This is a genomic window from Aliivibrio salmonicida LFI1238 (assembly GCF_000196495.1).
In the GTDB taxonomy this organism is placed as follows: domain Bacteria; phylum Pseudomonadota; class Gammaproteobacteria; order Enterobacterales; family Vibrionaceae; genus Aliivibrio; species Aliivibrio salmonicida.
The window spans coordinates 1,956,973-2,072,315 of sequence record NC_011312.1 but is presented as its reverse complement, the minus strand read 5'-3'; the positions used below and the strand labels follow the sequence as shown (position 1 = coordinate 2,072,315).

At 38.4% G+C, this 115,343-nt stretch carries 108 protein-coding genes, 2 tRNA genes, 5 pseudogenes and 1 riboswitch (1 of these 116 running past the window's edge); of the genes and pseudogenes, 59 read left to right on the top strand and 56 right to left on the bottom strand.

The window, feature by feature from the left end:
• On the top strand, nt 1-298 hold the final stretch of the coding sequence (locus tag VSAL_RS10185; RefSeq protein ID WP_012550504.1) for an EAL and HDOD domain-containing protein. 905 nt of this gene lie to the left of the window's left edge; the window shows 298 of its 1,203 coding nt (coding positions 906-1,203); the start codon falls outside the window, past its left edge; its stop codon occupies nt 296-298.
• A gap of 12 nt (nt 299-310) precedes the next feature.
• Entirely contained in the window at nt 311-709 is a 399-nt protein-coding gene (locus VSAL_RS10180) for a YchJ family protein (protein ID WP_012550503.1), read from the top strand.
• A gap of 92 nt (nt 710-801) precedes the next feature.
• Here the strand turns inward: VSAL_RS10180 and VSAL_RS10175 are convergent, their stop codons facing one another.
• Nucleotides 802-2,148: a sodium-dependent transporter gene (locus tag VSAL_RS10175; protein WP_012550502.1), complete on the bottom strand. Its 1,347-nt coding sequence runs from the start codon at nt 2,146-2,148 to the stop codon at nt 802-804.
• A gap of 275 nt (nt 2,149-2,423) precedes the next feature.
• Here VSAL_RS10175 and cls point away from each other — a divergent pair, with 275 nt between their 5' ends.
• The gene (gene cls / locus VSAL_RS10170) at nt 2,424-3,878 is read left to right on the top strand and encodes a cardiolipin synthase (RefSeq protein ID WP_012550501.1); all 1,455 of its coding nucleotides are present in this window, start codon (nt 2,424-2,426) and stop codon (nt 3,876-3,878) included.
• A gap of 67 nt (nt 3,879-3,945) precedes the next feature.
• On the opposite strand, the gene folE is transcribed toward cls, so the two are convergent.
• On the bottom strand, nt 3,946-4,599 hold the full coding sequence (gene folE / locus VSAL_RS10165; RefSeq protein WP_012550500.1) for a GTP cyclohydrolase I FolE: 654 nt from the start codon (nt 4,597-4,599) through the stop codon (nt 3,946-3,948).
• Nucleotides 4,600-4,752: 153 nt separating this feature from the next.
• Between folE and moeA the strand changes: the two genes are divergently transcribed.
• Both moeA and moeB read left to right on the top strand, forming a co-directional pair.
• Nucleotides 4,753-5,997, top strand: coding sequence for a molybdopterin molybdotransferase MoeA (gene moeA / locus VSAL_RS10160; protein ID WP_012550499.1), 1,245 nt, complete (start codon nt 4,753-4,755; stop codon nt 5,995-5,997).
• A gap of 11 nt (nt 5,998-6,008) precedes the next feature.
• A complete protein-coding gene (moeB, locus tag VSAL_RS10155; RefSeq protein ID WP_012550498.1) occupies nt 6,009-6,758 on the top strand; it encodes a molybdopterin-synthase adenylyltransferase MoeB in 750 nt (249 codons plus the stop codon).
• A gap of 132 nt (nt 6,759-6,890) precedes the next feature.
• On the opposite strand, the gene VSAL_RS10150 is transcribed toward moeB, so the two are convergent.
• The 3 genes from VSAL_RS10150 to tnpA (VSAL_RS10140) form a co-directional block, all read right to left on the bottom strand.
• A complete protein-coding gene (locus VSAL_RS10150; RefSeq protein ID WP_012550497.1) occupies nt 6,891-8,378 on the bottom strand; it encodes an IS66-like element ISVsa2 family transposase in 1,488 nt (495 codons plus the stop codon).
• Nucleotides 8,379-8,449: 71 nt separating this feature from the next.
• Nucleotides 8,450-8,797, bottom strand: coding sequence for an IS66 family insertion sequence element accessory protein TnpB (tnpB, locus tag VSAL_RS10145; RefSeq protein ID WP_012548924.1), 348 nt, complete (start codon nt 8,795-8,797; stop codon nt 8,450-8,452).
• Nucleotides 8,794-9,108, bottom strand: a complete 315-nt coding sequence (gene tnpA / locus VSAL_RS10140; protein ID WP_012548925.1) for an IS66 family insertion sequence element accessory protein TnpA — start codon at nt 9,106-9,108, stop codon at nt 8,794-8,796. The genes tnpB (VSAL_RS10145) and tnpA (VSAL_RS10140) overlap by 4 nt, the downstream gene beginning before the upstream one ends.
• A gap of 107 nt (nt 9,109-9,215) precedes the next feature.
• Between tnpA (VSAL_RS10140) and VSAL_RS23890 the strand changes: the two genes are divergently transcribed.
• From VSAL_RS23890 to VSAL_RS10095, 10 genes are all read left to right on the top strand, one after another.
• On the top strand, nt 9,216-9,836 hold the full coding sequence (locus VSAL_RS23890) for a hypothetical protein (RefSeq protein ID WP_085941805.1): 621 nt from the start codon (nt 9,216-9,218) through the stop codon (nt 9,834-9,836).
• Nucleotides 9,837-10,378: 542 nt separating this feature from the next.
• Nucleotides 10,379-11,173 carry a phosphoadenosine phosphosulfate reductase domain-containing protein gene (locus VSAL_RS10130; RefSeq protein ID WP_407921268.1) on the top strand — a complete coding sequence of 265 codons (795 nt, stop codon included), beginning with the start codon at nt 10,379-10,381 and terminating at the stop codon, nt 11,171-11,173.
• Nucleotides 11,146-11,520 carry a DUF3440 domain-containing protein gene (locus tag VSAL_RS24260; RefSeq protein ID WP_407921267.1) on the top strand — a complete coding sequence of 125 codons (375 nt, stop codon included), beginning with the start codon at nt 11,146-11,148 and terminating at the stop codon, nt 11,518-11,520. The genes VSAL_RS10130 and VSAL_RS24260 overlap by 28 nt, the downstream gene beginning before the upstream one ends.
• Nucleotides 11,517-12,143: a ParB N-terminal domain-containing protein gene (locus tag VSAL_RS10125; RefSeq protein ID WP_012550496.1), complete on the top strand. Its 627-nt coding sequence runs from the start codon at nt 11,517-11,519 to the stop codon at nt 12,141-12,143. Before VSAL_RS24260 ends, VSAL_RS10125 begins: the two co-directional genes overlap by 4 nt.
• Nucleotides 12,115-12,768 (top strand): YadA C-terminal domain-containing protein, encoded by a 654-nt coding sequence (locus VSAL_RS22330; protein ID WP_158306881.1) that lies wholly within the window; start codon nt 12,115-12,117, stop codon nt 12,766-12,768. Before VSAL_RS10125 ends, VSAL_RS22330 begins: the two co-directional genes overlap by 29 nt.
• 28 nt (nt 12,769-12,796) lie before the next feature.
• Nucleotides 12,797-13,207, top strand: coding sequence for a hypothetical protein (locus VSAL_RS10115; RefSeq protein ID WP_044583288.1), 411 nt, complete (start codon nt 12,797-12,799; stop codon nt 13,205-13,207).
• A gap of 49 nt (nt 13,208-13,256) precedes the next feature.
• Nucleotides 13,257-13,685, top strand: a complete 429-nt coding sequence (locus VSAL_RS10110; protein WP_049940384.1) for an OmpA family protein — start codon at nt 13,257-13,259, stop codon at nt 13,683-13,685.
• A 2-nt stretch (nt 13,686-13,687) separates the two neighbouring features.
• Nucleotides 13,688-15,913: a hypothetical protein gene (locus VSAL_RS10105; protein WP_012550494.1), complete on the top strand. Its 2,226-nt coding sequence runs from the start codon at nt 13,688-13,690 to the stop codon at nt 15,911-15,913.
• A gap of 426 nt (nt 15,914-16,339) precedes the next feature.
• Complete coding sequence (locus tag VSAL_RS10100) at nt 16,340-17,305, top strand: DUF1028 domain-containing protein (protein ID WP_012550493.1); 966 nt, start codon at nt 16,340-16,342, stop codon at nt 17,303-17,305.
• Nucleotides 17,306-17,988: 683 nt separating this feature from the next.
• A complete protein-coding gene (locus VSAL_RS10095) occupies nt 17,989-18,843 on the top strand; it encodes a carboxylate/amino acid/amine transporter (protein WP_012550492.1) in 855 nt (284 codons plus the stop codon).
• 45 nt (nt 18,844-18,888) lie between these two features.
• On the opposite strand, the gene VSAL_RS10090 is transcribed toward VSAL_RS10095, so the two are convergent.
• Entirely contained in the window at nt 18,889-19,599 is a 711-nt protein-coding gene (locus tag VSAL_RS10090; RefSeq protein ID WP_012550491.1) for a hypothetical protein, read from the bottom strand.
• Between the two features lie 341 nt (nt 19,600-19,940).
• Here VSAL_RS10090 and VSAL_RS10085 point away from each other — a divergent pair, with 341 nt between their 5' ends.
• The 3 genes from VSAL_RS10085 to VSAL_RS10075 all read left to right on the top strand — a co-directional run bounded on the left by VSAL_RS10085 (nt 19,941) and on the right by VSAL_RS10075 (nt 22,656).
• The gene (locus tag VSAL_RS10085) at nt 19,941-21,101 is read left to right on the top strand and encodes an MFS transporter (protein WP_012550490.1); all 1,161 of its coding nucleotides are present in this window, start codon (nt 19,941-19,943) and stop codon (nt 21,099-21,101) included.
• A 94-nt stretch (nt 21,102-21,195) separates the two neighbouring features.
• On the top strand, nt 21,196-21,513 hold the full coding sequence (locus tag VSAL_RS10080; RefSeq protein ID WP_012550489.1) for a hypothetical protein: 318 nt from the start codon (nt 21,196-21,198) through the stop codon (nt 21,511-21,513).
• Nucleotides 21,514-21,675: 162 nt separating this feature from the next.
• A complete protein-coding gene (locus VSAL_RS10075) occupies nt 21,676-22,656 on the top strand; it encodes a zinc-dependent alcohol dehydrogenase family protein (RefSeq protein ID WP_012550488.1) in 981 nt (326 codons plus the stop codon).
• Nucleotides 22,657-22,709: 53 nt separating this feature from the next.
• Here the strand turns inward: VSAL_RS10075 and VSAL_RS10070 are convergent, their stop codons facing one another.
• The 8 genes and pseudogenes from VSAL_RS10070 to VSAL_RS10030 all read right to left on the bottom strand — a co-directional run bounded on the left by VSAL_RS10070 (nt 22,710) and on the right by VSAL_RS10030 (nt 29,736).
• Nucleotides 22,710-23,135, bottom strand: a complete 426-nt coding sequence (locus VSAL_RS10070) for a GNAT family N-acetyltransferase (protein WP_012550487.1) — start codon at nt 23,133-23,135, stop codon at nt 22,710-22,712.
• 105 nt (nt 23,136-23,240) lie between these two features.
• Nucleotides 23,241-24,602 carry a GTPase HflX gene (gene hflX / locus VSAL_RS10065; protein ID WP_012550486.1) on the bottom strand — a complete coding sequence of 454 codons (1,362 nt, stop codon included), beginning with the start codon at nt 24,600-24,602 and terminating at the stop codon, nt 23,241-23,243.
• Nucleotides 24,603-24,868: 266 nt separating this feature from the next.
• On the bottom strand, nt 24,869-25,264 hold the full coding sequence (locus tag VSAL_RS10060; RefSeq protein WP_012550485.1) for an ACT domain-containing protein: 396 nt from the start codon (nt 25,262-25,264) through the stop codon (nt 24,869-24,871).
• A gap of 35 nt (nt 25,265-25,299) precedes the next feature.
• A pseudogene (locus VSAL_RS10055) lies at nt 25,300-25,929 on the bottom strand (penicillin-binding transpeptidase domain-containing protein); the annotation flags it as partial.
• Nucleotides 25,930-25,935: 6 nt separating this feature from the next.
• A protein-coding gene (locus VSAL_RS22840; protein WP_085941784.1) for an IS630-like element ISVsa8 family transposase occupies nt 25,936-26,942 on the bottom strand; the annotation gives its coding sequence in 2 pieces (ribosomal slippage) (nt 25,936-26,564 and nt 26,564-26,942; 1,008 coding nt in all).
• 107 nt (nt 26,943-27,049) lie between these two features.
• Nucleotides 27,050-28,351: pseudogene (gene mrdA / locus VSAL_RS10040) on the bottom strand (penicillin-binding protein 2); the annotation flags it as partial.
• A 455-nt stretch (nt 28,352-28,806) separates the two neighbouring features.
• Nucleotides 28,807-28,894 (bottom strand) — tRNA-Ser (locus VSAL_RS10035).
• A gap of 392 nt (nt 28,895-29,286) precedes the next feature.
• Entirely contained in the window at nt 29,287-29,736 is a 450-nt protein-coding gene (locus tag VSAL_RS10030) for an L-alanine exporter AlaE (protein WP_044583286.1), read from the bottom strand.
• Between the two features lie 325 nt (nt 29,737-30,061).
• On the opposite strand from VSAL_RS10030, the gene VSAL_RS10025 reads away from it, so the two are divergent.
• The gene (locus VSAL_RS10025; protein ID WP_012550483.1) at nt 30,062-30,664 is read left to right on the top strand and encodes a UPF0149 family protein; all 603 of its coding nucleotides are present in this window, start codon (nt 30,062-30,064) and stop codon (nt 30,662-30,664) included.
• Nucleotides 30,665-31,116: 452 nt separating this feature from the next.
• On the opposite strand, the gene VSAL_RS10015 is transcribed toward VSAL_RS10025, so the two are convergent.
• From VSAL_RS10015 to VSAL_RS10000, 4 genes are read right to left on the bottom strand one after another with little or no spacing between them, the layout of a single operon-like run.
• The gene (locus tag VSAL_RS10015) at nt 31,117-31,779 is read right to left on the bottom strand and encodes a potassium channel family protein (RefSeq protein ID WP_012550482.1); all 663 of its coding nucleotides are present in this window, start codon (nt 31,777-31,779) and stop codon (nt 31,117-31,119) included.
• 2 nt (nt 31,780-31,781) lie between these two features.
• Nucleotides 31,782-32,843: an AI-2E family transporter gene (locus VSAL_RS10010; protein WP_012550481.1), complete on the bottom strand. Its 1,062-nt coding sequence runs from the start codon at nt 32,841-32,843 to the stop codon at nt 31,782-31,784.
• A 26-nt stretch (nt 32,844-32,869) separates the two neighbouring features.
• Nucleotides 32,870-33,889 (bottom strand): DUF2955 domain-containing protein, encoded by a 1,020-nt coding sequence (locus tag VSAL_RS10005; RefSeq protein WP_012550480.1) that lies wholly within the window; start codon nt 33,887-33,889, stop codon nt 32,870-32,872.
• Entirely contained in the window at nt 33,879-35,000 is a 1,122-nt protein-coding gene (locus VSAL_RS10000; RefSeq protein WP_012550479.1) for an HlyD family secretion protein, read from the bottom strand. Before VSAL_RS10000 ends, VSAL_RS10005 begins: the two co-directional genes overlap by 11 nt.
• A 275-nt stretch (nt 35,001-35,275) precedes the next feature.
• Between VSAL_RS10000 and VSAL_RS09995 the strand changes: the two genes are divergently transcribed.
• Both VSAL_RS09995 and VSAL_RS09990 read left to right on the top strand, forming a co-directional pair.
• Nucleotides 35,276-36,283 carry a helix-turn-helix domain-containing protein gene (locus VSAL_RS09995; RefSeq protein ID WP_012550478.1) on the top strand — a complete coding sequence of 336 codons (1,008 nt, stop codon included), beginning with the start codon at nt 35,276-35,278 and terminating at the stop codon, nt 36,281-36,283.
• A gap of 111 nt (nt 36,284-36,394) precedes the next feature.
• Nucleotides 36,395-36,853, top strand: coding sequence for a hypothetical protein (locus tag VSAL_RS09990; protein ID WP_012550477.1), 459 nt, complete (start codon nt 36,395-36,397; stop codon nt 36,851-36,853).
• A gap of 75 nt (nt 36,854-36,928) precedes the next feature.
• Here VSAL_RS09990 and nadA read toward each other — a convergent pair whose 3' ends face one another.
• The 16 genes from nadA to aspS form a co-directional block, all read right to left on the bottom strand.
• A complete protein-coding gene (gene nadA / locus VSAL_RS09985; protein WP_012550476.1) occupies nt 36,929-37,978 on the bottom strand; it encodes a quinolinate synthase NadA in 1,050 nt (349 codons plus the stop codon).
• Nucleotides 37,979-38,104: 126 nt separating this feature from the next.
• Nucleotides 38,105-38,869, bottom strand: a complete 765-nt coding sequence (gene ybgF, locus VSAL_RS09980) for a tol-pal system protein YbgF (RefSeq protein WP_012550475.1) — start codon at nt 38,867-38,869, stop codon at nt 38,105-38,107.
• A gap of 24 nt (nt 38,870-38,893) precedes the next feature.
• Nucleotides 38,894-39,451: a peptidoglycan-associated lipoprotein Pal gene (gene pal / locus VSAL_RS09975; RefSeq protein WP_012550474.1), complete on the bottom strand. Its 558-nt coding sequence runs from the start codon at nt 39,449-39,451 to the stop codon at nt 38,894-38,896.
• 32 nt (nt 39,452-39,483) lie between these two features.
• Complete coding sequence (tolB, locus tag VSAL_RS09970) at nt 39,484-40,836, bottom strand: Tol-Pal system beta propeller repeat protein TolB (protein WP_012550473.1); 1,353 nt, start codon at nt 40,834-40,836, stop codon at nt 39,484-39,486.
• Nucleotides 40,837-40,846: 10 nt separating this feature from the next.
• Nucleotides 40,847-41,854, bottom strand: a complete 1,008-nt coding sequence (gene tolA / locus VSAL_RS09965; RefSeq protein ID WP_012550472.1) for a cell envelope integrity protein TolA — start codon at nt 41,852-41,854, stop codon at nt 40,847-40,849.
• A 16-nt stretch (nt 41,855-41,870) separates the two neighbouring features.
• Nucleotides 41,871-42,317, bottom strand: a complete 447-nt coding sequence (tolR, locus tag VSAL_RS09960; RefSeq protein WP_012550471.1) for a protein TolR — start codon at nt 42,315-42,317, stop codon at nt 41,871-41,873.
• The gene (tolQ, locus tag VSAL_RS09955; RefSeq protein WP_012550470.1) at nt 42,317-43,003 is read right to left on the bottom strand and encodes a protein TolQ; all 687 of its coding nucleotides are present in this window, start codon (nt 43,001-43,003) and stop codon (nt 42,317-42,319) included. The genes tolR and tolQ overlap by 1 nt, the downstream gene beginning before the upstream one ends.
• On the bottom strand, nt 42,993-43,397 hold the full coding sequence (gene ybgC, locus VSAL_RS09950) for a tol-pal system-associated acyl-CoA thioesterase (protein ID WP_012550469.1): 405 nt from the start codon (nt 43,395-43,397) through the stop codon (nt 42,993-42,995). Before ybgC ends, tolQ begins: the two co-directional genes overlap by 11 nt.
• Nucleotides 43,398-43,586: 189 nt before the next feature.
• The gene (locus VSAL_RS09945) at nt 43,587-43,889 is read right to left on the bottom strand and encodes a cyd operon YbgE family protein (RefSeq protein WP_012550468.1); all 303 of its coding nucleotides are present in this window, start codon (nt 43,887-43,889) and stop codon (nt 43,587-43,589) included.
• Nucleotides 43,882-43,989, bottom strand: coding sequence for a cytochrome bd-I oxidase subunit CydX (gene cydX, locus VSAL_RS22560; RefSeq protein WP_012550467.1), 108 nt, complete (start codon nt 43,987-43,989; stop codon nt 43,882-43,884). The genes VSAL_RS09945 and cydX overlap by 8 nt, the downstream gene beginning before the upstream one ends.
• Before the next feature lie 11 nt (nt 43,990-44,000).
• Complete coding sequence (gene cydB / locus VSAL_RS09935) at nt 44,001-45,137, bottom strand: cytochrome d ubiquinol oxidase subunit II (protein WP_012550466.1); 1,137 nt, start codon at nt 45,135-45,137, stop codon at nt 44,001-44,003.
• Between the two features lie 17 nt (nt 45,138-45,154).
• Entirely contained in the window at nt 45,155-46,741 is a 1,587-nt protein-coding gene (cydA, locus tag VSAL_RS09930) for a cytochrome ubiquinol oxidase subunit I (RefSeq protein WP_023603773.1), read from the bottom strand.
• Nucleotides 46,742-47,117: 376 nt separating this feature from the next.
• Nucleotides 47,118-48,131 carry a Holliday junction branch migration DNA helicase RuvB gene (gene ruvB / locus VSAL_RS09925; RefSeq protein WP_012550464.1) on the bottom strand — a complete coding sequence of 338 codons (1,014 nt, stop codon included), beginning with the start codon at nt 48,129-48,131 and terminating at the stop codon, nt 47,118-47,120.
• A gap of 45 nt (nt 48,132-48,176) precedes the next feature.
• The gene (gene ruvA / locus VSAL_RS09920; RefSeq protein WP_012550463.1) at nt 48,177-48,797 is read right to left on the bottom strand and encodes a Holliday junction branch migration protein RuvA; all 621 of its coding nucleotides are present in this window, start codon (nt 48,795-48,797) and stop codon (nt 48,177-48,179) included.
• 96 nt (nt 48,798-48,893) lie between these two features.
• On the bottom strand, nt 48,894-49,415 hold the full coding sequence (gene ruvC / locus VSAL_RS09915) for a crossover junction endodeoxyribonuclease RuvC (protein WP_012550462.1): 522 nt from the start codon (nt 49,413-49,415) through the stop codon (nt 48,894-48,896).
• Nucleotides 49,416-49,513: 98 nt separating this feature from the next.
• Nucleotides 49,514-51,289, bottom strand: coding sequence for an aspartate--tRNA ligase (gene aspS, locus VSAL_RS09910; protein WP_012550461.1), 1,776 nt, complete (start codon nt 51,287-51,289; stop codon nt 49,514-49,516).
• A 511-nt stretch (nt 51,290-51,800) separates the two neighbouring features.
• Here aspS and cmoA point away from each other — a divergent pair.
• The 5 genes from cmoA to VSAL_RS09885 all read left to right on the top strand — a co-directional run bounded on the left by cmoA (nt 51,801) and on the right by VSAL_RS09885 (nt 56,983).
• Nucleotides 51,801-52,529: a carboxy-S-adenosyl-L-methionine synthase CmoA gene (gene cmoA / locus VSAL_RS09905; RefSeq protein ID WP_012550460.1), complete on the top strand. Its 729-nt coding sequence runs from the start codon at nt 51,801-51,803 to the stop codon at nt 52,527-52,529.
• Nucleotides 52,530-52,578: 49 nt separating this feature from the next.
• Complete coding sequence (cmoB, locus tag VSAL_RS09900) at nt 52,579-53,553, top strand: tRNA 5-methoxyuridine(34)/uridine 5-oxyacetic acid(34) synthase CmoB (protein ID WP_012550459.1); 975 nt, start codon at nt 52,579-52,581, stop codon at nt 53,551-53,553.
• Between the two features lie 79 nt (nt 53,554-53,632).
• The gene (locus tag VSAL_RS09895; RefSeq protein WP_012550458.1) at nt 53,633-54,403 is read left to right on the top strand and encodes a putative ATP-dependent zinc protease; all 771 of its coding nucleotides are present in this window, start codon (nt 53,633-53,635) and stop codon (nt 54,401-54,403) included.
• 102 nt (nt 54,404-54,505) lie between these two features.
• On the top strand, nt 54,506-56,014 hold the full coding sequence (locus VSAL_RS09890) for an inactive transglutaminase family protein (protein ID WP_012550457.1): 1,509 nt from the start codon (nt 54,506-54,508) through the stop codon (nt 56,012-56,014).
• 3 nt (nt 56,015-56,017) lie between these two features.
• Entirely contained in the window at nt 56,018-56,983 is a 966-nt protein-coding gene (locus VSAL_RS09885) for an alpha-L-glutamate ligase-like protein (RefSeq protein ID WP_012550456.1), read from the top strand.
• An 88-nt stretch (nt 56,984-57,071) separates the two neighbouring features.
• Here VSAL_RS09885 and moaE read toward each other — a convergent pair whose 3' ends face one another.
• The 4 genes from moaE to moaA form a co-directional block, all read right to left on the bottom strand.
• Nucleotides 57,072-57,518, bottom strand: coding sequence for a molybdopterin synthase catalytic subunit MoaE (gene moaE, locus VSAL_RS09880; RefSeq protein WP_012550455.1), 447 nt, complete (start codon nt 57,516-57,518; stop codon nt 57,072-57,074).
• Nucleotide 57,519: 1 nt separating this feature from the next.
• On the bottom strand, nt 57,520-57,765 hold the full coding sequence (moaD, locus tag VSAL_RS09875) for a molybdopterin synthase sulfur carrier subunit (protein WP_012550454.1): 246 nt from the start codon (nt 57,763-57,765) through the stop codon (nt 57,520-57,522).
• On the bottom strand, nt 57,762-58,241 hold the full coding sequence (gene moaC / locus VSAL_RS09870; protein WP_012550453.1) for a cyclic pyranopterin monophosphate synthase MoaC: 480 nt from the start codon (nt 58,239-58,241) through the stop codon (nt 57,762-57,764). Before moaC ends, moaD begins: the two co-directional genes overlap by 4 nt.
• 12 nt (nt 58,242-58,253) lie before the next feature.
• A complete protein-coding gene (moaA, locus tag VSAL_RS09865) occupies nt 58,254-59,243 on the bottom strand; it encodes a GTP 3',8-cyclase MoaA (protein WP_012550452.1) in 990 nt (329 codons plus the stop codon).
• Nucleotides 59,232-59,378: riboswitch (molybdenum cofactor riboswitch) on the bottom strand. It overlaps the preceding gene by 12 nt.
• 233 nt (nt 59,379-59,611) lie before the next feature.
• Here moaA and yvcK point away from each other — a divergent pair.
• Nucleotides 59,612-60,490 (top strand): uridine diphosphate-N-acetylglucosamine-binding protein YvcK, encoded by an 879-nt coding sequence (gene yvcK, locus VSAL_RS09860; protein WP_012550451.1) that lies wholly within the window; start codon nt 59,612-59,614, stop codon nt 60,488-60,490.
• 49 nt (nt 60,491-60,539) lie between these two features.
• On the opposite strand, the gene VSAL_RS09855 is transcribed toward yvcK, so the two are convergent.
• The 3 genes from VSAL_RS09855 to uvrB form a co-directional block, all read right to left on the bottom strand.
• Entirely contained in the window at nt 60,540-60,872 is a 333-nt protein-coding gene (locus tag VSAL_RS09855; protein WP_012550450.1) for an Hpt domain-containing protein, read from the bottom strand.
• A gap of 11 nt (nt 60,873-60,883) precedes the next feature.
• On the bottom strand, nt 60,884-62,329 hold the full coding sequence (luxO, locus tag VSAL_RS09850) for a quorum-sensing sigma-54 dependent transcriptional regulator LuxO (protein ID WP_173362130.1): 1,446 nt from the start codon (nt 62,327-62,329) through the stop codon (nt 60,884-60,886).
• A gap of 295 nt (nt 62,330-62,624) precedes the next feature.
• The gene (gene uvrB, locus VSAL_RS09845; protein ID WP_012550448.1) at nt 62,625-64,655 is read right to left on the bottom strand and encodes an excinuclease ABC subunit UvrB; all 2,031 of its coding nucleotides are present in this window, start codon (nt 64,653-64,655) and stop codon (nt 62,625-62,627) included.
• A 473-nt stretch (nt 64,656-65,128) separates the two neighbouring features.
• On the opposite strand from uvrB, the gene VSAL_RS09840 reads away from it, so the two are divergent.
• The 10 genes from VSAL_RS09840 (at nt 65,129) to VSAL_RS09795 (ending at nt 72,698) form a co-directional block, all read left to right on the top strand.
• A tRNA-Asn gene (locus tag VSAL_RS09840) sits at nt 65,129-65,204 on the top strand.
• 131 nt (nt 65,205-65,335) lie between these two features.
• Entirely contained in the window at nt 65,336-65,917 is a 582-nt protein-coding gene (gene rsxA, locus VSAL_RS09835) for an electron transport complex subunit RsxA (protein WP_012550447.1), read from the top strand.
• A gap of 2 nt (nt 65,918-65,919) precedes the next feature.
• Complete coding sequence (gene rsxB / locus VSAL_RS09830; RefSeq protein WP_012550446.1) at nt 65,920-66,504, top strand: electron transport complex subunit RsxB; 585 nt, start codon at nt 65,920-65,922, stop codon at nt 66,502-66,504.
• Between the two features lie 3 nt (nt 66,505-66,507).
• Nucleotides 66,508-68,658: an electron transport complex subunit RsxC gene (gene rsxC / locus VSAL_RS09825; protein WP_012550445.1), complete on the top strand. Its 2,151-nt coding sequence runs from the start codon at nt 66,508-66,510 to the stop codon at nt 68,656-68,658.
• A gap of 2 nt (nt 68,659-68,660) precedes the next feature.
• Nucleotides 68,661-69,716 carry an electron transport complex subunit RsxD gene (rsxD, locus tag VSAL_RS09820; RefSeq protein ID WP_012550444.1) on the top strand — a complete coding sequence of 352 codons (1,056 nt, stop codon included), beginning with the start codon at nt 68,661-68,663 and terminating at the stop codon, nt 69,714-69,716.
• Between the two features lie 3 nt (nt 69,717-69,719).
• Nucleotides 69,720-70,352 carry an electron transport complex subunit RsxG gene (gene rsxG, locus VSAL_RS09815; protein ID WP_012550443.1) on the top strand — a complete coding sequence of 211 codons (633 nt, stop codon included), beginning with the start codon at nt 69,720-69,722 and terminating at the stop codon, nt 70,350-70,352.
• Nucleotides 70,352-71,038, top strand: coding sequence for an electron transport complex subunit E (locus tag VSAL_RS09810; protein ID WP_012550442.1), 687 nt, complete (start codon nt 70,352-70,354; stop codon nt 71,036-71,038). The genes rsxG and VSAL_RS09810 overlap by 1 nt, the downstream gene beginning before the upstream one ends.
• A gap of 17 nt (nt 71,039-71,055) precedes the next feature.
• A complete protein-coding gene (gene nth / locus VSAL_RS09805) occupies nt 71,056-71,691 on the top strand; it encodes an endonuclease III (RefSeq protein ID WP_012550441.1) in 636 nt (211 codons plus the stop codon).
• 36 nt (nt 71,692-71,727) lie between these two features.
• Entirely contained in the window at nt 71,728-72,144 is a 417-nt protein-coding gene (gene gloA, locus VSAL_RS09800) for a lactoylglutathione lyase (RefSeq protein ID WP_012550440.1), read from the top strand.
• Nucleotides 72,145-72,263: 119 nt separating this feature from the next.
• Nucleotides 72,264-72,698, top strand: a complete 435-nt coding sequence (locus VSAL_RS09795) for a DUF2753 domain-containing protein (protein WP_012550439.1) — start codon at nt 72,264-72,266, stop codon at nt 72,696-72,698.
• 38 nt (nt 72,699-72,736) lie between these two features.
• Here the strand turns inward: VSAL_RS09795 and motY are convergent, their stop codons facing one another.
• Complete coding sequence (gene motY / locus VSAL_RS09790; RefSeq protein ID WP_012550438.1) at nt 72,737-73,615, bottom strand: flagellar protein MotY; 879 nt, start codon at nt 73,613-73,615, stop codon at nt 72,737-72,739.
• Between the two features lie 200 nt (nt 73,616-73,815).
• Between motY and rnt the strand changes: the two genes are divergently transcribed.
• The 3 genes from rnt (at nt 73,816) to VSAL_RS09775 (ending at nt 77,326) form a co-directional block, all read left to right on the top strand.
• Nucleotides 73,816-74,481, top strand: a complete 666-nt coding sequence (gene rnt / locus VSAL_RS09785; RefSeq protein WP_012550437.1) for a ribonuclease T — start codon at nt 73,816-73,818, stop codon at nt 74,479-74,481.
• A 47-nt stretch (nt 74,482-74,528) separates the two neighbouring features.
• Nucleotides 74,529-75,857: a Na+/H+ antiporter family protein gene (locus tag VSAL_RS09780; RefSeq protein WP_012550436.1), complete on the top strand. Its 1,329-nt coding sequence runs from the start codon at nt 74,529-74,531 to the stop codon at nt 75,855-75,857.
• Between the two features lie 170 nt (nt 75,858-76,027).
• Entirely contained in the window at nt 76,028-77,326 is a 1,299-nt protein-coding gene (locus tag VSAL_RS09775) for a response regulator (protein WP_012550435.1), read from the top strand.
• 103 nt (nt 77,327-77,429) lie between these two features.
• Here the strand turns inward: VSAL_RS09775 and grxD are convergent, their stop codons facing one another.
• Nucleotides 77,430-77,765, bottom strand: a complete 336-nt coding sequence (gene grxD / locus VSAL_RS09770) for a Grx4 family monothiol glutaredoxin (protein WP_012550434.1) — start codon at nt 77,763-77,765, stop codon at nt 77,430-77,432.
• Nucleotides 77,766-78,000: 235 nt separating this feature from the next.
• On the opposite strand from grxD, the gene sodB reads away from it, so the two are divergent.
• The 3 genes from sodB (at nt 78,001) to VSAL_RS09755 (ending at nt 80,236) form a co-directional block, all read left to right on the top strand.
• Nucleotides 78,001-78,585: a superoxide dismutase [Fe] gene (sodB, locus tag VSAL_RS09765; protein ID WP_012550433.1), complete on the top strand. Its 585-nt coding sequence runs from the start codon at nt 78,001-78,003 to the stop codon at nt 78,583-78,585.
• 209 nt (nt 78,586-78,794) lie between these two features.
• Nucleotides 78,795-79,301: a VC2046/SO_2500 family protein gene (locus VSAL_RS09760; protein WP_012550432.1), complete on the top strand. Its 507-nt coding sequence runs from the start codon at nt 78,795-78,797 to the stop codon at nt 79,299-79,301.
• Between the two features lie 263 nt (nt 79,302-79,564).
• Entirely contained in the window at nt 79,565-80,236 is a 672-nt protein-coding gene (locus VSAL_RS09755; protein ID WP_012550431.1) for an SDR family oxidoreductase, read from the top strand.
• A 133-nt stretch (nt 80,237-80,369) separates the two neighbouring features.
• On the opposite strand, the gene adhE is transcribed toward VSAL_RS09755, so the two are convergent.
• Nucleotides 80,370-83,021, bottom strand: a complete 2,652-nt coding sequence (gene adhE / locus VSAL_RS09750) for a bifunctional acetaldehyde-CoA/alcohol dehydrogenase (RefSeq protein ID WP_012550430.1) — start codon at nt 83,019-83,021, stop codon at nt 80,370-80,372.
• 576 nt (nt 83,022-83,597) lie between these two features.
• Here adhE and VSAL_RS09745 point away from each other — a divergent pair.
• A complete protein-coding gene (locus VSAL_RS09745; RefSeq protein ID WP_012550429.1) occupies nt 83,598-84,446 on the top strand; it encodes an ion transporter in 849 nt (282 codons plus the stop codon).
• 309 nt (nt 84,447-84,755) lie between these two features.
• Here the strand turns inward: VSAL_RS09745 and VSAL_RS09740 are convergent, their stop codons facing one another.
• The gene (locus VSAL_RS09740) at nt 84,756-85,040 is read right to left on the bottom strand and encodes a YeaC family protein (RefSeq protein WP_012550427.1); all 285 of its coding nucleotides are present in this window, start codon (nt 85,038-85,040) and stop codon (nt 84,756-84,758) included.
• Nucleotides 85,041-85,160: 120 nt separating this feature from the next.
• Here VSAL_RS09740 and VSAL_RS09735 point away from each other — a divergent pair, with 120 nt between their 5' ends.
• Entirely contained in the window at nt 85,161-86,006 is an 846-nt protein-coding gene (locus tag VSAL_RS09735; protein WP_044583284.1) for a DUF2989 domain-containing protein, read from the top strand.
• Nucleotides 86,007-86,069: 63 nt separating this feature from the next.
• On the opposite strand, the gene msrB is transcribed toward VSAL_RS09735, so the two are convergent.
• A complete protein-coding gene (gene msrB, locus VSAL_RS09730) occupies nt 86,070-86,474 on the bottom strand; it encodes a peptide-methionine (R)-S-oxide reductase MsrB (protein WP_012550425.1) in 405 nt (134 codons plus the stop codon).
• A 336-nt stretch (nt 86,475-86,810) separates the two neighbouring features.
• Between msrB and gap the strand changes: the two genes are divergently transcribed.
• Nucleotides 86,811-87,803 carry a type I glyceraldehyde-3-phosphate dehydrogenase gene (gap, locus tag VSAL_RS09725; RefSeq protein ID WP_012550424.1) on the top strand — a complete coding sequence of 331 codons (993 nt, stop codon included), beginning with the start codon at nt 86,811-86,813 and terminating at the stop codon, nt 87,801-87,803.
• Between the two features lie 181 nt (nt 87,804-87,984).
• Complete coding sequence (locus tag VSAL_RS09720) at nt 87,985-88,860, top strand: D-hexose-6-phosphate mutarotase (RefSeq protein WP_012550423.1); 876 nt, start codon at nt 87,985-87,987, stop codon at nt 88,858-88,860.
• Between the two features lie 68 nt (nt 88,861-88,928).
• Here VSAL_RS09720 and VSAL_RS09715 read toward each other — a convergent pair whose 3' ends face one another.
• Complete coding sequence (locus VSAL_RS09715; RefSeq protein WP_012550422.1) at nt 88,929-90,233, bottom strand: inosine/guanosine kinase; 1,305 nt, start codon at nt 90,231-90,233, stop codon at nt 88,929-88,931.
• 183 nt (nt 90,234-90,416) lie between these two features.
• Between VSAL_RS09715 and VSAL_RS09710 the strand changes: the two genes are divergently transcribed.
• Together VSAL_RS09710 and trxC are read left to right on the top strand one after the other, a co-directional pair.
• Nucleotides 90,417-90,740 carry an HI1450 family dsDNA-mimic protein gene (locus VSAL_RS09710; protein WP_012550421.1) on the top strand — a complete coding sequence of 108 codons (324 nt, stop codon included), beginning with the start codon at nt 90,417-90,419 and terminating at the stop codon, nt 90,738-90,740.
• 133 nt (nt 90,741-90,873) lie between these two features.
• Complete coding sequence (gene trxC, locus VSAL_RS09705; protein ID WP_012550420.1) at nt 90,874-91,308, top strand: thioredoxin TrxC; 435 nt, start codon at nt 90,874-90,876, stop codon at nt 91,306-91,308.
• 111 nt (nt 91,309-91,419) lie between these two features.
• Here trxC and serS read toward each other — a convergent pair whose 3' ends face one another.
• The 6 genes and pseudogenes from serS to lrp all read right to left on the bottom strand — a co-directional run bounded on the left by serS (nt 91,420) and on the right by lrp (nt 98,843).
• Nucleotides 91,420-92,727: a serine--tRNA ligase gene (gene serS / locus VSAL_RS09700; protein ID WP_012550419.1), complete on the bottom strand. Its 1,308-nt coding sequence runs from the start codon at nt 92,725-92,727 to the stop codon at nt 91,420-91,422.
• A 122-nt stretch (nt 92,728-92,849) separates the two neighbouring features.
• Nucleotides 92,850-94,202 carry a replication-associated recombination protein A gene (locus VSAL_RS09695; RefSeq protein ID WP_269447618.1) on the bottom strand — a complete coding sequence of 451 codons (1,353 nt, stop codon included), beginning with the start codon at nt 94,200-94,202 and terminating at the stop codon, nt 92,850-92,852.
• Nucleotides 94,203-94,240: 38 nt separating this feature from the next.
• Entirely contained in the window at nt 94,241-94,837 is a 597-nt protein-coding gene (lolA, locus tag VSAL_RS09690; RefSeq protein WP_012550417.1) for an outer membrane lipoprotein chaperone LolA, read from the bottom strand.
• A 29-nt stretch (nt 94,838-94,866) separates the two neighbouring features.
• A pseudogene (locus VSAL_RS24255) lies at nt 94,867-96,429 on the bottom strand (DNA translocase FtsK); the annotation flags it as partial.
• Between the two features lie 1,128 nt (nt 96,430-97,557).
• Nucleotides 97,558-98,001, bottom strand: a pseudogene (locus tag VSAL_RS24250) (DNA translocase FtsK 4TM domain-containing protein); the annotation flags it as partial.
• 350 nt (nt 98,002-98,351) lie between these two features.
• On the bottom strand, nt 98,352-98,843 hold the full coding sequence (lrp, locus tag VSAL_RS09680; protein ID WP_012550415.1) for a leucine-responsive transcriptional regulator Lrp: 492 nt from the start codon (nt 98,841-98,843) through the stop codon (nt 98,352-98,354).
• Nucleotides 98,844-98,999: 156 nt separating this feature from the next.
• On the opposite strand from lrp, the gene ald reads away from it, so the two are divergent.
• The 8 genes and pseudogenes from ald (at nt 99,000) to tnpC (ending at nt 107,194) form a co-directional block, all read left to right on the top strand.
• Nucleotides 99,000-100,118 carry an alanine dehydrogenase gene (gene ald, locus VSAL_RS09675; RefSeq protein WP_012550414.1) on the top strand — a complete coding sequence of 373 codons (1,119 nt, stop codon included), beginning with the start codon at nt 99,000-99,002 and terminating at the stop codon, nt 100,116-100,118.
• A 159-nt stretch (nt 100,119-100,277) separates the two neighbouring features.
• Nucleotides 100,278-101,243 carry a thioredoxin-disulfide reductase gene (gene trxB, locus VSAL_RS09670; protein ID WP_012550413.1) on the top strand — a complete coding sequence of 322 codons (966 nt, stop codon included), beginning with the start codon at nt 100,278-100,280 and terminating at the stop codon, nt 101,241-101,243.
• Nucleotides 101,244-101,392: 149 nt separating this feature from the next.
• Complete coding sequence (cydD, locus tag VSAL_RS09665) at nt 101,393-103,165, top strand: heme ABC transporter permease/ATP-binding protein CydD (RefSeq protein WP_012550412.1); 1,773 nt, start codon at nt 101,393-101,395, stop codon at nt 103,163-103,165.
• The gene (gene cydC / locus VSAL_RS09660; RefSeq protein WP_012550411.1) at nt 103,158-104,879 is read left to right on the top strand and encodes a heme ABC transporter ATP-binding protein/permease CydC; all 1,722 of its coding nucleotides are present in this window, start codon (nt 103,158-103,160) and stop codon (nt 104,877-104,879) included. Before cydD ends, cydC begins: the two co-directional genes overlap by 8 nt.
• Nucleotides 104,880-104,995: 116 nt before the next feature.
• Nucleotides 104,996-105,166 (top strand): IS66 family insertion sequence element accessory protein TnpA, encoded by a 171-nt coding sequence (tnpA, locus tag VSAL_RS23885; RefSeq protein WP_231850832.1) that lies wholly within the window; start codon nt 104,996-104,998, stop codon nt 105,164-105,166.
• The gene (locus VSAL_RS23880) at nt 105,163-105,309 is read left to right on the top strand and encodes a hypothetical protein (RefSeq protein ID WP_231850831.1); all 147 of its coding nucleotides are present in this window, start codon (nt 105,163-105,165) and stop codon (nt 105,307-105,309) included. Before tnpA (VSAL_RS23885) ends, VSAL_RS23880 begins: the two co-directional genes overlap by 4 nt.
• Nucleotides 105,306-105,653, top strand: a complete 348-nt coding sequence (gene tnpB, locus VSAL_RS09655; protein ID WP_012548924.1) for an IS66 family insertion sequence element accessory protein TnpB — start codon at nt 105,306-105,308, stop codon at nt 105,651-105,653. The genes VSAL_RS23880 and tnpB (VSAL_RS09655) overlap by 4 nt, the downstream gene beginning before the upstream one ends.
• Nucleotides 105,654-105,724: 71 nt before the next feature.
• Nucleotides 105,725-107,194: pseudogene (gene tnpC / locus VSAL_RS09650) on the top strand (IS66 family transposase).
• Nucleotides 107,195-107,206: 12 nt separating this feature from the next.
• Here the strand turns inward: tnpC and VSAL_RS22325 are convergent.
• On the bottom strand, nt 107,207-111,868 hold the full coding sequence (locus VSAL_RS22325) for a VCBS domain-containing protein (protein WP_049940379.1): 4,662 nt from the start codon (nt 111,866-111,868) through the stop codon (nt 107,207-107,209).
• Nucleotides 111,869-112,236: 368 nt separating this feature from the next.
• Between VSAL_RS22325 and udp the strand changes: the two genes are divergently transcribed.
• On the top strand, nt 112,237-112,995 hold the full coding sequence (gene udp, locus VSAL_RS09640) for a uridine phosphorylase (protein WP_012550410.1): 759 nt from the start codon (nt 112,237-112,239) through the stop codon (nt 112,993-112,995).
• A 152-nt stretch (nt 112,996-113,147) separates the two neighbouring features.
• On the opposite strand, the gene VSAL_RS09635 is transcribed toward udp, so the two are convergent.
• Nucleotides 113,148-114,299 carry a DUF1887 family protein gene (locus VSAL_RS09635; protein WP_012550409.1) on the bottom strand — a complete coding sequence of 384 codons (1,152 nt, stop codon included), beginning with the start codon at nt 114,297-114,299 and terminating at the stop codon, nt 113,148-113,150.
• Nucleotides 114,300-114,494: 195 nt separating this feature from the next.
• Between VSAL_RS09635 and VSAL_RS09630 the strand changes: the two genes are divergently transcribed.
• Entirely contained in the window at nt 114,495-114,968 is a 474-nt protein-coding gene (locus tag VSAL_RS09630; protein ID WP_012550408.1) for a DUF2947 domain-containing protein, read from the top strand.
• A 63-nt stretch (nt 114,969-115,031) separates the two neighbouring features.
• Here the strand turns inward: VSAL_RS09630 and VSAL_RS09625 are convergent, their stop codons facing one another.
• A complete protein-coding gene (locus VSAL_RS09625) occupies nt 115,032-115,334 on the bottom strand; it encodes a hypothetical protein (protein WP_012550407.1) in 303 nt (100 codons plus the stop codon).
• Nucleotides 115,335-115,343: the final 9 nt, after the last annotated feature.

Below are 115,343 nucleotides of genomic sequence, written 5' to 3'. Positions count from 1 at the left end.
AAAAATCAACTTAGAACCAAGCCAAGCCTTTTTAGTCGGTTTATTTTCGTTATTAGAGCCATTGTTAGATCAACCCTTAGAAGTATTGATCCAACATCTCCCTATTTCAGATGAAATAAAACACGCCCTAACATTAAGAAAAGGCCCTCTTGGATCTCTTATCCTTGCGATAGAGAGCTACGAAAAAGCCAATTGGGACATTGTCGCTAAATGTTGTTCTGATCTGCATATCACTGAACAAGAATTCTCAGCTTGTTATAATGAATCCGCTGAATGGGTTGATGATTTAACCCACTAAACGAGTGTAATAATGTCTAAAAGCAACCATTGCCCTTGTGGCACTAAAAAAAATTATTCAGTTTGTTGTGAACCTATTCATAATCAACATGAACTAGCAAAAACACCCGAACTACTAATGCGTTCACGTTATTCAGCTCATGTTAAACAACTTGTTCAGTACATTATTGATACCTACCATCCCTCTTGTCATGCAGAAGAATTTAGAGACGGTATTGTCGAATCCACAGAATTAGAGTGGCGAAAGCTAAAAGTACTATCAAGTCACTTATCAACAATGAGTCCTTATGAGGGTTTCGTTTCTTTTAAAGCAACATACTCAGAAAACAATCAACTTCATCAACTAAAAGAGCACTCTCGTTTTCTTAAAGAAAATGGCAAATGGTATTACATTGATGGTGAAATTGAATAATTTAAGCTCAATAGTTCTTGTTAAAAGATAATAAAGACATAAAAAACGCCGCATTTATTTAAATGCGGCGTTTTTACTTTTACTTTTTATATTTAAAGAATAGAAACCATAAATACAACAAGAATAGCGACAGGACATACTACTCGTACATACCAAGGCCAAATTTTCCAGAATAGTCCTTGTGCAATCTCAGGGTTACCTTGTTTGATCTCTTCTAATACCTTATTACGATTCCAAATCCAACCAACAATGATAGCCCAAACAACCCCTAGCAGCGGTTGCATATAAACCGTAGAGATGTCTGCAATCAATCCAAACAATGTGCCAAAATTAAAGACAATAAATAAGCTTAGAACAAGAATTGCTCCGCCAATAAGCCACGTTGCTTTTGTTCTGTCCGTTTTTAACTCTTCTTGCGCACAAGAAACAGGGACTTCAAGCAGTGAGATCGAAGACGTTAATGCAGCAATTACCATGAGTACAAAGAAAGCCGTACCTAAAACAACACCCATTCCCCCCATCGTTTCAAACATCGCAGGTAACACAGCAAAGACAAGGTCACCAGAACTGATCAATTGACCCGCTTCATTAAATATCTCAACGCCATTATTTTTAGCAACAAACATCGCAGGAAGAATAAGAAGACCTGCGGCAAAAGCAACACTGGTATCAATCGCCGCTACTTGAGCTGCCGTTTTAGGAATATTCACATCTTTCTTTAAATATGAACCGTATACCATCATTGAGCCAACACCTAATGATAGAGAGAAAAAGGCTTGCCCCATAGCATCGACTAACAAACCACTATTGATGTGAGAGAAGTCAGGCACTAGATACATTTTAAGGCCTTCCATTGCACCATCTTGAGTAAAGATATAAGCAATCATGATCCCGAATAATATAAATAGCATTGGCATTAAACGTGTTGACCACTTTTCAATACCATCAGCAACACCTTTCTGAACAACATAAATAGTAAATACAGAAAATAGAATCGTTAATACCACATTACGACTGTCACCAAAATTCACTAGCCAATCAGCAACACTTTGTAGGCCTATGATTTCTAAAATAGGAGCAGCAGCAAAGCCCATTAACCAACCAGCAAGAATAGAATAAAAACTTAAAATCATAGAAGCGGCCAACATGGCAATAAAACCAAACACTCCAGCGGCGAGCTTATTTTTAGTCCAAATTTTCTTTAGAGAAGCAATAGGGTTAGATTGCCCATGACGACCAATGGTTAGCTCTGCGACTAACATAGGGAAAGCCAATAGGAAAACCATTAAAAGGTACATTAATAAAAAAGCAGCGCCACCGTTACTGGCAGCTTTTGTAGGAAAACCCCATACATTACCTAAACCAACAGCTGAACCTGCAGCTGCCATAATAAAACCTAATTTTGAGGTAAACTGACCTCTTGAAGCATTACTATCCATGTTTATTCCATCTGTGCTTGAAAAATTACAGGTTGTAAATTATATTTTACATACCGTATGTATTAAAATTATTAGAATAGTGGTAAGTAAACCAGTTTAAGAATAAAATTGAAAGCGCTGCTTTTTACTTTTATAACAAAACTCTCTATTTTTGTTATAAACTGTTTACAAAATAATCAAACCTCTCTTATTTCGAATTTTTATCCCCTTTACCTACTCTTTTGCCTCAAGTCCTGATATTAATACATATTCTCTCTATATATATGAAATCACGAATGGATAAGTTCTACCAAGCACTCACTATCGTTAGCTTTATCTTGTATTGGCTTTTAGTCGCCGGGGTAACGATTCGTGTCGTCTTTAAACCAAGGCCTGTAGGCGTCTCTCTTGCTTGGTTAATGGTTATTTATATCCTTCCCGTTATTGGTGTAATGGCTTATTTTTTAATTGGTGAGCTTAATTTAGGCCGTACTCGTGGTGAACGAGCAAAAGCAATGTTTACTCCTTATGAACAGTGGTTTGCTCAAGTTCATCACTGTCAGTCTCATCAGCCTCATTCTATTTCACATCGAATTTCATCCATTCATAATTTGTGTTCAAATCGATTAGGTATTCCAGCATTAAGTGGCGACACCCTTTCTTTATTAAATACCCCGTCAGAAATTCTGACCGCCATTATTCGAGATATTGAAAAAGCAGAACATGAAATCAATATGGAATTCTACATTTGGCATCATGGTGGATTAGCCGATGGTGTCGCAAGCGCATTAATTCAAGCGGCTAAACGAGGCGTAACCGTTAATGTTTTACTGGATTCGGCTGGGAGTATTGATTTTTTCAAAAGCCACAGGCCAAGAATGTTACGAGAATCTGGGGTCAATATTGTTGAAGCCTTAAGCGTGAGTCCATTTCGTATGTTCTTTAGACGACTTGACCTACGATTACATCGAAAAATTGTCGTTATCGATAATAAAATTGCCTATACAGGATCAATGAATTTAGTCGATCCTCAATATTTCAAACAAAATTCGGGCGTAGGCCAATGGGTTGACGTAATGGTTCGTATTACCGGCCCTAATGTAGCGATCTTAAATACGATTTATGCATGGGATTGGGAAGTAGAAACGGGAATACGAGCACTGCCAACAATACCTGAATGCCCATTTGAAATAGACCCATTTAACCACACTACTCAGGTAGTGCCTTCGGGTCCGGGTATGCCAGATGACATTATTCAGCAAGTATTGATCACCGCAATTAATCAAGCTAGAGAATCACTCACAATCACAACACCTTATTTTGTTCCTAGTGAGTTATTGCTCCATACTTTAAGAACCACAGCTCACCGAGGAGTAAAAGTTACGTTAATTTTACCCAAGAAGAACGATTCATTAATGGTAAGTTGGGCTTCAAAATCATTCTTTGAAACGCTTCTAAACGCAGGGGTTCATATCTTTGAGTTTAAAGGCGGGTTATTGCATACTAAATCAGTGGTCATTGATAATAACTATTGCATTATTGGTACCGTGAATTTAGATATGCGCAGCTTCTGGTTGAATTTTGAAGTCCGTTTGATTGTTGATGATCCTGAATTTACAAAACAATTAACGTGGGTATTAGATGGCTACCTAGAACATTCTGATGCGATTGTTTTAGAAAATTGGCAGCAACGAAATTGGGCTCATCGATTTACTGAGCGTTTCTTCTCTATGTTTAGCCCCTTACTTTAAAACAAAGCATAAATTAAAAAGCCCACGATAATTTAATTATCGTGGGCTTTTTTAACATCCGTAAATATTAACGAATGCCACTTAAAAATTCATGTCTTGTCGCTGGATTACGTTTGAAAATCCCGCCAAGCGCAGTTGTCGTTGTGCTACTCGTCGCATCCATGACACCACGAGACTTAACACAATAATGTGTCGCTTCCATTGTGATCGCAACATCATCACTGCCAAGTAATGTTTGCAGTGCCACTAATATTTGCTGTGTCATACGCTCTTGAACTTGAGGACGCTGGGCAAAAAATCGAACAATACGATTAATCTTCGACAGACCAATGATCTTTTCACGAGGAATATAAGCAACGGTGGCTTTTCCATCAATAGTCACTAAATGATGTTCACACGTACTCGTTAATGTAATGTCGTTCACTCGAACCATTTCATCACAGTTCATTTTATTTTCAATGACGGTAATTTTAGGGAAATTCGCATAATCTAACCCAGAAAAGATTTCATCAACGTACATCTTAGCAATTCGATGAGGCGTCTCTTCAAGGCTGTCATCACTAAGGTCGAGAGTAAGCAGAGATAAAATCTCACGCATATGCTCTTCAATACGTTCTTTTTTCTCTTCACGACTAATTCCATTTTCTTTCATTGGCGTCTCAAGGCCACGCGCAACAAGAGCATCACGCACCAAAATGGCTGATTCACTGAATGATGACATCATATACTCCAGAGTATTCTATTTAAAAATCCTGCGCTAAGGATACCCGCTCTGTAAAATAAATACACCCTGATTTTCATGGGTCTATTAGATGTTCAGCACCAAAATATGGTAATGTTCTTCCTTATTACTACTAGTTCAGAGAATATCATGATGGATTGCTGCGCAACTCAAGGTCTCATCCCCGTAGAAACGGCATTGGATACCCTTTTATCTCAAGTTACCCCTATTTCATTAGCAAAAACATTGCCTCTCTCTGATGCCATTGGTTTTGTTTTGGCTGAAGATATTTGCTCCCCAATTAACGTTCCTCCTTTTGCAAACTCAGCAATGGATGGTTATGCAGTTCGTCTGTCTGATTTAGCACTCTCTCTGACATTACCAGTTACAGGTAAGTCTTTTGCTGGCATTCCTTTTGAAGGAGAATGGCAAGAACAAAGCACAATTAGAATCATGACTGGAGCGAAGATCCCTGTTGGTTGTGATGCCGTTATTATGCAAGAACTCACCTCGGATTCTGATGGTAACATTACGTTTGATGTCACTCTTTCTGATATAAAACCTCAAACCAATATTCGTCCGATTGGTGATGATGTTTCACAAGGACAAACCGTCTTAGAGAAAGGTCACCGCTTAACACCAAGAGACATTCCATTAATTGCTTCACTTGGTATTAATGATATTCCCGTCGTTCATAAACCTAAAGTTGCCTTTTTCTCAACGGGTGACGAACTGACACCATTAGGTCAACCACTAGAAGATGGTCAGATCTATGACAGTAATCGCTACGGTATTAAAGTATTAATCGAGAGATTTGGTTGTGAAGCCATTGACCTTGGTATTATTCCAGATTGCCCACAAACGCTAAGAGACGTCTTTCTTAAAGCTGATAAAGAAGCGGATGTGGTGGTGACATCAGGTGGTGTGAGCGTTGGTGAAGCCGATTACACAAAAGACATCTTAGATGAATTAGGCCAAATTGGCTTTTGGAAATTAGCCATAAAACCGGGTAAACCTTTTGCCTTTGGTCAGCTGCCTGATTCTTATTTCTGTGGTTTACCGGGAAACCCCGTTTCTGCGATGTTAACAATGTATGTATTGGTTCAGCCGATGCTAGCGAAACTTGCAGGTCACTCTAAATGGGAAGCTCCTAAAGCGATCCCAGCAGTGGCAACGACGGTCTTTAAAAAACGTCCTGGTCGTACTGATTATCAACGCGGTATTTACTCCATTAATGATAAAGGTCAATTTGAAGTGGCCACTACGGGCAATCAAGGTTCAGGAGCATTTAGCTCAATGAGTATTGCTAATTGTTTTGTTGTTCTGGAACGAGAGCGTGATCGTGTTAGTGTTGGCGAAACCGTTAATATCGAACTATTTAACGCCTCTCTTTATTAGAAGTGATCCCAATGTCTGAATTATCTGATCAAGAGATGCTGCGCTATAATCGTCAAATCATTTTGAGAAATTTTGATTTTGAAGGCCAAGAGAAACTCAAAGACAGCACCATTCTCATTATTGGTGCTGGCGGGTTAGGTTGTGCTTCAACCCAGTATTTAGCGGCTGCCGGATTAGGGTCAATGACACTAGTTGATGATGACGTTGTCGAACTCTCAAACTTACAACGTCAAATTTTGCATTGCGACGATACCATTGGTGAAAAGAAAGTCATTTCAGCGAAAAATGCCTTAAACCGTATTAATCCTAATTGTCATATTACCCCTATTGATAAGCGTTTATCTGATGATGAGTTACGTGTTCTTATTTCATCTCATGATTTAGTGTTAGATGGCACCGATAACGTAGAAACCAGAAATCAGTTAAACCGACTATGCTTTGAATCTAAAACACCGTTAATCTCAGGTGCGGCAATTCGTATGGAAGGCCAAGTGAGCGTTTATACTTATCAAGACAACGAGCCTTGTTATCAATGCTTAAGTAGCTTATTTGGTGAGCAGGCGCTTACTTGTGTTGAAGCCGGCGTAATGTCTCCTGTTGTTGGCATTATTGGTGTAACACAAGCTCTTGAGGCCATCAAGGTATTAACTAATTACGGACACCCCTTAATCGGGAAACTTCTGATCTTAGATGCCCTTTCAATGAACTGGCGTGAGATGAAATTAGCAAAAACACCCCACTGTTCTGTATGCGGTAAATAGCACGCTCCACAATATCAAGATCAATAAAAAGGCGCTAACCCATTTGGATTAACGCCTTTTTTCATTTCGACTTAAAACAAAGACCCTACAATTTAAAATAGGTTAACTGTTGTTTCGTAAGCGTGCGGGGAACTACACCTTGTCTTTTACATTCCAAGGTAAAAGTGAATCGATATCTGGCGATCCAACACATAAACGATCTAGACAATACCTAATATAATCGTAAGGGATTAATCCGTTTGCCTTTGCTGTTTCTACAATGCTGTAAAGCATTGCACTTGAATCTGCACCAGCCGTTGAACCCGAAAATAACCAGTTTTTCCGGCCGATAACAAACGGTTTAACCGCTCGCTCTGCTCGATTGTTATCAATAGATAACAATCCATCATCAATATAACGAACTAATTTATCCCATTGATTTAATGTATAGCTAATCGCCTCACCTAATTTTGTTTTAGGTGATACTCGACTAACTGCGCTATCAAGCCAATCACGGAGCTCTTTAAGTAAATCGCGGGCTTCTGTCTGCCTAGCAACATACTTGGCTTCAGGGGAAGCCTCTTTTAATAACGATTCGATCCGGTATAGCTTTTGGATTTTACTCAATACCCAATCTGCACTCCCTGTTTTCCCTTTTACTTGAACACGTTGAGCCTCAATAAATCGTCGACGTGCGTGTGCCCAACAGCCAACTAAAATCGCTTCAGTTTGTTCATAACCTTGGTAACCATCGGTATGTAAATACCCGTTATAACCTTTTAAAAAGTTAACTGGATGGTAGCCATGCCTGCTAGATTGATAATCATAAAGTACAATTCCAGGCAAAACACCAGAGCCTGGAGAATCATAGCCAGAGCAGTAGACCCACATATAACATTTTGCTTTTTCAACATCCAACACATTTACCGTTGTTTCATCACAATGCAGAGTGGGTTGTTCAAGCAAAATACGATGTAACTCGTTATTAAGAGGGGTAAATAGTACCGAGCATTTTATTAACCAATCCGCCATCGTTCGCCGTCCAATAATGATACCCCCATGCTGAAATACCGTTTCTTGACGATAAAGTGGAAGACTGTATTGAAATTTAGCCGTAATAATTTGAGCAAGTAAACTGGGGTTTGCCATCCCTTTAGGGATTGGTGACGCTGGCATTGGGGCTTGTTTAATGTCTACTGAAGTATTGTTTTTTTCACAATTCGGGCAAGCATATTTAGGACGAACATGTTGAATAACTTCCACTTTAGCTGGTACAAATTCCAACTTTTCACTGATGTCTTTACCCATCGCATGCATCTCTAGACCGCAACACTTACAAGTTTTATCTTTTATGTCGTGGATAATAACAGTACGCGGTAAGTCTTCAGGTAAGCGTTGGCGTTTTGGCTTTTGACGAGTGTAGGTAATCGTTTGTGTGTCATCATTTTCAATGATGATTTCTTCTTCTGTTTCATTGAATAAATCAAATTGAGTCGAGTCAGATTCACTGCTTTTACCAAAGCGCTGATGTTGAGCCAGCCGAAATTGCTCTAGAAGACGGTTATATTTATTTTCAAGCTGAAGCACAAGTGCTTTCAGCTCGTCAATGGTATCAGGAAGTGGTTTTATTTTATCAGTCATGTAGATGACTATATAACGATAATACAGGTAATCAATCGGTTGCCTCCTATTCTTGACTGAGAATCAACTATTTAAAGGGTTGTTTGATAATGTACCGGTTGATGTCCTAAGATATCAAAACCTTGTAATAGCAGTGTCAGTTGCTGCTCTGATAATGCTAACGTATCGTTATTTATATTTCGTGGCCATTTGAAGCGGTCTTCATCTAATCGCTTGTACCATAAAGCGAATCCTGTTTTATCCCAATACAATATTTTGAGTTTATCACGAGGCTTATTGCAAAATATAAATAGAGCATCACTAAACGGTGATAGTTGCATTTCTTGCTCAACAATCACGACAAGGCCATTAATGGCCTTGCGAAAATCGACAAAATCACGATGAAGATAAATGGTGGAAACATCAGTAAATACATTCATGATTGATACCCTTTTAATAAGAGTCCTATCCAGTGAGGTTCAGTATTAGCTGGCAATGTTAATCGCAATTTTCCGATAGAAAGTTGAATATCTGGTAATTGTGGAGTGGCGATGATAGTTGATGTTAACGCTTCTACTTTCAAGAAAGTAGAAGCGTTAATCTTTTGTTTCCATCGTGCTTTACGTGCACTAAATGTCTTTGGCAGAATATTATGGTTACGACAAAATTCAGCGGCACTAAGCTTGCTAGATTGCTGAGATTCAAATAGAGCGTGCCATTGCTCTGGTGTTCTCTTTTTATCTTTTTGCATAATTACGTTCTCGTTAAATGAAAGATCGTAAGATACGCATAATGAATTTTATTTGTTAGGTGTAGTTCCCCGCACGCTTACACACACTCTACGAAGGGATCAGCTTATTGGGTAACGGTCTTATTTTTATCTCTGAGCACATGGCTGAGGTGTTGGCGGGCTTAGCGTTATTAAAGATAGCGTTTGTGGTATTAAATGCGGCGATCATGGGTGGCCCCATTGGTTGGTTTGCGGCCGCCATCGCAGCCGTTGTCGTTGCAGTGCTGTATTTAATCGACACCTTTATTGGGTTTGATGTCATGCTTAAAAAAATGGAACTCACCTTCGATTACTTATGGGAGAAACTCAAAACCTTCATTAATTTGCTGCCCGATGCACTGCTGTCGGATTGGGCCAGCCCCATCAAAGAGGCGGGAGAAGAAGTGGAGACTCTTAAGAATAAAATGAACGATCTGAAAGATAAAAACGTAGCGCTTGGGATCACAACCAATGACACGGTAAACAAACGAGAAAATGCCGCGCACGCGAGTACCAACGTGGCCGACCGAGGAGATCGGAGCACCATTCAACCACAAAAAATAACGCCGCTAACCACTCAGATTATAAAAAGTCAGGCGCAAGTGGCATTAACGATTAAATCAGAAAAACCCGTCACGGTAGATAACGTCACGCACGATAAAGGACTCGATTTGAGTGTGAATCTGGGCAATATGGCCCTGAGTTATTAATTGATACTTATCTGTATCCACTTTAAATAAAATACTCAATACTTTTTATTTTTAAGACACTACTCGCAATTATCAGTGCACGGGACTTAAAAATAAAACAGATATTAAATATATTTCTTAAATTACACTTAATTTCTACCTAAAATCATATGTTATTTTTATCAAAGTTATCCTTTAGTTGTTGATTTATAAATCAAAAATAATTATCAACCATATATACATATAAATATAAACAAATCAATCATTCTATTTAATTAACGTTATATTGACATTTAAATCTAAATTAATGCATTGAGACGAAATTTCTTTTTTCTTCATTTTAATAAACAGATTATTAATAGATAATATGATTTATTATATATTAATCCACCTTATTTAGACTTTTAACTCTAAATTAAGTATCTAATAATTACCATTTAAAATAATCATGGTTAATGAAAATTATTTTCGTTTTACTAATTATAAATTTTGAAGATATATTGAATGTAGAATTCATTTAACTATTTACATAAGAGATTTAATTAACACATGAAGGTATATTTATGAAAATTGGTCTAGAGTATGATGTAAATACAGCAGCTAGGCAGCGTATTAATGTTATTTTAGATGGATTTGAACACTTCTATGTTTCATTCTCCGGCGGGAAAGACTCTGGTGTACTCTTAAATCTAGTTATAGAAGAATCCAGAAAAAGAAATCGCTTACCTGTTGATGTACTAATTATAGATTTAGAAGCTCAGTATAAATGCACAATTGAATATATAAATGAAATGGTTTCAAAAAATGAAATAAATGCTTTTTGGGTTTGTCTTCCTCTTAGTTTAAGAAATTCAGTTTCACAGTTTCAACCTAAATGGATATGTTGGGATCCTGGGGTTTCTAATAAATGGTTACGAGATTTTCCAGATAGCGACGCCGTAATTAAAAATACAGATTATTTCCCATTTTATACATTTGGAATGGAATTCGAAGAATTCGTACTTAAATTCTCTAAATGGTATGCATCTATAAAAAAGACAAAATGTGCATGTTTAGTTGCTATTCGTTCTGATGAATCCCTAAATAGATATAGAACAATAAAAAACAATCATAAAAGAAAATACCTTAATTATAAGTGGACAACAAAAATTAGTGATGATGTTTTTAATGCGTATCCTATATATGATTGGAGAGTTACTGATATTTGGATTGCTAATGGTAAGTTTAAATATTTATATAATAAAATTTATGACTTAATGCAACAAGCAGGTGTTTCCTTAGCGCAGCAACGTCTATGTCAACCTTTTGGTGACGATCAAAGAAAGGGATTATGGTTATATCAAATACTCGAATTTTAGGATATTATAAATTTGAATTACCTGAAGGCTATAGTTATAAAACTTACAGTAAATATTTACTTCGAACAATGCCACCTCACTTAGAAAAGCATTACCGTGAAAGAATATACAAATTTTTATCATGGTGGAGGAAAAATAAAAATAAAACTGGAATTTACTCAATCCCTGATTTCGGTGATAAAAAATTAGAGGCGGGTAAAAAAATACCAAGTTGGCGGAGAATATGTAAAGTATTAATAAAAAATGATTATTGGTGCTATGGTTTATCATTTGGACAAAATAAAAAGTTAACTAATTACTATACAGAAATATATGAAGACTATAAAAATAACAGGATCGGTGTATGAATAAAATTGAAAAAGTATTATCTATTTTAAATGAACTTGATGAAATAGATTTTTGCGATTTTGATACAAAAAGTCGCGTTGACATTTTCAATATACTATCTGACTTGTCATATAAAATTGTTGATATTAAACATCCAGTTTTAAATGTGAAGTTAATTAGTTCCAGTTTAATTAGAGATAATGACTACAACCCTAATATTATGGCATCTCCTGAGTATAAATTATTAAAGCATTCAATTAAAAAAGATGGCTTAACTATGCCAATAATCGTATCTGAAAGTGATGGTTATATACATAAAATAATTGATGGTTCTCATCGAGTTAAAATTATAAAAAATAATCTCGATATTAAAAACTCATTTCATAGCTATATACCTACAGTCAGCTTAATTCATTCTTATAGCGAACAAATAACATCCTCTGTGAGGCATAACGTAGCAAGAGGCTCTCACCAAGTTGAGTTAACTTCTAAATTAATAATGAAACTAAAGCAATCGTCATGGAACAATAAAAAAATATGCGAAGAATTAGGAATGGACCCCGATGAGGTCTTAAGAATGCAGCAAATTACAGGTTTAGCAGATGCGTATAAAGATGAAGATTTTTCTTTTGCTTGGAAATAAAATAATGAAAATAATATTTATATCTACTATTTCTATAGCTATTTTATCTACATATACAATAGCAGCAACTACACGATCAGATGGAACAATATCAATCGAGAGTATCGATGCTCCATATACGAAGGATCTAGCGCTATTAGCGACTAGAAGAGTAGTAAACGATGTGGTAATTCATACCAATGAACGTTTAAAGATTATCGACACCAATTTTATAGTAAATGCCCAAAGCATATCAACCGTAGGTAGTAATTTAGGGGCAGCAGGCGACGCTATTCAGGCAAATCATAATGCTTTAGTTGATTTAGAACTTAAAAATTCAATATATATTGATGAATGGAATAATATGTTTAAGGAATCTATTAGCAAAATTGAATCTCAAATCAGTCAAAATAGAAAAGTATCCTCAAGAGGAATAGCAGGTGTGGCTGCAATGACAAATATCCCTACCCTAACTGATGGTTCATTCTCGGTAGGTATGGGTTATGGTTATTTCGATGGCGAAGATGCTTTAGCCTTTGGTGTCTCTAAATATTTCAACTCAGGAGTAGCAATAAAAACTTCTTTTGCCACTACTGGAGCTAACAATACGACTCTTGGTATTGGTGCTAGCTATAGTTTTAAATAAATATATTTTTTATTCATGAGTGATATATATGAAATATTTGTATTATTATACTTTCTGTTTCTTTAGCTTCACTTCAAATGCAGAGTATTATATTGGTGGTAACGTAGGTTACTCCCTACTAAGTACGTATTGTCAAGATAATTGCAATGATGAAGCGACCTCTTTTGGATATTTTTTTGGTATTAATTTAAATGCGATGTCTTTAGAATCACAGATAAACTATATAGGGGATTTTAATTTAACTGCTTTTTCAATATCACCTAAAATTAATTTTTATGATGAGGAAATTTTTAATCCTTATGTGAAATTTGGGGCCGCCTATATAATTGATTATAAAGATAATATCTTAATACCAACTGCTTCTTTTGGTATTGATTATAAGATCAATCAACAATTTCATTTTAGAGGTGAGTTATCAAGGTCGCGGAAATTTAAATAGTATTAACTTTGCAATAAGTTATAAATTTGGAAAATATAAGAACTATCATATGAATATATTAAATGATGTTGACGATAACATCACTGATGAGTTATTTATTAACACTAGTAAAATTTCAGTTCAAAAATTAGCTCCTATTCAGTTTGATCTTAATTCATTTCAAATAAATAATTACATTCATTTGAAAAGCTTATTAAAAATCATTATATCTCACCCTGAAATGACTATTGAAATTTCAGGTTATTCTGATAATATAGGTACTGACGATTATAACGTTATACTATCGAGAAATAGAGCAAATGCTATTTCAGATTATTTTAAATATAATGGTTTATCAGAGAGATCATTTATAATTAATTTTTTTGGGAAAGATAGTCCTATAGCAAGTAATTTAACAAGACCAGGAAGAGTACTCAATAGAAGAGTGGAAATTAAACTTATTAAACTTATTAAACTTATTAAAAATACTGAGAGGTAATTATGTTATCTAAATTATACTATTTACTACTTATAACTTATATTTATATTTCTCCAACTACAGTTGTGAATGCAGCTGCTACATGTGGGTCGTGGAATGACTATCAAAACTGTATTGATGATAGGCCAAGGCCACCTAGTGGCGTCGATCAAGGAACATATTCAAAAAAAAGAAAAAACATTTTCAAATCAGATATAATAAAACCATTCAATGATTATAAAATTCAATATAAAAAGATGTCAGATGATAATAATTCTGTCTTAAATAACGATATTAATAATATTGAAAATATTTTCATAAAGCACTTTAATATATTAAACACATGGGCATATAACTATCCTGACAGCTTTAATCTATATTTTAACAATAAAGATATAGATCATGTTATAAATGATGAAATTGAATTAAATTCTACAGTATTAAATGAACTTATACGTGGTTCTGTTGAGCGAGCTATTCATCGTTATTCAAACTTAAATAAAACAGTAATTAATAGTATTCATTTTCACTATTGGGCAAAAGCATATGCTCCATTTATCTCTGGCATTTGGGGCTTTGAATCAGAATGGTCTTATAGTGATAGAATTGATGAGCATGATAATTATTATATAATTACTGAAAGTACAGAAGATAATTCAGATATAAAAGAAATTAAATATACCGATTTGTGGAATAATGCCGCAACAGGACCAACAACAAAATCACAAACGCGTTATATATCTTTACAACCGAATGAAGATTATATAAATGAAGTAAAAAAATCAATTATAGATAAGGCTCCTCAAAAGATTTCTATTTTAAATAATGAAATGAATGAAGTTGATTATATTTCAAAAGTAATAAATTTTGATTATGAAATAATCGCATTATTATCAATTAATTTCAATTTAGAATTTAAAGATCAAATATTAAAAACAAACAGCTCAGACTTCATAAAAAATAAAAGTAGATTTTTAAATGAAAATTTATATAAAGAAAAAAATACAGCACTATTATTTACATTCCCATTAATTAATCATTTAATTAACAACAATCAAGACCAAAATTACATGGAAGAAATAAAATATACATTATTAAAAATACAAGATAACACTTGGTTTTCACAGTTGCCTGATGATAACATTTATAAGAAATTGATAAAAAGCATATTAAATGATGATAGTAAAGACACAATTCTAAGACTTTCCACTTCTAACGAATTTTTAAAGTATCAAATAGATGAAATAGGAATAAACATCACCGATTGGGGGATTAATTTGGACGAAGGTGATATTGTACCATATTATAAAAATGATGAAATTCAATTATTTAAATCAAAATTTCATGGAAACGCAGCTAATAATAATTGGTATTTTCCAACAAATCATAAATCTAATGAAAGATGGGAATACTTAGGTATATTTATAACTAAAAATAATTATATAAATTATATAAGAAAACTAAATATTTCATCTGAATGGAATGATTTCACATTCCCTGGTGACATTCATTACTATAATGGTATGTATTTTTCACCAACATTCATAGGAAAAGCTAATGAAAATAATTATTACTACCCTACAACAAAGGAAAATAACGAACATTGGATATATATAGGTAGCGATGATAAACCATCTCCATTTTTTTACCATTACATACAGTATACTTTAAAACATTATGCTAATCGATTGCAATACAATAACCTTAGCATTAATAATGCAAGTAATAGTGATATAAATAAAAAAATACGCAATAAATTTCATGAACATTTAAGCGCCTTTTTTGAGAGTGACTATAATACTAACAAATACCACGCTTTTTCAGCTATCGATCCTTCATTTACAATGATACTACACAACCAATATGATTGGATAATTAAACGACTGACGACTTGGAATGACTGGATGGATGAACATTATCAACATCTTGTAGATATAAATGATGGATTCCAGCCAAGTGATGCAGAAATAATGGAGCACTGGATTAATGAGCAATGGGATGCACCTGAAGAATTTAGGGAATGGTGGTTAGATACCTCATCTTATTTTGAAACTGATTCACCCAGTGAAGTAATAAGGCAGTTAAATATTTTTGAACAAGTGGAAGAGTTAGATGAAGCATCCGTTGAGTTGACTAATGGGACGATGATAACGTTAATTAACAGTATGAATATTTCAGAAATTGCTAATGTAGCTACAGCTTCTACTATAACAATATCAACTATTTTACCAATGTTCATTTTCTTATAAATTAGTAAACCGTTATTTAAAAACACATAGAAAATTAAATTTAAGGCTGAGAATTCATCAACTTAGCCTTTTTCCGTAACCTATAAATAAAACTATCCATCATTTACACATGAAAAAAAGAGTAATTAATAATTCTGATAAAATAAAGTAATCTAGGAATTATAAATAATATTTATTGTATGTATTATTTAATTAAATTTCAGTATACATAGCTCAACTTTATTTTCATTAAACAACCTGAAATATAGTTTACTTATGTATCTCACTTTATTTAAAGTTCTTTTAGATAGTTTTGTCAATACAATATTGATTTGTTATTTTCATTACTAGCATTAATATTATTTGTTTTACTAGTTTAAACCTAAGTGGTTTTATAGATAGTGATTTAATCATTCATGCTAAATAACCTCACATTAAGGATATATTATGAAAAAAATATTTTTACTTATTTCAGGAACCTTATTTTCATTTTTCACATTCAATGCAAATGCAACTTTCTCTATAGTCGCTTATGACGAAATTAGTGGATATTATGGTGCAGCATTTGCTAGTTGTGTATTTTTACCTCCTGAGACGGATATCACTGAATACGTTAATGCCATAACACCTATAGGTACAATTACAACACAAGCAACAGTTAACTACGACAATATAAATTTGAAAAATGGAAAAGATCAAATTATCGATAATGTTAGAGGAAATCAAATTCTTGAGTGGCTTCATGATCAAGATGGCGAATTTGAGAATAAATCTCGACAGTATCTAATACTAAATAACCCGTCTTCAGGTCCTGTAGAAGGTTTTGCATATACTGGTACTGAAGTACCTTCTGATAAAGGATCGATTATCAACAAAAATGTTGTTATTGCTGGTAATACTTTATTTCCCAACACATTACAAACCATGTATGAAGGTTACACACAAGAACAAGATTTTTTCATTGAAAAACTATTAAAAAGCCTTACTAATGTGCGAGATAACTCTCTAGGTGACATAAGATGTGATGGAGTATCTTCCTATACTGCATTTATTAAAGTTAATGATAAGCATTGGTTTTATAATTCAGATAATTTAAATGAAGATGCAATAGATGGTTTAGAAAAAATAATTAACGATAGACAAAAACCTAAAGTTTGCCTTTCACTAATATCTGGTACAGCTTTTCTTGCAAATATTGATATAAAAGGAAATGGCGAATATTCAGGACCTTACGGCGTAGGGAGCTCCATTTGTTCTGATGGTAAGTCGGGAGACATTTTCTATCCTCAATTTAATGTTGTAGCAGGTGTACACAAATCTTGTGGGACTATTGAAATAAAAGAAGATTCTGGCATTATAAATTATGATGCATGGGGAACAACGCTTTCTCCTCATTGTGTTAGAAGAGATTAAAAATTTATAAATAACCTTAGGGCATTAATCATTATCTATGATTCGTGCCCTCATTAATAATCTTATACTAGAATTAAATTCAGCGAACTCATCTGCATTATCTTCCCATATTAAATAGATACGGTTAGTACTTCTATTAATGGTTTGTACTTATCATACTCTTCAAGTAAACCCTACATTAACTCAAATATTGAGTGTAATCATCGTCTGTTTATATGTAGTTAATAAAGCCAGCGATTGAGAGTAACTCTAGTACTGCTGACTTAACTTGATTAGAGTTTTTCATTTATACTCCTTGGCATATTCAGAACATGAGACAATCTGTTTACCTAGCATTCATAGTCAAAAAATTAATAAACACCGCCAAAAGTAAATTATCCCAACCAATGTCTAGCACGTACCATTTACTTTTATATTTAAAACTACCTAAGCTTGGATGTGTGTTTTTCATACAGCTAACTAATATGGTAATAAAAAGCCGCACATATAATATATAGCGGCTTTTGTGTTGATTTCTAACGGTATATGGTCAATTTGTGGCGGTATAATTAATGATTAACTTATTAATCATCATGTTAATTTTATTTTTAAAGCTGATTTCTCAGCCTTTTTTATTATCTTTTTCTTTACTGATAGTAAATCTCATTTAGAATGCCTTCATTGCTTTTATTAGTGGATTAGACATGTCGTATTTACTTTCAATAACCTTACTTTGGGCCTTTTCATTCAGTTTAATTGGCGTGTATTTAGCAGGACAAGTCGATGCTTGGTTCTCTGTCTTAATGCGAATAGGCCTAGCTACACTTGTTTTTCTTCCTTTCTTACGTCCAAAACAAGTCCCTTTGCCAATCGCTATTAAATTAATGCTCATTGGCGCGATCCAACTTGGGTTAATGTACGTTTTCTATTATCAATCTTTTCTCTATTTAACGGTTCCTGAAGTTTTACTTTTCACCGTAATGACACCCATTTATATCACCTTATTAAACGATGCTTTTGAAGGTAAATTTCACCCTCACTTTATGATCAGCGCTCTCATTGCCACTCTTGGAGCAATAGCTATCCGATACAATGGTATAGATGCCGGGTTTTTATTAGGCTTTGCTACCGTACAAGGCGCGAACCTTTGCTTTGCAACAGGACAAGTCACTTATAAACGATTAATGAAAGATAACCAACTTGAACAAAAAAACGTATTTGGTTTTTTCTTTATTGGCGCGTTGGTTGTGGCAAGCGTGTGTTATGCCCTTTTTGGAAATAGTGAAAAACTTCCAACAACATCGACACAATGGGGAGTATTAGTTTATCTAGGGATAATTGCTTCTGGGCTTGGCTATTTCATGTGGAATAAAGGGGCAACACTGGTCAATGTTGGCGTTCTAGCAGTCATGAATAATTTATTAATTCCAGCGGGGATATTAGTCAACTTAGTCATTTGGAATCGCGATGCTGATATATTCCGTTTAAGCCTTGGTGGAGGATTAATTCTCATCGCTTTAATCGTCAACCAACAATTAGAAAAACGACGTTCTCGATAAATAAATGGGGCACTATTTAAATAATAAATAGTGCCCCTTTACCAATTACTTCTCTACTCTCTTGCAACCATAAGATGCAGCAGTACAAGTAAAATATAACCATGAAGCTGCACCAATAAATTTACAGCCTTCTTCAAATACTTGAGTCACTTCATAACCAAACGGCAAATACCCTTGAATGACATCTGTAGCGATAGAACCCGCAAGTAATCCTCCAGCAACTAAAAATGCAAATCCATCGATTTCAACAATATCTTTAAAATGAAAAGCCAATAGCGCTAATGCCACCACCACATAAAAGAAATAACAGATATATTGATTTACATAACGATCATGAATCAAGAAGAAATCATCTACCGCTAAGATAGATGCCAGCATTCCCATTAATATCAACAACCTTCTGTGTTTGCCACTGTGTAGATAAATAGCACTGAAATAAGCAACCGCGAGTGAGGAAATCCAAAACCAGACTCCAATATTAGAAAGAAAACCTAAAAAGCTATGTACTTCTGTTTGTTGCGCTAAATCACGCAAGACCTGCATTGGTGTAAATCCAAGTGCCTGATGCAATCCAACAAGTGAAAGTGCATAAAATAAGATTGCAGGAATAAATGCAAAAACAAAATAAAGCATTATTTTTTTAGGTTCAAAGATCTGGCGGATAATGTGATTCAAAAGGCTACCTCTAATACGGTTGATAGGAATATGACGTAATTTACAAGCTCCAATATTCTGCCTCTCAAATGACAATAGCAACGCCGCTGCCCTCTTAAAATTAAGACCAAATTAAAATAGAGGTTATCTTTACGTCTTGATAATTTAGATTAAATTTATTAATACATAATAAAAACATAACTTTCTATTTAACCCAATTCAATCAACAAAACAAATAATAACAACCTTATCAATAACTAGCATAAATAGTGTGTTTCGCCCTGTAATATCTATATATTTATACAAAATTTAACTTTCTAAAACATCCCTTTTACCATTAGTAAATTTAATCATTACAAGAAAAATTACTCGTTTTACTTGGTCGCTTTTTAGCCTCATAGTCGCGGAAAATCTACTTCCTATTCATTATTTGAGGCACTGCGGTGAACACAACAACATCAACTCAATCACAATCTGGTTTATTCGTTCCAGTGATTGCACTTTCTTTATTTGCTATAGCATCTGGGTACTTAATGAGTCTTATCCCATTGATGTTAAGTCAATATGGAATGGAGGCGAAATACGCCAGTTGGTTAGCAAGTGCTTTCTATGCAGGCCTATTAGTTGGCGCAGGGCTAATTGAACCTTTTGTTGCTCGTCTTGGTCACAAAAATGCATTTGTATTATTCTTAGCATTACTTGCTGCAACTATCGTGATCTTACCTGTAGCCCCTGTTGAGTGGGTATGGATGACTCTTCGTTTTGTGGCTGGTATTGCGGTTGCAGGCGTTTTTGTTGTTGTTGAATCTTGGCTGCTTATTGGTGACGCTGAAAGTCGTCCAAAACGCTTAGGTTTATACATGGGTGCTTTATACGGTGGTTCATCTTTAGGTCAACTGGGTATCGGTTTTATTGGTATTGAAGGGTTACTTCCTTATTACATGATCATTGGCTTACTTATGATGGCTATTGCATGCTTACTGTTTGGTAAAGGTGCTCAGCCCCAAGTTCAGCATCATAATGTATTAAACCTAAAACAAATTTTAAAACTAAACAAAGCGTCGATTATGGGCTGTGTTGTTTCTGGTTTATTACTCGGTGCAGTTTATGGACTGATGCCTCTAGAACTAAAACACCGTAATATTAATATCACTCAAATTGGCAGCTTAATGGCGTTGATTGTTTTAGGTGGAATGGCAGTTCAACCATTAGTTTCGTACTTATCTCGACACTTAGGGAAAACATTATTGATGGCATTATTCTGCGTGCTGGGCGTTTTTGCTATTGGATTAACTACGCTAAGTGACCATGCTGCCGTTCTAGCAACCTCATTGGTGCTTCTAGGTATGGCCGCTTTTGCTATTTATCCTATTGCTATCTCTTTGGGTTGTGATCAGTTGGATGAGTCTTACATTGTTTCAGCAACACAAGTAATGCTATTTAGCTATAGCATTGGTTCTGTATGTGGCCCTGTATTAGCAAATACACTAATGAACACTGCTGAAGGTTTAATGAGCTATTTATTCGCCATTCTACTAGCGACCGCTATTTATATGTTACTAGCGAGTATGCGCCAACAGCGACCAATGGTTGCTGGTGAATAACTTCTAACCGTAACGCCTTTCTTTTCATAAAAACTAGGTTCTTAGGGTTCATAGCGATACAATAGCCCTAAGAATTCTTGATGAGTAATGACCAATGGAAGATACACAATACGTTGTGGAATGGGGTGATACGATTACCCTAAGCTTTGAAGGCGCCCAAATTGTTTCTGCATATCACACTTGCCCAGAAGAAGGCGATGAGATTGAGCTAGACTTTGGCGAAGGTTGGTTCCAAGGCCCTGACGATGAAGAATATCGTATCGAGATGCAGTTAGCACCTTTCCATCCTTATGATGAAGATCCTGTTCGTCTAGCAAACATCACCATTAATGGTGAGATTGTGAAAATTCTAGAAATTACAGAAACCGCTGATGGTGAGTTCTTCATCGAACCAAGCGACGGCGATTACTAAATAATTTTTTAATCGAATAATAAGAGCACACGGTTTAATTAACGGTGTGCTTTTTTCGTTTAGTCTCTAGTAAATAGACTTATCTCGGTAATTCTTTCATCATTCGTTCTGATATGTTACATATTGTCTTCCATTTTCAAGCGCGTATCTAGGCAGTTATCAATGAGAGCAATTGTTCATCAATTTGGTTTAGCACCACAATCTATCACAGTAGAACCTTATACTTCAGAACCTTTGACTCCCTTTCAGATTCAACTAAAAATGCGTTACAGCACAATAAACCCATCTGATTTAATTACCATTTCAGGGGCTTATCGCTCGCGTATACCGCTCCCTTTTATTCCAGGTTTTGAAGGCCTTGGGATAATAAAAGAACGCTACGATTCACACTCTGCATTTTCTATTGGCGACCGAGTTCTCCCTATTGGCAGTGCTGGCGCATGGCAACGCTATCGAAATATAGACGAAAAATGGTGCTTTACGATCCCAAACCAACTAAGCGATGAACAAGCGGCAACCTCTTACATAAACCCAATGACAGCATGGCTGATCGTATCGGAACGCTTACATCGACACAAAGAAATGACATTAGTCATCAATGCGGCCAACTCAGCGATTGGACTCATACTGATACGGATGCTCAATCATCTGGGAATAACGCCAATAGCATTGGTTCGTCGAGATAACACAGAAGCAGATTTTGAAGGATGTAATGTTCGTCGCATCATCAATATACAAAATAAAAATAGCATACAGCAACTTTTGGAGAGTAAACAGAGTACTGGAATAGACGCGGTTCTTGATTGTGTTGGAGGGATAGAAGCCTTGCAATTATCACACTTACTTAAAGAAGGCGGACAATTCATTAACTACGGTTTATTATCAGGAAAACCAATCCCCCCTACTTTTTGGCGTGAACGACCTGATATTGATTTTTCTTATTTTCATCTAAGACAATGGATTCATTCTTCAGAAAAAAACATCATCCAAGAAAAACTCAATGAAGTCATGCTGCTCGTTTATAGTGGCATTGCAGATACGATCATTAGCGCTCATTTTTCTTTAAATGACATCCATAAAGCCATCACTTATATTCAAGATAAGAAAAAGACAAAAAAAGGAAAAATACTGATTACATTTTAATGCTCTCGTTCAATACTGTATGGAATTAAAAACCGTATTGAACGACAAACGCATTATTTATTTAATTGTTTTTCCATTGATAAGTGCGGAATACCCGCTTCCATAAACTCTTCGCCATAAGGTTGAAACCCTAATTTAGTATAAAAGTCTATTGCGTGCTTTTGCGAACCTAAATAAACACGTTGATACTCATTATTTTCAGCAACACTCATCAGCGATAACACAATTTTAGAGCCTAAACCTTGCGCACGGTACTCTTTAATAATTGCAATACGTCCGATATGCCCATCATTAAGAATGCGACCCGTTCCTACCGCTTTACCATCAGATAACACAAGCGCATGTACCGCGACCTCATCCAAACCATCGAATTCAATCTCAGGATCAATCTGCTGTTCCTTAATAAACACCGTATCACGGATGCTACGGATCGCACTTTTATGATCACCGGTATATTCAACATTCTTAACTTCAAACATGTTAATACTCACGCTATATTTATTATCAAATTAGTATTAGGGTATGTTATAGAGATTGAAAGCATTAATACCTTCAACCTCTATCAGTACACACGAAACGTAGACTTATAACTCTTCGTTATTTTCTTCGTCTAAATTCGACATTAACTTTTCTAATCTTGCTAAGTCAATGGCACTTGATCGTACTGTCAGTTTAATATGACTGTATTCATATTCTTCTTTAACGACACTCATGCTTGAACGAATTTCCCCAATAATACCTTTAGCGGTATAAGGCACAATGATCTCTTCTTCAATCATTTCATGTTGAGAAACACCAACGATATATTTGTGCAGTTTAGCAATATCAAGAGGGTTTCGAGTTGACGTCATCATCGCATCAGGAAACTCTTCCATTAACTCTTCTTGTTGCTCAACAGTCAATTGGTCTGATTTATTAAGTACAAGTAGTTTCTTAACGTCTTCAACCCCGACTTCTTTTAGTACTTCATGCACAACATCAAGTTGTGTACGGAAAGACGCATCAGAGGCATCAACAACATAAAGCAGTAATGAAGCATCATGTGCTTCCGCTAGTGTTGAGTGAAATGAGGCAACTAAGTCGTGAGGCAGCTTTTTAATAAAACCAACAGTATCTGATACTAAGATACGAGGCTGAGTAACTGGATAGAGTGCACGTACAGTCGTATCAAGCGTAGCAAAAAGTTTATCTTCTACTAATACTTCACTTCCCGTAAGCGCTCGCATCATGGAGGATTTACCGGCATTGGTATACCCAACTAAAGCCACACAGAAAAGCTCTGAACGTTGTTTACGGCGGCCTTTCAGCTCACCTTGAACGCTTTCTAACTCTCGACGTAATTCAGCTAATTGATCTCGAACTTTACGGCGATCTAGCTCTAGATCTGTTTCACCGGCACCTTTACCCATTTGGCGTTCGTTATCACCAATGGTCGATTCTCTTAATCGCGGTGCGACATAATTAAGGCGAGCCATTTCAACTTGTAAACGTGCTGTTCGAGTACGAGCGTGACGACTAAAGATTTCAATAATAATCCCGGTACGGTCATACACTCTAATGCCTAATTGGTTTTCGACATTACGTAACTGTGACGGACTTAAATCGCAATCAAATACCACTACATCAGCGCATGCAAATGGCAGATCTTCTGAAGGAACGTCGTCAAAATCTGTCTCATCAAAGAAATCTTCAGTATCAGCGTCATCACTCTCGCCTTGATTACCAGTAAGATGCGCTATTTCAGCCAATTTACCAGACCCCAGAACATTCACTTTTTGAGTAGAACTTTGTTTTTGCGACTGCGTACCGACGACTTTAAACCCTAGGGTAGTCACTAAGCGAGCAAGTTCTGCAAGTGAGTCTTTTGCCTCATCACCTTTAAACTGCGGTGTGCAGATAGAAATAAGTAAAGCATTAGTAAGTGATGCTTTTTCTGTTAGTTTCATTATTTTCTCTTAGTGCACCTAAGTGCAAACTTGGTTTTATCTAAAGTTACCTGATCCTACGCTGTTATAGATGAGCTTTATAGAGGAATAGAACACTAAATACATATATTATTTTAATTGGAGAAAAAACGACGTCATTTAGCGAGGATATTCCGCTATATCACCTTTTCAACCTTACATTTTCAATAAGACTATACATTTAGTGTTTCAGGGCTGATTTTCTGGGCAGCTTGAGCGGTAAGGTATGAGGGGGCGATCAACTTACATCAAGCAGAGAATTCAGACAACGCTAACATTGCCGCATCGGCTTTCTCTGTTTGAACAAGAATGTGATCATGATAATAAGCCGCAATAACGTTCGCACTAATATTATGCTCAGTTAATTTTCTAGCAACTTCCGCGGTTAAACCCACAGCATCTAAACTTGAATGAATTGTTAAGGTAATGACTTTGAATGTCGATTCAAATTCAATTCCTTCTTGCTCTGCGTGATTTTTAGTCACCACTAAAGTAAACCCTTCTTTTTCTCTAAAAGACGCCAATGGCATTAAATGCTGGTAGTCACCATACTCACCAGGCAAAGAACAAAAAACATACTCATCATTCTGAAGTTCTGGTGACATCGATTTCAATAATATCTTTAAATCTACGATTCCACTCATCTACACATCCCTTTATTTTCTCAACACTGTCTAATTTAAGTTGGTGGTAATTTAGATGAATTATCATCTAAGTTAACTTTAGGACTAACCAAGACATAATCCATGATATTACGACCAATTGGAGCCGCATATTTCCCCCATCCTGCATTCTCTAGTACCGCTGCAACTAAAACCTTGGGCGTATTTAATGGGGCAAAACTCGTAAATAAAGCATGATCTCGCAAGTGCTCTGCTACCTCTTCTGAATCGTATTCTTCACCTTTTGCTAAACCAAATACCTGACTCGTCCCTGTTTTACCACCCGCTTCGTACGCTAAGTTTTGAAATAATTTACGTGCCGTCCCTGACACTAATACGCGATGCATTCCTTCTTTTGCTAAATCCCAATATTGTTCTTTAGCACCACTGACGGGCGGAAAATCTTTAAATGCCACAGATTCAAACTGCCCATCTTCCATCACTGATTTTAGCAAATGTGGTCGATGTACCACACCTTTATCTGCAACAACCGCGGTCGCTTTTGCAATTTGCATTGGCGTTGCAGTCCAATAACCTTGTCCAATACCAACAGGGATCGTATCGCCTTGATACCAAGCTTGGTGATAATTATTATGTTTCCAGTCTCGTGTTGGCATATTAGCCGAGCTTTCTTCTTTAATATCAATAAGTAGTCACGCAAAAGTTATTGTGAATTTTTCGCCGTAATAATTTAATATGTTTTTGATGTTAATACTGAGGTCTTCAAACGTTTTGAACGCTTCACATGGTAACCATTCATATTTTACTTTCTTCCACAATATCTCAATGATATTGAGCTCTGGAGAGTACGGTGGTAGATAACAAACTAATACATCATTCATCAACCACTCATGCAATTTTTGTTTAAATTTTGCTGACCTATGAAAAGAGGCATTATCTAAGATAATAAAGCATGGCTTATCGTTTTTTCGTGCGTTGATAAAGTGCTCAAATGCATCAATTACTGTATCGGTAGTTACTCTTCCTTCCGTTGTTTGAAAACTCAATTTACCTTGTCTACTTAAGAAGCCAAGAACATTGAGCCGTTTGCTGTGTGAATGAGCAGGCCTTAGCGATTGAACACCGATAGGTCCCCAACAATAAGGAAGATTAGATTTCTGACTAAAGCCTGACTCATCAAAATAAAAGAGTTCACATTTATTCGTACGTTCCATTTCAATCAATGAATTCAATATATTACTGAAATTATTGAATTTCATATCGTCACGCTTTAACTTTAATGAGTGTCGGGCTCTTTTGTAACTGTAATCACTTTTTTTATATTTCGTTTAATAGTGTCTAAGCTGGATTTTTTACCTGTTTCTTCTTCAAGTATTGCTTGTGCTCGTTTAAGTTGATGTGGCTCTTCATCAACCAATGACTTCAAACGATATACTTCTGCTTCTGTGTAAATAGGTTTTCTACCTATACGAACAGCGTCATACAATCCGAGCATTCCACAGGCTTCCCAATGGTCTATCCATGACGATATGGTCTCAAATTTAGCGTCTAAAATATCAGTTAACGCTAAAATAGAGTAGCCTTTATCACTGAGAATAATCGCATGTGCTCGTATTCTTACTCTATTTTTTGGATGATTAGCGATCGCTTCTTTTAGGGTTATTTTTTCATTGTCTGTTAAAGGATTAACTGCTTTCATTATGATATAGACACTGACGTTAAAATACTCATTTTAATACCATATGGATATATGGATATATGGTAAAGGCGAAATCTTCATTCTCGAAAACTTATCATTAACTACTTACCAGATGGTTCCCCATAGCCGAATTTATTCATCCATACCGACAATCGATCAATTCCCATATCGTAAGCGACTTGATAGAAGAAGGTATCTACTGACTTTTCAATCGCCTTTACAACATTCACTTCGCCATGCCCCCAACGAACATCATCACGAAATTTACGGCTTTTAGAGTGTGGTATTCTCCACCAACCTGGGAAATTACTTGTTGTACTTGGTGTGATCACCTTTTCACTCAACGCTGCCACTGCTATTTGTGGTTTCACAGTTGAACCTGGAGGGTAAACGCCTAAAGTCGTTCGATTTAATAATGGGAGATCAGGATCATTCAATAAGGCATTATAATGTTTTGATGATATACCATGAACAAACAGGTTCGGATCATAACTAGGACTGGATACCATCGCTAATACCGAATCATCTCTAGGATCCAACACCACGATAGATCCACGACGATGATAATCCTCCATCTTATGGGTCGTAGGATTTTGTTTCTGAATCGTTAATTGCTTATAAGCATACAGCTGCAGACCCAAATCAATATTTAATTTTATGTCTTTACCTGAAATTGGAGCGACATAATCAAGAGTTCGAACAATACGTCCACGGCTATCAACTTCTACTTTTTCGTAGCCTGATTGGCCGTGTAATGTGTCTTCATAATAACGCTCAATACCTAACTTTCCGATAGTACGAGTGCCTTTATAATTAGTGTATTTATTCCCTTCTTTAAGATGACGAATATCACGATCATTAATTTTACCGACATAACCTAAAACATGGGTTAAGCTGGCCCCGTATGGATAATAACGTTCAAGATACGCATCAATATGAATTCCATCATAATGAAATTGATTCACCGAAAACTCAGCAACTTGCACTTCACTCATCTGCTCTATTAAGGTAACAGGGCGAATCCTTAACGTTCGGTTCATTGCCTTTTTAAATTCAGTGATTTCATCATCATCCAAACTCAGCATTTTTTTTAATGACGCTAACGTACCCTCCATATCATCTATCTTGGCGGGGATTAACTCTAAAGCATAGACAGGGACGTTTTGTGCGAGTAGTACCCCATTGCGGTCATAAATTCGACCACGATTAGGCGCAACAGAAATAACTTTAATACGGTTATTGTTTGAACGAGCTTGATACTGATTGTGATCTTCAACTTGCAGATGATATAAGTTATAAATTAACCCTCCAATACCTACCAATATAAATAGGAAAGCAATAATAACCCGTCGAGCAAATAAGGATATTTCAAATTGGTGATCTCTGAATAGCATCTTTCTGTTGGGCATAACAACTCTTTATAACTGAGGGACGGTCACTACTCTACCTTCTTTTCTGTGAGGTATTTATTGGCAGGATTTAATGTATTAAATAGGGCTCTAATATACTCGCTTAAGATCCATTTGCGATACCCCCTGTCATTTTTTACCGAAAACTAACATCAAATAGAATGACTTGTTTGTGCATATCAAGCGCTAAGACGGTTCAAGTTAGATCACCCGGTTAAAACCAATAGATATTCAGAAAAGATAAAAACAGAAATGAATAGAATAAAAAATCACAATAGAAAGTGGTAAAGCACTGAAAAATAATAGTATGAGGATTAAATACGCATTATTTTTAGAGGGTATGCAGTAGATTTTTTAGATTATCGTTAGCTTGTGTACTCTTTTTTGTACTCTCAGTGGGCACTGAACAAGCTTATAGATACGAAAAAGCCCCGAATAATCAGGGCTTTAAAATGTGGTGGTGAGTGAGAGATTCGAACTCTCGGTACGTTGCCGTACACACACTTTCCAGGCGTGCTCCTTCAGCCACTCGGACAACTCACCAAGTCGTTGACTCTTTCAAGACAACGAGCGCTAATTTAATGATTTAACCGCTTAGGGTCAAGGCCTTTCTTGCTGAATATGTCTATTTGCTTTATTTTTGTTCGCCATGACGATCTAATAAGCGTATTGAAGCGCTTATTATGTATAAAATCACAGATTTACTGTTTAAAAATAAAGTCACTACTGCACGTTAATTACAAAAATGGTGCAGCTGAAATTGTAGAAATACCAATTAAACCAATAAGGCTTAAAAACAGCATTGCATAAAAATGTCTTTTCATTATTCCATTAATCTAAATTAGGTCTCAAACGGGAGATGCATTAATACAATGTATTCTTTACATTTTATACATAAGCATTAACAATGCATACTGCTTTTATGTTACTAATTTTTACACTCTTTGCGTATAGCCAGGAACTTTGAATGCTTTACGGCATGCATCAAGAAAATACCCATAAAAAACACCCATCACACATGAAACAGCCGCATTACTTGATACTGCGGTAATTATTTGATCGGTACTCGCCCCAACCGTAAATAAAATAGCCGCGTAAACCGGTGATTGAAATAATACATAAGCCGTTAAATCTGCAACGTTCTTTATAAACGACATCGATGATACTCGAGATCCTTGGCGTAGCATAAAGTCTCGAAAAACACCGTAAGGCCATGCAATCGCTATATTAACTGGAATAGACAGCATGCGTGACGCTAGAGATTGCTCAAACGTCATTCCTGAAATAAAAATTTCAATGAACATGCCTGTAATAAAACAAAAAATCACCATTGCAAATGTATCAGCCGCAGCATTGCGAATACTAAATGGTCCTTTTCTAGACATTCTTTTTCTATCTCCAAAAAATAAAGTTAATAATACCACTCAAAGCATAAGCTATAGTCATACCGACCAATAACAATGGAATTAGCAGTAATTATCGCTATTAAATCACAACTTAATCAGAATTAGATATCGAAGTTAAAAGCATGTAGTAAATTTACAACTATTTTCTCATTTAAAATCAGATTAATCCGCTACCTTTTACATTTCGTAATTTAATTTCACAATCTTGCAACTTGTCACCATCAAATACCGCGTAACATTTCAGTTCAGACAAGGAGAAAAGTTCTTGATACAATGAGTAAAACTTGAATGAAATGAGAATATTATGTCTTTATCACTTACTGAAATTCTTTCAAACCCTGAATTTGAAAATACATTACTAACAGGAGCCCAAACTCAAGGCTTTGTTGCCGCTATGGCTGTTGCTCCTAACTTAATTAGCCCAAATGAATGGTTAGCTTTTCTATGGGGTGGTGAAGAAATATCTCCATTTACAACAGCTGAGGAGTTAGAAGATTATGCAAACGCAGTTGTCAATTTATGGAATGAATATCGCGAGTCTTTCTTAAATGGGCAATGGCAATGGCCAGAAGCTTGCCAACTTGACGATGAAGAAATTGTAACCACACAAACTCGTCAGTTTTCTGAAGGTTTGTTACAAGGTTGGCAATTAACGCGTGATGATTGGGAAACGTTGATGCCAGAAAATAGTGAAAATAACGCATTACTTGGTGGTGTATTACTTTCAATCAGCATGCTTTTTGATCCAGAAACCGCATTATCTACATTAAAAGAGCAAGGCATTGCAGGCTTGGACGAATTCGTAGAAATCTACAAAGCGGTACCAATGATGCTTTGTGGCTTAACCATGCGTGGTAGTGAACTAGCAGAAGCAGAAGCAGAAGCAGATGCAAGCAGAGATGAGTAAATCTAGATAAACAAAGATTTTACAGAAAAATGGCGACCAAATCGGTCGCCATTTTTTATTATATGAATCATGATATTTACTCAGTAATGCATTTCATCATTGGCGCTAAATGGTAATTATCATTTTTGTTTTCAACGTATCATTCTTCCATCAAAAACACTTTGGATTGGATACCACCAACTTTTGGAAGCAAAAAATGACAATGAATGATTTTAAACACTCAGATTTTTATCACATACTAAAAGTCGCAAAAGAACTCGGTATGTCTATATCTCAGTTTGTAATAAACTCATGCTTAAATATAGGTAAAGGTCTCGTTTGGACAAGTAAGAAAACATACCGTTATGTCATGAGATAAAAATAATAACGACTTAATCCCTATAAATAAGATAAAAAATCTCGTTACTTTATTTAAAAGATAACGAGATTTTACGGTCAGTACGTCAAATCAATTAACGTTGGTTGTCTGACTGATTTAAACGACTACTCACTAAACTTGCCACCATTATCGCTAAATAAAAACTACCAATAAGTGACTCTAAAAAAACAAAGAATTTAGGTATGGGTAAAACAGGTGAAATATCGCCATACCCTACCGTTGTTAATGTAATGAAACTAAAATAAATCACTTCAAATAAATTATCTATCCAAGCCTTATCTTCAATACCATAAAATGCCTGTGGAAAAAGTTCTATTTGAATAAGATAGATAATTGCCCATGACATCCCAAGCAATAAATAAACGCAAACAGACCCTACGATCTGATTGCGGCTAACATAATCTGTTAACATGACTTGCTTTAGCGCGGCATAAGTATGAGACAGTAAAAAAAACAATAACGCTGTTAATGTAATTAAGGACCAATCATAACCTTCAAAAAATGAAAATATTCCCGAGATTGCGGCAAGACTTAATAAAAAGCCATACCAACTTCGATAAAAGGTTTGTTTATGATTTACACCCACAATAGAAACCGCCAAACAAATAATGATCAACGCCAAGATCATTTTCTGGCCTCCTTCAAATAGTTGTTGCATTACCGAACTAGTAAACAGAAGGCCTAATAAAGCAAAAAATAAGAAGTAGAAATTATCATCCCTTGACACTTTTTTCATTGTTACTCCTCTTTTGATTCACTATCTAACCAAACGGTAAACAACTGATAAGTTAAACTCAAGACTACTGCCCCCACGAATAAACCGACAATACCTGACATCGCCATTCCACCTAATGCCCCTAATAAAATAACCAACATAGGAATATTAGAACCACGGCTTAACAACATTGGTTTTAATATCGCATCACTGCCACTAACGATAATGCACCAAATAAGAAAAATGACAGCCGTTGTCGTGGTATCTACGCTAAAAACGTAAAAAATAACAGGCAACAGAGCTAAGATAGGAGGGAGCTGGATTATCGCGACAAGCATAACAAGTAGCATCCATAACCCAATAGCAGGAACACCCGCGAATGCCATGCCTAAACCTGCCATCATCGATTGTATTACAGCAACACCAATCACCCCTTGAACAACACTTCTCACGGTTTTTTTTGATAATGTCGTTAATGCTTCACCGTGCTCACCAGTAAGTCTATCTGCTATTACGATAAAGGCACGTTCACATTTATCAGCATTAGCCATAAAAACACCCGCGATAATGGTAGAGATAATAAACTGTATGAAACCACCGCCAAGTGAACCAGCTAAAGAAGCTAATTGACCAGCAATCGCCTTAACTTCTTCTCCATATTTTAAAAGCACACTTTCTAAGTTAGACGATACTTGAACACCAAATGCATAAGCTTTCTCACCAATAACAGGCCAATCAGCCATACTTGCTGCTGGTTTAGGAATTGATATCGTCCCATCTTGGTAACCCGTAATTAATTCTGATCCACTCGTATATAAACCAGTAGAGAGTGCAATAAGCGGCACCAATAAGAGTAATACACCAACAAAAGCTAACCCCCCACTCACCTTGCCTTTGCTTATTCCAAATTTATTATGCCCCCATGATACGACTGGATATAACGCAGTTGCGATAATTCCCCCCCAAACCACAAGTAATATAAAAGGCCTTAATATAGAAAAGCACCAATAAAGTAGAATCGCAATGGCTGCAATTTTTATAAACGCATCAATTGCTTGTTTTGAAAAGTTCGCTTCAAGTTTCATAAACACTCCTTGTTATTTATGCGCACTTAAGTTTGCATAGTTAAAAATCTCCAATGACGCGTCTCTAAAAAGAAAGAAACAACGATCATATAAATTCCAATCAAAAATAATTGAAATATACGTATAAACATATTGTTATCAATCTCCCCTGAACTCATTAATGTACTGCCTAACAACACAAGTACAGTACTAAATGCGGTTGCGTAAATCGGGGCTTTTTCTGGTTTAGTATAAATTTGTGTCGCCATAATAATGGCCACAAGTGAAATAAATAATGTATAAAAAATGATGTTAGGTGCAAGGCTTAAAACACCAAATACACCGATGGCGAGTAAACCACCAATACCATTGCTAAGAATTAAAAATGCACTTAATTTAATCGATTTCTCACCTGTTATCATTAATGACAGCAACGCAATAAACATCATCGTTAATAGTGCTTCTGATATTTGAAAAATAAAGAAAAAACAAACTACAGGAAAAGAAATAATCATCGCTCTAAACGCCGCATACCATCGTTGTTGCTTTGATAACGGGGAAGATTGATAACCTGTGAATTTCGATTCTGACTCAGGGAAGTAAATATGAACAAAAGCAAAAATAAGTACCGCGACAACTCCAGAACTGCTTAATCCGATGGCTAAAAATACAGACACACTAGGATTTGATATCGCCATAAAGGGCAACATTAGTACCGCAATAATTAATATTGTTGCAAACAAGTTCCACTTAGGATCAGTAAACAAATAATACCCCCACAACATCATTAATCCGATAAGGATTAACATTGGAATTGGATAATGGGTGATGCCATTCGATAAAAATAATCCAAGCGCAATGGTTACGACCATCGCGAGCATCAATTCATAAATGGTTTCTTTGTTTAACTCTGGTTTATCTAATAAAAATTTAGCGACAAATACTGGTGCTACAAACGCCAATGGCCAATCAATCAACGCAGCTAAAAACACCGCTAAGCCAACACCGACGGTATATCTTATTATCTTAGTTTGGGTTCGAGAATCCTCGATAAGGCTATCTGACATAAGACATCAAGCTCACAAAGCGGATCCACAATTTACCAATAGTATTAAAAATAACATTATCACCACTGTAGACGATCACATCCGCTTGGCCACCAATTCGTAGTAATCCAGTTGCTTGTGAGTGATCAAACTCAATCGCTATCGGTAGCATTTGTGTTTGACGTAACCAACCCGTTTGATTATTCGCTTGCGCTAATTTACCCGCTTGATCATTCTGCCCCCAATCAACCCCCCAATCGACACTCGTTACTGTGCCTTTAATTACTTTTCCTGGAGCAAAATCAAGCGCAACCTCAACAGCATCTCCAACCTTAATGTTACCTAAGCTATTCTCTCGAAAATAAGCTTCAATCCATATGCTTTCTGTCGAGACAAATGTCATGATAGGCTGCCCCACAGACGCATAAAAACCTTCAGATAAACTAAAATTAGAAACACCACCAGCGGTAGGTGCTTTGATTTCTGTCCGCTCTAAATTAATTTGGGCTTGCTCTAATGCTAATAACGCCGCTTTAATCTGACTGTTATCTTCTCCATCGGCTCCTAATTGGCGTTTTGATTTCTCAAGATCAGCTTGTGCATTAACAACATTTGCCCTTGCCGTTGCCAGTGATGCTCGAGATTGGTCAGCATCAGATTGAGATACCACACCACGCTCTGCCATTTCAAGGATTCGACCAGATTGTAATCTCACATTTTCTAATTCAACATTCGCACTCGTTAACCTTGCTTGTGAAGAAGCAATCATTGCCGTTTGCGCTCCAACATTTTGACCTGCAATTTCCAAATTTTGTTCTGCTTGTTTTACTGCAATTTCATAATCGACAGGATTTAGCTTAGCGAGTACCTCTCCTTGTGCTACAAGCTGATTAGGCTGAACTAAAATATCAAAAACTTGCCCTGATACCTGTGGCTTAATTGGAACCACATACCCCTTCACTCGTGCGTTATCTGTAAGTGGAATGACTCGATCAGAAATAATGCTAAATAATAATAAAGTAATGACCGTGATTAGTAGGTAATTTGTTATTTTCCGAACTTTATTTGTCTTTTTAACCGTTTGATTAACTGATTTGTTTTCTGCCTTGGTGTCTTCTATTTTTTCCGTCATATTTATAACCTACTACTCATTGATTCCATTTATATATGTATAGTTGCTTTCTTAAATTAATGGAGTGATGTTTATCAAAATTTACTTATTATTTAATAGTTTATTAAAATAAAAAATTTTAACGGTAGAAACACTGCCGCACTTTTAATTTGAGTTCTCTGTCGCAAAAAGAACAGATAAATTAATATATCAAACTAAGTAGGATGAAAACTTACCATTTTGCGCCAATAATTAATTATATAAAGAATGAATTAGTAAAAAGAAGGGAGATCTTAATGATAAAAAAAGCCTCAAAACCACTACCAATGATCCGGACTGGATACACAAAAATCCTTTTAGACGTTTTTTCAAAGCACGGGATCAATATTCAGGAATTATTAAATGACTCCGGTTTACCACCCGATCTTTTTGAAACAGATAAAGACTATTTACCCGTAGAACCGGTGAAACGTCTCGTATATTTACTGTCTTCACAAGTAGGCGTAAATAGTTTTAGCGAGTTGTTACGCATCGCATTCCGTCAACGAATAATACCCCAGATACTTAAACAATTTGATACCACCGCAACCGTTAAAGAAGCTCTTGAAAAAGTAAATGCCATATTCAATCATGACTCTCCCGGCAGTGAAATTACGTTTGAAAATCAATATGGTAAATATTGGCTTTGCCGCTCAGCCCCTTACGAAAATACACTCTATTTTATTTGGGGTGAAGTATTTTCCGTCTTATATATCATCGAACTCATTCAGGCATTAACAAAATCAGATTGGTTTCCTGAACAAGTAAAGGTCCAACATATTGATGATGATGTGATTCGTTCGGCGCTAAATAAAAAAACACAATTTTTTATAGCTCAAAGTAAAAGCGCGTTATTAATGGATGAAAAAACACTCAATTCTACCGTTAAATTTATTCCATCAGACACTAAAAATAAAGAACCATTAATTGAATGGCATTCTAGTTTCAGTGATAGCGTCTTTACCTCGTTGCTTCCTTATGTTCGTGAACATTCCCTCAGCATCACTCAAGCCGCTAAGCTATTACAAATGACAACAAGAACCTTCCAACGTCGACTAAAAGAAGAGAGAACGTCATTTAGACAGTTAAAAGAAAGCCTTACTCTATCTATATCATGTGAATTAATGGAAGAAGGTTATTCATTAACTTATATATCAAATCAACTTGGTTATAACAATATTTCCCACTTTTCACGGGCATTCAAACGCATTAGCGGGCTAACACCAAAAGTATATAGAAAGTCGATACTTGGACTTACAGAATAAATTTACCATTATACGCCAACCTATTTTCTTTCACTTTTAATACGAATGATGATTAGGCAATATAATAAACAGAACAACATCGAACAATTCAATTAACGGTTAGGAATTACTATGAGCTCAGTAGAAAAAGAATATGGTTTTAGTACTCCACAACGTTTATTTGTAGGTTACACACTTGCAGTATTGGTCGATCTAACCGTACTAAATTTTTTTGATGAATATTGGGATTTTGTTAATATCGAATCATTCACCATTTCTTTTGCAGCTGCAATACTCCTGCAGTTATTACTAAAACTTTCCATAAATGCAGAGCATAGAATTGCTGATTATTTTAAAAGCAAACCAGGAACCGCACCAAAAATATACCGTGGTTTAAGCAGTTATGTCATATTAGTCGGTAGTAAATTCGTTATGTTAGAAGCCATTAATATTCTATTTGGTGATAAGGTATCGTTTGGCGGTCCATTAAATGGTGTCGTCGCTTTCTTTGCCGTAGTATTTACGATACTCATAGCAGAAATTACCGTATCTAAAATTTACTTTGCTTTAAGTGACAAAAAAAATAATTAATCACGCTTACAAAAGAACCGATCAAAAAATGGCGACCAATGTGTGGTCGCCATGTTTATTTCAACTACTTATTTACTATTTACGGGCATTTAGCTGCTCAGCAAAATCTAACATACGGTTTAATGGAATAAGTGATTTAATACGGATCTCTTCATCAACAAAAATCTCATGACCTGCACCACCTTCGTTTAATGCTTTTTCAATGGCGACTAAACCATTCATCGCCATCCAAGGGCAATGTGCACAACTACGACACGTTGCACCCGCACCTGCTGTTGGAGCTTCTAATAATTCTTTTTTTGGTACCATTTGCTGCATCTTAAAGAAGATGCCTTTATCCGTTGCCACAATCATTTTTTGTTGTGGTAGCTCTTTAGCCGCTTTAATTAATTGGCTTGTAGATCCAACGGCATCCGCTAATTCAACCACACTTGCAGGTGATTCAGGGTGAACAAGAACCGCGGCATCAGGGTGCAGTGCTTTCGCATCTTTTAATGCTTTTGCAGAAAATTCATCATGAACGATACATTCGCCCTGCCATAACAGCATATCTGCGCCTGTTTTATTCGCAATATACGAACCTAAATGGCGATCGGGTCCCCAGATAATTTTCTTATCTTCGTCATCTAAATGCTCTACAATTTCTAATGCAATACTTGACGTCACAACCCAATCAGCACGGGCTTTAACGGCTGCTGAGGTATTCGCATACACAACAACGGTATGATCTGGGTGAGCATCACAAAATTCAGTAAACTTATCTGCAGGACAACCAAGATCCAAAGAACACTCGGCGTCTAACGTTGGCATTAAGATTGTTTTTTCAGGCGTTAATATTTTTGCTGATTCTCCCATGAAACGCACACCAGCAATCACTAATGTTTTTGCATCATGACGATTACCAAATTTAGCCATCTCTAAAGAATCACCAACAAAGCCGCCTGTTTCTTCGGCTAATGCCTGGATTTCAGGATCAGTATAATAATGGGCAATTAACACCGCATTTTTATCTTTTAATAATTGTTTGATTTTAGCAATGTACTGAGTCTTTTCGTCAGCACTTAATTTTGTAGGTTTTGGAGGGAAAGGATATACAGTGTTGACATGATCTAGAATATGGCCCATTGCTCAGCTCATTAATTTTTAAAATAATCTGAACATTATACCTCTTCTTAGGGGGTCATCAAGTTAAGGGAAATAAAAAAGGAGCAAATCAGCTCCTTTTACTACAGTAATATATCAAATAATGAATTATAACGATTTCAATTGTGCAGCAGCGGTTTGAGCTGTTGTACTGTCTGAGTACTCTGTTATTACTTTTTGATAATATTTTTGTGCTGCAGCTTTATTATTACGTTTGGCTAACTCGCCCAGTTTTAGCAAAGCATCCGCTCGTTTATTTGAATCCGCGTAACTAACCACTTTGGTAAAGCTTTTTGCTGCCTCAACGTCATTCTTCTGAGCAAAATAAAGTTGCCCTAGCCAATAATGAGCATTAGAGCTATAAACCGAATCAGGATAAGCGGCAACAAATTCTTGGAATGCTTTTGTTGCTCCTGCGTAATCTTTCTTCTTCAAGATCAAATCAACTGCATTCTGATACGCTTCATTTTCGTTCGTATCAGTTGCGTATGAGCCTTCACCAGAATTAGCGTCATTATCTACAACAGGTTTTGCTGTCGATGGTTTCGCTGTTCTTAAGGTGTCAATTTCAACATACAGTTGACGTTGGCGCTCTAACATTTGATCAAGTTCATAACTATTACGCTCAACAGTACCTCGAATCTCAGAAAGTTCTTCTGATAATCCATCGAGTTGTTGTTGTAACTGAAGTTGAATTTGATTGCGGCTTTTAATTAAACGCTCTAAACGCTCAATACTCGTTGATGACGCTTGAGCAGATGAGCCTGAGGTCGCATTTAAATCCGTGACTGGAGCAGGAGCGGCGACCACAAGGGTCGCCGCACTCGCCAGCAACGTAAGCGGAATAATTCGCTTAAGGTTACTGTATTTCATATAAGCTGCCTTATAAACTATCGATTAGTATACTAATACTGCACGACGGTTTTTAGCGTAGTCTTCAGCTGTTTGGCCAAGAACTAGAGGTTTTTCTTCACCGTAGCTTACGATAGAGATTTGGTCTGCAGAAACACCTAAAGCTTGTAGGTATTTAGCAACTGCATTAGCACGACGTTCGCCTAGTGCGATGTTGTACTCAGGAGTACCACGTTCGTCAGCATGGCCTTCAACGGTTACTTTAACTTCAGGCGCTTTGCTTAAGAAAGCCGCGTGAGCTGCAAGCATATCTTCATACTCTGAAGAAATAGTTGAGTTATCAAAAGCGAAGTAAACAGTCTGAACTTGACGTAAAGCTTGTTCTTTAACTTCTTGCTCAGTTAGAACTTCTTCACCTTCAACTACAGTAACAACCGTTGTATCTGTTTGGCCTTCACCAGCAGTACCGCTTGTTGTTTCTGTTCCGTTTGTTGATTCTTGACCAGCAGTACTATCAGTTGCGCTATCGCTAGAACTACAAGCAGAAAGAGCAACCACTGGCAGCGCGATTAAAAGACTCTTAAGAAGTTTATTTAGTTGCATTATATTTTCCTTATTTCCTAAATATTTAGTAGCTATAAAAATGGCGACCACGCTGGTGCCCTTACACGTCCGTTTGTCGCTGGTAAGCGAGCTTTAAAACGGCCATCTATAGAAACCATCGAAAGGACGTTTTGTTTTCTATAAATGGAACTGTAAATCACCATGCCGCCATTTGGCGCAATACTTGGTGACTCATCCAGTAGTGTCTTAGTTAAGACCTGGACAGCACCGGTTTCTAAATCTTGTTTTGCTAGATTAAATCCAGTCTCTGAGCGATTCACCATAACGATGTATTTACCATCAGGAGTGATCTGCCCACCAAGATTTTGACTGCCTTGCCAGGTTAAACGTTTTGTCGAACCGTCTTCTAAATTTACTCTATAAATCTGAGGTTTACCACCCCGATCTGATGTAAATATTAAAGACTTGTTATCAGGAGCCCAAAAAGGCTCAGTATTATTCGATCTACCTCGAGTAATTTGGCGCATCTTTTTCGTTTGTAAATTCACAATATAAACTTGAAGACTGCCGGTTTTGGATAATACGATCGCAAGTTCTTTTCCGTCATGAGAAAAACGAGGCGCACCGTTATGACGAGGATACGAAGCAATTAACTCCCTCTTCCCCGTGTAGATATTCATAATGAAAACTTGTGATCTTCTGTTTTCAAAACTTACATAAGCCAATTTCTTACCATCTGGAGACCAAGCCGGTGACATGATTGGCTGTTTCGACTTTAAAACCAAACGTTCGTTGTAGCCGTCATAATCCGCAATTCTTAACTGATATGGATGTTGAGATTTATCATTAACAACCACATAAGCAATTCGCGTTAAAAACGCGCCTTTTTCGCCTGTTAATTTTTCATAAACAACATCAGAAATACGGTGAGCGTATTTTCGTAACTGTGTTTTTGAAAGTGTCGCAATTTTATTAACTAAAATATGGTCTTGTGTTAAAACTAATTCCCCTGAATTACTTAACCCTTTAGATTTACCTTTCGTTAATTGACCACGAACCACATCAATAAGCTTATAAGAAACCTCATACTTTCCAGCGGCATTAACTTTCACTTCACCCGTAACAATGGCATCAACGCCCATCTTGGTCCAAGCTTCGTAATTAATGTCAGCATCTTTATATGGCGTTTGTGGCATTTTATTTGTCGGTAATGGACTAAATTTACCACTGCGCTGTAAGTCAGAAGAAATAATAGCTGAAATATCTTGTGGTAACTTGCCTTCACCATGCCACTTAAATGGAACGATGCCTATGGGTCTAGCAGAATTTACGCCCTCTGTGATTACAAGCTCTAGTTCAGCTTTAGCTATTTGGCTAAAACTCAAACACGCTATAAAAAGAGGTAATATCCATCGTTTAAGCACTTGCTCTTCCTTATTCTGGTTGAACCGTAAGGTTTATATTTGTAAGTTTAGCTACAATATCAGCGTCTTTTGGCATTTGAAAAACATTAACTTTAGTTACGGCTATTTTAGCAGCACGGCACACCTGCGCATCACCCCCCAAGGTTGTTACTGAGAGCAATAATCCAGAAGATGCCAGTTTAATTTTTACCTTGCAACTTTTTCCAACATAAGATTCATCGACTAATAAGTTACGTTGAATTCGTTGTGTAAAAATTGCGGCGTAGCGATTCACTTCATCGTCAATATGCTGCTGTTTCGCAGAGCTATTTTGAACGGTTTCATCTTCTAAACCTGCAAATATGTCATTTAATGCCGCTTCTTTTTGCTTACGTGCAGCTTCCGCTTTTGCGGCTCTTGCTTTCTCTTTCTTGGCGTTTTCTGCCGCTAATTTTGCCTTTGCCTTCGCTGCTTTTTCTTTTGCTATTTTTTCTTTCGCGACACGTTCAGCTTCTGCTTTAGTTGCTCGTTCTTTATCTAAACGGGCTTTTTCTGCTTTTTCTTTATCAGCCTTCACTTTTGTTAATCTTGCCGCTTCCGCTTTCGCTGCTGTATCTACTTTACGCTTTCGATCGGCTTCTGCTGCTGTTGCTCGTTCTTTCTCTTTTTTTGCTTGAGCGACAGCTTTCTTACGTTCATCTTCCGCTCTACGGGCTGCTTTTTTCTCTTTTACTTGTTGTTCTTTTAGCTTACGAATCCGATTTTCTTCGACTTTACGGTTTTTTTCTAATTGATCTGCCTGTTGTTTTAATCGATTTAGTCGCTCAGTCTCTGCACGAGAAGCTTTTTCTCTCTCTTGACGAATTTGAGATGCTTGTCTTGCAATCGTGCTTGGATCTATTACTACGGCTTGAATTGTATTTGGTTTTGCCTTTTCATCCATAGAAAAGTCACTACCAAAGATCAACGCGACAGCGAGCAGCAAGTGCAACACGACAGAAACAACAATAGCAAAGGTGTAATTATTATCCGATTTCATCGATTATTATTCACTTCTATTCCTTGAGATCGGTAAGTAACCCAACTTTACTTACCCCTGCGCGGCTTAATTCATCAAGAACTAATACTATCTCTGAATATGGCGTACTGGCATCCCCGCCAACTGCGACGGGAGAATTAGGCTTAATGCTTAGTTCTGCTTTAACGTTCATTATCATTTCTTGCATTGACATTGGACGACGTACGTCTTGATTATCAACACTTAAGCCTAGATTTCCGTCTTTATCAATCTCGACAATAATAAACGTTGCATTAGGATCTTCACCTGCCATTTCTTGTGCTGATTTCGCATTAGTCATCTCTGGTAATTTCACGTCTACCCCTTGAGTCACAAAAGGAGCCGTTACCATAAAGATAATTAGCAATACCAACATAACGTCAATATAAGGTACAACATTAATCTCAGCGGTTAACTTGCGTTTTTTAGGTTGATAGCCAGACATTACTTCTCCTGACTTGCCATTGCTTGACGATGTAGAATACTAGAAAACTCATCCATAAATGCAGCGTAGTTATGCTCTAACTTACCTACTTTCACACTTAATTGATTGTAGGCAATTACCGCTGGAATTGCTGCAAACAGCCCCATAGCCGTTGCAACCAATGCCTCTGCAATACCAGGAGCAACCATCGCTAGAGTTGCTTGTTTTACCGCACCCAAGGCGATAAACGAATGCATAATACCCCATACCGTACCAAACAAACCAATATAAGGAGTAATAGAACCAACGGTTGCTAAAAATGGAAGGTTTGTTTCTAAATCATCAACTTCACGAGAGACCGTTACGCGCATTGAACGTATCGTTCCATCCATAACCGCTTCAGAAGATGATGAATTTACTCGAGATAAACGTGCAAATTCATTAAAGCCAGAATAAAAAATCTTTTCAGTACCACTGATTCGATCTTTACGTACTTTCACTTCATTAAATAATTGCGCTAGATCCATGCCAGACCAGAATTTGCTTTCAAAACGTTCTGCATCAGTATGAGCAACAGCTAACACTTTTGAGCGTTTAAAAATCATTGCCCACGACATTACAGACAAGCTTAATAGAATAAGCATCACGATCTTAACTAATAAACTAGCGTGTAAAAATAGATCGAGAATTGATAGTTCACCTGTCACAAGATATCTCCGATAATATAAATAATGGTATCGCTTTTGGTTTCATTTTAGCGTTATCAATACAGGCTACCTTAACTGTAGCTTTGCACAATACTTTACCCTCAAAATTAACCAATAACTGACAAAAGGTCAGCGATACCCTTTTAATTTCTTCTATGAATGTTTCAACTGTGAGCTGCTCATCTAAACGAGCACCTTGTATAAAATCTATATCAACATGTTTAACCACAAATCCGAGAGACTCTTGCAGCAGTATCCCTTGAGATACTCCTTTTTCTCGTAATAATTCGGTTCTGGCTCTTTCAAAAAACTTTAAATAATTAGAGTGATAAACTACGCCACCTGCATCGGTGTCTTCATAGTAAACCGTGATAGGCCATTTGAAAACTGCCATTTTATATCACCCTCTTTTTCTTTTTTATTGAGAAATCAGTAGTTAACTATAACTGATAATTACCTATCGTCACTAGGTGAATCACCAAATTTTGAACTTAATAGCCAAAAATAAAGCGGCTTATTACCTAAAAAAGTAACAAGCCGCTTAGTATGATGTTCCAATGTTCACATTTTATTAATTATAAAATCAAATAAAATAGAGATAACTAAAGTAACTTAATATCATCATTGAAAAATAAGGACTAAATAGTAGTTTCCAACCCCACTTTTGTGGAATAAAACCCACAACAAAGATAAACGCAGTACATACTGCGTAAATCAATGCTGGCGCCATTAACCCACTAAAACCACGGATATTTTCTGAATATACCGTTGGCTCCCACATAAGCATTCCCATGTGGAAAAGTGCGGCTCCAATCAATATCAACTTAACGATGATATTATTTATTGGGCTATGAACACTGTCTATTTTCCCAGCGATATTACTCACTGTCTTTATCCATCATTTCTGAGTGCTCTAACCAAAGAGCATTAATGATTGCAAATGAGCATGCTAGTAGCACACCTAGAATCCAAGCAAAATACCACATTGTTATACTCCTTAATAAAGCGAATTTTTGTTGTCTTCAACAAATTTAGTATCAATACGACCAAACATTTTATAATACGTCCATGCTGTGTAAGCAAGGATGATTGGGATCATAACAGCAGCTACCACTGTCATAATGTTTAGTGTTAATTCGCTTGATGTTGAATCCCACATAGTCAAACTATGGTTAGGATTTAAACTTGATGGCATTACGAATGGGAATAATGCAAAACCAGAAGTTAAGATCACACCAGCATTAGTCAGACTTGATGCGATGAAAGCAATTCCAGGTCTCTTCAACTTAGTTGTAATCATAACAATAAGAGGCATAACTACCGCAAGAGCAGGTGCTATCCATAACAATGGGTATTCTTTGAAGTTCAAGAATAAAGCGCCCACTTGACGGATAACTTCTTTATTTAATGGATCTGATGGTGCGTTATGATCCATAACACTCGTGATCACAAACCCATTAATGCTTTGAGCCCAAAAGCCAGCAATAGTAAACAGAACAATTACTAACGCAGCACAAATCATAGAAACTTGACTTGCTCTAGCGTGAATTTGATCCGTTGTTTTCATTTGTAGCCATGTTGAACCTTGCAGTACAAACATTGCAGAGCTCACTAGACCACATACCAATGCAAATGGATTTAATAAGTCAAAGAAACCACCATGATACTTAAGCATCATTAGGTTGTTCAGTTCAAATGGAACACCTTGAAGTAAGTTACCAAAAGCAACACCAAAGATGACTGGTGGAACAAAGCTACCAATGAAGATCGCAGCATCCCACGCTGAACGCCAGCGTTTATCTTCAATTTTAGAACGATAATCAAACCCAACAGGGCGGAACCATAATGCAGCTAATGTCAGAATCATAGCTAAGTAAAAGCCAGAGAATGAAGCAGCATACACTAAAGGCCAAGCAGCAAATAATGCACCGCCTGCTGTTACTAACCAAACTTGGTTGCCTTCCCAGTGAGGGGCGATTGAGTTAATCATCACTCGACGTTCTGTATCTGTTTTACCGATGATAGGCACTAGTGTACCTACCCCCATATCAAAACCATCTGTTACCGCGAAACCAATCAGTAATACACCAATCAATACCCACCAAACAAATCGCAATACTTCGTAATCAAACATTGCTCAAATCTCCGTTTTTATGCTTCTACTTCGCGAGTTAACTTTGCTTCAGAACCTTGACCGTCTTGTTCAAAGTGATAGCGACCAGTTTTCAAGCTACTAGGTCCTTTACGTGCGAATTTAACCATTAGGTAAACTTCAGCAATCAAGAAAATAGTATATAAGCTAATAATTGCAGCTATTGAAATTAAAACTTCAGTAACAGTGAGTGATGATGCGGCAACATGTACAGGTAGTATTTCACCAACTGCCCATGGCTGACGACCATATTCTGCAACAAACCAACCCGCTTCAATTGCGATCCACGGCAGTGGCATACCGAATAATGCCGCTTTAAGTAACCATGGTTTTTGACCAATTTTTTGACGACACGTTTGATAAAACGCAAGGCCAAAAATAAGTAGCATTGCTACGCCACAAGCAACCATTATGCGGAAAGAGAAGAATAATGGTAAAACATTTGGAATAGAATCATCTGCTGCCGCTTTAATCTGATCTTCAGTTGCATCAACAACTTTATCAGTATAACGCTTAAGCAATAAGCCATAACCTAAGTCATGCTTAACATCATCAAATGCTGCTATATTTTCAGGTGTTTTATCACCATTACGTAATTTTTCAAGAAGGTCATAAGCGATCATACCGTTACGAATACGAACTTCGTGCTGTGCTTTAAGATCGCGTAAGCCAGTGACTTGCTTATCTAATGAACGCGTTGCAATAATACCCATAACATAAGGGATCTTAATTGCATAATCCGTTTCCATCGTTTCTTGATTTGGTAAGCCAAATACGGTGAAAGCCGCAGGTGCTTCTTCTGTATGCCATTCAGCTTCAATCGCTGCTAGCTTAACTTGTTGAACTTCACCCAATTCATAACCAGATTCATCACCAAGTACCATTACAGATAAAATTGATGCCATGCCGAAAGACGCAGCAATTGCGAATGAACGACGAGCAAAGGCAACATCACGACCTTTTAGTAGGTAGTATGAACTAATACCTAAAACAAACATTGCGCCAGCGGTGTAACCAGAAGCAACGGTATGAACGAATTTAACTTGAGCGACAGGGTTTAGTACAACTTCAGCGAAGCTAACCATTTCCATACGCATCGTTTCAAAATTAAATTCAGCACCGACAGGGTTTTGCATCCAACCGTTTGCTACTAGAATCCAAAGCGCTGAGAAATTCGAACCTAAAGCAACTAACCACGTTACTGTAAGATGCTGACGTTTTGATAAACGATCCCAACCAAAGAAAAATAGTCCTACAAAAGTAGATTCAAGCATGAAAGCCATCAGTGCTTCGATCGCAAGAGGCGCACCGAAAATATCACCAACATAGTGAGAATAGTAAGACCAGTTTGTACCAAACTGGAACTCCATGGTTAGGCCTGTTGCTACACCTAATGCGAAGTTAATACCAAATAACTTACCCCAGAACTTTGTCATGTCCTTGTAGATTTGTTTGTTGGTCATTACATATAACGACTCCATGATAGCCAATAGAAAGGCCATACCTAAAGTCAGAGGAACGAATAGGAAGTGATACATCGCTGTCATTGCAAACTGCAACCGCGATAACTCCACTACATCAGTGATCATGAGAACTCCTTTGTGTCAGGCTGAATGACACAGTGCTTTCACACTTTTGGGTGAACGTGGCACTTTTTATTTAGCTCTAATAGTTATAATTGTATTAGTAGCTATAAAGTGTTGCACGAATGTATAATAAACGTTAGCTTAATGTTAAGCATAACCTAATATAGAACGTGCTAATATTAATAGGAAACACGATATCTTTCAAAAGATTTGTCCCTTATTTGAAAGTTAATTACAGATATTTTTACATAACCGTTCGTTTTTCACACTTTACACATTTCTTATACGAAAAAACGAGTGATTTTGATCACTCGCTTTCATTTTTTTCACGTCAATATGAATAGATTATGACAATATGTGTATATTTAACCATTACCTATTTATCTGGTCTATCAATACCAAAATGAAGATAGGCTCGATCTGACACAATACGCCCTCTTGGTGTTCTCTGAAGGTAGCCTTGTTGAATTAAATAAGGTTCTATCACATCTTCAATCGTATCTTTTTCTTCACCAATTGCAGCGGCTACGTTATCTAGACCCACTGGACCACCATTGAATTTCTCCATGATTGCCAATAATAACTTTCTATCCATGTAATCAAACCCACACACATCAACATCTAACATGTTTAATGCCTTATCTGCTATGTCTGGTGAGATATGACTGTCACTCATAACATCTGCATAATCACGAACTCGACGTAACAATCGGTTGGCAATTCGTGGTGTACCACGAGCACGTCGAGCCACTTCCAATGCGCCCTCTGATTCCATGGACAAATTCAAACAATCCGCACTACGTTGAACGATATATTGCAAATCGTCTACTTTGTAATATTCTAATCGTTGAACAATACCAAAACGGTCACGCAGTGGAGAAGTCAAAGAACCGGCTCTGGTGGTTGCACCAATTAATGTAAATGGGGGCAAATCAATTTTGATTGAACGAGCTGCAGGACCTTCACCAATCATAATATCTAATTGGTAATCTTCCATCGCAGGATACAGTATCTCTTCTACTACAGGACTTAATCGATGGATTTCATCGATAAATAAAATATCGTTTTCTTCCAGATTAGTAAGAAGCGCAGCTAAATCTCCCGCTTTCTCAAGAACAGGACCCGATGTCGTTCGGATACTCACTCCCATTTCATTGGCAACAATATTAGCTAACGTTGTCTTACCTAATCCTGGAGGACCAAAAATTAGTAGATGATCAAGTGGCTCTTGTCTCATCTGCGCAGCCTTAATGAAAATTTCCATTTGGCTACGAACATGATCTTGTCCGCGATAATCTTCCAGTTTCTTTGGACGTATCGCACGATCGATGACTTCTTCGTCACGAAAAACAGGGTTATCAGCAGCAATAAGGCGATCGGCTTCAATCATAAAAGGTCTCAAAAAATTCTGTAAGTAAAGAGGCGATAAATAAAGTTAGATCATTGATTTCAATGATTCACGAATTAGAGATTCACTGGTCATATCAGGTTTTGCGACTTGAGATACCATTTTAGACGCCTGCACTGGTTTATAGCCTAAAGAAATAAGCGCACTGACTGCTTCATCTTGTGCGCTTTGAGGCGATGAAATCAAATCAGAAGCATCATCCATTGACGTAGTGTCTGCTGGAGTAAATAAGTCACCCGCTCCCCACCCTTTTAGGCGATCTTTCATCTCTACGACTAAACGCTCTGCCGTTTTTTTACCAACACCTGGTAATTTGACTAAGGTCGAAATATCTTCACGCTCAACACTTTGAACAAATTGAGAAGCAGTCATGCCAGACAGTATCGCCAAACCAAGTTTTGGCCCCACCCCGTTAGCTTTGATCACTTCTCTAAATAACGCTCGTTCTTTTTTAGTATTAAAACCGTAAAGTAATTGAGCATCTTCACGTACTACATAATGAATATAGATAATGGCTTCGGTACCAATCGGTGGTAATTCATAAAAACAACTCATTGGCATTTGAACTTCATAACCAATACCACTGACTTCAATGAGTAATTCTGGTGGTTGTTTTTCTAATAGATTTCCACGAAGGCGTCCGATCACAATAGATACTCTTTAAAATAATTAACTGGTTAGGATAGTAATAAAGAACTGGATAGATATCCAGTAAAAGAAATGAGAATTTATTCCCTCTTTTATCTAGCGATATCGTCCTCGCCTTGCTCCTGTCGCTTTCCCCGCTAAGGCGATTAACGTTTTATTCGTATTCGCATGACAAATTGCAACCCCTAAACCATCAGCGGCATCCGCTTGTGGTCTTGCTGGTAATTTAAGCATCGTCATAACCATATGCTGAACTTGAGCTTTATCGGCTGCACCCGTTCCCGTTACGGCTTGTTTAATTAAACGAGCAGCATATTCATATACAGGTAGGTCTGCATTAACGGCAGCAACAATCGCACTTCCTCTTGCTTGTCCTAATTTAAGTGCTGAATCCGCATTTTTTGACATAAATACTTGCTCGATCGCGAATACATCTGGTTGAAACTGCGTAATAATTTCAGAAACGCCAGCATAGATCTGCTTTAAGCGACCGGGAAGTTCTTTTTCTGACATCCGAATACAACCACTCCCTAAATATTGCAAATGACGGCCGTTTTGACGAATAACGCCATAACCGGTAATACGAGAGCCGGGATCAATTCCTAAAATTATAGACATAGCATTATTTAAACCACTGATTATTTATACAGTTATAGTATATACAAAAATGCCCGCATAAGGCGGGCATTTTTTAATAAAAAGAAAACTTTAATTAATTAAGCGTCTTTTTTCTCAGCAAATTTTACTGCAATCGCTAATTCTGCAAGAGAATCTGGATTCGCAGGGCTTGGAGCATTCGTAAGTAAACATGCTGCAGCCGTTGTTTTAGGGAATGCAATAACGTCACGAATGTTTTCAGTACCGCAAAGTAGCATTGCAAGACGGTCAAGACCGAAAGCAAGACCTGCGTGTGGCGGCGTACCGTATTTAAGCGCTTCAAGTAAGAAACCAAATTTCTCTTGTTGCTCTTTCGCTTCAATACCTAGGATACCGAATACTGCAGTTTGCATTTCAGCATTGTGAATACGTACAGAGCCACCACCAACTTCATAGCCGTTGATAACCATATCGTAAGCATCAGAGTTTGCAGCAGCAGGGTTTACTTTAAGCTCTTCCGCTGTCATGCCTAATGGAGAAGTAAATGGGTGGTGCATTGCATGCAAGTTACCTTCGCCATCTTCTTCAAACATTGGGAAATCAATAACCCAAAGAGGTGCCCATGCTTTTTTGTCTGTTAGTTCTAAGTCATCACCAAGCTTGATACGTAATGCACCCATGGCTTCAGAAACAATGTTTGCTTTATCTGCACCAAATAGGATGATATCGCCACTTTCAGCTTCTGTGCGTTCTAAAATACCATTTACAACGTCTGCGTTTAGGAATTTAGCAACAGGAGATTGAACTCCTTCAAGACCAGCAGCACGATCGTTTACTTTCATCCAAGCAAGGCCTTTCGCGCCGTAAATACCAACAAATTTGCCGTATTCATCAATTTGCTTACGAGAAAGCGATGCGCCACCAGGAACACGAATAACCGCTACACGGCCTTTTTCGTCATTTGCAGGACCAGCGAATACTTGGAATTCTACGTCTTTAAGAAGATCTGCAATGTCCACTAATTCTAGTGGGTTACGTAGATCTGGCTTATCAGAACCAAAACGACGAATCGCTTCAGAGAATTTCATTATTGGAAATTGACCAAGCTCAACATCAAGAAGTTCTTTCCACATGTCATGAACCAAACGTTCAGTAATATCACGAACTTGGTTAGACGAAAGGAAAGAGGTTTCGATATCTATTTGAGTAAATTCAGGTTGGCGGTCAGCGCGTAAATCTTCATCACGGAAACATTTAACGATTTGGTAGTAACGGTCAAAACCAGACATCATCAGAAGTTGCTTAAACAACTGTGGTGATTGTGGAAGTGCGTAGAAGCTGCCTTTATGAACACGGCTTGGTACTAGGTAATCACGAGCGCCTTCTGGCGTTGCTTTTGTTAGTACTGGTGTTTCGATATCTAAGAATAGGTTCTCATCTAAGAAACGACGAACAAAGCTAGATGCACGAGCACGTAACTTGATACGGTCACTCATTTCTGGACGACGTAAATCAATATAACGGTACTTCAGGCGTTGCTCTTCTGAGTTCGTTTGATTGAAATCCAATGGAAGTGCTTCAGAACGGTTGATGATCTCAAGACCTGTCGCGTAAAGTTCAACTTCACCCGTAGACATATCTTTATTTACTTGGCTGTCAGGACGAACACGTACTTCGCCAGTAAATTTAATACAGAATTCATTGCGCAGTTGGTTAGCAGTTGAAAAGATATCTTTCATATCTGGGTCAACAACTACCTGAACGACACCTTCACGATCTCGCATATCAATGAAGATAAGACCGCCTAAATCACGGCGACGGTTTACCCAGCCGCAAAGTTCTACAGTTTGTCCTGCAAGGGACTTGTTCAAGTTACCACAGTAATGGCTGCGCATAATGATTTCCCAATTTAAATATACATATCAATAATAAATGCAGTGAAATAGTCTCACTGCATTTTTCATAAACTGATTCTACGTTTGTTTAAATGATGAATAAAACAGCAGGCTCGCTGAAATAGTAAGCAAAACGCAAAAATATGCCCTCATTATAAAGAAAAATCAGGTCACGATATAGGCCTGAATGAAAAAAACAGGCTTAATGAGAAAGTTCCACCTAAATTATTCTCTCTTTTTAATTTCATTCTCTTTCAAAGTGTAATGACACTAAAGACATCAAGCTCAGAATTAATTACAATAGCGCATTCATGAGCAGGAAAGCCATGAAACCTATCTTTCTAGGTAAGTAAATGAATTGATATTTACCTAGACTGATATGAATAACACCACTGCCATTAAAATAAACGTAATGACGTAATCATGATTAAGTAAACAAAAACAACTTAATCATGATTGGTATTGGTTGATAGTACGTATGGACATAACAACGCGTCTTTGTGAGAAAACCATGGCTAACCCAGATACTATATTTTCAGCTCCAATCGATAAAATTGGTGACTTTACCTTTGACGAACGTGTCGCAGAAGTATTTCCAGATATGATTCAACGTTCAATTCCAGGCTACAGCAACATTATCTCTGCTATTGGTATGCTTGCTGAACGTTACGCTAAACCTCATTCAAGTGTTTATGATTTAGGTTGCTCACTGGGTGCGGCAACGTTATCTATGCGTCGTCACATTAATCAAGAAGGCTGTCAGATTATTGGAGTCGATAATTCCTCAGCAATGGTCGAACGTTGTCGTTTACTGATTAACGCTTATCGTTCAGATACACCCGTAACCATTGTTGAAGCGGATATCCGTGATGTCAATATTCAAGATGCATCGGTCGTCGTATTAAATTTTACTTTGCAATTTTTAGTGCCAGCCGATCGTAGAGCCCTATTGGAGAAAATCTATTCTGGATTACGTCCCGGTGGCATTCTTATTTTATCTGAGAAATACATCTTCGAAGATGGTGTCGTTAACGAGTTATTGATCGATTTACATCATGATTTCAAACGTGCTAATGGCTATAGTGAATTAGAAATAAGCCAAAAGCGCAGCGCCATTGAAAATGTCATGCTGCCAGATCCAATTGATGTTCACAAACAACGTTTTCAAGAGATTGGCTTTAAAAGCTCTGAAGTCTGGTTCCAATGCTTTAATTTTGGCTCAATGTTCGCGATCAAATAATCGATATAAATCCTTTATTTTCACTTATTAATTAACTAAAGATATTTCAATGTTTAATTTTGCTAATTTTTATAAACTTATTGCTCAAGATACCATTCTTCAGCCTTGGCTAAACACCCTTCCCCAGCAATTAACCGATTGGCAAAATGCTGAGCATGGGGATATAGAACGCTGGCTTAAAGCGCTAAAAAAAATCCCTGAAGGCTGTGCTGAAAACATTGATTTAAAAACGTCAGTTACGCTATCAAATAATAGCCCTTTGATTGATGGCGAACGTAAAAAACTAGAAAGTTTATTACGCACCTTCCATCCATGGCGTAAAGGCCCGTTCACTGTTCATGACATTCATATCGACACTGAGTGGCGCTCTGACTGGAAATGGGATCGTGTTCTACCTCATTTATCGCCATTAAAAAATCGATCTATCTTAGATGTCGGCTGTGGTAACGGATATCATATGCTTCGCATGTTAGGAGAAGGGGCTCGTTTGTGTGTTGGTATCGATCCCTCTCACCTATTCTTAGTTCAGTTTGAAGCCATTCGTAAATTAATGGGCAATGACCAACGAGCGCATTTATTACCTTTAGGGATCGAACAGCTTCCTGAATTAAATGCGTTTGATACTGTATTTAGTATGGGCGTGCTGTACCACCGTCGTTCGCCTCTTGATCATCTTATTCTATTAAAAAATCAACTCGTCGCTGGCGGTGAGCTCGTTTTAGAAACCCTCGTTATTGATGGCGATGAAAACGCAGTCTTAATGCCAGTTGATCGTTATGCTCAAATGCGTAACGTCTATTTCTTCCCATCAGCTAAAGCGTTAAAAGTATGGTTAGAAAGCGTCGGATTTATTGACGTAAAAATTGTCGACGAGTGCGTAACAACAACAGGTGAACAACGCTCTACAGAATGGATGAAACACAATTCATTACCTGAGTATTTAGACCCTACGGACTCATCAAAAACAATTGAAGGCCACCCAGCTCCTAAGCGTGCAATTTTAATTGCTAGAAAACCTGACTAAACGCTAACATTGTGGGGCTATCCGCCCCTATTTATTATCGTTACTATGCACATGTTAATTTAACTCAACGGAACATAAAATGATCCAACGAATTCTACCTCTAGTTGCTATTTTAAGCCTTTCAGGATGCGCATTAATTCCACAGACAGCACCTGTCGTTTCTGACAATACAGAAACGGTTGCCGCTATTAAGTCTATGGAATCTAATCTAAACACACGTTTAGGTGGCATGGAAACAAAAATAGAAACCCAAAACGACTACATTTCAACCTTAGAGAAAGAACTTTCGAACGTATCAGAAGAGTTATCTCTGGTTCGAACAGAACAAACTAAGATTCAAATGAGTATCACACAAGCAACGAATAAGAAAGCTCGTTTAGTTCAGATGCCAGTCTCTCTTCAAACACAATCATTAAAAGACACTATCATTTTAGGTGCCATCGAAAATGTAGAAATTGCAGATATTAAGCAAGTATTTACCGCTCGAATAGACACTGGCGCAACCACCTCATCATTGAATGCCGTCGATCTTCAAGAATTTGAACGCAATGGCACACAATGGGTACGTTTTCATTTAGTTGCACAGAATAAAAAAGCGGAGACTGATGAGTTAGAGTGGATTACCGCCCCTGTTATACGCAATGTTAAAATCCGTCAATCAACAAACGAAGAGGCCGAACGACGACCTGTCGTTGAATTATGGATTAAACTTGGGGCAATCCATGAAAAAGTACAGTTTACCCTTGCAGATCGCTCTCACATGACCCATTCTATTTTACTAGGACGTGAGTTTATTCAAGACATTGCCGTTGTTGATGTCAGCAAAGAATTTGTTCAAAGCAAAAAATAATCGCCTTCCAAGAAAGCAATAACATAATACATATAATTGAACGTTATGTTATTGCTTAAATTATAATTATCTTTCCACTTATGCCATTACAACGAGGATGTTATGCCATCAAGAGTGCCTTTTTATTTTCTTATCTCCCTACTAATTATTGCAGGACTTACGTTGAGCTGGCTACGCCACGATTCATACGGAGTGCCTTGGACACCAGGTGAGAGAAGCCAAGTTTGGGATGTAGAAGCCCGAATTCAATTTGATGCAGTAAATAAACCAGTCAAGGTTTCTATGGCTGCACCACAAACTCAAACAGGTTTTACTATTGTCGATGAGAGTGCATCTTCTCCAGGCTATGGTATCGCTTATCTAACAACAAAGCATGGACGCCGAGCTGAATGGACAATTCGTCAGGCCGACGGACCACAAACGCTCTATTATAAAACTCAAATCTTAGTAGACCCGCAAGCAGACTCTGTTATTCAGCCCCCAGAATCAGAGAAACCTGAAGCCGTCACTTTTGAAGGCCCTCATGAATCTGCGGCAATCTCATTATTAGATCAAGCCAGAGCTCGTTCTTCTGACGATATTACGTTAACTCGCGAACTTATTAAGCAATTTAATGATAAAGATAACCAAAATGCGTCTTTGCTTCTTAATGACTTAACGAGAGTTCAAGCTATTTCAAAACTCTTAAGTTTTGAAAATATCCATAATAAAGTTATTGGTACTCTTTGGTTAGAAGATGGTCGTCGTCGTCAATCTGTTCAGCATATGATTGAAGTATGGAGTGGCAAAGACTGGCAGTTGTTTAACCCAGAAACCGGAGACCAAGGTCAACCGGCTAACTTACTGCTTTGGGACGAATCAAATGTCTCTCTCTTAGACGTTGTTGGTGGTAAAAATAGCCAAATCAACTTCTCTATGATTGCACAAGAAATTTCTCCTACTGCTGCAACCGAGAAGAAAGTAGAAGCAGACAACCTGCTAAACTTCTCTATCCACAGTCTTCCCCTTGAAGAGCAATCGATGTTTAAAACCATCATGCTTATTCCAATTGGTGCACTGATGGTTGTATTCTTACGAGTCATTATCGGTTTGAAAACATCAGGTACTTTCATGCCAGTGTTGATCGCGGTTGCTTTTGTGCAAACACAATTAATCACAGGTATTGTTGGTTTCTTACTGATTGTTGGTACCGGCTTAATCATTCGTAGCTATTTATCCAAATTAAACCTACTCCTGGTATCTAGGATATCTGCGGTGATCATCTCTGTAATCATGATCATTTCAATCTTCACGATTGTTGCCTTTAAGATTGGTTTAACAGCAGGATTAAGTATTACCTTCTTCCCTATGATTATCCTTTCTTGGACTGTAGAACGTATGTCGATTCTATGGGAAGAAGAAGGCTGGAAAGAAGTTGCGACTCAAGGTGGCGGTTCATTATTAACAGCCGTTCTTATCTACATCGCAATGACAAACCCGTTCGTACAGCACTTAACGTTTAATTTTATTGGTATTCAGCTAATTATTTTAGCCATTATACTGATGCTTGGTAATTATACTGGTTACCGTTTAAGTGAGCTTCGTCGCTTTAAGCCTTTAGCGGAGGACTAACCTATGTTTAGTAGATTCACGTCTCCTTCAAAACTAAAAGCAAAAGGGATCATGGGCATGAATCAACGTAATGGCAGTTATATCGGCCGTTACAATGGTCGAAGCAAATACCCATTAGTTGATGATAAGTTAAAAACAAAAGTGATTGCGGTAAAAGCAGGCGCTACGGTTCCTAAACTTATTGGTGTAATCGATAGCCAAGCTGAAGTGAAGAACATTCACGATATCGTTAAAGATTGGCCTGGTTTTGTTATCAAACCAGCCCAAGGCAGTGGCGGTAAGGGCATTTTAGTTGTTACTTCTCATAAAGATGGCGTGTATTACAAACCATCTGGAGCAGAGGCAAACAAGCAAGATGTAGAGCGACATATTACCAATACACTTGCAGGTCTTTTTTCTCTTAGTGGAAAAAACGATGTTGCGATGATCGAGAACTTAATCGAGTTTGATGATGTGTTTGACGGTTTCAGTTATGAAGGAGTGCCAGATGTACGTATTATCGTATTTAAAGGCTACCCTGTAATGGCGATGATGCGTTTATCAACAACAAACTCCGATGGAAAAGCCAACTTGCACCAAGGTGCTGTTGGTGTGGGTATCGATATAGGGACAGGAAAAGCCGTACGCGCCGTACAATTTGATTTACCTGTAGAGAACCATCCTGATACGGGTAAATTATTAAGTACGCTAGAAGTCCCTCATTGGCATAAACTATTAACCCTTGCATCTAGTGCGTGGGAAATGACCGGATTAGGTTATCTGGGTACTGATATGGTACTCGATAAAAAATACGGACCAATGGTTCTAGAACTTAATGCTCGTCCAGGCTTAGCGATTCAAATTGCAAACGGAACAGGGTTACTCCCTCGTTTAAAGCATATTGAAAGCTTGGAAGAAACCATTCCCTACCCAACTCCAGAAGCTCGTGTTGCTTATGCAATGGAACAGTTTGGTATTTATAATAAATAGCTGACCTGTAGAATACATAAAACTAAAAAAGGGAAGAAAGCTTATGCTCTCTTCCCTTTTTATTTATATAAACATCAGCTAATTCGGTCTATTTTTCCCAACGCTGCGCTGCAGATTTATCTGTGTCTCTAGATTCAACCCAACGTACTTCTTTGGTTGTTCTTTCTTTCTTCCAAAAAGGTGCATTTGTTTTTAAGTAATCCATAATGAATTCGCAAGATTCAAACGCAGCACCACGGTGTGCACTCGATACGCCAACAAACACAATTTGATCGCCCAGTTCCAGATCACCAACACGATGAATCACTTTCACTTTTAAGAGCCGCCAGCGCTCTTTCGACTGTGCAACAATATCATTCAATGATTTTTCTGTCATACCGGGGTAATGCTCTAAAGAAAGCCCCGTCACATCATCACCAAGGTTCATATCTCGAACCTTACCGATAAAAGTAACCACAGCACCAGAGGCCGTGCCTTCTGCTAAGAGATTATATTCATCACCAACATTGAAGTCATGTTCTTGAACAGAAATCATCTTAACCACCTGTTACTGGTGGGAAAAAGGCGACTTCATCACCATCAACAACCGCGGAATCTAAGCTTGAAATAGTTTGATTTATTGCGACAAGCAATTTGCCTTTTTCTAGGGCTAAATCCCACTTACCTTCTTTTTTACTTAGCTCTTCTCGAATGGCTTCCGCTGTCGCGTACTCACCTGTAAGTTCCAGTTTACCAGTTCCTACTAACTCTTTAGTTTGGGCAAAAAATAATACTGTGATCATGCGTCAGCCTTAAAGTGTCCAGATTTACCGCCCGTTTTTTCTAATAAACGAACTTGACTAATAACCATGTCTTTTTGAACGGCTTTACACATATCATAAATGGTTAAAGCCGCAACAGAAGCAGCTGTTAAGGCTTCCATTTCAACGCCAGTTTTTCCAGTTAACTTACAGACTGATTCAATACGAACCATGTTTTCGGCTTCAATTGCTTCAAGTTGAACTTCTACTTTAGTCAGCAACAACGGATGGCATAATGGAATAAGATCCCATGTTTTTTTCGCGGCTTGAATGCCTGCAATACGTGCTGTAGCAAAAACATCACCTTTATGATGAGAACCAGAAACAATCAACTTTAGAGTTTCTGGTGCCATATGTACGAATGCTTCTGCACGCGCTTCACGAACGGTTTCTTGTTTTGCTGATACATCAACCATGTTCGCCTCACCAGAGGCATTAATATGAGTAAAATTTGACATAATTCTTCTTTATTATCCGCCAATAGAGGCTAAATGAGGGGTCATTCCAGCGTGGCCATCATGTAAAAAGTGGCCTTCTGCTTTATTATCTAATTGCGTTTGAATGCGCTGAATTAACTCGTCTTGCTGAGTATCAGCTTGCAATAAATCACGTAATTCAACACCGTAATCACCAAATAGGCACATATGTAACTTACCTTTTGCTGATACTCGTAATCGATTACAACTCTGACAGAAATCTTTTTCGTAAGGCATTATTAACCCTATTTCACCCATATAATCTGGATGAATAAAAACTTGAGCTGGGCCATCACTTTCGCCACGAGCTTTTAATATCCAGTTATTCGCAATTAAGTGATTACGGATCGAGACACCAGATTGATGATGATTTTTGAAAAGATCGTCCATTTCACCCGTTTGCATCAACTCAATAAAACGCAATTGAATAGGACGAGTTTGGATCCACTTTAAAAAGAGAGGTAATTCGGTGCTGTTGAGATCTTTCAGTAATACCGTATTCACTTTGACTTGCTTAAAACCCACTTCAATTGCTTTATCAATACCAGCCATAACTTCGGCGAATTTATTTTCACCTGTGATCTGATAAAACATATTTGGATTTAAGCTATCAACACTGACATTGATATTCGTTAAACCTGCTTCACGCCATTCAGCGACATGTTTTTCCATCCGATAACCATTTGTTGTCGTAGCAACTTTAGTTATCCCCGGCTGAGAAGCCACAGTACGGATAATGTCAGTGAAATCTTTACGAAGGCTTGGCTCTCCCCCTGTAATACGCACTTTTGACGTACCACAGCGGGCAAACGCACTCACAGTACGTTCGATTTCATCAAGCTCTAGGAAGGACTCTCGCTTACCATTTTCAGGTCGATAACCATCAGGTAAGCAATAAGTACATTTAAAATTACAGACGTCTGTAATCGACAACCGTAAATAATAAAACTTACGGTTGTAGTTATCTTCAAATTGTTTCGCCACGGAACACCTTTCCAAACACGGGAGGCTTGTTCATTTCCAAACAAACCCTTGTGACCGAATTGTCACTGGCTCACACTACATATTGAATATTTCTTAGAACAACTTAGTAGCTTGAGCTCGGAGTTATGGCAACCACACTAAACCAGTATTAATTCAGTTGGTGCTCTTATTAAAATACTCAATATTTCTGTGGTTTTCCAATTTCTTTTGAAATTAACCCAAAATTTCTCTATTTTATTTGATTACTGTTAACTTTGTTAATAACAAATTACTTAAAACTGTGATTAATTCAACATTTACTTTATTAGTACTTGTCCAATTTATTATTATCCACCACACTCAATTTACGTTTTTTAAAGAATATAAACATGACTGAACATAAAATTGTTGTCATTGGTGGTGGTCACGGCTTAGGGCGAGTTCTTGCTGCGCTTAGTGATTTTGGAAGCAATGCTACAGGCATAGTAGCAACAACAGATAATGGAGGCTCTACAGGGCGCATTAGAGAGTGCCAAGGAGGAATTGCGTGGGGAGATACTCGAAATTGTATCAACCAGCTCATTATGGACCCTTCGATTAGCTCTATGATGTTTGAATACCGATTTAAAGGCCTAGGTGAATTACACGGTCATAATCTTGGAAATCTAATGCTTACCGCGTTAGACAACCTAAGTGTTCGTCCATTGGATGCCATTAATTTAATTCGAGATATGCTAAAAGTAGAGACAAACATCATTCCAATGTCTGAGCATCCATCAGATTTAGGCGCGTTAACCACTGATCTACGTAAAATATCAGGGGAAACCAATGTTGATGACATGGAAGAAGTTCCACTTCGTCTTTTTCTTGATCCTGAAGTACCAGCAACCTTAGAAGCAATTGATGCAGTAAAAGAAGCGGATTTGATTTTACTTGGACCAGGCAGTTTTTTAACGAGCATAATGCCACCGTTACTATTACCCGGAATTGGTAAAGCCATTGCAGGAAACAAGCATGCAAAAGTCGTCTTCATTGATAATTTATCTAAAGAGTTTGGCCCTGCAGGTAAAATGAACCATTCAACGATGTTAGCTTGGTGTGAACGCGCGTGTTCGGGAAGAAAAGTAGATATCGTTCTAACAGATCGAGAATTAGCTGAGTTACAAAATGAATACGATTGCAGAAAAACAGATCTCGCGTCACCAAATCATGATTGGCGACACGATAGAGACAAATTAAAACAAGCTATCGTTGGGCTATTAAACTAACCAAGGCAGCTTTAGAATTGGCTTTTATTTTATAATAAAAGCCAATTTCCTAAATCAGAAATTCTCGATAAGCACGCTCTGTTTGACGAGCAATATCAACAAACTCAGACATATTATTCTGAACCCATTCTTTTTGATGTGATTTTGCTTTTTCTTCGACATCAATCGCCATTCCCGCTAACTTATCCGCACCAAAACTACCGGCACTACTCTTTAAGCAATGGCTAATTTCTCTTACTTTATCAATTTCAGGTTGAGAACTTAATGTATCAATAAAGTCATGTAATTCATCACAGAAAATACCAAATAAAAAGGGCACATTCTCATCACCAACTTCCTGCACTAACTGATTGACGGCTAGTTGATTTACATATTGATTCACGGTATCACCCTCTATTTATCATTCCATGACTGTAATTTTCTATATATTGTGGAAGGGCTCACCTCTAATTGTTTAGCGGCTCGTGGAATGTTCCCATCACATAGAGTAATTGCATCTTCTATAATCTGCTTTTCAGACAACCATAATGGTCTAATTTCTTTTTTCATATTGCCTTCAGGTACGAATTCAATATCAACTGGAAGTTGTTCAAAATGACGGCTTAATCGATTAACTGCTTGTAAAGATGCAATATTCGAACCATTATTATCTTCTGGCGCTAACGGTGGCGGAAGCATAGAAAGCAAGACTTCTTTACCCCGATTCAATACCACGACATTTCTAATGACGTTTTGTAATTGCCGAACGTTTCCCGGCCAATCATATTCAAGAAATCGAGAAACCACATCTGGGCTAAATGTAATAAATTCTCTCCCTTCTTCATGAGAAAAGTGACCTAATATTGAGTGACCAATTTCAATAATATCATTGCCTCTTTCCCGTAACGGAGGCAGCGTTAATGGGATAACATGCAATCGATAATATAAATCTTCACGGAATCGACCTGCTTGAACTTCTAGCCAAGGATTGCGGTTGGTTGCACAAACAAATCGAACATCAACTCGACTCATTTTAGAAGAACCTACTTTTTTAAAGGTCCCTGTTTGGATAAAACGTAATAATTTGGTTTGCAGATCTAAATCCATTTCGCACAATTCATCTAAGAACAGGGTTCCTCCGTCAGCTTGTTCTGCCGCCCCTTTCCTATCAACTGACGCTCCTGTAAATGCGCCTTTAACATGACCAAACAACTCACTTTCAATCAAGTCTTTCGGTATCGCGGCACAGTTAATCGCGATAAATGGACCGTCTCCCCGCTTACTTGCTGCGTGAACTGCTTCGGCACACACTTCTTTACCTGTTCCTGATTCCCCAGTAATAAAGACCGTGGCTTTACTTGGCGCCGCAGAATCAATAGTTCGATATACTTGATGCATTTGAGAGCTACTACCAATAAAACCTTGGTATTGATTGTTGCTTTTATTGGGATCAAGATCCGTATTATCTAAGTTCTTTTGCGCTCTTCTTAATGCACTATTTACAGTGACTCTAAGTCTATCAGCTTCACATGGTTTAATAAGAAAATCCTGAGCACCTAAACGCATCGCTTCAACGGCAACATCAATAGAACCATGGGCAGTCATTAACACAACAGGTGTATCATGATGAATTTTTCGAATTTCCGTTAAAACCTCAAGTCCAGTCATATCCGGCAAGCGCAAATCCAATAAAATTAAATCCGGTGCCTTTAACGTCACTTTTTCAATCGCATCAACACCTTTTGCTACAACATCGATATCTAAACCTAAAGGATTAAGGTAAGAACGATAAAGCGCAGCAACAGAAGCGGTGTCTTCAACCATGAGTAAATATTTTTTTTGCATCAGAATCCAAACCATTAAAAAGCATATCAACCTTTGCATTTTCGCATAATGCAATTGCATAACGCAAAGATATTTTCGCATTATGCAAAACATTTGTGATATCGCGTCTTTTTTGTACTAAATTAGTCGTTTTTCAGGCTATGCAAAGTTGGCACGCTCTCTGCTATATGTATAGTGACCCTTTAAGCCAAAGGGTCACCTAGCCAACTGACGTTGTTAGTGAAATTTACTTTCACATGAACAATAAAGCCAACCGGTATATTACGGTTGGCTTCTTTTTTCTTAAAATCAATAATTTACAAAATAGTCATTAACTATTCGTTATAAATTGATTCCTTAATTTCTCTACCTCATCCCTTACTTTAGCAGCCTGTTCAAACTCTAGATCTCTCGCATGTTGATACATTTTTGCTTCTAATCGTTGAACTTCTTTTTCTAATTGCTGCGGCGTCATCGATTGATAACTCGCTCCTTCTTCTGCCACTTCTGATAGCTTCATTTTAGGTGCGACTATTTTCCGTTTATTCTTAGTCATATCCCCCAATTCAAGAATATCAGCCACATTTTTTTTCAATGCGGTTGGCACAATACCTAATGCTTCATTATGTAATATCTGTTTTTCACGTCTTCTTTCTGTTTCTCCAATGGCTTTTTCCATTGAGCCCGTGATCCGATCTGCGTATAAAATCGCTTTACCTTCTAAATTACGAGCAGCACGTCCTATCGCTTGAATTAATGATCGTTCGGATCGTAAGAAGCCTTCTTTATCTGCATCTAAAATCGCGACTAAAGACACTTCAGGCATATCTAAGCCTTCACGCAATAAGTTAATGCCGACTAACACATCAAACTTGCCTAACCGCAAATCACGGATGATCTCAACACGCTCAACCGTATCAATATCAGAATGTAAATAACGAACTTTCACTCCATGCTCTGCAAGATATTCAGTCAAATCTTCAGACATACGCTTGGTAAGCGTCGTCACCAACACTCTCTCACCCACTTTCGTACGAATTCTGATCTCAGATAATAAATCATCCACTTGAGTTCCAACGGGGCGTACTTCAATAATAGGATCAAGTAAACCAGTAGGCCTTACTAATTGCTCAGCAATATCAGAGCCCGACTTTTCGATTTCATACTTTCCAGGCGTAGCAGAAACGTAAATCGTTTGTGGAGCACGGGCTTCAAATTCATCAAAGCGCATAGGACGGTTATCTAATGCTGAAGGTAACCGAAAACCGTATTCAACCAAATTCTCTTTACGTGAACGATCACCTTTGTACATTGCCCCTATTTGAGACACGGTAATGTGGGATTCATCAATAATCAGTAAGCCATCTTTAGGTAAATAATCAAATAAAGTGGGCGGCGCTTCACCTTGAGGACGACCACTCAAATAACGAGAATAGTTTTCAATACCAGAACAAAAACCAAGCTCATTCATCATTTCAATATCAAATTGAGTTCGTTGTGAGATTCTTTGTTCTTCAACTAGCTTATTATTAGCTAATAATTCTTTTTTTCGCTCAGCCAAATCGACTTTTATCTGTTCAATGGCATCAAGTACTTTTTCTCTGGGTGTTACGTAGTGTGTTTTCGGATATATAGTACAACGAGGCATGTCTTTAGTAATAATTGAACCCGTTAATGGGTCAAACTTACTAATACGTTCAACTTCATCATCAAAAAGCTCAATTCGAATCGCTTCATGCTCTGATTCTGCAGGAAAAACATCCAAAACCTCACCACGAACACGGAATGTACCTCGCTCAAAAGCCATGTCATTACGTTTATATTGTAATTCAGCTAATCGACGTAAAATATCACGTTGGTTAATGATATCCCCTCGACTCAAATGCAGCATCATACTTAAATACGCTTGAGGATCGCCAAGACCATAAATCGCAGAAACAGAAGCGATAATAATCGCATCTTTACGTTCTAATAATGCTTTTGTCGCAGAGAGACGCATTTGCTCGATATGCTCATTAACCGATGAGTCTTTTTCTATAAAGGTATCCGTGGTTGGGACATAAGCCTCTGGTTGATAATAATCAAAATAAGAAACAAAATATTCCACAGCGTTATTAGGGAAAAAAGCTTTCATTTCACCATAAAGTTGAGCAGCTAATGTCTTATTATGTGCCATTATCACGGTAGGACGACCTGATTTAGCAATCACATTCGCCAGTGTGAATGTTTTACCTGATCCAGTAACCCCTAACAACGTTTGATGAGCAAGACCATTTTCTAGCCCTTCATTTAACGTTTTAATTGCCTGAGGTTGATCCCCTGCTGGTTGATAGTCTGAAACTAATTCATACGCACTAGTCATTTATACTGCTCCACATTTTCACTGCTCTTTTATAGAAAGACACACTATCAAATCTTACTCTTTTTTTATAGAAACGCTTTATTAAGATAAAAGTTTTCCCCAGACAAGAACAAATTATAACCAATGTTGTTTTTTTTCTTTATTAATTTATTACTTATTGATTAGTTCATCATCAAAACAACGCTAAGCCATTGATTTATTAAAATCATAAACCCATATTTTTATTTTAATACCGATTGCATGCACTGATACAGCTAGCCAAATACGACTTAACACCGTTTCATTAACATACTTATCCACAGTTTTAGTGGATAACTACCCACAAGCCTTGTTTTCTATAGGCTGCAGCTAATGTCAATAATTTTTTGAACAAAAATAGTTAATTGTTGGCTAAATAATCGGTCGATTATTTTTTGTCCTTTAGCGGTTGACAGTCTTTTTTTGAATCGTTACTATCACGTCCGAAAAACTTTTCCCTTTTAGTTCAGTTGGTAGAACGCCGGACTGTTAATCCGTATGTCGCTGGTTCAAGTCCAGCAAAGGGAGCCAAATTTTAAAGCCTTGTCCAGCGACAAGGTTTTTTTTGCCTAAAATTTAAAAACCTATTCTTTCTAAGGTTGTTATCACTGCCGTAAAGTCCGATAATAACCAGACCATCTATTATTATAAAAATCATCTGCATGACTGAGTATCTCTTACTTCTTATTGGGACTGTTTTAGTTAACAACTTTGTATTGGTAAAGTTTTTAGGACTTTGTCCATTTATGGGTGTGTCTAAGAAACTAGAAAGTGCCATTGGAATGGGCCTTGCAACGACCTTCGTTCTGACTTTAGCGTCAGTATGTTCTTATCTTATTGAAACCTATATTTTAGCGCCTCTAGGGATCGAATACTTACGCACGATGAGTTTCATTCTAGTGATCGCCGTTGTTGTTCAATTTACAGAAATGGTTGTTCACAAAACCAGTCCGACGCTTTACCGTGTACTTGGTATATTTTTGCCACTAATAACAACAAACTGTGCTGTACTTGGTGTCGCCCTATTAAATGTCACCGAAAATCATAACTTTATTGAATCTATCATTTATGGTTTTGGTGCTGCCGTAGGTTTCTCTCTTGTTTTAATCCTTTTCTCTGCCATGCGTGAACGCATCGCCGCTGCAGATGTACCTCTGCCATTTAAAGGCGCATCGATTGCTATGATTACTGCAGGATTAATGTCTTTAGCCTTTATGGGCTTTACTGGTCTAGTGAAATTATAAACATGAGTTCTATTTTAATTGCCGTTATTGCAATCTCTGCCCTAGCCCTCGTTTTCGGGTTAATTCTCGGTTTTGCATCAATAAAATTCAAAGTTGAATCCGATCCAATCGTCGATCAAATTGACTCTATATTGCCACAAACTCAATGTGGTCAATGTGGTTATCCAGGTTGCAAGCCTTATGCAGAAGCCATTGCAAACGGTGACACCATTAATAAATGTCCTCCAGGTGGTCAAGCTACGATTGAAAAGTTAGCCGATCTAATGGGCGTGGATATCCCAAGCTCTGCTCATGATGAAGAAAAAAGTATTAAAAAAATCGCCTTTATTCATGAGGACATGTGTATTGGATGTACTAAATGCATTCAAGCCTGCCCTGTGGACGCGATTGTTGGCGGCACAAAAGCACTACATACTGTTATTGAAGCAGAATGTACTGGCTGTGATTTATGTGTTGCGCCATGCCCAACAGATTGCATTGAAATGATCCCTGTAAATACAACGCCTGATAATTGGAAATGGGATTTAAATACAATCCCTGTTGTGAATCTTCCTGCAGATAAACCAACTAAAGCATCGGAGCTGTAACCCATGTTGTCCATTATCGAAAAAATCAAACAAGGTCAATTATGGGATTTTCACGGAGGTATTCACCCTGCTGAAAATAAACACATTTCGACACGAAATACCGTCCAACAAGCGGGGGTTCCAGATCAACTAATCCTTCCACTAAAACAACATATTGGTGCTAAAGGCGATATTCTTGTTACCGTAGGTCAACAGGTATTAAAAGGGCAACCCCTCACTCAAAGTAATATTGCTATGTGTGTGCCTATTCATGCGCCCACTTCAGGAAAGATCGTAGCAATAGAGCCAAGAACCGTTGCCCACCCTTCAGGTCTAACAGACTTGTGCATTGTCATTGAGTCTGATGGTAATGATCAGTGGATTGAAAATAGAAAACCGATTACTGATTTTGCAACCCGAGATCCAATAAAACTTATTGAGCGTATTCGTCAATCTGGTATATCAGGCATGGGCGGAGCGGGTTTTCCTACGAGTAGAAAATTACAAAGCGGCATTGGGAAAGCAGACATGCTGATCATCAATGCAGCTGAATGTGAACCCTATATCACCGCAGATGATCGTTTAATGCAAGATTATGCCGCTGAGGTGATTGTTGGTATAAAAATCCTACAGCACATTTTAACGCCTAAAATAGCGATTATCGGCATTGAGGATAACAAACCGGAAGCGATTAAAGCATTAAATGCGATCGTAACAGAACACGATAATATCTTAATTCGAGTGATTCCAACCAAATACCCATCAGGTGGCTCTCGCCAGCTAGTGAAAATCTTGACAGGTAAAGAAGTACCTGCGAGTGGGCGCTCTACCGACATTGGGGTTATTGTTCAAAATGTAGGTACAATATTTGCCGTTAAGCGCGCGATATGTGATGCAGAACCATTAATTGAGCGAGTGGTTACATTAACAGGGAACAGTTTAGATATACCGGGGAATTTCTGGGTTCGCTTAGGTACCAGTGTCGACTATTTAATGACGCTTACTGGCTATAAAGCCGATAAAAAACACCCGCGTATTATCATGGGTGGATCGCTAATGGGATTCACATTACCCCACCAACAAATACCAATAACTAAAATTACCAACTGCATTATTACGCCAGACAGAAAAGAGCTCCCTCTTTACAACCATGAAATGGCCTGTATTCGTTGCAGTAGTTGCGCAGATGCTTGTCCCGTAGCCTTACTACCACAACAATTATACTGGTACTCAAAATCCGAAGATTATGAAAAATGTGAAGAATACCATTTATCTGATTGTATAGAATGTGGGGCATGCGCTTATGTCTGCCCAAGTGAGATCCCACTTGTTCAATATTACCGCCAAGCTAAATCTGAAATTTATGCACGTAAGCAAGATTCACTTGCGGCAGATCGTGCCAAAGTACGTTTTGAAGAAAAAAATGCACGAATGGAACGAGATAAACTAGAACGAGAGAACAAATTTAAACTCGCTGCAGAAAACCGTCGTAAAGAAATGAGCACAGAAAAACCAGCAGGATCAGGTAATGATGCCATTGCTGCGGCTATAGCAAGAGTTAAAGCTCAAAAAGCAGCAGAAGAATCTGGAATCGCGAGCCCTAAACCAGCGGTTGCGGCGGCGATTGCTCGTGCAAAAGCAAAACAAGCTGAAGCGACCAAAGACCATTCTGGAGATCCCGATAATTCTGAAATGGCTAAATTACGTGAAGAGCGTAAGCAACAAGCACGTGACAGAAAAGCAAAACAAGAATTAGAGAATACAACTTCAACCAATGAAGAAAATTCGCCGAATAAAACTGAGAAAAAAGACGCTGTAGCTGCCGCCATTGCACGAGCAAAAGCCCGTAAAGCAGCACAAACTGAAAAAGACGCTCCTTCATCAAACGCTGAGACTAAAACAAAACCAGAATCAACGAGTGATAATGAGACACCGACAGAAGATCCAAAGAAAGCAGCCGTAGCTGCCGCTATTGCACGAGCGAAAGCCCGTAAAGCAGCACAAGCTGAAAAAGACGCTCCTTCATCAAACGCTGAGACTGAAACAAAACCAGAATCAACGAGTGATAATGAGACACCGACAGAAGATCCAAAGAAAGCAGCCGTAGCTGCCGCTATTTCTCGTGCTAAAGCTCGCAAAGCAGCACAACAAATTGAAAAAAATAAGGAAGAGTAACAGTGGCCTTTTTTATCACTAGCTCACCACACGCTCACAGTAAAAAGAGCACTCAAACCATGATGAAAATGGTCGCACTCGCGACTATTCCTGGTTTACTAGCTCAAACCTACTTCTTTGGCTGGGGGACATTACTTCAAGTTCTTCTCGCTATTATTACCGCTATTTTGGCAGAAGCGTTCGTTTTAAAATGCAGAAAAAGACCTTTAGCGCCATACTTAAAAGATAATAGTGCTTTATTAACTGGCTTATTATTAGCTCTGGCCATTCCACCTCTTTCCCCATGGTGGCTCACTGTTATTGGTGTGTTTTTTGCCATTGTGATAGCGAAACATCTGTATGGTGGATTAGGTCAGAATCTATTTAATCCAGCAATGGCTGCTTATGTTGTTCTTTTGATTTCATTTCCAGTTCAAATGACCACTTGGTTACCAGCAAAAGAATTGTTAGTTGAGCACATTAGCTTCATGGATTCTGTTTGGTTAATCTTTCATGGGTTAAGTCAAGATGGGTTCTCTGTACATCAACTAACGATGAACGTTGATGGAATGACAATGGCTACGCCATTAGATACAGTAAAAACAGGATTAAAAGCAGGCTTAACCACCAATGAAATTCTATCTGCACCTATATTTAATGGCTTTGCAGGATTAGGGTGGCTATGGGTTAACGTTGGTTTCTTATTGGGAGGACTATTTCTTCTGCAACAACGTCTTATTCATTGGCACATACCGGTCAGTTTCTTAGCCAGTTTATTTATCGTGAGTTCTTTGTTCGCAGTATTCTCACCAGATACAACGACATCACCAATCTTCAATCTATTCTCTGGTGCGACAATGTTAGGTGCTTTCTTTATTGCAACTGATCCCGTTTCTGCTGCGACCACAAACAAAGGCCGTTTATATTATGGCGCTTTAATTGGACTATTGGTTTATATGATCCGCTCTTGGGGAGGCTTCCCGGATGGCGTTGCTTTTGCCGTTCTATTGGCAAACATGTGTGTCCCCCTTATTGATTATTACACTAAACCAAGAACTTACGGCCATAAGAAAGGATAAAACATGCTTACTATAATGAAAAAAAGCAGCCTTGTTTTGGCTCTGTTTGCGATTGCAGCGACCTCTTTAGTAATGATTACTTATGCGTTAACTAAAGATCAAATTGCTTATCAACAACAGCAGCAATTGCTATCTGTTCTTAATCAAGTTGTACCAAAAGAACAGCACGATAACGAATTATTTAAAGCCTGCACTCTTGTGAATAATATTGATGCTTTAGGGACAAATACCCCAATGCCTATTTATTTAGCAAGCATGAATGGCAAGCATACTGGAGCGGCGATTGAAGCCATTGCTCCTGATGGCTACAGCGGTGCAATAAAGATCATTGTTGGTGTTGATTCAGACTCGATAGTAACAGGGGTTCGCGTATTATCTCATCAAGAAACACCTGGATTAGGCGATAAAATAGATACTAGAATCACTCGATGGGTTGATGGTTTTCTAGGTAAGACCGTAGATTCTGCTGACGACAGCAGTTGGGCTGTTCAAAAAGATGGTGGGCAATTCGACCAATTCACAGGGGCAACTATTACACCGCGAGCCGTAGTGAAAGCCGTGAAAAGAGCGGTTTGGTTCTATAAAACACATCAAGACGAGCTACAAACTCTCCCACTTAATTGCGAGGTGAAATAATGGCAACTCATAAAGAATTAATCAAAAATGGGTTATGGGATAACAACCCCGCTTTAGTCCAATTACTTGGTCTATGCCCATTATTAGCAGTCTCTGCAACAGTAACCAATGCATTAGGGTTAGGAATTGCAACAACGTTAGTTCTGATTGGATCAAACTTAATCGTTTCTTTAGTCCGACAATGGATCCCACAAGAAGTCCGTATTCCTGTGTTTGTTATGATCATTGCCTCTTTAGTTACCTGTGTTCAATTATTAATGAATGCTTATGCTTATGGCTTATATCTCTCATTAGGTATTTTCATTCCATTAATCGTTACCAACTGTATTATCATTGGTCGAGCCGAAGCCTTTGCTTCTAAAAATGATCCATTACCTGCCGCTCTCGATGGGCTATGGATGGGACTAGGCATGACGTCCGTACTTGTTTTATTAGGTGCAATACGTGAGATTCTTGGTAATGGCACTTTATTTGACGGTGCCGATTTACTTCTTGGCGATTGGGCTACCACCTTGCGAATTGAGCTATTTCATGTTGATAGCCATTTCTTACTTGCAATGCTTCCCCCTGGCGCTTTTCTTGGTGTGGGATTTTTAATTGCGATCAAGAATATCATTGATAAGAAACTGGCCGATCGTCAACCAAAACAAGAAAAAACGGAAATTGAACGCGCTCGCGTCTCTTAAAGGGAATTGATACTACGATGAACAATGTCAAACGACTCGAAATTTTAACGCGTTTACGTGCAGAGAACCCAAAGCCAGAGACTGAACTCGAATGGTCCAGCCCATTTGAGTTACTCATTGCCGTATTATTATCCGCTCAAGCGACAGATGTTAGCGTTAACAAAGCCACGCGTAAACTCTACCCAATAGCAAACACCCCTCAAGCTATTTTAGATTTAGGGGTTGATGGACTTAAAACCTACATAAAAACCATTGGATTATTTAATACCAAAGCAGAAAACGTCATTAAAACATGTCGTATGCTTATTGAATTACATGACAGTGTCATTCCTGAAGATCAAGACGCATTAGAGGCCCTCCCTGGAGTTGGCCACAAAACAGCAAATGTCGTTCTAAATACCGCTTTTGGTTGGCCAACCATTGCCGTTGATACTCATATTTATCGTGTATCGAATCGAACAAAATTGGCAATGGGTAAAACAGTTAACGACGTTGAAAAAAAATTACTCAAAGTCGTACCAAAAGAATTTAAGTTGGATGTTCATCACTGGTTAATTCTACATGGACGCTATACCTGTATCGCTCGAAAACCTCGTTGCGGCAGTTGCCTTATTGAAGATTTATGTGAGTTTTCTGAAAAAACAGAAAGCTAGAAAAACAGCAAATAAAAATAATACTAGGAGCAAGAAATGGCTAATGGACGTATTTTACACACGATGATCCGTGTCGGTAATTTAGAAGACTCAATTGTATTTTATACAAAAGTAATGGGCATGGATCTTCTTCGTAAAAACACAAACGAAGAATACAAATATACTCTCGCATTTCTTGGCTACGGGGACGAATCTCAAGGTGCAGTAATTGAGTTAACCTACAATTGGGGAACTGAAGAGTATGACATGGGGACTGCTTTTGGTCATATCGCGATTGGTGTCGATGATGTCTATGAGACATGTGATGTCATAAAAGCCGCAGGTGGTAATGTCACTCGCGAAGCAGGTCCAGTAAAAGGCGGTTCTACTCACATCGCGTTTGTTAAAGATCCTGATGGCTACATGATTGAATTAATCCAAAACAAAAGCGCATCAGCAGGGTTAGAAGGCTAATCGCTTTATAATTTATAAAACCTGCGATCTAGGCAGGTTTTTTTATACCCAACGCTTTTAATGATAATAATTCTCAATTAGAATAAGCGCTATTAAAATGGAATCGTTGAGGATACGCTATGATTGAACTTTGGGAAAAACACACCATACTCGCTGAACAATCTTTTAAAAATGAAGACTTTTGGCGAACAATTTTACATTATCAGCAGGCTTATGCTATTTCTGAAGAATTGAGTAAAAGAAACGAGGGCAGCCTTGCTGATCAAACAACTATCTCTATTATTTCATGCCATAACTTAGCGCAGTTTTGGCGAAGTCAAAATGATAACCAATTCGAGTTAAAATATTTACAGATTGCCTCAGAAAAAGTACTGACTCTTGTCCCTCAGTGTCCTCGCAGTGATTGTGAATCTTTTATCTCGAATTTAGGCTGCTGTAAAAATGCGCTTTTAGACTTTATGAAACGCCATCCCAACCCTGCCATTGCTCGACATATTCAACATATTGACCACACGGTTCAATGTGAACTTATTGCGAGCTTTAAACTGCAATAAAAAAGGCGTCTAAATTAGACGCCTTACATTATTTATATTTAGAGAATCGTTCGACCTAATGAGATAACCACTCTTCGGTTTTTATTCTTACCGATTGGTGTTGAGTTATCGGCAATTGGACGGCGTTCACCATAAGAATGCACTCGGATCCTATCTGCAGGTAGCCCTATTGATTCAAAATAATTCTGAAGTTTTACAGCACGCCTTTCTGATACTTGTTGATTCACATTTTTTGCGCCACTTGAATCGGTATAAGTAGCAACGAGCACTAAGTCGATATCCTTTGTGTATTTAATAAAGTCGGCAATTTGTGCTAAACGCTTTTTCGACGCTTTATTTAACTCATCACTGTTTTTATCAAAATGAAGGATCGTAAACGAAATATCTTCAAAGCTGTAAGGTAATAAATTCGCAATACACATACTAAATACATTGTATTGTTCTTGAAATAAAACAGGAGACAACCCCACCTCAACAATTTGCTTCGGGCTTTGCCAATCGGCATAAGTGAATGTAGGGAAACGCCCATTATCCAATTCAGCAAGCATTGACCACGCCGTCGAACCGCCAACATAACCATCAAACTGTTTAAAGAATTTTAAGTTTGTCATGGTATCAGCGCTGTCGCCTGGCATCCAACGAGCAGGCATTGAAACTAAACTAACAGAACGAGTTTCTCCCATTGGGCGATTCATCTTTAGTTCAAAATCCAAATTCATCTTTTTATTTGCATAAGCAGAGAACTCTGCATTGCCATAATTTGGAATATTATGAGATAAACGGCACTCTAATGGTGAGTTTTCCAGCATTGCCCATTTAGATTGCTCTGGTTTCGCAACGTAATTTTTATTTGCCAATACAGGAGTTGCAATCAATGTACTCATTAGTAGCGCTGAAGTAAGGAGTGTTTTTTTCATAATACCTAAATCTATGGGTCATGCCGTTGACGATAGTTATTACAAAGCAAAAACTGGACCAATAATAAGTGCTATAAGCCAGCAACGAATGAAATAAAGACTTCATCGTCAAAAATATATCCATATCACACCTTATTTGCAGTTTTTATGCTACGGATAATCTGCAATAATAGCTGCAACATTTTCTTACGTACCGAACAATGAGCGAAGTAGAATTACATAATCAACTGAAACAGCGTTTTCGAGGCTATTTTCCAGTCGTTATTGATGTTGAAACAGCTGGTTTTAACTCAAAAACAGATGCACTTCTTGAGATCTGTGCGGTGACATTAGCAATGGATGATGAGGGTTACTTAAAACCCGCGACAACAATCCATTTTCATGTAACTCCGTTTGAAGGCGCAAACCTTGAACAAGAAGCATTAGATTTCATCGGTATTCGTGACCCATTCAGTCCTTTACGTGGTGCAGTAACAGAAGATGTGGCTTTAAAAGAAATTTTTAAACTCATTCGTAAAGAGCAAAAACAGCATGATTGCCGACGCGCTATCATGGTGGCTCATAATGCCAATTTTGATCACAGCTTTGTAATGGAAGCCGCTGAACGAACGAAATTAAAACGCATTCCTTTCCATCCATTCTGTACTTTTGATACTGCCGCAATCAGTGGCTTAGCTCTTGGTCAAACCGTATTAGCGAAAGCGTGTAAAACGGCAGGAATGGATTTTGACGGAAAAGAAGCACACTCTGCTCTTTATGATACGGAAAAAACAGCGGAACTGTTCTGCCATATCGTAAATAAATGGAAAGATCTTGGTGGTTGGCCTCTAGCGCCAGAACCAGAAAATGATACTAATAATAAATAACTGGCTACTTTACTAACAACACAATATTTACAGGGAAACTAAACAAAATGAATCCAATCATTCTTTCTGTTTCAGTAATGCTTATCCTCGCTTTGCTTAGAGTTAACGTTGTCGTTGCCTTAACGTTCAGTGCACTAATCGGTGGATTAGTAGGTGGTTTATCATTATCTGATACAATTGCTGCGTTCGAAGGTGGTTTAGGCGGAGGCGCTACCATTGCATTAAGTTATGCAATGCTAGGCGCTTTTGCTGTTGCCATTTCAAAATCAGGTGTGACTGATTTACTCGCCCACAGTGTAATAAAACGCATTAATGGCCAAGAAAACTTGCACGCTGCCACAGGTCTAAAATACCTTTTACTTTGCTTAATCTTATTGATCACTATTTCATCTCAAAACGTGGTACCTGTACACATCGCATTTATTCCAATTTTGATCCCGCCTCTAATTCAAGTATTTAATAAACTAAAACTTGATCGTCGATTAATTGCTTGTGTATTAACCTTTGGCCTTGTTACTCCATACATGATTCTTCCTGTTGGCTTTGGCGGCATTTTTCTAAACAATATTCTTTTAAAAAACCTGCATGATAACAACCTAGATGTTGTTGCAAGCCAAGTTCCTCTTGCTATGGCTTTACCTGCTTTAGGCATGGTAACCGGTCTTCTTATTGCTGTGTTTATCTCTTATCGTAAACCTCGTACGTATGCCGATATTGATAATGAAGAAATGCAAGCGCAAAACAAAACACCGGTCTTTAACAAACGTCATATCCAAATATCAATTGTCGCTATTATCGCGGCTCTTTCTGTTCAATTAGCAACAGGATCAATGATTGTTGGTGCTTTAGCTGGTTTCATGGTGTTTACTTTTGGTGGTGTTATCGCTTGGAAAGAAACACAAGATGTATTTACTCGCGGTGTTCATATGATGGCTATGATTGGCTTTATTATGATTTCTGCTGCCGGTTTTGTAGCCGTAATGAAGGCAACTGGCGGAGTCGAAACACTGGTACAAGCCTTATCTACGAGTATTGGGGATAACAAACCGCTAGCCGCTCTACTGATGCTTATTGTCGGTTTATTAGTGACAATGGGCATCGGCTCATCGTTCTCTACTATCCCAATTATTGCCACTATTTACGTACCTCTTGCCGTCGCCTTTGGGTTCTCCCCAATGGCTACTATTGCCTTAGTGGGTACTGCGGCAGCACTGGGTGATGCAGGGTCTCCGGCATCAGACTCTACGTTGGGCCCAACATCTGGTCTTAATGCTGATGGTCAACATGAACACGTATGGGAAACCGTCGTTCCCACGTTCTTACACTACAACTTACCATTAATCGCTTTTGGTTGGTTAGCAGCAATGACCTTATAATAAACAATACACTTGATGAATAATTAATGTGTAATACTAAAAACGGCAGTAATATCTGCCGTTTTTTTGTATTAAGATCATAAAATTATTTCTTCCTATCCTTTCTTTACCCTATATTTCCCATAACTATTGCTATACTCTGCCACTCTTTAAAATCACCTATCATTCTCATGAAATTAATTAAGCTCTCTTCTTTTCTCATTATCGATGACAGTAGCGTTATTCAAAACGCCATTCGAGCCTTATTAAGTCGTATAGGTGTTCCAACTAATAACATCGCTTGTTGCCCCACCGCAGGTGCCGCCGTTGGTAATTGTAAACGTCAAAAGTATGATGTTCTCTTTGTTGATCATAATTTAGGCCATGGCAGCACTGGTTTACAGATGCTAGAACAACTGCGTCTATTAAAACTGATTAATGACAACACGCTAGTCTATATAGTCACAGGTAATGAAGACCCTCAAATAGAGTTAGCCTATACCGACTATTCTCCATCTAAATATATACAAAAGCCCATACGCCCAGAAGAGATAATCAACGTCATTAATAGTGATTTAATTAAACGTCAATTTGCGATGGCGATGATTGGAGCTTATACAAAGCAAGGATTAGCCGGTGTAAAACCACTGATTTTCAAGTCACCAAACAAAATCATTCTACAAACAGCCATGCTAAAACTTGCAAATCGATTAATTAAAGTTAACCGATTATCTGAAGCATTGAGCGTAAACAAGGCCTTAATATCCATTGTAAAAGAATCTGTTGAAGCCGATATTCAACGCGCTGAAATATGTATTGCACAAGTCGATTATAATTCTGCAAACCAGTTACTCGATACTCTATTACAAAAAAATGAAAGCCATTTAAAATTACTGGATTTAAAAGCAGAGATCGCCTTTAACACCGATAATATTGCTCTCGCCACCCGCTATTGGAAAAAAGCATTTGAACTAGCTCCTTATTCTTATATGCGATTTAGCTACTTAATTTGGTCTCTTCTTGCAAAGGGAGACCGCTATGATGCCTTTGATTTACTGACAAAATACGCGTATCTCTTACCCCACTCTGCTTTTGATTCCGCCGGCAGAAGAGCCTTAACCGCTTGGGCTGATATGCATGTTGCACCCGAGGAAATCCTGCAAGAATGGTCACCAGAGAGCTCATGGCAACGTGTTAGTGCAAAACTAAAAGGCCGATTAAGAGGAATACCAAGTATTGCAGCCCAGCGCGCATTATCTGCATTATGGCAGCTTAAAATGAATCGTTACGGTGAAGCAAATCGCCTTATATCTGACATTCAACTGTCTGACATTACTGATTATGAAACCGCTTATATCGTTTATCTCGTGTATTGTGAGATGAAATTAGATGATGAGAAAAAAATAATTGAAGACAAATGGTTGGCGAAGCTAAGACAGGGGAAAAGCATTCTTGCGAAATTACAAACGTTAGTTTTCGAGAAAGCATAACAAACAACAGCAATTAAAAAAGCCACTTATCTCTACAATAAGTGGCTTTTTTATACGATAAATATAAATAAGGTTAATTATCTATATTCACTTAAAAGATGATTTACTCAGCTTCAGGTGCGTTACGTTGTGCTGCTTCTTGAACCAACGGCTTTAGTTCGCCTTTTTGGAACATTTCAAGAATAATGTCACAACCGCCAACTAATTCGCCTTCAACCCAAAGTTGTGGGAATGTAGGCCATTGTGCATAAGCTGGAAGCTCTGCACGAATATCAGGATTTAGTAGGATATCTACGTAAGCAAATTTCTCACCACAGTTCATTAAAGCTTGAGATGCTTGAGATGAAAAACCACAGCTTGGTAGCTTAGGTGAGCCTTTCATGTATAGAATAATGTGATTTTCAGCGATTTGTTGTTTAATTTTATCGATAGTTTCCATTGTATCCTCTAATGGGTCGACACTAAGTTGTATCCATTCTACTTCTTATATCATCAGAAAAAAATACCTAATATTTGTGGTGGTATTATTTATTGAAAAATCATCACTTTTTCTTTTAATAAAATCAAAACTTGCTAGAATCAAATCGAAGTCAGATAAAGCTCTACGTTTAATAGAGCACATATTTTTGGAATTTAGTGAGGCATAGACCTCTTATTAAATGGAGACATGAGCAATGTCATTTGAATTACCAGCTCTACCGTTCGCAAAAGACGCATTAGAACCACATATCTCAGCTGAGACTTTAGATTACCACCACGGCAAACACCACAACACTTATGTGGTTAAGCTTAACGGTCTTATCCCAGGGACTGAATTTGAAGGCAAGACGCTAGAAGAGATCATCAAAACTTCTACTGGCGGTGTTTTTAACAACGCCGCTCAAATTTGGAACCACACGTTCTACTGGAACTGCCTAGCTCCAAACGCTGGCGGCCAACCAACAGGCGCTGTCGCTGCTGCAATCGATGCTGCATTTGGTTCTTTCGAAGAATTCAAAGCAAAATTCACAGATTCAGCAATCAACAACTTTGGTTCTTCTTGGACTTGGCTTGTTAAAAATGCTGACGGCTCTCTAGCTATCGTTAATACATCTAACGCGGCAACACCGCTAACAGATGAAGGTGTAACGCCACTACTAACTGTTGATCTATGGGAACATGCTTACTACATTGATTTCCGTAACGTTCGTCCTGATTACATGGGTGCGTTCTGGTCTCTAGTTAACTGGTCTTTCGTAGAAGAAAACCTAGCTAAGTAAGTCTCTCATTTGAATAACCATTTCTATAATGGTTAATATCAAATCAAAAAGGTCAGTATTTATACTGACCTTTTTTTATTACTCCAGTTTGCGGTAACACTTTGCCCTTTCAATAAAATAATTTTAAAAAACGGCAATTAATTTCCTAAAAAAGCTAAAGATTTTCAATTCTTTTCCGATAAGTATTTATCATCAAGAGGAATTGATTCATGAAAGTACATACTTTAGATAAAGCAGAACTAATCAGTGAAATCCAATACGGCTCAAACCTAAACCATGCAATGGAAGCGGGTCGTCGTGCAGATTTTGCCTTAATGATGTCTTTATTATCTAATGACTTACGTGAAAACACACCCGTAGAAAAAATTGATGAGAAAAAACTAACCGAAGAACTACTACGTCAGCGCTTTCAATTGGCTGATGCCCAAATACTTCGCAGCAACGAAGAAAGCTACTCTCGTTCAGCCTCTCAAGCTCATCAGTTTCATAATGGCGGATTAGCAAGTGCTAAGCTGCAACATGGCCTAGCACCCGATGCAATGGCTTACATGCCCCAAGATACCTGTAACTTACCAGAAGACGTATACCACAACCTATCTGGTCACCAACGACGTCAGTTAGAAAGTGGAAATGAAATATTTAACGCGATCCCTCAAGATCTATACAACGAATTAGTCACAGCAAAGCGTCATTCAGAGATGAACTTATACGTATAGCTTAACGATTCAAGCTATTGAACATCGACCTTAACTACTTATTTGTTCATTCACTTACCCTTACTTTCCTTTCTCTTCTAGATTTATTCTCTTCTCATCCTCACCTTAAAATTTTGTGATTCAGTGCATAATTCCTATGGTTACTTATAAAAAAGTCACATTTTTAGTCGGACTTCACAGCAGATATTATATTTCTACCCCATTATTAGAGCATTCATTTACATTCATTAAAGTAATGAATAACACTACGGGGAAAGAATAAAATGAAAATTGAGCACTCAACTATTCTAATCACATCAGCTGGTAATACGATGGGGAGAGCTATTTCCTGCCACTTTGCCGCCCTAGGTGCTCATCTTATTATTGCGGATTCAAACCTAAGTGATTTAGATAAAACTCATCAAATTTGTTCTGAACTTGGCACTGATGTCGTTAGCTACCAATTAAAAGATGAAAGCACAGACAGTATTAGACACCTATTCCATGCTATCGATGAAGAATTTGGCTCAGGAATTGACGTTCTCATAAATAACTATATTGATGTCACTTTACCCAGCTTATTCGATACTCAAACTAATGACAGTCCATTGTTATTAACCAAACTCGCTTCCACTTTATTTAATTATGGGCAATTTGCAGCTCAAAATATGCGAAAACATAAAAAAGAAGGCGTTATCATCAATCTTGGGCATCATCAGAATGTCAACCAACCTTGTAGTTTAGATAACTCAAAAGCGTTATTAACTGGGTTAACAAAACGTTGGGCTAAAGAGCTTAACCCTTTCAATATCCGAGTCGGAGGAGTCACACCTCGCTTATTTAATAAAGTGTCGGCTCATACCGTTAATCTCATCAATCAAGAATTAATCAAAAATACAGAATATATCGTAGAAAATGATTACTTCAATGGCCGAATTCTCGAAGCAACCGCTTAATTATTCAACGTTTAAAATTACCCATGACTTTTCTTTAGGCATAAAAAAACCACCTCTATCTAATAGGTGGTTTTTTTATTAGTCAGGTACTTTCAAAATATGGGAGAAAATACCTTAACTTATTAGCATCGAATTATTTCTTTGCTTTTTTCGCTTTTACTACTTCTTTCACTTCTGGTGCGTCCATTACGTCAGCGTAAGCCGTACCGTAGTAAGAAGCGATTAATACTTCTTTAAGTTCTTTGATCAATGGGTAACGTGGGTTAGCACCAGTACATTGGTCATCAAATGCATCTTCAGCTAATTTGTCTACTTTAGCCATGAATTCAGCTTCGTTAACGCCAGCGGCTTGAATTGACAGTGGGATATCCAATGCAATTTTCAGCTCTTCTAACCAGTTAAGTAACGCATTAACTTTCGTTTCAGTATTACCATCACGGTAACCTAAATGCTCTGCAATTTCAGCGTAACGAGCACGTGCTTTAGGACGGTCGTACTGAGAGAATGCCGCTTGTTTAGTTGGGTTGTTAGTCGCATTAAAACGAACCGTATTCGAGATTAATAACGCATTAGCAAGACCGTGTGGAATATGGAATTCAGCGCCTAATTTATGCGCCATTGAGTGACACACACCTAGGAAAGACTGCGCAAAAGACATACCTGCGATTGTTGCTGCATTGTGAACTTTCTCACGTGCGATTGGATCTTTCTTACCGTTAGCGTAAGAGCTTGGTAAGTACTCTTTAAGCATCTTAAGTGATTGCAGAGCGTGACCATCTGAGTATTCGTTTGCAAGAACAGAAACATACGCTTCTAATGCGTGCGTTACTGCATCGTAACCACCGAATGCACATAAAGACTTAGGCATATCCATGACAAGGTTAGCATCAACAACAGCCATGTTTGGCGTTAGCTCGTAATCTGCTAATGGGTATTTTTGACCTGTTTTTTCATCGGTTACAACAGCGAATGGTGTAACTTCAGAACCAGTACCTGAAGTAGTTGTAATACATACTAGTTCAGCTTTTTGGCCCATTTTAGGGAACTTGTAAATACGTTTACGGATATCCATAAAGCGCATAGATAAATCTTCGAAATCAGTTTCTGGATGTTCGTACATCACCCACATGATTTTCGCAGCATCCATTGGTGAACCACCACCAACCGCTAAGATAACATCAGGTTGGTAGCTTGCACATGCTTCTGCACCCGCTTTAACTACGGCTAATGTAGGATCCGCTTCTACTTCATGGAACACTTCAACTTCCATGCCTTTCTCTTTCAAGATTGAACGTAGATCATCGATGTAACCGTTGTTAAATAAGAAACGGTCAGTAACGATCAGTGCACGTTTTTTACCTTCAAGATCGCTCATTGCGATTGGCAAACAGCCGCGACGGAAGTAGATAGATTTTGGTAGTTTATGCCACAACATATTTTCTGCTCGCTTAGCTACAATTTTCTTGTTGATAAGGTGCTTAGGACCTACGTTTTCAGAGATAGCATTACCACCCCAAGAACCACAACCTAGTGTTAATGAAGGAGCCAATTCGAAGTTGTAAAGGTCACCAATACCACCTTGAGATGCTGGCGTGTTTACAAGAATACGAGCGGTTTTCATTTTGTCACCGAAGTACGCAATACGTTCTTCGTTGTTATCTTGGTCTGTGTAAAGTACTGACGTATGACCAACACCGCCTATGTCTAATACGATACCTGCTTGACGCACAGCATCTTCAAAGTCTTTCGCTTTGAATAAACCTAATGTAGGAGATAGCTTTTCATGAGCAAATTCGTCATCCCATGAAGCTTCTAAGCCTTCACCGATAAGAATTTTAGTAGAAGTAGGTACTTTAACATTTGCTAGCTCAGCGATTTTGTATGCTGGTTGGCCAACGATGTTAGCGTTAAGTGCGCCATCAATAAGTAGTACTTTACGTACTTTATTTGCGTCTTCTTTGCTTAAAATAACAGCGCCGTATTTAGCGAAACGAGCTTTAACTTCGTCGTAAATTGACTCAACAACAATTGCAGCTTGCTCAGAAGCACAGATAACACCGTTATCGAATGTTTTAGACATTAAGATAGAAGAAACAGCACGTTTGATATCAGCAGTTTCATCGATAACGACAGGCGTATTACCCGCACCAACACCGATAGCTGGTTTACCTGATGAATAAGCCGCTTTCACCATGCCTGGACCACCAGTAGCAAGGATCATGTTGATGTGTTCATGTTTCATTAGTGCGTTTGATAGTTCAACAGATGGTTGGTCAATCCAACCAATGATGTCTTTTGGTGCGCCCGCTTTAATTGCTGCTTCTAATACGACTTTAGCAGCGTAGTTAGTTGCATTTTTAGCACGTGGGTGCGGTGAGAAGATACAGCCATTACGTGTTTTAAGACAGATTAGTGCTTTAAAGATTGCTGTTGAAGTAGGGTTTGTCGTTGGAACGATTGCACAAACAATACCTAGAGGTTCAGCGATTGTGATCGTGCCGCCTTCATCGTTACGATCGATAATGCCACACGTTAGTTCGTCTTTGTATTTATTGTAGATGAACTCAGAAGCAAAATGGTTTTTGATTACTTTGTCTTCCATGATGCCCATGCCAGACTCTTCTGCTGCCATTTTTGCAAGTTCGATACGAGCAGTTGAAGCAGCTAGAGACGCAGCACGAAATATTGTATCAACTTGTTCTTGTGAAAAGCTTGCAAATTCTTTTTGCGCGGCTTTAACACGTGCTACTAGAGCATCAAGTTCAGCTAAATTAGTTACAGGCATATTGTTTCTCCAAAAAATAAAACTATAAAATTCATTAAAAACTATTTAGTAAGGATCCTGCGTTACATCCTTTCTTGCATCTAAGCTTAATCGTTTAAGTCGATTACCTTGCTTTACATTCTTAGTAAATTGCTTTCAAAACTGATTATATTCTTTCACAATTTTAAAAGTATTGATTCAGATCAGTTCTGAGGATTTATTTACCACTTTCGTTGTACCCCTAACGGGTATCACATAAAAAACACGTTCTATATCACATAATTAGACTCAATAATGATGATGATCAAAAAGGAAGCTGATGACAAAACCATAATCAACAAAAAACAAAACTGTAATAAACTTTCACATTACAGGCTTTAAATGACAAAATAAGGTGAAAAAAGCGTGCTACTAAAGAGTAGTATAACTCTGGTTCTATTCACATCATTAATCCCTCAAATAACTTGTCCTAGATCACTTTATTCTTATATTTTTATGTATTAACCGTTGTGGGGATCTTCCCTATTTCAAAGTTCTACTGGAGAGAGTGGCTTTTTTTGATTATTCTGGAGTTATGATAAGACTTGGCACTTAACGATGAATAATAAGAATATTAAACATTATCTCTACATTACTATTTTTGGAACTCATACAAAGGGGGGACGAGCTTTTGACATTGGATTGATATGTTTAATTCTAGCTTCTCAGGCAACCTTAATTTTAGACTCAATGGCATCAGTTAAAGCTGAGTATGGTGAACTATTATGGACATTGGAATATATCTTCACTGCATTTTTCACGCTTGAATATTTTTTACGTCTTTATTGCTCACCAAAACCGGCTTCTTACGCTAAAAGCTTTTATGGCATTATTGATGTATTAGCTATTTTACCTACTTACCTAGCTCTCTTTTTCCCAAGTGCGAGTTATATTGCCATTATTCGTCTTTTACGTGTAATGAGAATATTTAGAGTCTTAAAACTGGTTCGATACTTACAAGACTCAAACATACTTTTACGTTCATTGTTAATGGCAAAAAGAAAAATTCTGATCTTCTTTAGCACCGTTGCTATTTTAGTCTCTGTTTTTGGTTCATTAATGTTTGTTATTGAAGGACCAAATAATGGGTTTACGAGTATTCCCCAAAGTATTTATTGGGCTATCGTGACCATTACCACAGTAGGCTATGGTGATTTAGTTCCACACACTGCGTTAGGTAAAGCGGTGGCTTCATTAACGATGTTATTAGGTTATTCAATATTAGCGGTACCAACAGGAATAATTACAGCAGAATTAAATCAAGAGATGAATGCACATCGAGATCTTGTGCGTTGTCCAAATTGCGTTAAAGGTGGGCATGAATCAGATGCGATGCACTGTAAGCATTGTGGAAGTAAACTACCTGAGCCTCAGGAAAGAATAGTAAGACCAAATCAAAATAGATAGAAAATAGAATTAAGATTATTCAGTATAAAGGACAAGTGTACTCTGAGACACATTTGGAGTCGTATCGCTTCCTAAGAATTTTGGTGCAGCAATTATAGCAAGAAGTATAAAGACAGCAGCAAATGCCGCGCACTTAGTTAAGACTTGTCCTTTCGTATTTTTCATTAGATGATTCTATTCATAGATTTAGTTGTCGACAATATACTCAATTATAAGCCTAGCTAACGTTTTATAATTTTTTTATGGGATCAAGGTAACATTAGTTTTTCAAAAATGAGACTTTTAACAAAAAATAACAGCATCACTCAATTATTTTCCAGAAACGTTAACTCGAACAATATCTTGTTGAGCTGAAGAAAATTGTTTCTTTAATTCTGCTTTTGATTTAAAAACGATTTCCCCCCCTTCAGCGACCGTCATATGCTCTGCATCTTTATTGTGCTTCGATTGATATAACATCATTGCCTGCATACAGGTGCTTCTTTGCTCTTGGGACAATAACGTGCCGTTATGCCACTTCCCTGTCTCTACTGCATATTGTAAATTCTCAAACACTTCAGGAGTCATTGATTCTAATAGTTTATTAATATCCATTATTTACTCTACTCTGTTAAATATCTTAGAAAGATATCTTTTCATTAAGGTTAGTCAATCAAGTGCCGATAAATAGGTGTAATGGATCACGTTTCATCATTTATCACCAATAGGATCATCATGCTTTCAATCACTCATCGCTTTATTTTACTTGTTCTAGTAAGCCTTTCACTTACCGGATGCTTTGGGATAAAACCGACAACAGAACAATTATGCGAAGAACATGGCGCTTTACAATGTCAAGAACTCAATATGCGTGATGGACAATGCCGCCATCAAAGAGATGAATTAATTTTAAACCGTTTTGATGTACTAAAAACCAATTCGGATCTTGATAAATTAAAAACCTTACAGGCCACATTAAAATACCAAACCTGTTTAGGCTCTGCTGCACAAATTGAACCAATCACAGCAAAAGAAATTAAATCAAAACGTACCGAAGCTTTACTTCATACGTATGATGCCTCGGATGCACTTTCGGAAGAATTAAAAAGCTCTACAGACCCTAAAGTTCTCTTTTATCGCTGGACTGTGGGCGACAAAGAGGCATTACGATCTTTTTTACAATTAGAAAATACAAAAGAATTAGAAACGGCCGAGTTACAATATGCATTAGCCACCTTTTATACTCTTCGAAATGAGAATAAAACAATTCAGTTACTTAACCATTCTTTAGAACTGCTCACAGAACAAGACTATAAAAATCAATTTCATTCGATCATCATTAACTCACTAGCAAGTGTGAACTATAAAGCAGGCAATAAAGAGCACGCTTATATCTGGACGATGGTAGGAAAAGCATTTGACTTACAAGTGGCCTCCGAACAGCAATTAAAGCTACTTTATCATTTTCCAGAAGAGACAAAACAAGAGTTACTGATTACATCAGAAATGATTAAAGACAGCATTAAAGCGCAAAATTTTACCGTTTCAATGCTTCCGACAATAAATAACGACTCACAGTAATCATTAGTGATGACAAAACAGAGAGGAATTATCGGTATCTCCTCCCTGTTATTTCTCTATTTTTTATTTACCTTTAAAGCGTAGAGAAATAGAGTTAACACAAAAACGCTCTCCGGTCGTTTTAGGACCATCATTAAATACATGCCCTAAATGACTATCACAGCGGGCACATCGAATCTCTACTCGCGCCATGCCATGGCTATTGTCTTTTATATATCGAATAACCTGCGTATTTAATGGTTCATCAAAGCTTGGCCATCCACAACCAGAATCGTATTTATTCTCTGATGAAAACAAATCCACATGACAACAGGTACACGCATAATTCCCTGTCGCCTTATTCTGTAAAAGCTTTCCTGAAAAAGGCGCTTCTGTGCCTTTTTGTCGACAAACCACAAATTCTTCGTCGGTTAACTCACTTTTCCAATCTTCGTTTGTAAAGTCAGAAAATGATTTTGATTGATTCATTTTAATAACCCCTCCTTTGTTACATATTTAAATTAAACCTTGCTAAGTCTTATCGTTGTAGCACATACTTTGCCAAAGTAATTTTACCGCTAGCCCAAAAGTACACATTAATTGTTATGTTACTTATTTTCAATAAATGACATAAAGGTGATTAAATAACCAAGTTTTCTATAAATTACGTAAGAATTTTTCTTTATGTTAACAGAATATGGGTTATTTTTTGATTTTAAACAATATAAATGGCATTTTCGCTTGCAGGTTGGCTCAGGATTTTGTAATTTTACTACCAGTTAATTTAAACCTGAAAATCAAATTTAAGTTGTGGAGCAACATATAATGACTATCAAAGTAGGTATTAACGGTTTTGGCCGTATTGGACGTTTTGTTTTCCGTGCATCTGTAGAGCGCAACGACATCGAAGTTGTTGGTATTAACGATCTTATCGACGTTGAATACATGGCTTACATGCTTAAGTACGACTCAACTCACGGTCGTTTCAACGGTACTGTTGAAGTAGTTGACGGTAACCTAGTAGTTAACGGTAACACTGTACGTGTAACTGCTGAACGTAACCCAGAAGATCTTAAGTGGGATGCAATCAACGTTGACGTTGTTGCTGAAGCTACTGGTCTTTTCCTTACTGACGAAACTGCTCGTAAACACATCACAGCTGGCGCTAAGAAAGTAGTTCTTACTGGTCCTTCTGGTGACGTTCCAATGTTCGTTATGGGCGTTAACGCTGCAGATTACGCTGGTCAAGATATCGTTTCTAACGCTTCTTGTACTACTAACTGTCTTGCACCTATCGCTAAAGTACTTAACGACAAGTGGGGCATTGAATCTGGTCTTATGACTACAGTTCACGCAACTACAGCAACTCAAAAAACTGTAGATGGTCCTTCTGCGAAAGACTGGCGTGGTGGCCGTGGTGCTTCTCAAAACATCATCCCATCTTCAACTGGTGCAGCTAAAGCAGTAGGTAAAGTAATTCCTGAGCTTAACGGCCTTCTAACTGGTATGGCTTTCCGCGTACCAACTGCAAACGTTTCTGTTGTTGACCTTACAGTTAACCTAAAAACTGCTGCAACTTACGAAGAAATCTGTGCTGAAATGAAACGCGCTTCTGAAAATGAATTTGCTGGCGTTTTAGGCTACACAGAAGAAGCTGTTGTTTCTCAAGACTTCATCGGCGAAACACAAACTTCAGTATTTGATGCTGCAGCTGGTGTTGCTCTAACTGACAAATTCGTTAAGCTTGTATCTTGGTACGACAACGAAATCGGTTACTCAAACAAAGTTCTTGACCTAATCGCTCACGTTTCTAAGTAAGCATTAGTTTAGACTTTCTTTGAAAACTAACTTGAAAGGTTTCATTATCTTTTAAGTATAAAAGGCGACTTAATTGTCGCCTTTTTTGTATCTGTTATTTGATATATTCTCTTTTTAGTATTTATTCAATTGTCATGTATAAATTACAATTGAATAAATATTACCTTTCTAGGAGATAGACATGGATTTAACTCAATTATCAACGATTAGTGCCCTTTCTGATAGTGTCACAATTGAACAACTAGACGATGTAAAAATCGTCCGAGTGCGTCACAGTAAAGCTGAAGCGGCAATATCACTTCATGGTGGTCATGTGTTATCTTTTAAGCCAACGCAAGGTGAAGAGCTTATCTGGATGAGCAAAGACGCTATCTTCCACCCAGACAAAGCCATTCGTGGCGGTGTGCCTGTATGTTGGCCTTGGTTTGGACGTATAGAAAACCCAGCTCATGGGTTTGCTCGTAACAGCCAATGGACATTAATTGAACATAAAGAAAATGAAAACGGTGTAATGATTTCTCTAGGCTTGTCGGCTTCAGAAGAAACAAAAGCAATCTGGCCTTTTGAGTTTGAAGCACGATTAAATATAACTATCGGCGATGAGCTAACCATTACACTTGATGCAAAAAATACAGATAACAAACCTTGGAATTGCTCTGGTGCGTTACATACCTATCTAAACATCTCTGATATCCATACGTCTGTCATCACCGGAATGGGAGATCGTTACATTGATGGTCTATTAAATGGAACAAGCTGTACTGGTGAGCATGAGCTTAAGATCAATGAAGCCGTAGATCGTGTTTACACAGAATCAGAATCAACGTTAACCATTAGCGATAACCTTCGTACAATTACAGTAACTAATGAGGGTAATAATGCCGCGGTTATCTGGAACCCATGGGCAGAAGGTGCAGAAAGCATGGGAGACATGAATAATGATGGGTATTTAACAATGGTCTGCATTGAATCGACTTATCACGCAACAAGTTTAGAAACAGCAAAAACAATTCAACCAAATGAATCATTCACACTAAGTACGATTATTCGCGCTTAATTGAACCAATAAAAAAGCGGAGATAAAATTAATTATCTCCGCTTTCTTTCATTCTAAGCACACTGTTATTATCTTTCCCAGTATGACTCTTCTAAACTGTCTTCGCGTTCAGGTAACCCACGAGATAAGCGTGGTGAATGCTGAGCCAAAACCTCAAAGCTTACTCGGTTTGAGTATTTACATACTTGAGATAATGAAGAGTACGTTAAGTAAGAATGCTGATGCTTACTTGAGTTCGGTACATTATTACGATGGTAATGATTTGCAGCCATATCATGTAATAATGCAGACAAAGCACCATCACCCGCGCCATTCGTATTTTTGATTTTCTCAGGGCCACCCATGTACGGTGAAATATGAGAATATACTTTTGTCGGCTGATCACAACTTGCTTTAACTGCTGGACGACTGAATTCATATTGATTAAATTCAGCGATTGTTCCTGGAAGTAATGGCAACGATGTTTCACGTTTCGCTGATTCTTCTGTGTAACCTGCCATGTACAGTCCAACAGGGCCAGCAGTACATAAAACAAGATCAACCCACTCAAGCGCTTTATCTGCCGCTTCTAATGGGTCAGAAGCACCCGTTAATGCTTCACCTTCTTCTTCATTCATTGCCACAACAGACACATGATCACTTAGGAAGTCACGCCAATATTGAGGGTCATCTTGAACAACAAATTTGGTCCCCATAGTTAGGACAACAGGCACATCATATTTCTTCGCGAACTCAATGGCTTTCATGGTTGCTTCAGGCATTGGGTCACCCTCTTTACAACGAACAAGATAAGCCGTTAATACTAATGCAGACGCATTTTTAAAAATCTTTTCAGGAATACTATCAGCACGAAGTTGATTCATGTCCCCTTCACTGATTGCAAACGTACGCTCGCCATCTTGGCTAATTAAAGCAAAACAACGGCCTATTGCACCAGGTACAGGCTGCAGATAATTCAAATCCATACGGCTTGAAGTATTACAAAGGTAACGATAAGAATAACTACCAATATGGATATCTTCACTCATAACACCAAGCAGTGTTGATTTATCATCAGCAAGCACTGAATAGTTATGAAGTGTATTACCAATCGTGCCACCAGCGTATTCGTTGGTGATCATATTGTTATCTTTAAGCTCATTATAAAGCATTTCCGCTTTATCATTATCGATAACCAGTGAGTGTCCTTTACTCAAGCCATACTTTTCAATAAAAGCATCATCAATTCTAGCTTCAATATCCACTAAGGTTTGATCAATACCAATAATGTGCGTACGCGACATTTTTTTGGTTTCTTGAGCTTGACTCACTAATGGATCACGAGCGTGAACAGGAAAATAATGCTTGGATTTACGTTGACCTGGAAACTTCATAAAATAATCATTCAACTGGCTAAGGGAATAAGTGCGGAAGTTTAGCCCTTGCTTAACGCCCTCGCAATACCTCATATAGTAACCTTTTAAAGGCAAACGTTTGCTATTCGTAATTATTTAAGTCGCTAGCGTTCATCTCTATATTCATGGTAATTTAGAGCGTATTTTTTGAAGGTAACTACCATGACAACTGAACTACTTAGCTATGATGACATTATTGAAGTCGCTTACGATATTTTTCTAGAGATGGCTCAAGATAACCTTGAACCTGCTGATGTTGCTCTTTTCACTCTACAATTTGATGACCGCGGTGCGGCTGAAGTCGTTGATACTCGTGACGACTGGGCTGAGCATGTTGGCTTTGAAGTAGATGGCGAAGTATACGCAGAAGTTCTAATTGGCTTAGTAAACGAAGAATCTGATGTATTGGACGATGTATTTGCTCGTATGTTAGTAAGCCGTGACCCTGAACATAAATTCTGTCACATGCTATGGAAACGTGATTAATTAATAATCACTCCATATTATCGACAATATAAAGGGGCTATTTGCTCCTTTTTTATTGAGTTTCGTATTATCTACCCCCATTATTTCTTTATGCTCACAAACTACTTCATGTAGAAAATAATAAAGGAATAACATGTCGCAATTTCAATCTCGATGCCCTTCTTGCCAAGGCATAAACCGTCTTCCTATCGAACGTATTAACGACAAACCTACTTGTGGTCGCTGTAAGGAACTCTTGTTAGATGGAAAACCATTAGAAGGCACTAGTGAAAACTTATCCGCATTATTAGACAGCGAACAACCTATTGTTATCGATTTTTGGGCACCTTGGTGTAATCCGTGTGTCGGCTTCTCACCTGTTTTTGAAGACGTTGCCGCTGAACGTAATGGCCAAGTTCGTTGTGTGAAAGTAAATACTGAAGCCCAACAACAAATTGCAGCACAATATCAAATTCGTTCAATTCCAACGATCATGGTTTTCAAAAATGGAGAACGTGTAGATATGATCAATGGTGCATTGCCAAAAGGTCAGTTTGATCAGTGGTTAAACCAAGCACTACTTAAATAGTCAGTCACAACCCTTAAAAGATCAAAAAAAGCCCCTTTACTGGATAACCAATAAAGGGGCTTACATTTCTATTTATCTATTTATCAAATACACATTAATTTGAAAAACAGATTAACCGATGAACTCAACACCATTCATGTACTTACGCAGTACTTCAGGAATTGCAATTTTGCCATCAGCTTGTTGGAAGTTCTCTAGAATCGCAACCATTGTACGACCTACAGCAAGACCAGAACCGTTTAGTGTATGAACCAATTCTGGTTTCTTCTCACCTTGACGACGGAAACGCGCTTGCATACGACGCGCTTGGAAATCCCACATGTTTGAACAAGAAGAAATCTCACGGTACGTTTCTTGTGCTGGAACCCATACTTCTAAGTCGTATGTTTTACGAGAACCGAAGCCCATATCACCAGTACAAAGAATCACTTTACGGTAAGGAAGTTCAAGCAGTTGAAGTACTTTCTCAGCATGACCTGTTAGTTCTTCAAGAGCAGCCATTGAATCTTCTGGTTTCGTGATTTGAACTAATTCAACTTTGTCGAATTGGTGCATACGAATAAGACCACGAGTATCACGACCGTAAGATCCTGCTTCAGAACGGAAACACGGTGTATGTGCCGTCATTTTCAGTGGAAGATCAGCTTCTTCAGTAATCGTGTCACGTACCATGTTTGTTACTGGCACTTCCGCTGTAGGGATAAGAGATAGCATCTTAAGAGGAACATCACTTACTTGCTCTGTTAGCGGACTTGTATGGAATAAGTCTTCACCAAACTTAGGCAGTTGACCAGTACCATATAGGCTGTCGTGGTTAACTAAGTAAGGTACATACATTTCCATGTAACCGTGCTCTTCAGTATGAAGATCAAGCATAAATTGCGATAAAGCACGGTGTAAACGCGCAAACTGACCTTTCATAACGATGAAACGAGAGCCTGAGATTTTAACTGCACTTGCGAAATCAAGACCATCCGCAAGCTCACCAAGAGCAACGTGATCTCTCACTTCAAAATCGTACGTTAGCGGTGTACCCCAACGTAATACTTCTACGTTTTCATCTTCATCTTTACCATATGGTACTGACTCATCAGGAAGGTTTGGTACTGACAAAGCGATGCTTTCAATTTGTTGTTGAAGCTCAGCAAGTCCTGCTTTTGCATCATCTAGTTCTGAACCTAATGTTGCAACATCAGCCATGATGCGATCTGCTTCTTCATGATCGCCCTTCGCTTTTGCTTGACCAATGGACTTCGAACGGGAATTACGCTGCGCTTGAAGATCTTCCGTGATAACTTGAAGAGATTTACGTTGTTCTTCAAGGGTGCGAAGTGTCTCTACGTCTAGCTTAAAGCCACGACGTGCCAGTTTCTCTGCTGTTTCATCCAGCTCTGTACGAAGTAATTTTGAATCAAGCATTTGTAATCCTATGCCTTATTGGTCATTGTGCGTTCAAAGTAAATAGAACCCACTTAAAAATAAAATTTTGTGCAATTTTCAGTTCAAAATTGCGATTTGAATAAGATACCGAAAATGCCCTTTTATTGGTAGCGTTTTAAGGGACTGTTTTGATCTAATTGGGCTAAATACTCTAGCTTTTCACTAATTTTGGTTTCTAGACCACGTTTTGTTGGAAAGTAGTACTTGCGATCCTGCATTTCTGGTGGGAAATAGTTCTCACCAGAAGCGTATGCATTAGGTTCATCATGCGCATAACGATAATCAGCACCATAACCCATGTCTTTCATTAATGAGGTTGGCGCGTTACGTAGGTGATTAGGCACATCATAATCCGGCGAGTTAATCGCATCCATTTGTGCTTGTTTCCATGCGGTATAAACTGCATTACTTTTTGGTGCACACGCTAAATAGACGACCGCTTGTGCTATCGCTCTTTCGCCTTCTGCAGGACCAAGTCGAGTAAAACAATCCCATGCATTCAAAGCCACTTCCATTGCTCGTGGATCAGCGTTACCAATATCTTCTGATGCAATCGCTAATAATCGACGTACTACATACAGAGGATCGCCCCCTGCTGCCATAATTCGTGCTGCCCAATACAAAGCGGCATCCGGATTTGAACCACGAATCGATTTATGAACCGCTGAGATTAAGTCATACCACATGTCACCTTTATTATCGAAACGTGCCAGTTTTTCACCGGCAACTTCCGCTAATAAAGGTAAATCCACCACTTTTTTACCTTCGTGGTTTTCTTCTGCCATATCATGCAACAACTCTAAATAATTTAGAGACATGCGAGCGTCACCAGACACTAAATCAGCTAATTGCAATTTTACGTCATCAGGAAGAACAAAATTATCGTCATTTAAGCCGCGATTTTTATCGGTCAATGCTTGTTCGATAATCTGTACAATATCTTGTTTTTCTAATGATTTTAATTTGTATACCCGAGCTCTAGATAATAATGCATTGTTTAGCTCAAAAGACGGGTTTTCCGTTGTCGCACCAATAAACGTGATTGTCCCATTTTCGATATGAGGCAAAAACGCATCTTGCTGACTTTTATTAAAGCGATGAACTTCATCCACAAATAAAATCGTTCTGCGGCCTGTCGTTTGATTTTCTTTGGCTTTGTCAATCGCCGCTCGAATATCTTTTACGCCAGACGTCACAGCAGAAACACGCTCAACTTCTGCATTTGCGTAATTTGCAGCAACTTCCGCTAACGTTGTTTTACCGGTACCCGGAGGCCCCCATAAAATCATTGAATGTATTTGGCCAGCTTCAAGCGCGCGACGTAATGGTTTACCCACCGCTAATAAATGCTGTTGACCAATATATTGCTCAATATTTTGAGGGCGCATTCTAGCAGCAAGGGGACGAAAATCGTCCCCTGCTGAAAAATCTAAACTGAAATTACTCACGTTTATCCTTTTATTCTAAACATGATTTCGCATTAAGTAAGACCTTAACGCTGATCATCAATATCTACACCATCAGGGACAGTGAACATAAAATTAGATTGGGCTGGCTTTTTCGCTTCAAACGTTGTGAAATTAAAATCGCTACGCTGCCCATCTTGCTCTACAACTGAAAACCCCGTTACTTTACCTGACGGTTGAATACGAACGATGAATTCACTTTTTATAGCAGAATCTGATTTTGGTGAAACCGTAAATGCATCACCGTTTTGAGCTACTGAGTAGTTATCCCAATCAGACGCTTTATTGCGTGTTAATAAAACAAAAGGAGTTTGAGTTGTCGCTTGATCTAATCCCATAAGAGTCACTTGTTCTACAAATGGATTGTAGTACCACAATGTTTTTCCATCGGTCACTAATAGGTTTTCATCCGGAGTTTGAGTATGCCAGCGGAACAAGTTAGGACGCAAAATTTTCACATCCCCTTCGCCTTGCATCAATACATCCCCTTCAGGGCTCAACACTTTTTGTGTAAATGACGCTTCAAAACCTTTATTTTGATTCAAACGATCCGTTAATTCACCTTGTGGAGAAGCAAAAGCAACAGAACTTAAAAAACACAATGATAATAAAATTTTCTTCACTATAAATAATCTCAATTTAAACAAGACAATTAATCGCCCAAACCTACAGGAGGCGGTGCAATCACTTCACGGTTACCATTATGGCCCGGAGTACTTACTATCCCGTGCGCTTCTAGTTGCTCAACAATACGAGCAGCACGGTTATAACCAATTCTAAACTGTCGTTGGACACCAGAAACAGAACCACGTCGAGAAGTGGTTACAAATTCAACCACTTGATCAAACAGTTGATCAAGCTCTTCTTCACTGTCCGATTTTTCACCCGGCAACAACGATTCTGCGCCTTGTTCACTTTTAGTAATGGCTTCAACATAATTTGGTCGACCACGAGCTTTCCAATCATTAACAACCGCATGTACATCATCATCAGAGGCAAACGCACCATGTACACGAACCGTATGGTTAGAACCTGGCGCTAAGTAAAGCATGTCACCCATACCAAGTAATGACTCTGCACCACCTTGGTCAAGAATGGTTCTTGAATCGACTTTCGTTGAAACCGTAAAAGCAACACGTGTTGGAATGTTTGCTTTAATCAATCCAGTAATAACATCAACGGAAGGACGCTGCGTTGCCAGAATTAAGTGAATACCTGCCGCACGCGCCTTTTGAGCTAATCGAGCAATCAGTTCTTCTACTTTTTTACCCACAACCATCATCAAATCGGCAAATTCATCAACGATAACAATAATAGAAGGTAATTTTTCTAACAACGGCGGTGTCTCATGCATACTGTCACCCGGTTTCCATAATGGATCATGGATAGGATGTCCTGCTGCTGCTGCCATTTTTAATTTATCATTAAAGCCTTGTAGGTTACGTACCCCTAATGCAGACATTAATTTATAACGACGTTCCATCTCACCAACACACCAGCGTAATGCATTACCTGCATCTTTCATGTCAGTAACAACTTCCGTCAATAAGTGTGGGATACCTTCATAGATAGAAAGTTCCAACATTTTTGGATCAATCATGATAAAACGTACCTCTTCTGGTGTGGCTTTATAAAGTACACTCAAGATCATGACGTTTACACCGACTGATTTACCAGAACCAGTCGTACCAGCAACCAAGACGTGAGGCATTTTGGCTAAGTCCGCAATAACCGCTTCACCGGCAATATCAAGCCCCATCACTACCGTGGTTGGTGATTTTGCATTTTGAAATATTTCACTGCCAACAACATCAGAGAAAAAGACGGTTTGACGATTAAAGTTCGGTAACTCAAGGCCAACATAAGGTTTACCCGGAATAACTTCAACCACACGAACGGCCATTGCCGATAAAGAACGCGCTAAATCCGTTGCTAGACCTGAAATTCGGCTGACCTTAACACCCGGAGCCAAATCCAATTCAAAACGTGTAATAACAGGGCCAGGGAAAATATCCACCACACGAGCTTTAATTTTATAATCGGCTAATTTCGCTTCTACCAAACGAGCGGTATGCTCTAATGATTCACGAGATTCCATTTCCGCACGTGTATCTGGCGAAAATAATAAATCTAAGGTTGGCATCGGTGCCGTTGGTTTTGGTAGGTTTGGTTCTGAATTTACCAAGAATGGATTCTGCAATGCCGCTTGAGTTGCTTTTTCTTTTGCAACTAACGCTTGGAATGCGGCGATATCTGCATCAGAGTGTGTTGGCTCATTCTCAATAATTTCTTCTACTTCGACTACCTCTGCAATTTCATGTTTTTCGATGGCATTAAATACAGGTAATTCTTCAGTTACTTCCTCAATCTCATCGTCTTCATGTGCAGAGAAATGAATGTCTTCAATATTATCTTCGTTATGCGATGCTATAAACGCAGAACTAACATCATCAATTTCTTCCGCAGTCACCTCATTAAAAGGTTCATTTACACTATAATCAGACGCTGACTCTTCAGGAATGGAAGAAAAAGGCACCGATTCAGCAATGCTCGAATCTTCAGCAGGGAAATGAGGCAGCTCTTCATCTACTGACAAGATATCATCATTATTGATACTGATGTCTTCATCACCAGCGACCATTACGCTAGGGATAGACGCCGCTGCTATTTTCACAAACGTTTTTTCCGCATCCATATTACTTAGAAGAGGATCTTGATCTAACGCTTCCATATCTAATTCTTCAATCGTTGCATTACTGCGCATTGAAAAATTAATACCATCATCCAAAGATTCTGGTTCTTGTCTCTCTGGTACTGATTCCACTGAAAGCGCTTCTTTAACCTCTGTTCCATTATCGCTCATTGGTATTGCCGTTGTTTCTATTTCAGCTTCTTCCACTGCTATAGGCATCACTGGTTCAGTAACAATATTAGTGGGTGTTTCGTCGGCAAACACATCGATAGAAGAGCTTGAGAACAAGGGATCATTGTCACTGTCATCAAACTGATTCATTTCAAATTTATTTAATGGGTACTCTTCAAATTTGTCTTCAACAATCGGTTCTTGAGAGAATGCAGATAATTCGCTTGCTGATATTTTTGGTGTTTCAAACGCATTAACTGCCGTCGGTACGGCGCTAAATGAGGCATTACGGCCAGCTTGATTTAAACTATTATCTTTGGGTTCTTCCGTCTCTGTAACACTCGTATCTACCCGATACGTCTCATCATCTGTTTTTCTTGCTTTATTAACTATTTTTCTAAAGCCTTCAAGACTCCAGCCACCAAGATTATCAACAATAGTTAACCATGACACACCAGTAAATAACGTTAAACCTGCCCCCCACAAGAACATGAAGATAAGCGTTGAGCCTAATAAGTTAAGTGCAGGTGTTGTAATACTCGTTAGGACATCACCAACAACACCACCAGACGAGAAATACCAAAGATCATCAAAACTGGTATCGGCTAACGCACAGCTGGTTAAGAATAAAATGAGCAGACCCAGAATACGAGTACCAATCATCATCAGATCTAACTCGGCTTCGCCATCTTCATCTTTTTTTCTAAAAGCAATCCATGTGCAGCTCATTATGATGACAGGTAATAAATACGCTAAAGAACCAAACGAGAAAAATAAAGTATCACCAATCCAAGCACCTAATGCACCACCTGCATTTTCTACACTGCCAGCCCATGCAGTCTGAGACCATGATGGATCTGCAGGATTAAAGCTATATAAAGAGACAGCAATAAAAATAGTCGCAAGTAAGCCAACTATAAACATGGCTTCTTGCAACCGTTGATTACCATTCAACCGTTCTTTATCCGGTTCAGATATCTTTTCAACTTTTAATGTCGTCAGCTGCTCTTTTCTTTCCGATATTTTTTCTTTTATCTTTGAAAACAAAATACTATCCACTGTCACTATACTTAGATTTAGTCATTCCACTTTACTTAAAGTAAGGATCACTAAATCTCTATAAATTAAAAACAAGTCGAGCGGCATTACGCCGCTCGTCAATATTAAAGTACAACTAATACATACTTAACGTATTTATCGTCACTAACAGTCTAGCAAGGAATAACGTTCACTTATGTCGACTGCCTTCAGGTACTTTAATTATCTTGCTGTATCTAGCGCGTTTTAATCACTAAATTATTCGTCTGTTTAACCTCTTCCATAACCACGTAAGTACGTGTGTCGTTAACTCCCGGAAGACGTAATAGTGTATCACCAAGTAATCGGCGATAAGCACTCATATCTGATACACGAGTCTTTAAAAGATAATCAAAATCACCTGAAACTAAGTGACACTCTTGAATATCATCTAATAACTGCACTGCAACATTAAATTGTTCGAAAACATCTGGAGCACCACGGTTTAATGTGATTTCAACAAATACTAACAATGATGCATCAAGATACTGTGGGTTTAGTAATGCCGTATAGCCATTAATATACCCTTGGCGTTCTAAACGACGAACGCGCTCTAAACATGGAGTAGGAGATAACCCTACTCTCTTAGATAATTCAACATTTGAAATTCGGCCATCTTTTTGGAGTTCATTCAAAATATTGCGATCGATACGATCCAGGTCCTTGGACGGTTTCTTATTATCTACCATTTTTTATTCCACCTTATTACTTCCTTGCAAAAAAATATACTACAACTTTCTAATATTTAGCATCAAATTTTGCTTTTTACAATCTATACTAGATACAAATTCGAAACAAAAACCCTACAACCAGTTAAAACAACCATAACTAAAAAGGAATACAGGATGATCATTGGCGTACCTAAAGAAATAAAAAATCACGAATACCGTGTTGGAATGATCCCAGCGAGTGTTCGAGAACTCATATCTCATGGCCATGACGTTTTTGTCGAAACAAAAGCCGGCTCTGGCATTGGTTTTACCGACGATGATTATATCGCGGTAGGCGCATCCATTCTTCCTACTGCTGAAGGCATTTTTGCAAAAGCAGAGATGATCGTAAAAGTTAAAGAGCCTCAAGCTGTTGAACGTGCGATGCTGCGTGAAGGACAAATATTATTCACGTATTTACATCTTGCACCAGATTTTCCACAAACAGAAGACCTAATTAAGAGTAAAGCTGTCTGCATCGCGTATGAGACTGTAACAGATTATATGGGTCGTCTGCCACTATTAGCGCCAATGTCTGAAGTTGCAGGTAGAATGTCGATTCAAGCCGGTGCTCAAACACTTGAAAAGTCCAATGGTGGCCGTGGTTTACTTTTAGGTGGCGTACCTGGTGTTGAGCCTGCAAAAGTTGTTATCGTCGGTGGCGGTGTCGTTGGTGCGAATGCTGCAAGAATGGCGGTAGGTATGCGTGCTGACGTCACTATTTTAGACCGAAACCTTGATACACTTCGCTCTCTTGATGAAGAATTCCAAGGTCGAGCAAAAGTGGTTTATTCAACCGTTGATGCGATTGAAAAGCATGTGTTAGAAGCGGACCTTGTTATTGGTGCCGTTCTTATACCTGGCGCAGCAGCACCGAAACTGGTTACGGCAGATCACATAAAACGTATGAAGCCAGGGGCCGCTGTTGTTGATGTCGCTATCGACCAAGGTGGTTGCTTTGAAACATCACATGCAACAACGCATGCAGATCCAACTTATATCGTAGATGACGTTGTTCACTATTGTGTGGCAAACATGCAGGGGGCCGTTGCAAGAACATCTACCTTTGCACTAAACAATGCAACATTACCTTACATTATTAAATTGGCAGATAAAGGATACAAATCAGCTCTTCTTGAAGACAAAGGATTTTTAGATGGCTTAAATGTAATCAATGGTAAAATCACATGTAAAGAAGTTGCTGAAAGCTTCAACTTAGATTATATAACCCCTGAAGCTGCACTTAATGCTTAAAAATCATACTCAATATTAAAATCATTTTAGGGCACCCATCGCGGTGCCCTTTCTTTACTTTAATAAATTCCATACAATCACCATATATGATTAAGGATGGTGAACACGCCTAATGTTTCTCCTACCCTACTTTTACCTTTATTTTAGCTCGGAGATCCTATGAGCAACGTTAAGCATTCGAAATTACTGATTCTTGGTTCTGGCCCTGCTGGATATACAGCAGCCGTTTATGCCGCTCGTGCTAATCTAAACCCAGTAATGATCACTGGTATGCAACAAGGCGGACAATTAACAACAACGACTGAAGTTGAAAATTGGCCTGGTGGCGCGACAGACATGACAGGTCCCGGCCTAATGGAAGAAATGAAAGCGCATGCAGAGCGTTTCAATACCGAAATTATTTTTGACCATATTAATGAAACCGATTTCAGTCAACGCCCTTTTCGTTTAAAAGGTGACTCTAGTGAATATACGTGTGACGCCCTTATTATCTCAACAGGCGCATCAGCAAAGTATCTAGGACTAGAATCTGAAGAAGCATTTAAAGGCCGTGGCGTTTCTGCTTGTGCAACCTGCGATGGGTTCTTCTACCGTAACCAAAAAGTAGCCGTCATTGGCGGTGGTAACACCGCTGTCGAAGAAGCGCTTTATTTATCGAATATTGCCGCCGAAGTTCACTTGATCCACCGTCGCGATACTTTCCGTTCAGAGAAGATCTTAATCGACCGTTTGATGGATAAAGTAGAAAACGGCAATATCATCCTTCATACCGATCGTACTTTAGATGAAGTTCTGGGCGATGAAATGGGTGTCACTGGCGTAAGATTAAAAGACACAAAATCTGACATGACAGAAGATTTAGACGTCATGGGCGCATTTATTGCTATTGGCCACCAACCAAATACCGCGATATTTAATGGCCAACTAGACATGGAAAATGGCTACATTAAAGTGAAATCTGGTCTTGAAGGTAATGCGACTCAAACCAATATCGAAGGCATTTTTGCTGCCGGAGATGTTATGGATCACAATTACCGCCAAGCTATCACCTCTGCAGGTACTGGCTGTATGGCTGCACTCGATGCTGAACGCTTTTTAGATGCGCTAGACGTAAAAGAAAGTTAAACTAATAGACCCGAAGTGAACGACTTACTTCGGGTTTTCTTTTGCTCATCTTATTTTGCTTGTATTACATCTATTTCTTTTATAATAATTATTCACACCAGAAATATTTCGTCATGGCAAAATAATACAACACGTAAGCCTTCAATATTATGGATAAAATACAACAACGCGAGTTAGGACAATGGCTCAAAGGCCAAAGTAAGCTTGCTAAGAAATGGCTCGCCCTATCTATTGGGCTTGGCTTTCTTTCCAGTCTTTTTCTTATCGCTCAAGCGGCACTATTAGCCGATATTCTGCACAAGCTCATCATTGAACAAACAGATAAGTATGAGTTACTTCCTCAATTCATCGCCATTTTTGCCATTGTAGGAATTCGAGCAGCTTGCAGTTGGGGTCGTGAAGTCGCCGGTTACCGTTGTGGCGAGCATATTCGAATTCATATACGCCAGCTCATTCTTAACAAACTCCAAGAATTAGGACCGGCTTATATAAAGGGTAAACCGGCAGGGTCTTGGGCTACGTTGCTATTAGAGCAAGTAGAAGACATGCAAGATTTCTTCTCTCGTTATCTACCGCAAATGTCGCTTTCTGTCATGATCCCTTTTGTTATTTTAATCGTTGTGTTTCCTCAAAACTGGGTTGCCGGATTAATTTTCTTATTAACCGCGCCATTAGTGCCCCTCTTTATGGCATTAGTAGGAATGGGAGCGGCTGACGCTAACCGCCGAAACTTTAAAGCATTACAACGATTATCTGGTCATTTTTATGATCGTCTGCAATCAATGACCACTATTCGCCTATTTGACAAAACAGCGCAAGAAACAAAACATCTTCATAATGCTTCTGAAATATTCCGCAAGCGTACAATGGAGGTGTTACGACTCGCCTTTTTATCTTCTGCTGTGCTTGAATTCTTCACCTCTATCTCAATTGCCCTTGTTGCCGTTTATTTCGGTTTCACTTATATCGGTGAGCTTAACTTTGGTAATTACGGAATAACAGTGACCTTATTCACGGGTTTATTTATTCTTATTTTAGCGCCTGAGTTTTATCAGCCATTACGCGATTTAGGAACGTTTTATCACGCAAAAGCTCAAGCCGTAGGCGCTGCCGAGTCGATTGTCGAGTTTTTAGCGATTGATACTAATACTCAAACGAATGGTGATAAGAAAGTATCTCAATCGACCACCCTTGATATTGAAGTCACGGACTTAATCGTCAACAGCCATGACGGAAAAGCATTACTCGGACCTATCAGTTTTCATTTACATGAAAGCTCTCAAACCGCATTGGTTGGTCCAAGTGGCGCAGGGAAAACAAGTTTAATCAATGCACTTCTTGGATTTTTACCTTACCAAGGCAGTATCAAGATAAATGGTATTGAGCTATCTAAGTTAAACAAAAAAGAATGGTACCAAGAAATAAACTGGGTTGGACAGAATCCAACATTAGTACATGGAACCATTGAAGAGAATATTACGCTTGGTAAGCAAAGCATATCTAAAGAACAATTGGACTCGGTAAGTAAGCAAGCTTTTGCTAATGAGTTTATTGATGAATTAGGTTATCAACACCAAATATCTGATCGCTCTGGTGGCTTATCTGTTGGTCAAGCTCAGCGTTTAGCATTAGCTCGAGCTTTATTACAACAAGGACGCCTGTGGATCTTAGATGAACCAACAGCCAGTCTTGATGCAAAGAGTGAGCAACTTGTAATGCAAAGCTTAAGTCTAGCTACTCAAGGCTTAACGACTTTAATGATCACCCATCGCTTAGATCAACTTTATGCAATGGACACGATTTTAGTCATGGATAAAGGCCAAGTTGTTCAATCAGGTTCATTTGATGAAATTAAAGACTCTGGTTTATTTGCAACCATGCTTGCCGCAAAACAACCGAAGCAAGGTGATCTTGATGCGTGATTTACTCCCTTACATAAAACTATATAAAAAACATTGGTTTGGACTAACGTTAGGCATGCTACTCAGCTTTGCTACGTTATTTGCTTCCATTGGCTTGTTAACCGTATCTGGTTGGTTTATTTCCGCATCAGCGGTTGCCGGATTAACCATTGCTCGTGAAACGTTTAACTACATGCTTCCTTCTGGAGCAGTACGTGGTTTCTCTATTGGTAGAACCGCAGGTCGTTGGGGCGAACGCGTCGTTAGCCATAATGCAACGTTCAAATTATTGACTGAACTTCGTATTTTCTTCTTTAAAAAGTTAATCCCATTGATCCCAGGTCGATTCTCTAAGTTACGTGACGCCGATTTATTGAATCGTCTTGTGGCTGATGTTGATGCAATGGATCATGTTTATCTACGCCTGATCAGTCCTATTATTGTTGGTACATTAGGCATTATTGGATTAACGGCTTTTCTTGCTTGGTTTGATCTCACTATTGGATTAACGCTTGGATCTATCTTATTTTCATTATTATTAATTTGGCCTACGTTATTTTATAAGCTCGGAAAAAAGAACGGTGCCGAGCTAACTCATAACAAAGCCACATTAAGAATCAAAACATTAGACTGGCTACAAGGTAATGCAGAATTACGTATTTTTGGTGCTGAAGAGCAATATCAACAACGTATTCTCGATGCTCAAGTCGCTCTATTATCAAATCAACGCCACATGGCAACGCTTACTGGCTTAGCGAATGGATTACTATTACTTGCTAATGGTTGGACGCTACTGTTAATGCTTTGGATATCGGCGGATGGCATTGCGGGAATGACCCCTGACCCAATGGTGGCAATGGTCGCTTTTGCTACGATGGCCAGCTTTGAATTATTAATGCCGATTGCTGGTGCTTTCCAATATTTAGGTCAGACGTTAAGTTCTGCTCGTCGATTAAATGAAATCATCACAGCCACACCTGATACTATTTTTGATGAAAATGGCGTTAGCCAAGCAGTAAAAGGAAATCTAACGATTTCAGATGTTAGCTATCAATATATGGATGCTGAAACGGATGCAATTAAACATATTTCATTAGATTTACTTGCCGGGCAAAAAATGGCAATCGTAGGGCAGACAGGCTCAGGTAAATCGACATTATTACAACTGCTAACCCGTCAATGGGATCCTAAATCAGGAGTAATCTCTATTGATGGTGTTCAATTGCCGAAATGGAAGGAATCAAGTTTACGTAACGCCATGTCCGTGGTTAGTCAGCGAGTTGATATTCTAAATGGTTCATTACGTGACAATCTATTGCTTGCAAATGATACTGCCACTGACGATGAATTAACTCAGGTACTCAATAAAGTTGGTTTAGGCGATTTAGTATCAAATGAAGGACTGAGTGCTTGGTTAGGTGACGGAGGCCGTCAATTGTCAGGGGGTGAACGTCGTCGTATTGGTATTGCACGCGCGCTATTGCATGATGCCCCTATTGTGCTGCTTGATGAACCAACAGAAGGCCTTGACCAAAAAACAGAACAACAAATCATGACCGTGTTAAATGACCATATAAAACAAAAAACCGTTGTCTTCATTACTCACCGTCTAGTGAACTTAGAAAACATGGATCAAATTTGTTTAATGGACCATGGCGAAGTGATAGAACAAGGGACTCATGAAAGTTTACTTTCACTTAAGGGTGCTTATCATCAATTATGGCAACGTTTTTAATCGTCAGTTCTTCAGAATAGACAATTAAAAACACCGTAAGCGTGCGGGGAACTACACCTAACAAATAAAATTCATTATGCGTATCTTACGATCTTTCATTTAACGAGAACGTAATTATGCAAAAAGATAAAAAGAGAACACCAGAGCAATGGCACGCTCTATTTGAATCTCAGCAATCTAGCAAGCTTAGTGCCGCTGAATTTTGTCGTAACCATAATATTCTGCCAAGACATTTAGTGCACGTAAAGCACGATGGAAACAAAAGATTAACGCTTCTACTTTCTTGAAAGTAGAAGCGTTAACATCAACTATCATCGCCACTCCACAATTACCAGATATTCAACTTTCTATCGGAAAATTGCGATTAACATTGCCAGCTAATACTGAACCTCACTGGATAGGACTCTTATTAAAAGGGTATCAATCATGAATGTATTTACTGATGTTTCCACCATTTATCTTCATCGTGATTTTGTCGATTTTCGCAAGGCCATTAATGGCCTTGTCGTGATTGTTGAGCAAGAAATGCAACTATCACCGTTTAGTGATGCTCTATTTATATTTTGCAATAAGCCTCGTGATAAACTCAAAATATTGTATTGGGATAAAACAGGATTCGCTTTATGGTACAAGCGATTAGATGAAGACCGCTTCAAATGGCCACGAAATATAAATAACGATACGTTAGCATTATCAGAGCAGCAACTGACACTGCTATTACAAGGTTTTGATATCTTAGGACATCAACCGGTACATTATCAAACAACCCTTTAAATAGTTGATTCTCAGTCAAGAATAGGAGGCAACCGATTGATTACCTGTATTATCGTTATATAGTCATCTACATGACTGATAAAATAAAACCACTTCCTGATACCATTGACGAGCTGAAAGCACTTGTGCTTCAGCTTGAAAATAAATATAACCGTCTTCTAGAGCAATTTCGACTGGCTCAACATCAGCGCTTTGGTAAAAGCAGTGAATCTGACTCGACTCAATTTGATTTATTCAATGAAACAGAAGAAGAAATCATCATTGAAAATGATGACACACAAACGATTACCTACACTCGTCAAAAGCCAAAACGCCAACGCTTACCTGAAGACTTACCGCGTACTGTTATTATCCACGACATAAAAGATAAAACTTGTAAGTGTTGCGGTCTAGAGATGCATGCGATGGGTAAAGACATCAGTAGCGAAAGTTGGAATTTGTACCAGCTAAAGTGGAAGTTATTCAACATGTTCGTCCTAAATATGCTTGCCGAAATTGTGAAAAAAACAATACTTCAGTAGACATTAACAAGCCCCAATGCCAGCGTCACCAATCCCTAAAGGGATTGCGACCGCAAGTTACTTGCTCAATTTATTACGCTAAATTTCATACAGTCTTCCACTTTACGTCAGAAACGTTAATTCAGCATGGGGTACATTTATTGACGGCGACGAATGCGGATTGTTAATAAATGGCCCGGACTATTCCCCTCTAATAAGAATTACTCGTATTTGGCTGAACACCCACCCGCTTGTGATGAAACAACGGTAAATGTGTTGGATGTTGAAAAAGCAAAATGTTATATGTGGGTCTACTGCTCTGGCTATGATTCTCCAGGCTCTGGTGTTTTGCCTGGAATTGTACTTTATGATTATCAATCTAGCAGGCATGGCTACCATCCAGTTAACTTTTTAAAAGGTTATAACGGGTATTTACATACCGATGGTTACCAAGGTTATGAACAAACTGAAGCGATTTTAGTTGGCTGTTGGGCACACGCACGTCGACGATTTATTGAGGCTCAACGTGTTCAAGTAAAAGGGAAAACAGGGAGTGCAGATTGGGTATTGAGTAAAATCCAAAAGCTATACCGGATCGAATCGTTATTAAAAGAGGCTTCCCCTGAAGCCAAGTATGTTGCTAGGCAGACAGAAGCCCGCGATTTACTTAAAGAGCTCCGTGATTGGCTTGATAGCGCAGTTAGTCGAGTATCACCTAAAACAAAATTAGGTGAGGCGATTAGCTATACATTAAATCAATGGGATAAATTAGTTCGTTATATTGATGATGGATTGTTATCTATTGATAACAATCGAGCAGAGCGAGCGGTTAAACCGTTTGTTATCGGCCGGAAAAACTGGTTATTTTCGGGTTCAACGGCTGGTGCAGATTCAAGTGCAATGCTTTACAGCATTGTAGAAACAGCAAAGGCAAACGGATTAATCCCTTACGATTATATTAGGTATTGTCTAGATCGTTTATGTGTTGGATCGCCAGATATCGATTCACTTTTACCTTGGAATGTAAAAGACAAGGTGTAGTTCCCCGCACGCTTACTCAAAGTTCATACCCGCGACAGAAGCGGCTTGCTGATAGCTAAATGCACCTGTTGTTGGATCAACGTGCAATTGACCAAACTGCCCGTGAGGTTGCAAGGTGTCGTATTGCATCTGATCACCAGTATCAATATCACTGGCGTGTAATTGCCCCGCGCTATGACCCGATAATTGCACGGTTAACGTTGGTGCATCATTGGTGCCAACCACCGTGACAGCAATTGCCTGCTCTGTGCCATCGATACTATGAACTGTAAACGTTTCGGTTAGGGTTGCACCACTGCCAAGGTGCTGAACAGATGTATTATCAATACGATAGACCCAACGTCCGTCACTGCCCATCATCAACTGACCTTGCGCAGCAGAACCATCGGCCAATTGATGGATGTTTTCAGCACTAAAACGATTGTCAGGATTATCAACATCAGTGCTTTGTAGTGTTCCCTGAGTGAGTAAGTTGCCGGAATGAACGTTTAAATCTTCGGTGACTGAACCTAATTTATCGCCTTGAAAATGAGCTGCATCATTTACATTACTAATATCTAACTTCATGATGGCTAGCGACGAGTTTGCGGCACCGTCATTGACGCTATAACCGAAATTAATCACTCCGGTGAAATCTTTTGCTGGTATAAAGTTTAAGTTCCCAATCTCACTCGCTGCGACTATATCGCCGTTATGGACAAGCTTGCCATTCAGAGTCAGACTTCCTTCTAACGCAGTAGGAACTGTTGCAATAGTGATATGATCAAGGGCGGCACCATCGTCTACATCGGCAAACCCAAATTCTGACGCGTTAAAAGTATGTACTTGATCTTCTGTCGACGTGATCACTTGCGCGTTAACTGTCGGTTTGTCGTTCGTTCCCACCACGTCAATTGTGATGGTATGAGCGGTACCATCTCTTGAATGTATAAGATAACTAACTTGCTCTGTTTGACCTGCGCCTAAATGCTGTAACGCACTATTCGGTACTGAATATCCCCAACTTCCAGCCGCACTAATGTTTAGGTGGCCACCAAAAGGGTCATGGAGTACTTGTTCGCCAAACTGGCTGTATTGAAATTGTTGTTCGCCTGCATCTGGGTCGATAACCGATAATTTGCCACTGGCGATTTCATGTTGGCGACCCGAAGCATCTTCAATAATAGTTTGTTGGGCGCCTGAGGTAATAATAGCTGCGTCTCCAACCGCGGTAAGGGTAGTCGTTGCCCCCGTATGCGTCACACCACCATGGGCATCTTTGACATCATAACTAAAATGAACAACACCGTTGTAGTCTTTCTCTGGTGTGAAGGTGAATGTACCGTCTTTGTTATCTAAGAGCGACCCATGGTCGGAAACTAAATTTTCAATAGTAAGTTTACCAGCATCATTGGCATCTACATCAACAGTATTAGTAAGTAAATCGGCAGTGGTTAATGTTTGCGCGATATCTTCTGTTCCTGTGGCAAGTGTGACTTCAGAACTGATATAAGGTCTATCATTATCGCCGTGAATGGTAATGACTATGTCGTGGCTTGTGCCATCTTTAGAATAAACGGTAATGGTGTCGGTGAGGGTTTGACTCTCACCCAGTTCATCAATGGTAGTGCCGATGGTTGTTTTACGATTACCAACCCAATCAATGCTGCCAACGGTCACGTCGTAATGCCAAGTACCATCGCTGTTTAACAATAAGTGCCCGTATTGTCCATGATAGGAGTTATTCCAAGCGCCGCCTTTAGCGTCAAATTGAGATTCCCCCGTATCTGGGTCAACAATATCTAACTTACCATCAACCGTTAATGCAGATTGTCCTAGTTTCGCCATGCCAGGTTGTGCGTAATCTGGTGACATATCACCGAAACTACCATGCCCTTCATCGACATCGCCCGTTGTAGTTCCAGTGATTACTGCTACGTCCCCAACGGCATCAAAATGAAGAGTGTTTGTAGCCTCTGTAGAGTCGGTATGCCCATCGTTAACAGTATATTTAAACTGAACATCACCATTAAAATCTTGCGCAGGGACGTACTGAAGCTTACTGATGTCAGCTGTAGGGATGTGTTGCCCCGCAGTAATATCGTGGCCATCGAGTACAAACTTACCTTGTGTTGCTGGTGGTAGATCTGTGATTGCGATGGAATGTAGCGTGTCGCCGGTGTCAACATCCGTAAACCCAAACTGACTCGCTTGCATTTGATAATGCGTGTCTTCAGTGCCGTTACTTAGCGCAACTTGGGTAACGGTTGGCGCGTCATTGGTGCCAACAACGTCTATGTGCAACTCGTATGCCGTTCCATCATAACTATGAACACGGTAGACAACGGTTTCAGTTTGCCCTTGAGCAAGGTGTTGCAAATTGGCATTATTAACGTTGTACCCCCAATTGCCCATGCTATCAATACGTAACATGCCACCAAACGGATCGTGAACTGCTGATTCACCAAACTGGCTGTACTGGAATTTATTCTCCCCGCTATCTGGATCCACAACTTGTAGTCTTCCATTTGCGAGCTCAGTTGTAACCCCTGCATTGTGGCGGCTGTGTGAACCATCTTCAGTGACGTGGTCAGTCGATACTTCACTAATAATGGCTGAATCAGATGTTGCAGCAAGCGTTGTCGACGCCGTTGCTTGTGCTGAGCCACCATGAGCGTCTTTTACGTTATAAGTGAAGTGAACTTGGCCGTTATAATCTTTGTCTGGATGGAAAGTAAATGAGCCATCGGGGTTATTCGTTACTGTACCGTGATCAGCGGTTACAGCATCTACGTGTAAAGTGCCTGCATCATTTTTATCAATATCGTTCGTACCAGCAAGGAGCTGAGCTTGAGTGATATGTAGTGTTTGATCTTCGGTACCCGCAGGCAATACGCGACTTCCAGTAACGGTAGGCGCATCATTGGTACCCGTTATGGTGACTTGTAGCTCTTGCATGGTTCCATCAACAGTATGCACTGTGACTTTATCGATATAGGACTGTCCCTGACCTAGAGACTGGACTTGGGTAATATTATTATCAAGTTGGTAGTGCCAATCACCGTCCGGAGTTACGATGACCTCTGCACCAAGTGCGGAGGTATAACCAATGCCCGCATAATTGTGTGCATGTATTACAGGATCAAACTTAGCCTCTCCAGAATCGCTATCGGAGACATGCATTTTCCCACCTGTTAATAACCATTGCATACCATTGATGCGGTCTTCTGTTACCGCACCTGTGGTTGTCCCCGTAATGACAGCTGCATCGTTTCTACCGTTTACAACTATTGAAATTTGGTGGGGTGTACCATCGGCTGACTGAACAGTAATAATATCTTTTACTTGCTGACCTTGCCCAAGTGCTTGAACGGTGGAATTTGAGTTATCCAGATCATAGGTCCAACTACCATTATCTGTTAAGTGTAACGTACCTAAAGTCCCAGCGATGTCGGTGTTGGAGAAGTGCGCTTCGCCAGTATCGACATCCGTAACAGTCAGTGTGCCAGAGGTTTGAAGTTGAGACTCTTCTGTCACCGCACCAGTATTTGAGCCACCAATCACCGCTTTGTCATTAGTGCCATTAACCGTGATGGCCACTTGATGAGGCGTGCCATCGGCAGAATGAACGGTGATGGTATCGGTTGCTGTCGCGCCTTTACCTAATGCTTGAACGGTCGGGTTGGTGTTATCTAAATCGTATGTCCAATTACCATTATCTGTTAGGTGGAGAGTACCTAAAGTCCCAACAATGTTGGTATTGGAGAAATGGGCTTCGCCGGTATCGACATCCGTAACAGTCAGTGTACCTGAGGTATGAAGTTGAGATTCTTCCGTCACCGCGCCTGTATTTGAACCGCTAATAATCGCTTTATCATTAGTGCCGCTCACCGTAATAATTACTTGATGAGGGGTACCATCGGCAGAATGAACGGTGATGGTATCTGTTGCTGTCGCGCTTTTACCTAATGCTTGAACGGCAGGATTAGTATTATCAAGATCGTACGTCCATGCGCCTTTTTCTGTAAGGTGTAGCGTGCCGAGTGTGCCGATAATATCAGTATTTGAAAAATGTGCCTCACCAAGATCAGAGTCTATTATTGTCAGCTTTCCGGAAACATGAGTTGTCACATCTTCGGTTGTTGTCGCAGAGTCTTTTCCTGAAATAACAGCTTGCTGCTGTGAGTGTTGTGGTGGAGGTGTGTTTAATGTCGTAGGGGGAGTGACCAACATAGCAGGAGCTTGGTTAATTGTATGGTTTTGCACTGGCGTAGGAAGAATTCCAATGGGAGTTATTGCGTGTGAAGCTAAATGAGAGCTACTTCGTGCGCTTGGCGTTATTACTGGTGTGCGCTCGTTCGTATCATCATGAATAGGTTGAATATTGCTCATTTTGTTTTCAGCAGTAGGATCTAAAAATGTAATGAGTGATTCATTGTGATGAGGATTTGACTCTTCTAATGTATCGTTTTCTATATTTGAGGCTTTTTCTTCGACCAATTCTTCTGGTGTAAATGTTTTAGAAAAAGAAAAACTTGGCAAAATTAGCATCAATTGAGGGTAAAGAGAGAGCCTACTAGCTAAATAACGTTGGCTTTTATTTTTTTTCTTTTTAATCGGTGATTTTTCTTTTCCCGGATCTGAAAATGATTTAGCTTTATTATTTGAGTTTGCTTTATCTGACTGCTTATTCATCCATGGCCTCAGTACATAATATATAACTTATTATAAGTTAAGGATATAGAAGGCAAAAAAGCCAATACTAAGGTTAATAATTATTTAAAAGTGAGCTTCAGTTTCAATAAAAGATAGTGCTATCAATTATACCGATTCAATTCGAAATGATTGTAAGGTCATATAAGTCGCGTTAATCTTGAGTGTAAGTTAACCAAAGCCCCCAATTTTTGTGATGCCAATCGGTTTTCTGTGCAAGAGTGTAATCTATCATCATTCCTTTCGGGATCTTAGTCACACTAATGCCTCAACCGTTTGGGTAGAGTAACTTCATCGAATCAAATATAACTATTTAATTAACGCGACCCTACAATCGCAAGGAGTTAACCATGACAGCAGCAGTATTCCATTTAGGTGTTACAAAAGACGATCTTCAAGGCGCAGAAATGGCTATCATTCCAGGTGATCCAGCACGTGTTCAGAAAATTGCAGAACAAATGGAAAACCCTAAGTTTTTAGCAAGTCACCGTGAATACACTGTGTATCTAGCAGAATTAGAAGGCAAAAAAATTGTTGTTTGTTCTACTGGTATCGGTGGTCCATCAACGTCTATTGCTGTTGAAGAGTTAGCTCAATTGGGTGTGCGTACCTTCTTACGTGTTGGTACTACTGGTGCAATCCAACCGCATGTAAATGTAGGTGATATGATTGTAACGACAGGTTCAGTTCGTTTAGATGGTGCGAGCTTGCATTTTGCTCCAATGGAATTCCCAGCCGTTGCTGATTTTGATGTTGCAACAGCAATGCGTAAAGCGGTTGTTGACCAAGGCGCGACAGTACATACCGGTGTTACTGCATCAAGTGATACATTCTACCCAGGTCAAGAGCGTTACGATACGTTCTCTGGTCGTGTTGTTAAGCGTTTCCAAGGTTCTATGCAAGAATGGCAAGACATGGGCGTGTTAAACTTTGAGATGGAATCTGCAACGCTATTAACTATGTGTGCAAGCTCTGGTTTACGTGCGGGTTGTGTTGCCGGTGTTATTATTAACCGTACTCAAAAAGAAACACCTGATCACGTGACATTAAAAGAAACTGAAGCTCGTTCAATTAAAGTTGTGATTGAGGCGGCTCGTAATCTTCTATAATCACTGAAGCGAATAGATATAAAAAATGCCGCTGATTCTTAACGAATAAGCGGCATTTTTATCGCTGTATATTGATGCAATTTAAAGTCCCGATAATAAAAAAGATCAGTTAATCGGTCTTTTTTAGTATCGGATCATTATTTACAAAGAGATTAATGACCGCCAGCGGCTAAGAACCAGTTTAAGAGATGCTTTTTAAGATCGCCTAATTCATCAGGACCAATGATCGCTAAGCCTAAATCTTGTGCTCGCATAATGTCATTATTACGTAAAGGTCGGAAACTAACTAACATTGCTCGTGCTTGTAAGCCGCCAAGAAGGTCACGTAATGACTCTAATTTATAAAGCGTATCATCGCCATCATCACGCATGCCTTTGGTCTTACATTCAATAATATGCAGCTTGTTATTCACGATACTAACCACATCAAGTTCATTACGAACGTCTTTTGTGCCAATTTCACGGTGAACTTGTACATTCAATGAGTGATCTTGAAGCGTCGGTAAATATTGTTGGATATCGACGACGGTATTATGAACCAAAATTTCTAACCATTCTCCATTCGCTAAACGTCGAGCTTCTTCACAATCAAAAGTTAATGTGCCGTTTTCGTAGGTAGCTAATCCTGTTTCAACAAGATCAGTTAGCAACATATTAAGCTCTTTGTAGCTTTGTTGTTTCTCCGTAACTTCTACATCTAAACGTTGTTCTTTTCGACAGGTTGTTGCTAAATAGTTTAGCGTCGCAAGACCTGGGCCCAATTCAAGAGCGTTACTTGCCCAGCGTTGACATAATTCACGCAGACGCTTATCCATGCTTTCAGGAAGCTCGGTTTCAGAGAACTCACAACGAGCACCAAAAATAGCAAGATAATCACTTAATCGAATATTATCAGCAACGTGTTTTTGTTTGCGACCATCAGGATAAACCCAGCATAGTTTGTCACTGAAAGGTTCAACCACAAAAATAGGCCAATGGTATGAACGAAAAACTTCATAAGCAGAAAGAAGACGGTGACGAAGGCCACAGCTTGCGTTCAGTTTTACTTCGCTGTATCTGTCTTTAATATCAGCCGCAAGCGCTTGTAGAGATTGCTTGATAAGATGAGTATCTACGATATTAGGGATTTCGTAAAACTCAGAGCTAATGCCTTTGTATTGAAGAATAGATTCTAAACGAACGAACATGTCTTTTTGATTTTCATCCCCAATGAAAATCATATGTTCGCCTTTTACAGAAAGGTCGAGAAGTGGAGTCACAAGACGGACAGGGTCTTGATCCATAATGCCAACATGAGTGATCATTTAATAATCCTTGTAATGTAATAACTACACATATAATGGTAATGAGAAGGCATGTGTAATTCGTTTTTTCTATTTGATACAACAGTTATGAGGGGGAGGATGATAAAAATCAACCTATTATGAAATATTCTTATTTGGGCTTAAGTAAGAAAGACGATAGAATAGAGTCAATGTATGTAATTATAGAATGAATTTATGAGTTATTTACCGTTAGATGAATATAATCGCAAGTGGATATTCACTCATCAATCGATGCCTGTTAATGATGAACTGCTTCCATTGATCAAACCGTTTACTCAAGCGGAATCGGCTCAGGTTTGGAATAATTTTATTAGTGCGAATAGCCCAACAGCAGATCATTTTGACTCAAAAGAATGGCCGATGAAGAAAACCTCGTGGGTTAATGAAATTGATTGGCAACACCGTTGGGACAGTGATAATGAATCACTTCCTGATGAGGTACTCGAATTTATCGATTGGTCTGATGATGTGACTGTGTATTTCTGTTATGAAAAATACAATTTGATTGAAACATCATGGGGAACGTTTAAAAAAACGTGGAAGAATTTTTTATTCTATGATGATTTACCGATGCTGATCGGTAAGAAAAAATCACAAGCATTATGGTTTAACTCAAAAGGTAAAGTTAAGTTAGGCTCTCGCGGCTAAACCGTAATTTTAGATTGGTTAGATACAATAAAGGCCCGTTAAATGATAGCGGGCCTTTATCTTTTATGTGTAACTGATAGAAGAGACATGCTCAGGAGCATGGATTTCGAGATAGTGAGAAAAACGATCTAATTCAGTTTTTAAGTCGTCTATGCTTGCTTTATTTAAATGGATGATAAAACGTTGAAACTCATTGATATCCATTATCTGCTTGTTATACATAATCCATTCAACAATTAGCTCTTGGGGAACCGTGACAATATCACCGATCCGTTTAGCTGCTTTGCGTAACTCTCGAGTGCCGAAGCGAAACCAACCAACAAAATAAAGTAACACAGCAATAGCTAAAAAAGCGCTATATGCCATAAAGGTTTA

Bases quoted from the DNA above. Each gene is read 5' to 3' on its own strand.
- rnt (WP_012550437.1), top strand. From the start codon at position 73,816: ATGAGCGAAGTAGAATTACATAATCAACTGAAACAGCGTTTTCGAGGC.
- moeB (WP_012550498.1), top strand. From the start codon at position 6,009: ATGTCTGAATTATCTGATCAAGAGATGCTGCGCTATAATCGTCAAATC.
- adhE (WP_012550430.1), bottom strand. From the start codon at position 83,021: ATGCCTGTAACTAATTTAGCTGAACTTGATGCTCTAGTAGCACGTGTT.
- ald (WP_012550414.1), top strand. From the start codon at position 99,000: ATGATCATTGGCGTACCTAAAGAAATAAAAAATCACGAATACCGTGTT.
- VSAL_RS09735 (WP_044583284.1), top strand. From the start codon at position 85,161: ATGCTTTCAATCACTCATCGCTTTATTTTACTTGTTCTAGTAAGCCTT.
- hflX (WP_012550486.1), bottom strand. From the start codon at position 24,602: ATGAAACTAACAGAAAAAGCATCACTTACTAATGCTTTACTTATTTCT.
- VSAL_RS09720 (WP_012550423.1), top strand. From the start codon at position 87,985: ATGGATTTAACTCAATTATCAACGATTAGTGCCCTTTCTGATAGTGTC.
- VSAL_RS09755 (WP_012550431.1), top strand. From the start codon at position 79,565: ATGAAAATTGAGCACTCAACTATTCTAATCACATCAGCTGGTAATACG.
- VSAL_RS09775 (WP_012550435.1), top strand. From the start codon at position 76,028: ATGAAATTAATTAAGCTCTCTTCTTTTCTCATTATCGATGACAGTAGC.
- nth (WP_012550441.1), top strand. From the start codon at position 71,056: ATGAACAATGTCAAACGACTCGAAATTTTAACGCGTTTACGTGCAGAG.
- tnpA (WP_012548925.1), bottom strand. From the start codon at position 9,108: ATGCAAAAAGATAAAAAGAGAACACCAGAGCAATGGCACGCTCTATTT.
- VSAL_RS10010 (WP_012550481.1), bottom strand. From the start codon at position 32,843: ATGAAACTTGAAGCGAACTTTTCAAAACAAGCAATTGATGCGTTTATA.
- VSAL_RS10005 (WP_012550480.1), bottom strand. From the start codon at position 33,889: ATGTCAGATAGCCTTATCGAGGATTCTCGAACCCAAACTAAGATAATA.
- VSAL_RS10130 (WP_407921268.1), top strand. From the start codon at position 10,379: ATGAAAATTGGTCTAGAGTATGATGTAAATACAGCAGCTAGGCAGCGT.
- VSAL_RS09760 (WP_012550432.1), top strand. From the start codon at position 78,795: ATGAAAGTACATACTTTAGATAAAGCAGAACTAATCAGTGAAATCCAA.
- VSAL_RS09895 (WP_012550458.1), top strand. From the start codon at position 53,633: ATGATCCAACGAATTCTACCTCTAGTTGCTATTTTAAGCCTTTCAGGA.
- VSAL_RS09885 (WP_012550456.1), top strand. From the start codon at position 56,018: ATGTTTAGTAGATTCACGTCTCCTTCAAAACTAAAAGCAAAAGGGATC.
- VSAL_RS09630 (WP_012550408.1), top strand. From the start codon at position 114,495: ATGAGTTATTTACCGTTAGATGAATATAATCGCAAGTGGATATTCACT.
- rsxG (WP_012550443.1), top strand. From the start codon at position 69,720: ATGCTTACTATAATGAAAAAAAGCAGCCTTGTTTTGGCTCTGTTTGCG.
- moaE (WP_012550455.1), bottom strand. From the start codon at position 57,518: ATGATTTCTGTTCAAGAACATGACTTCAATGTTGGTGATGAATATAAT.
- VSAL_RS10030 (WP_044583286.1), bottom strand. From the start codon at position 29,736: ATGTCTAGAAAAGGACCATTTAGTATTCGCAATGCTGCGGCTGATACA.
- rsxA (WP_012550447.1), top strand. From the start codon at position 65,336: ATGACTGAGTATCTCTTACTTCTTATTGGGACTGTTTTAGTTAACAAC.
- VSAL_RS10105 (WP_012550494.1), top strand. From the start codon at position 13,688: ATGTTATCTAAATTATACTATTTACTACTTATAACTTATATTTATATT.
- VSAL_RS10075 (WP_012550488.1), top strand. From the start codon at position 21,676: ATGAGAGCAATTGTTCATCAATTTGGTTTAGCACCACAATCTATCACA.
- ruvC (WP_012550462.1), bottom strand. From the start codon at position 49,415: ATGTCTATAATTTTAGGAATTGATCCCGGCTCTCGTATTACCGGTTAT.
- ybgC (WP_012550469.1), bottom strand. From the start codon at position 43,397: ATGGCAGTTTTCAAATGGCCTATCACGGTTTACTATGAAGACACCGAT.
- VSAL_RS10000 (WP_012550479.1), bottom strand. From the start codon at position 35,000: ATGACGGAAAAAATAGAAGACACCAAGGCAGAAAACAAATCAGTTAAT.
- VSAL_RS09635 (WP_012550409.1), bottom strand. From the start codon at position 114,299: ATGATCACTCATGTTGGCATTATGGATCAAGACCCTGTCCGTCTTGTG.
- VSAL_RS10095 (WP_012550492.1), top strand. From the start codon at position 17,989: ATGTCGTATTTACTTTCAATAACCTTACTTTGGGCCTTTTCATTCAGT.
- rsxB (WP_012550446.1), top strand. From the start codon at position 65,920: ATGAGTTCTATTTTAATTGCCGTTATTGCAATCTCTGCCCTAGCCCTC.
- VSAL_RS09745 (WP_012550429.1), top strand. From the start codon at position 83,598: ATGAATAATAAGAATATTAAACATTATCTCTACATTACTATTTTTGGA.
- ybgF (WP_012550475.1), bottom strand. From the start codon at position 38,869: ATGAAATACAGTAACCTTAAGCGAATTATTCCGCTTACGTTGCTGGCG.
- aspS (WP_012550461.1), bottom strand. From the start codon at position 51,289: ATGCGCAGCCATTACTGTGGTAACTTGAACAAGTCCCTTGCAGGACAA.
- VSAL_RS09740 (WP_012550427.1), bottom strand. From the start codon at position 85,040: ATGGATATTAATAAACTATTAGAATCAATGACTCCTGAAGTGTTTGAG.
- VSAL_RS10025 (WP_012550483.1), top strand. From the start codon at position 30,062: ATGTCTTTATCACTTACTGAAATTCTTTCAAACCCTGAATTTGAAAAT.
- trxB (WP_012550413.1), top strand. From the start codon at position 100,278: ATGAGCAACGTTAAGCATTCGAAATTACTGATTCTTGGTTCTGGCCCT.
- grxD (WP_012550434.1), bottom strand. From the start codon at position 77,765: ATGGAAACTATCGATAAAATTAAACAACAAATCGCTGAAAATCACATT.
- moeA (WP_012550499.1), top strand. From the start codon at position 4,753: ATGGATTGCTGCGCAACTCAAGGTCTCATCCCCGTAGAAACGGCATTG.
- VSAL_RS10060 (WP_012550485.1), bottom strand. From the start codon at position 25,264: ATGAGTGGAATCGTAGATTTAAAGATATTATTGAAATCGATGTCACCA.
- cydD (WP_012550412.1), top strand. From the start codon at position 101,393: ATGGATAAAATACAACAACGCGAGTTAGGACAATGGCTCAAAGGCCAA.
- gloA (WP_012550440.1), top strand. From the start codon at position 71,728: ATGGCTAATGGACGTATTTTACACACGATGATCCGTGTCGGTAATTTA.
- msrB (WP_012550425.1), bottom strand. From the start codon at position 86,474: ATGAATCAATCAAAATCATTTTCTGACTTTACAAACGAAGATTGGAAA.
- uvrB (WP_012550448.1), bottom strand. From the start codon at position 64,655: ATGACTAGTGCGTATGAATTAGTTTCAGACTATCAACCAGCAGGGGAT.
- VSAL_RS09780 (WP_012550436.1), top strand. From the start codon at position 74,529: ATGAATCCAATCATTCTTTCTGTTTCAGTAATGCTTATCCTCGCTTTG.
- VSAL_RS09715 (WP_012550422.1), bottom strand. From the start codon at position 90,233: ATGAAGTTTCCAGGTCAACGTAAATCCAAGCATTATTTTCCTGTTCAC.
- udp (WP_012550410.1), top strand. From the start codon at position 112,237: ATGACAGCAGCAGTATTCCATTTAGGTGTTACAAAAGACGATCTTCAA.
- luxO (WP_173362130.1), bottom strand. From the start codon at position 62,329: ATGGTTTGGATTCTGATGCAAAAAAAATATTTACTCATGGTTGAAGAC.
- VSAL_RS10175 (WP_012550502.1), bottom strand. From the start codon at position 2,148: ATGGATAGTAATGCTTCAAGAGGTCAGTTTACCTCAAAATTAGGTTTT.
- trxC (WP_012550420.1), top strand. From the start codon at position 90,874: ATGTCGCAATTTCAATCTCGATGCCCTTCTTGCCAAGGCATAAACCGT.
- moaD (WP_012550454.1), bottom strand. From the start codon at position 57,765: ATGATCACAGTATTATTTTTTGCCCAAACTAAAGAGTTAGTAGGAACT.
- tnpB (WP_012548924.1), bottom strand. From the start codon at position 8,797: ATGAATGTATTTACTGATGTTTCCACCATTTATCTTCATCGTGATTTT.
- VSAL_RS10070 (WP_012550487.1), bottom strand. From the start codon at position 23,135: ATGTTTGAAGTTAAGAATGTTGAATATACCGGTGATCATAAAAGTGCG.
- VSAL_RS09810 (WP_012550442.1), top strand. From the start codon at position 70,352: ATGGCAACTCATAAAGAATTAATCAAAAATGGGTTATGGGATAACAAC.
- cydC (WP_012550411.1), top strand. From the start codon at position 103,158: ATGCGTGATTTACTCCCTTACATAAAACTATATAAAAAACATTGGTTT.
- VSAL_RS10110 (WP_049940384.1), top strand. From the start codon at position 13,257: ATGAATATATTAAATGATGTTGACGATAACATCACTGATGAGTTATTT.
- rsxC (WP_012550445.1), top strand. From the start codon at position 66,508: ATGTTGTCCATTATCGAAAAAATCAAACAAGGTCAATTATGGGATTTT.
- serS (WP_012550419.1), bottom strand. From the start codon at position 92,727: ATGCTTGATTCAAAATTACTTCGTACAGAGCTGGATGAAACAGCAGAG.
- VSAL_RS10125 (WP_012550496.1), top strand. From the start codon at position 11,517: ATGAATAAAATTGAAAAAGTATTATCTATTTTAAATGAACTTGATGAA.
- yvcK (WP_012550451.1), top strand. From the start codon at position 59,612: ATGACTGAACATAAAATTGTTGTCATTGGTGGTGGTCACGGCTTAGGG.
- VSAL_RS09625 (WP_012550407.1), bottom strand. From the start codon at position 115,334: ATGGCATATAGCGCTTTTTTAGCTATTGCTGTGTTACTTTATTTTGTT.
- cmoB (WP_012550459.1), top strand. From the start codon at position 52,579: ATGTTTAATTTTGCTAATTTTTATAAACTTATTGCTCAAGATACCATT.
- pal (WP_012550474.1), bottom strand. From the start codon at position 39,451: ATGCAACTAAATAAACTTCTTAAGAGTCTTTTAATCGCGCTGCCAGTG.
- sodB (WP_012550433.1), top strand. From the start codon at position 78,001: ATGTCATTTGAATTACCAGCTCTACCGTTCGCAAAAGACGCATTAGAA.
- tnpA (WP_231850832.1), top strand. From the start codon at position 104,996: ATGCAAAAAGATAAAAAGAGAACACCAGAGCAATGGCACGCTCTATTT.
- VSAL_RS09990 (WP_012550477.1), top strand. From the start codon at position 36,395: ATGAGCTCAGTAGAAAAAGAATATGGTTTTAGTACTCCACAACGTTTA.
- VSAL_RS10080 (WP_012550489.1), top strand. From the start codon at position 21,196: ATGGAAGATACACAATACGTTGTGGAATGGGGTGATACGATTACCCTA.
- VSAL_RS09890 (WP_012550457.1), top strand. From the start codon at position 54,506: ATGCCATCAAGAGTGCCTTTTTATTTTCTTATCTCCCTACTAATTATT.
- VSAL_RS10115 (WP_044583288.1), top strand. From the start codon at position 12,797: ATGAAATATTTGTATTATTATACTTTCTGTTTCTTTAGCTTCACTTCA.
- motY (WP_012550438.1), bottom strand. From the start codon at position 73,615: ATGAAAAAAACACTCCTTACTTCAGCGCTACTAATGAGTACATTGATT.
- gap (WP_012550424.1), top strand. From the start codon at position 86,811: ATGACTATCAAAGTAGGTATTAACGGTTTTGGCCGTATTGGACGTTTT.
- ruvB (WP_012550464.1), bottom strand. From the start codon at position 48,131: ATGATTGAAGCCGATCGCCTTATTGCTGCTGATAACCCTGTTTTTCGT.
- VSAL_RS22330 (WP_158306881.1), top strand. From the start codon at position 12,115: ATGAAGATTTTTCTTTTGCTTGGAAATAAAATAATGAAAATAATATTT.
- VSAL_RS24260 (WP_407921267.1), top strand. From the start codon at position 11,146: ATGGTTATATCAAATACTCGAATTTTAGGATATTATAAATTTGAATTA.
- nadA (WP_012550476.1), bottom strand. From the start codon at position 37,978: ATGGGCCATATTCTAGATCATGTCAACACTGTATATCCTTTCCCTCCA.
- VSAL_RS10150 (WP_012550497.1), bottom strand. From the start codon at position 8,378: ATGACTGATAAAATAAAACCACTTCCTGATACCATTGACGAGCTGAAA.
- cydX (WP_012550467.1), bottom strand. From the start codon at position 43,989: ATGTGGTATTTTGCTTGGATTCTAGGTGTGCTACTAGCATGCTCATTT.
- VSAL_RS22325 (WP_049940379.1), bottom strand. From the start codon at position 111,868: ATGAATAAGCAGTCAGATAAAGCAAACTCAAATAATAAAGCTAAATCA.
- moaC (WP_012550453.1), bottom strand. From the start codon at position 58,241: ATGTCAAATTTTACTCATATTAATGCCTCTGGTGAGGCGAACATGGTT.
- VSAL_RS09795 (WP_012550439.1), top strand. From the start codon at position 72,264: ATGATTGAACTTTGGGAAAAACACACCATACTCGCTGAACAATCTTTT.
- tolA (WP_012550472.1), bottom strand. From the start codon at position 41,854: ATGAAATCGGATAATAATTACACCTTTGCTATTGTTGTTTCTGTCGTG.
- folE (WP_012550500.1), bottom strand. From the start codon at position 4,599: ATGTCATCATTCAGTGAATCAGCCATTTTGGTGCGTGATGCTCTTGTT.
- tolR (WP_012550471.1), bottom strand. From the start codon at position 42,317: ATGTCTGGCTATCAACCTAAAAAACGCAAGTTAACCGCTGAGATTAAT.
- VSAL_RS09995 (WP_012550478.1), top strand. From the start codon at position 35,276: ATGATAAAAAAAGCCTCAAAACCACTACCAATGATCCGGACTGGATAC.
- cydB (WP_012550466.1), bottom strand. From the start codon at position 45,137: ATGTTTGATTACGAAGTATTGCGATTTGTTTGGTGGGTATTGATTGGT.
- VSAL_RS10180 (WP_012550503.1), top strand. From the start codon at position 311: ATGTCTAAAAGCAACCATTGCCCTTGTGGCACTAAAAAAAATTATTCA.
- VSAL_RS09710 (WP_012550421.1), top strand. From the start codon at position 90,417: ATGACAACTGAACTACTTAGCTATGATGACATTATTGAAGTCGCTTAC.
- tnpB (WP_012548924.1), top strand. From the start codon at position 105,306: ATGAATGTATTTACTGATGTTTCCACCATTTATCTTCATCGTGATTTT.
- cmoA (WP_012550460.1), top strand. From the start codon at position 51,801: ATGGCTAACCCAGATACTATATTTTCAGCTCCAATCGATAAAATTGGT.
- lrp (WP_012550415.1), bottom strand. From the start codon at position 98,843: ATGGTAGATAATAAGAAACCGTCCAAGGACCTGGATCGTATCGATCGC.
- VSAL_RS10015 (WP_012550482.1), bottom strand. From the start codon at position 31,779: ATGAAAAAAGTGTCAAGGGATGATAATTTCTACTTCTTATTTTTTGCT.
- VSAL_RS10100 (WP_012550493.1), top strand. From the start codon at position 16,340: ATGAAAAAAATATTTTTACTTATTTCAGGAACCTTATTTTCATTTTTC.
- cls (WP_012550501.1), top strand. From the start codon at position 2,424: ATGGATAAGTTCTACCAAGCACTCACTATCGTTAGCTTTATCTTGTAT.